The sequence below is a fragment of the Hydrotalea sp. GW822-HT8A01 genome, from assembly GCF_058798575.1.
Genome location: NZ_CM179506.1, coordinates 1127501 through 1242843 on the forward strand (window position 1 = coordinate 1127501; position 115343 = coordinate 1242843).

At 37.6% G+C, this 115343-nt stretch carries 91 protein-coding genes, 2 tRNA genes, 2 rRNA genes and 2 pseudogenes (2 of these 97 running past the window's edge); 64 read left to right on the forward strand and 33 right to left on the reverse strand.

Annotated elements, in window-relative coordinates; genetic code table 11:
• The 3 genes from AC3QLY_RS04970 to rrf all read left to right on the forward strand — a co-directional run.
• Window positions 1-11, forward strand: a tRNA-Ala gene (locus tag AC3QLY_RS04970); it begins 63 nt to the left of the window's first position.
• Between the two features lie 268 nt (window positions 12-279).
• Window positions 280-3082, forward strand: a 23S ribosomal RNA gene (locus AC3QLY_RS04975).
• A 48-nt stretch (window positions 3083-3130) separates the two neighbouring features.
• A 5S ribosomal RNA gene (gene rrf / locus AC3QLY_RS04980) occupies window positions 3131-3244 on the forward strand.
• Between the two features lie 119 nt (window positions 3245-3363).
• On the opposite strand, the pseudogene AC3QLY_RS04985 reads toward rrf, so the two are convergent.
• Window positions 3364-3546, reverse strand: a pseudogene (locus AC3QLY_RS04985) (transposase); the annotation flags it as partial.
• Between the two features lie 307 nt (window positions 3547-3853).
• Entirely contained in the window at window positions 3854-4651 is a 798-nt protein-coding gene (gene cobA, locus AC3QLY_RS04990; protein ID WP_074417861.1) for a uroporphyrinogen-III C-methyltransferase, read from the reverse strand.
• 206 nt (window positions 4652-4857) lie between these two features.
• On the opposite strand from cobA, the gene nirB reads away from it, so the two are divergent.
• From nirB to AC3QLY_RS05020, 6 genes are all read left to right on the forward strand, one after another.
• Window positions 4858-7359 carry a nitrite reductase large subunit NirB gene (nirB, locus tag AC3QLY_RS04995; protein WP_074418970.1) on the forward strand — a complete coding sequence of 834 codons (2502 nt, stop codon included), beginning with the start codon at window positions 4858-4860 and terminating at the stop codon, window positions 7357-7359.
• Window positions 7360-7379: 20 nt separating this feature from the next.
• Window positions 7380-7778 (forward strand): nitrite reductase small subunit NirD, encoded by a 399-nt coding sequence (gene nirD, locus AC3QLY_RS05000; protein WP_074418969.1) that lies wholly within the window; start codon window positions 7380-7382, stop codon window positions 7776-7778.
• A gap of 103 nt (window positions 7779-7881) precedes the next feature.
• Window positions 7882-9240, forward strand: coding sequence for an alginate export family protein (locus tag AC3QLY_RS05005; RefSeq protein ID WP_288096658.1), 1359 nt, complete (start codon window positions 7882-7884; stop codon window positions 9238-9240).
• A 58-nt stretch (window positions 9241-9298) separates the two neighbouring features.
• Window positions 9299-10606 (forward strand): NarK family nitrate/nitrite MFS transporter, encoded by a 1308-nt coding sequence (locus AC3QLY_RS05010; RefSeq protein ID WP_074418968.1) that lies wholly within the window; start codon window positions 9299-9301, stop codon window positions 10604-10606.
• Between the two features lie 109 nt (window positions 10607-10715).
• On the forward strand, window positions 10716-14771 hold the full coding sequence (locus AC3QLY_RS05015) for a nitrate reductase associated protein (RefSeq protein WP_492990813.1): 4056 nt from the start codon (window positions 10716-10718) through the stop codon (window positions 14769-14771).
• Between the two features lie 9 nt (window positions 14772-14780).
• Window positions 14781-16274: a rubredoxin gene (locus tag AC3QLY_RS05020; RefSeq protein ID WP_074418967.1), complete on the forward strand. Its 1494-nt coding sequence runs from the start codon at window positions 14781-14783 to the stop codon at window positions 16272-16274.
• Here the strand turns inward: AC3QLY_RS05020 and AC3QLY_RS05025 are convergent.
• Genes AC3QLY_RS05025 through AC3QLY_RS05035 form a run of 3 tightly spaced genes read right to left on the reverse strand, consistent with a single transcriptional unit; the run spans window position 16260 to window position 17754 of the window.
• Window positions 16260-16850: a molybdenum cofactor guanylyltransferase gene (locus AC3QLY_RS05025; RefSeq protein ID WP_492990815.1), complete on the reverse strand. Its 591-nt coding sequence runs from the start codon at window positions 16848-16850 to the stop codon at window positions 16260-16262. The two genes, AC3QLY_RS05020 and AC3QLY_RS05025, sit on opposite strands and share 15 nt — an antisense overlap.
• Before the next feature lie 34 nt (window positions 16851-16884).
• Window positions 16885-17163 carry a SelT/SelW/SelH family protein gene (locus AC3QLY_RS05030; protein ID WP_074417854.1) on the reverse strand — a complete coding sequence of 93 codons (279 nt, stop codon included), beginning with the start codon at window positions 17161-17163 and terminating at the stop codon, window positions 16885-16887.
• Between the two features lie 3 nt (window positions 17164-17166).
• A complete protein-coding gene (locus AC3QLY_RS05035; RefSeq protein WP_492990818.1) occupies window positions 17167-17754 on the reverse strand; it encodes a precorrin-2 dehydrogenase/sirohydrochlorin ferrochelatase family protein in 588 nt (195 codons plus the stop codon).
• Between the two features lie 476 nt (window positions 17755-18230).
• Here AC3QLY_RS05035 and AC3QLY_RS05040 point away from each other — a divergent pair, with 476 nt between their 5' ends.
• From AC3QLY_RS05040 to AC3QLY_RS05055, 4 genes are all read left to right on the forward strand, one after another.
• A complete protein-coding gene (locus AC3QLY_RS05040; RefSeq protein ID WP_074418962.1) occupies window positions 18231-18548 on the forward strand; it encodes a hypothetical protein in 318 nt (105 codons plus the stop codon).
• 153 nt (window positions 18549-18701) lie between these two features.
• A complete protein-coding gene (gene ygiD, locus AC3QLY_RS05045; RefSeq protein WP_074418961.1) occupies window positions 18702-19535 on the forward strand; it encodes a 4,5-DOPA-extradiol-dioxygenase in 834 nt (277 codons plus the stop codon).
• A 151-nt stretch (window positions 19536-19686) separates the two neighbouring features.
• Window positions 19687-20373 carry an NAD-dependent epimerase/dehydratase family protein gene (locus AC3QLY_RS05050; RefSeq protein WP_074418960.1) on the forward strand — a complete coding sequence of 229 codons (687 nt, stop codon included), beginning with the start codon at window positions 19687-19689 and terminating at the stop codon, window positions 20371-20373.
• Between the two features lie 10 nt (window positions 20374-20383).
• Window positions 20384-20860, forward strand: a complete 477-nt coding sequence (locus AC3QLY_RS05055; protein WP_074418959.1) for a hypothetical protein — start codon at window positions 20384-20386, stop codon at window positions 20858-20860.
• 100 nt (window positions 20861-20960) lie between these two features.
• Here AC3QLY_RS05055 and purN read toward each other — a convergent pair whose 3' ends face one another.
• Window positions 20961-21581 (reverse strand): phosphoribosylglycinamide formyltransferase, encoded by a 621-nt coding sequence (purN, locus tag AC3QLY_RS05060; RefSeq protein ID WP_074418958.1) that lies wholly within the window; start codon window positions 21579-21581, stop codon window positions 20961-20963.
• Window positions 21582-21889: 308 nt separating this feature from the next.
• Here purN and AC3QLY_RS05065 point away from each other — a divergent pair, with 308 nt between their 5' ends.
• From AC3QLY_RS05065 to AC3QLY_RS05120, 12 genes are all read left to right on the forward strand, one after another.
• A complete protein-coding gene (locus tag AC3QLY_RS05065) occupies window positions 21890-23125 on the forward strand; it encodes a c-type cytochrome (RefSeq protein ID WP_228733143.1) in 1236 nt (411 codons plus the stop codon).
• Window positions 23126-23245: 120 nt separating this feature from the next.
• Window positions 23246-26356 (forward strand): TAT-variant-translocated molybdopterin oxidoreductase, encoded by a 3111-nt coding sequence (locus tag AC3QLY_RS05070; RefSeq protein WP_081298613.1) that lies wholly within the window; start codon window positions 23246-23248, stop codon window positions 26354-26356.
• A gap of 96 nt (window positions 26357-26452) precedes the next feature.
• Window positions 26453-27892, forward strand: a complete 1440-nt coding sequence (gene nrfD, locus AC3QLY_RS05075; protein WP_074418955.1) for an NrfD/PsrC family molybdoenzyme membrane anchor subunit — start codon at window positions 26453-26455, stop codon at window positions 27890-27892.
• A 60-nt stretch (window positions 27893-27952) separates the two neighbouring features.
• Window positions 27953-28543: a DUF3341 domain-containing protein gene (locus AC3QLY_RS05080; RefSeq protein WP_074418954.1), complete on the forward strand. Its 591-nt coding sequence runs from the start codon at window positions 27953-27955 to the stop codon at window positions 28541-28543.
• 21 nt (window positions 28544-28564) lie between these two features.
• Entirely contained in the window at window positions 28565-29182 is a 618-nt protein-coding gene (locus AC3QLY_RS05085; protein WP_074418953.1) for a c-type cytochrome, read from the forward strand.
• A gap of 44 nt (window positions 29183-29226) precedes the next feature.
• On the forward strand, window positions 29227-30465 hold the full coding sequence (locus AC3QLY_RS05090; RefSeq protein ID WP_081298612.1) for a quinol:cytochrome C oxidoreductase: 1239 nt from the start codon (window positions 29227-29229) through the stop codon (window positions 30463-30465).
• Window positions 30466-30514: 49 nt separating this feature from the next.
• The gene (locus AC3QLY_RS05095) at window positions 30515-31612 is read left to right on the forward strand and encodes a cytochrome c oxidase subunit II (RefSeq protein WP_492990823.1); all 1098 of its coding nucleotides are present in this window, start codon (window positions 30515-30517) and stop codon (window positions 31610-31612) included.
• 61 nt (window positions 31613-31673) lie between these two features.
• On the forward strand, window positions 31674-33491 hold the full coding sequence (locus AC3QLY_RS05100) for a cytochrome c oxidase subunit I (RefSeq protein WP_074418951.1): 1818 nt from the start codon (window positions 31674-31676) through the stop codon (window positions 33489-33491).
• A 93-nt stretch (window positions 33492-33584) separates the two neighbouring features.
• Window positions 33585-34496, forward strand: coding sequence for a heme o synthase (gene cyoE, locus AC3QLY_RS05105; protein WP_074418950.1), 912 nt, complete (start codon window positions 33585-33587; stop codon window positions 34494-34496).
• 33 nt (window positions 34497-34529) lie between these two features.
• Window positions 34530-35111, forward strand: a complete 582-nt coding sequence (locus tag AC3QLY_RS05110) for a cytochrome c oxidase subunit 3 (protein ID WP_074418949.1) — start codon at window positions 34530-34532, stop codon at window positions 35109-35111.
• A gap of 80 nt (window positions 35112-35191) precedes the next feature.
• Window positions 35192-35866: a cytochrome c oxidase subunit 3 gene (locus AC3QLY_RS05115; protein ID WP_074418948.1), complete on the forward strand. Its 675-nt coding sequence runs from the start codon at window positions 35192-35194 to the stop codon at window positions 35864-35866.
• Window positions 35867-35897: 31 nt separating this feature from the next.
• Window positions 35898-36335, forward strand: coding sequence for a cytochrome C oxidase subunit IV family protein (locus tag AC3QLY_RS05120; protein WP_068245402.1), 438 nt, complete (start codon window positions 35898-35900; stop codon window positions 36333-36335).
• 43 nt (window positions 36336-36378) lie between these two features.
• Here AC3QLY_RS05120 and AC3QLY_RS05125 read toward each other — a convergent pair whose 3' ends face one another.
• Window positions 36379-37281: an IS1595 family transposase gene (locus AC3QLY_RS05125; protein WP_492990827.1), complete on the reverse strand. Its 903-nt coding sequence runs from the start codon at window positions 37279-37281 to the stop codon at window positions 36379-36381.
• Window positions 37282-37446: 165 nt separating this feature from the next.
• On the opposite strand from AC3QLY_RS05125, the gene AC3QLY_RS05130 reads away from it, so the two are divergent.
• Window positions 37447-38268: an SCO family protein gene (locus tag AC3QLY_RS05130; protein ID WP_074418947.1), complete on the forward strand. Its 822-nt coding sequence runs from the start codon at window positions 37447-37449 to the stop codon at window positions 38266-38268.
• Window positions 38269-38302: 34 nt separating this feature from the next.
• Window positions 38303-38845, forward strand: a complete 543-nt coding sequence (locus tag AC3QLY_RS05135; RefSeq protein ID WP_074418946.1) for a DUF420 domain-containing protein — start codon at window positions 38303-38305, stop codon at window positions 38843-38845.
• Here AC3QLY_RS05135 and AC3QLY_RS05140 read toward each other — a convergent pair.
• The 3 genes from AC3QLY_RS05140 to trmB are packed head-to-tail and all read right to left on the reverse strand — an operon-like array spanning window position 38826 to window position 40134.
• The gene (locus AC3QLY_RS05140) at window positions 38826-39224 is read right to left on the reverse strand and encodes an MGMT family protein (protein ID WP_218330825.1); all 399 of its coding nucleotides are present in this window, start codon (window positions 39222-39224) and stop codon (window positions 38826-38828) included. The two genes, AC3QLY_RS05135 and AC3QLY_RS05140, sit on opposite strands and share 20 nt — an antisense overlap.
• Before the next feature lie 12 nt (window positions 39225-39236).
• The gene (locus AC3QLY_RS05145) at window positions 39237-39443 is read right to left on the reverse strand and encodes a C1orf53 family protein (protein WP_074418945.1); all 207 of its coding nucleotides are present in this window, start codon (window positions 39441-39443) and stop codon (window positions 39237-39239) included.
• Window positions 39430-40134 carry a tRNA (guanosine(46)-N7)-methyltransferase TrmB gene (gene trmB, locus AC3QLY_RS05150; RefSeq protein WP_074418944.1) on the reverse strand — a complete coding sequence of 235 codons (705 nt, stop codon included), beginning with the start codon at window positions 40132-40134 and terminating at the stop codon, window positions 39430-39432. Before trmB ends, AC3QLY_RS05145 begins: the two co-directional genes overlap by 14 nt.
• Window positions 40135-40260: 126 nt before the next feature.
• Here trmB and cysC point away from each other — a divergent pair, with 126 nt between their 5' ends.
• The 6 genes from cysC (at window position 40261) to AC3QLY_RS05180 (ending at window position 47058) form a co-directional block, all read left to right on the forward strand.
• Entirely contained in the window at window positions 40261-40869 is a 609-nt protein-coding gene (gene cysC, locus AC3QLY_RS05155; protein ID WP_218330826.1) for an adenylyl-sulfate kinase, read from the forward strand.
• Between the two features lie 17 nt (window positions 40870-40886).
• Window positions 40887-42215: an arylsulfotransferase family protein gene (locus tag AC3QLY_RS05160; RefSeq protein ID WP_074420337.1), complete on the forward strand. Its 1329-nt coding sequence runs from the start codon at window positions 40887-40889 to the stop codon at window positions 42213-42215.
• Between the two features lie 553 nt (window positions 42216-42768).
• Window positions 42769-43833: a sulfotransferase gene (locus tag AC3QLY_RS05165; protein WP_074418941.1), complete on the forward strand. Its 1065-nt coding sequence runs from the start codon at window positions 42769-42771 to the stop codon at window positions 43831-43833.
• A 389-nt stretch (window positions 43834-44222) separates the two neighbouring features.
• Entirely contained in the window at window positions 44223-44696 is a 474-nt protein-coding gene (locus AC3QLY_RS05170) for an Lrp/AsnC ligand binding domain-containing protein (RefSeq protein ID WP_074418940.1), read from the forward strand.
• A gap of 35 nt (window positions 44697-44731) precedes the next feature.
• The gene (locus AC3QLY_RS05175) at window positions 44732-45598 is read left to right on the forward strand and encodes a Wzz/FepE/Etk N-terminal domain-containing protein (protein WP_492990832.1); all 867 of its coding nucleotides are present in this window, start codon (window positions 44732-44734) and stop codon (window positions 45596-45598) included.
• Complete coding sequence (locus AC3QLY_RS05180; protein WP_492990834.1) at window positions 45598-47058, forward strand: O-antigen ligase family protein; 1461 nt, start codon at window positions 45598-45600, stop codon at window positions 47056-47058. The genes AC3QLY_RS05175 and AC3QLY_RS05180 overlap by 1 nt, the downstream gene beginning before the upstream one ends.
• Here the strand turns inward: AC3QLY_RS05180 and AC3QLY_RS05185 are convergent.
• The 3 genes from AC3QLY_RS05185 to AC3QLY_RS05195 form a co-directional block, all read right to left on the reverse strand.
• On the reverse strand, window positions 47038-48153 hold the full coding sequence (locus AC3QLY_RS05185) for an ABC transporter permease (RefSeq protein WP_074418937.1): 1116 nt from the start codon (window positions 48151-48153) through the stop codon (window positions 47038-47040). The two genes, AC3QLY_RS05180 and AC3QLY_RS05185, sit on opposite strands and share 21 nt — an antisense overlap.
• Before the next feature lie 259 nt (window positions 48154-48412).
• Window positions 48413-49561 carry a glycosyltransferase gene (locus AC3QLY_RS05190; RefSeq protein WP_074418936.1) on the reverse strand — a complete coding sequence of 383 codons (1149 nt, stop codon included), beginning with the start codon at window positions 49559-49561 and terminating at the stop codon, window positions 48413-48415.
• Window positions 49562-49581: 20 nt separating this feature from the next.
• Window positions 49582-50394, reverse strand: a complete 813-nt coding sequence (locus tag AC3QLY_RS05195; RefSeq protein WP_218330827.1) for an alpha/beta fold hydrolase — start codon at window positions 50392-50394, stop codon at window positions 49582-49584.
• A 92-nt stretch (window positions 50395-50486) separates the two neighbouring features.
• On the opposite strand from AC3QLY_RS05195, the gene AC3QLY_RS05200 reads away from it, so the two are divergent.
• Entirely contained in the window at window positions 50487-50927 is a 441-nt protein-coding gene (locus AC3QLY_RS05200) for a MarR family winged helix-turn-helix transcriptional regulator (protein ID WP_218330828.1), read from the forward strand.
• A 50-nt stretch (window positions 50928-50977) separates the two neighbouring features.
• Window positions 50978-52768 carry an acyl-CoA dehydrogenase FadE gene (locus AC3QLY_RS05205; protein ID WP_218330829.1) on the forward strand — a complete coding sequence of 597 codons (1791 nt, stop codon included), beginning with the start codon at window positions 50978-50980 and terminating at the stop codon, window positions 52766-52768.
• A gap of 106 nt (window positions 52769-52874) precedes the next feature.
• On the opposite strand, the gene AC3QLY_RS05210 is transcribed toward AC3QLY_RS05205, so the two are convergent.
• Together AC3QLY_RS05210 and AC3QLY_RS05215 are read right to left on the reverse strand one after the other, a co-directional pair.
• On the reverse strand, window positions 52875-53213 hold the full coding sequence (locus tag AC3QLY_RS05210; protein WP_074418932.1) for a DUF4907 domain-containing protein: 339 nt from the start codon (window positions 53211-53213) through the stop codon (window positions 52875-52877).
• Window positions 53206-54252, reverse strand: coding sequence for a Kelch repeat-containing protein (locus AC3QLY_RS05215; RefSeq protein WP_074418931.1), 1047 nt, complete (start codon window positions 54250-54252; stop codon window positions 53206-53208). Before AC3QLY_RS05215 ends, AC3QLY_RS05210 begins: the two co-directional genes overlap by 8 nt.
• A gap of 360 nt (window positions 54253-54612) precedes the next feature.
• Here AC3QLY_RS05215 and AC3QLY_RS05220 point away from each other — a divergent pair, with 360 nt between their 5' ends.
• The 3 genes from AC3QLY_RS05220 (at window position 54613) to AC3QLY_RS05230 (ending at window position 58590) form a co-directional block, all read left to right on the forward strand.
• A complete protein-coding gene (locus tag AC3QLY_RS05220) occupies window positions 54613-55983 on the forward strand; it encodes a DUF4270 family protein (protein ID WP_074418930.1) in 1371 nt (456 codons plus the stop codon).
• A gap of 9 nt (window positions 55984-55992) precedes the next feature.
• Window positions 55993-57261: a BamG family beta-barrel-assembly machinery protein gene (gene bamG / locus AC3QLY_RS05225; RefSeq protein ID WP_074418929.1), complete on the forward strand. Its 1269-nt coding sequence runs from the start codon at window positions 55993-55995 to the stop codon at window positions 57259-57261.
• A gap of 111 nt (window positions 57262-57372) precedes the next feature.
• A complete protein-coding gene (locus AC3QLY_RS05230; protein WP_074418928.1) occupies window positions 57373-58590 on the forward strand; it encodes an N-acetylmuramoyl-L-alanine amidase family protein in 1218 nt (405 codons plus the stop codon).
• Between the two features lie 72 nt (window positions 58591-58662).
• Here AC3QLY_RS05230 and AC3QLY_RS05235 read toward each other — a convergent pair whose 3' ends face one another.
• Both AC3QLY_RS05235 and AC3QLY_RS05240 read right to left on the reverse strand, forming a co-directional pair.
• A complete protein-coding gene (locus AC3QLY_RS05235) occupies window positions 58663-60897 on the reverse strand; it encodes a hypothetical protein (RefSeq protein WP_074418927.1) in 2235 nt (744 codons plus the stop codon).
• Between the two features lie 140 nt (window positions 60898-61037).
• A complete protein-coding gene (locus AC3QLY_RS05240; protein WP_074418926.1) occupies window positions 61038-62102 on the reverse strand; it encodes a COX15/CtaA family protein in 1065 nt (354 codons plus the stop codon).
• 106 nt (window positions 62103-62208) lie between these two features.
• On the opposite strand from AC3QLY_RS05240, the gene rnhB reads away from it, so the two are divergent.
• The gene (gene rnhB / locus AC3QLY_RS05245) at window positions 62209-62790 is read left to right on the forward strand and encodes a ribonuclease HII (protein WP_074418925.1); all 582 of its coding nucleotides are present in this window, start codon (window positions 62209-62211) and stop codon (window positions 62788-62790) included.
• A gap of 2 nt (window positions 62791-62792) precedes the next feature.
• On the opposite strand, the gene AC3QLY_RS05250 is transcribed toward rnhB, so the two are convergent.
• Window positions 62793-63401: an L-threonylcarbamoyladenylate synthase gene (locus tag AC3QLY_RS05250; protein WP_074418924.1), complete on the reverse strand. Its 609-nt coding sequence runs from the start codon at window positions 63399-63401 to the stop codon at window positions 62793-62795.
• 193 nt (window positions 63402-63594) lie between these two features.
• Between AC3QLY_RS05250 and AC3QLY_RS05255 the strand changes: the two genes are divergently transcribed.
• Together AC3QLY_RS05255 and AC3QLY_RS05260 are read left to right on the forward strand one after the other, a co-directional pair.
• Complete coding sequence (locus AC3QLY_RS05255; RefSeq protein ID WP_081298611.1) at window positions 63595-64494, forward strand: cupin-like domain-containing protein; 900 nt, start codon at window positions 63595-63597, stop codon at window positions 64492-64494.
• A 103-nt stretch (window positions 64495-64597) separates the two neighbouring features.
• Window positions 64598-65293, forward strand: coding sequence for a hypothetical protein (locus AC3QLY_RS05260; RefSeq protein WP_074418922.1), 696 nt, complete (start codon window positions 64598-64600; stop codon window positions 65291-65293).
• 81 nt (window positions 65294-65374) lie between these two features.
• On the opposite strand, the gene AC3QLY_RS05265 is transcribed toward AC3QLY_RS05260, so the two are convergent.
• Window positions 65375-66409, reverse strand: a complete 1035-nt coding sequence (locus AC3QLY_RS05265; protein WP_074418921.1) for a 2-oxoacid:ferredoxin oxidoreductase subunit beta — start codon at window positions 66407-66409, stop codon at window positions 65375-65377.
• 61 nt (window positions 66410-66470) lie between these two features.
• Window positions 66471-66815: a carboxymuconolactone decarboxylase family protein gene (locus AC3QLY_RS05270; RefSeq protein WP_068240689.1), complete on the reverse strand. Its 345-nt coding sequence runs from the start codon at window positions 66813-66815 to the stop codon at window positions 66471-66473.
• Between the two features lie 126 nt (window positions 66816-66941).
• Here AC3QLY_RS05270 and gnd point away from each other — a divergent pair, with 126 nt between their 5' ends.
• From gnd to pgl, 3 genes are all read left to right on the forward strand, one after another.
• Entirely contained in the window at window positions 66942-68354 is a 1413-nt protein-coding gene (gene gnd, locus AC3QLY_RS05275) for an NADP-dependent phosphogluconate dehydrogenase (protein WP_074418920.1), read from the forward strand.
• A 49-nt stretch (window positions 68355-68403) separates the two neighbouring features.
• On the forward strand, window positions 68404-69927 hold the full coding sequence (zwf, locus tag AC3QLY_RS05280; RefSeq protein ID WP_074418919.1) for a glucose-6-phosphate dehydrogenase: 1524 nt from the start codon (window positions 68404-68406) through the stop codon (window positions 69925-69927).
• 115 nt (window positions 69928-70042) lie between these two features.
• Complete coding sequence (gene pgl / locus AC3QLY_RS05285; RefSeq protein ID WP_287101409.1) at window positions 70043-70774, forward strand: 6-phosphogluconolactonase; 732 nt, start codon at window positions 70043-70045, stop codon at window positions 70772-70774.
• A 69-nt stretch (window positions 70775-70843) separates the two neighbouring features.
• Here pgl and AC3QLY_RS05290 read toward each other — a convergent pair whose 3' ends face one another.
• From AC3QLY_RS05290 to AC3QLY_RS05310, 5 genes are all read right to left on the reverse strand, one after another.
• The gene (locus tag AC3QLY_RS05290; protein WP_074419681.1) at window positions 70844-71056 is read right to left on the reverse strand and encodes a YgaP family membrane protein; all 213 of its coding nucleotides are present in this window, start codon (window positions 71054-71056) and stop codon (window positions 70844-70846) included.
• A 226-nt stretch (window positions 71057-71282) separates the two neighbouring features.
• Complete coding sequence (locus AC3QLY_RS05295) at window positions 71283-73457, reverse strand: TonB-dependent receptor (RefSeq protein WP_492990843.1); 2175 nt, start codon at window positions 73455-73457, stop codon at window positions 71283-71285.
• A 167-nt stretch (window positions 73458-73624) separates the two neighbouring features.
• Complete coding sequence (locus AC3QLY_RS05300) at window positions 73625-74035, reverse strand: hypothetical protein (protein ID WP_074419679.1); 411 nt, start codon at window positions 74033-74035, stop codon at window positions 73625-73627.
• Between the two features lie 50 nt (window positions 74036-74085).
• Entirely contained in the window at window positions 74086-74736 is a 651-nt protein-coding gene (locus tag AC3QLY_RS05305) for a tetratricopeptide repeat protein (RefSeq protein ID WP_287101410.1), read from the reverse strand.
• 77 nt (window positions 74737-74813) lie between these two features.
• Complete coding sequence (locus AC3QLY_RS05310) at window positions 74814-75281, reverse strand: VOC family protein (RefSeq protein ID WP_288095154.1); 468 nt, start codon at window positions 75279-75281, stop codon at window positions 74814-74816.
• A gap of 294 nt (window positions 75282-75575) precedes the next feature.
• Between AC3QLY_RS05310 and AC3QLY_RS05315 the strand changes: the two genes are divergently transcribed.
• Together AC3QLY_RS05315 and AC3QLY_RS05320 are read left to right on the forward strand one after the other, a co-directional pair.
• Window positions 75576-76982, forward strand: a complete 1407-nt coding sequence (locus tag AC3QLY_RS05315) for a C45 family autoproteolytic acyltransferase/hydrolase (RefSeq protein ID WP_288095157.1) — start codon at window positions 75576-75578, stop codon at window positions 76980-76982.
• Between the two features lie 112 nt (window positions 76983-77094).
• Window positions 77095-77169, forward strand: a tRNA-Arg gene (locus AC3QLY_RS05320).
• A 191-nt stretch (window positions 77170-77360) separates the two neighbouring features.
• Here the strand turns inward: AC3QLY_RS05320 and AC3QLY_RS05325 are convergent.
• Window positions 77361-77741 (reverse strand): annotated as a pseudogene (locus AC3QLY_RS05325) (IS1634 family transposase); the annotation flags it as partial.
• A gap of 225 nt (window positions 77742-77966) precedes the next feature.
• Between AC3QLY_RS05325 and AC3QLY_RS05330 the strand changes: the two are divergent.
• Window positions 77967-78215, forward strand: coding sequence for a hypothetical protein (locus tag AC3QLY_RS05330; protein WP_068240653.1), 249 nt, complete (start codon window positions 77967-77969; stop codon window positions 78213-78215).
• Between the two features lie 57 nt (window positions 78216-78272).
• Here AC3QLY_RS05330 and AC3QLY_RS05335 read toward each other — a convergent pair whose 3' ends face one another.
• Window positions 78273-79253, reverse strand: coding sequence for an aldo/keto reductase (locus tag AC3QLY_RS05335; protein ID WP_492990847.1), 981 nt, complete (start codon window positions 79251-79253; stop codon window positions 78273-78275).
• A 188-nt stretch (window positions 79254-79441) separates the two neighbouring features.
• Here AC3QLY_RS05335 and AC3QLY_RS05340 point away from each other — a divergent pair, with 188 nt between their 5' ends.
• Window positions 79442-80056, forward strand: coding sequence for a class I SAM-dependent methyltransferase (locus AC3QLY_RS05340; protein ID WP_218330846.1), 615 nt, complete (start codon window positions 79442-79444; stop codon window positions 80054-80056).
• A gap of 8 nt (window positions 80057-80064) precedes the next feature.
• Here the strand turns inward: AC3QLY_RS05340 and AC3QLY_RS05345 are convergent, their stop codons facing one another.
• Window positions 80065-80217: a substrate-binding domain-containing protein gene (locus tag AC3QLY_RS05345; protein ID WP_288072898.1), complete on the reverse strand. Its 153-nt coding sequence runs from the start codon at window positions 80215-80217 to the stop codon at window positions 80065-80067.
• A gap of 129 nt (window positions 80218-80346) precedes the next feature.
• On the opposite strand from AC3QLY_RS05345, the gene AC3QLY_RS05350 reads away from it, so the two are divergent.
• A complete protein-coding gene (locus tag AC3QLY_RS05350) occupies window positions 80347-81252 on the forward strand; it encodes a beta-galactosidase small subunit (RefSeq protein WP_218330847.1) in 906 nt (301 codons plus the stop codon).
• A gap of 14 nt (window positions 81253-81266) precedes the next feature.
• Here AC3QLY_RS05350 and AC3QLY_RS05355 read toward each other — a convergent pair whose 3' ends face one another.
• Complete coding sequence (locus tag AC3QLY_RS05355) at window positions 81267-82250, reverse strand: LacI family DNA-binding transcriptional regulator (RefSeq protein WP_288072896.1); 984 nt, start codon at window positions 82248-82250, stop codon at window positions 81267-81269.
• Window positions 82251-82459: 209 nt separating this feature from the next.
• On the reverse strand, window positions 82460-82720 hold the full coding sequence (locus tag AC3QLY_RS05360; RefSeq protein ID WP_492991283.1) for a hypothetical protein: 261 nt from the start codon (window positions 82718-82720) through the stop codon (window positions 82460-82462).
• On the opposite strand from AC3QLY_RS05360, the gene AC3QLY_RS05365 reads away from it, so the two are divergent.
• The 4 genes from AC3QLY_RS05365 to AC3QLY_RS05380 all read left to right on the forward strand — a co-directional run bounded on the left by AC3QLY_RS05365 (window position 82620) and on the right by AC3QLY_RS05380 (window position 94152).
• Window positions 82620-85493, forward strand: a complete 2874-nt coding sequence (locus AC3QLY_RS05365; RefSeq protein ID WP_492991255.1) for a SusC/RagA family TonB-linked outer membrane protein — start codon at window positions 82620-82622, stop codon at window positions 85491-85493. The genes AC3QLY_RS05360 and AC3QLY_RS05365 overlap by 101 nt on opposite strands.
• Before the next feature lie 25 nt (window positions 85494-85518).
• On the forward strand, window positions 85519-87162 hold the full coding sequence (locus tag AC3QLY_RS05370) for a RagB/SusD family nutrient uptake outer membrane protein (RefSeq protein ID WP_492990850.1): 1644 nt from the start codon (window positions 85519-85521) through the stop codon (window positions 87160-87162).
• A gap of 269 nt (window positions 87163-87431) precedes the next feature.
• Window positions 87432-90761 carry an FG-GAP-like repeat-containing protein gene (locus AC3QLY_RS05375; RefSeq protein ID WP_492990852.1) on the forward strand — a complete coding sequence of 1110 codons (3330 nt, stop codon included), beginning with the start codon at window positions 87432-87434 and terminating at the stop codon, window positions 90759-90761.
• Window positions 90762-90816: 55 nt separating this feature from the next.
• Complete coding sequence (locus AC3QLY_RS05380) at window positions 90817-94152, forward strand: VCBS repeat-containing protein (RefSeq protein WP_492990854.1); 3336 nt, start codon at window positions 90817-90819, stop codon at window positions 94150-94152.
• Between the two features lie 117 nt (window positions 94153-94269).
• On the opposite strand, the gene AC3QLY_RS05385 is transcribed toward AC3QLY_RS05380, so the two are convergent.
• Entirely contained in the window at window positions 94270-95226 is a 957-nt protein-coding gene (locus tag AC3QLY_RS05385) for a GyrI-like domain-containing protein (protein ID WP_218330852.1), read from the reverse strand.
• 202 nt (window positions 95227-95428) lie between these two features.
• On the opposite strand from AC3QLY_RS05385, the gene AC3QLY_RS05390 reads away from it, so the two are divergent.
• Window positions 95429-98746: a VCBS repeat-containing protein gene (locus AC3QLY_RS05390; protein WP_218330853.1), complete on the forward strand. Its 3318-nt coding sequence runs from the start codon at window positions 95429-95431 to the stop codon at window positions 98744-98746.
• A gap of 136 nt (window positions 98747-98882) precedes the next feature.
• Window positions 98883-100931: a PAS domain S-box protein gene (locus tag AC3QLY_RS05395; RefSeq protein ID WP_288072105.1), complete on the forward strand. Its 2049-nt coding sequence runs from the start codon at window positions 98883-98885 to the stop codon at window positions 100929-100931.
• Between the two features lies 1 nt (window position 100932).
• Here AC3QLY_RS05395 and AC3QLY_RS05400 read toward each other — a convergent pair whose 3' ends face one another.
• On the reverse strand, window positions 100933-101352 hold the full coding sequence (locus AC3QLY_RS05400; protein ID WP_074420127.1) for a helix-turn-helix domain-containing protein: 420 nt from the start codon (window positions 101350-101352) through the stop codon (window positions 100933-100935).
• 119 nt (window positions 101353-101471) lie between these two features.
• On the opposite strand from AC3QLY_RS05400, the gene AC3QLY_RS05405 reads away from it, so the two are divergent.
• The 9 genes from AC3QLY_RS05405 (at window position 101472) to AC3QLY_RS05445 (ending at window position 113417) form a co-directional block, all read left to right on the forward strand.
• Window positions 101472-103529, forward strand: a complete 2058-nt coding sequence (locus AC3QLY_RS05405) for a PAS domain-containing sensor histidine kinase (protein ID WP_492990857.1) — start codon at window positions 101472-101474, stop codon at window positions 103527-103529.
• Window positions 103530-103730: 201 nt separating this feature from the next.
• Window positions 103731-105767 carry a kojibiose hydrolase gene (locus AC3QLY_RS05410; protein WP_492990859.1) on the forward strand — a complete coding sequence of 679 codons (2037 nt, stop codon included), beginning with the start codon at window positions 103731-103733 and terminating at the stop codon, window positions 105765-105767.
• Window positions 105768-105798: 31 nt separating this feature from the next.
• Window positions 105799-106374 carry a hypothetical protein gene (locus AC3QLY_RS05415; protein WP_288095753.1) on the forward strand — a complete coding sequence of 192 codons (576 nt, stop codon included), beginning with the start codon at window positions 105799-105801 and terminating at the stop codon, window positions 106372-106374.
• Between the two features lie 284 nt (window positions 106375-106658).
• Window positions 106659-107987: a vanadium-dependent haloperoxidase gene (locus tag AC3QLY_RS05420; RefSeq protein ID WP_288095751.1), complete on the forward strand. Its 1329-nt coding sequence runs from the start codon at window positions 106659-106661 to the stop codon at window positions 107985-107987.
• A 123-nt stretch (window positions 107988-108110) separates the two neighbouring features.
• The gene (locus AC3QLY_RS05425; protein ID WP_492990860.1) at window positions 108111-109064 is read left to right on the forward strand and encodes a hypothetical protein; all 954 of its coding nucleotides are present in this window, start codon (window positions 108111-108113) and stop codon (window positions 109062-109064) included.
• 4 nt (window positions 109065-109068) lie between these two features.
• The gene (locus AC3QLY_RS05430; protein ID WP_288072096.1) at window positions 109069-110610 is read left to right on the forward strand and encodes a vanadium-dependent haloperoxidase; all 1542 of its coding nucleotides are present in this window, start codon (window positions 109069-109071) and stop codon (window positions 110608-110610) included.
• 131 nt (window positions 110611-110741) lie between these two features.
• Window positions 110742-112949, forward strand: a complete 2208-nt coding sequence (locus AC3QLY_RS05435) for a TonB-dependent receptor family protein (RefSeq protein ID WP_492990861.1) — start codon at window positions 110742-110744, stop codon at window positions 112947-112949.
• A gap of 9 nt (window positions 112950-112958) precedes the next feature.
• Entirely contained in the window at window positions 112959-113219 is a 261-nt protein-coding gene (locus AC3QLY_RS05440; protein ID WP_492990862.1) for a hypothetical protein, read from the forward strand.
• Between the two features lie 48 nt (window positions 113220-113267).
• Window positions 113268-113417 (forward strand): hypothetical protein, encoded by a 150-nt coding sequence (locus AC3QLY_RS05445; protein WP_492990864.1) that lies wholly within the window; start codon window positions 113268-113270, stop codon window positions 113415-113417.
• Window positions 113418-113454: 37 nt separating this feature from the next.
• Here the strand turns inward: AC3QLY_RS05445 and AC3QLY_RS05450 are convergent, their stop codons facing one another.
• Window positions 113455-115343, reverse strand: the 3' portion of a protein-coding gene (locus tag AC3QLY_RS05450) for an alpha-amylase family glycosyl hydrolase (RefSeq protein ID WP_492990866.1). 67 nt of this gene lie beyond the right edge of the window; 1889 of the gene's 1956 nt are visible here — the last part of the coding sequence; its start codon lies off the right edge, out of view; its stop codon occupies window positions 113455-113457.

The following is a 115343-nucleotide window of genomic DNA, read 5'->3' on the forward strand; positions in this document are numbered from 1 at the left end:
GATATCCTCCACAGAAAACGGTGGGAGCGAGAAGAGGGGAAGGAAGAAAAACAGAGATAGAGAGATAGAGTTGTTTAAGAAGCTGTCGCAGGGTTGAAAAGCCATGCGAAGAGATGTGAACAGAGCAAAAGAAGGCTGTTCGCTTGGTTCAAGTCCAACACATCGGCGAAGGGTAAGCAAGGGAAACTGAGTTTATCAAAGATCTTTGACATATTGGGAAAGTAAAATTGTAGTAAATAGTCGTATACGCCTGTATGCAAAGGAGTATATGGAAAGATTTTTAAAGCGAATAAGGGCGCATGGTGGATGCCTTGGGTCTGAGAGGCGAAGAAGGACGTGGTAAGCTGCGAAAAGCCGGGGGGAGCTGCACACAAGCGAAATATCCCCGGGTCTCCGAATGGGACAACCCACTATACTGAAGGTATAGTACTCGAAAGAGAGCCAACCTCCTGAACTGAAACATCTAAGTAGGGAGAGGAAAAGAAAACAATAGTGATTTCCTGAGTAGTGGCGAGCGAAAAGGGAAGAGCCCAAACCGCAGGAGCGAGCTTTTGCGGGGTTGTAGGACTACATTTAGGAATTATCAAGAAGCTGAATTATCTGGAAAGATAAGCCATAGCAGGTGAAAGCCCTGTAGGCGTACAATGATAAGGACGCGTAGTATCCTGAGTAGTGCGGGACCGGAGGAATCCTGCATGAACCAGCCAGCACCATCTGGTAAGGCTAAATACTCCTCAGACACCGATAGTGAACCAGTACCGTAAGGGAAAGGTGAAAAGTACCCCGAATAGGGGAGTGAAATAGTACCTGAAACCGTGCGCTTACAAGCGGTCGGAGCTCTCAAGAGTGACGGCGTGCCTTTTGCATAATGAGCCTACGAGTTGCTCCTAACTGGCGAGGTTAAGTTCTTCAGTAACGGAGCCGTAGCGAAAGCGAGTCCGAATAGGGCGAATAGTCAGTTGGGGCAGACGCGAAACTTTGTGATCTATCCATGAGCAGGTTGAAGTTCCGGTAACACGGAATGGAGGACCGAACCCGTTAGCGTTGAAAAGCTTTGGGATGACTTGTGGATAGGGGTGAAAGGCCAATCAAACTGAGAGATAGCTCGTTCTCCCCGAAATGTTTTTAGGAACAGCCTCAGATATAGAAGTTTACCAGAGGTAGAGCTACTGATTGGGCTAGGGGGTTTCATCGCCTACCAAACCCTGACAAACTCCGAATGCTGGTAAATATCTCTGGGAGTGAGGCTGCGGGCGCTAAGGTCCGTGGCCGAGAGGGAAATAACCCAGATTAGCAACTAAGGCCCCCAATACGTAGTTAAGTTGAACAAACGAGGTGAGACTTCAATAACAGCCAGGATGTTTGCTTGGAAGCAGCAATTCATTTAAAGAGTGCGTAACAGCTCACTGGTCGAGAGGTCTTGCACGGAAAATAATCGGGCATCAAACTACGAGCCGAAGTTCTAAAATTATACTTTTAGTATAATTGGTAGGGGAGCATTGAAACCAGCGTTGAAGGTGTGGCGTGAGCCATGTTGGAGCGGTTTCAAAAGAAAATGTAGGCATAAGTAACGATAAAAGGAGTGAAAAACTCCTTCGCCGAAAGTCTAAGGTTTCCTGATCAACGTTAATCGGATCAGGGTTAGTCTGGACCTTAGGAGCACCCGAAAGGGGAATCTGATGGGAAGCGGGTTAATAATCCCGCACCTGCTATACGATGAAAGTGACGCAGTGACGTGGTGGTTGCGAACAGACGGATGTTCGCCTGAGAGGAATCTTCGGAGGAATCGAAACCATAAAATTGCTGCCAAGAAAAGCGAGTATAGCAGCCAGTACCGCAAACCGACACAGGTAGACGGGATGAGTATTCTAAGGCGCTCGGGTGAGCCGTGGAGAAGGAACTAGGCAAATTGACGCTGTAACTTCGGGATAAAGCGTACCGCTGCGAAGCGGTCTCAGTAAAATGGTTCAACCAACTGTTTAACAAAAACACAGGGCCCTGCAAAATCGTAAGATGACGTATAGAGCCTGATACCTGCCCGGTGCCGGAAGGTTAAGGAAGGGGGTTAGGATTAAACCGAAGCTCTTGACTGAAGCCCCGGTAAACGGCGGCCGTAACTATAACGGTCCTAAGGTAGCGAAATTCCTTGTCGGGTAAGTTCCGACCTGCACGAATGGTCTAATGAGTTGAACACTGTCTCCTCCACGAGCCCGGTGAAATTGTAGTATCGGTGAAGATGCCGGTTACCCGCCACGGGACGGAAAGACCCCGTGAACCTTCACTACAACTTTGCATTGATTTTGAGCAACAAATGTGTAGGATAGTTGGGAGACTATGAAGTAGTGTCGCCAGGCATTATGGAGTCAACGTTGAAATACCAACCTTTTGTTGCTTAGAACCTAATCCCGCCAGAGGCGGGAGACATTGCATGGTGGGTAGTTTGACTGGGGTGGTCGCCTCCTAAAAAGTAACGGAGGCTCGCAAAGGTACCCTCAGTACGGTTGGTAATCGTACGCAGAGCGCATTAGTAGAAGGGTGCTTGACTGTGAGGCAGACAAGCCGAGCAGGTGCGAAAGCAGGCTAAAGTGATCCGGTGGTTCTGTATGGAAGGGCCATCGCTCAAAGGATAAAAGGTACTCCGGGGATAACAGGCTGATCTTACCCAAGAGCTCATATCGACGGTAAGGTTTGGCACCTCGATGTCGGTTCGTCACATCCTGGGGCTGGAGAAGGTCCCAAGGGTTCGGCTGTTCGCCGATTAAAGTGGCACGTGAACTGGGTTCAGAACGTCGCAAGACAGTTCGGTCCCTATCTGTGGTGGGCGTTAGTAAATTGAGTGGACGTGACCTTAGTACGAGAGGACCGGGTTGCATGTACCGCTGGTGTATCAGTTGTGCCGCCAGGTGCAATGCTGAGTAGCTATGTACAGCCAGGATAAACGCTGAAAGCATCTAAGCGTGAAACCTTCCACAAGATGAGTTTACTTTTAAGGGTCGTCAGAGACGATGACGTTGATAGGCTACAGATGTACAGCTGGTAACAGCAAAGTCGAGTAGTACTAATTACCCGTAAGCTTTATTTTTTTTATTTACACAAAACACTTCCCAATATGTTAACTTATTGAAGAGTTTATGGTGGTTATACCGAGGGTGTTCACCTCTTCCCATTCCGAACAGAGAAGTTAAGTCCCTCATGGCCAATGGTACTTGGGCCTTGTCCCTGGGAGAGTAGGTAGCTGCCGTATTTATCCTAAAGAGGCTGTATCAAAAGCGATTTTGATGCAGCCTTTTAATTTTTGGGTATTGGGTTCAGGATTTTTTATTTTCTATGATTTTGGAGGGAGATTTATTTAAGACAGGCTTTTTATGCTGCCATTTTAAAAGTATTTTCTTTGTTTTTGCCCTTTGTGAACTTTTGAAGGTTGTGTGTCATAGCTATCAGGCCTATTTCGATGGATACTTTTTGATTGCCACGCAGTCTGAACCGCCGGAAGCCTTTATTCTGCTTCCAGTTGGCAAATACTGGTTCCACATCTGCACACCGCTTTTTGCGTTTTGTATTCCTTCTTCACTTCGCAGCCGTTGTGCTGCCTGTTGTTTTAACCAGCGAAGAAGTTGTCAATGCTCCTTTTCTTCGCCTGTGCATTTCTCCCAAATTTCAACTTTAGTACAACCTGTTGAAATTAACTCCTGTATGACTTTCTGTTTTCTGTTTCTCTTCTTCAGTAAAATATTTACCTGCTTTTTTTATGATTTTTTTGTCCATGTTTTACACTTTTTGGAGTAACCTATTTTAGGAAAAGACAAATTAATTTGTTTCATTTAATAAAACAAGCATCTACTCTTTTTCCCCATTATATCCATTGTAAATTAGCTTTGTTTTTTGGGGAAATATAATTCAGGTCATTTTTTTGTAAAAAATCTGCAATTATGGAAGGATGGAACTTTACTACTTCTCCAACAACGATTATAGAAGGATTTGTAAGTCCTGCATATTGTGATTTTAAGTAAATATCCTTTACTTTTCCAATAATAATTTTTTCGCTTTCAGTAGTGCCATCTTGAATAATTGCAACAGGAGTTTCGTTTTTTCCATAACTTGAAAAAATTTGCATGATCTTTTCCAGTTTACTCATTGCCATTAAAATAACGACGGTTGCAGTTGACTGTGCAGCCAATTTTAAATCGGGCGAAATTTTTCCTGCTTTATTTGTACCGGTAGTTACCCAAAAGCTTTCATTAATACCCCGGCTCGTGAGTGGTATCATTTGTGATGCAGGTACAGCAAGTGCACTGGATATGCCTGGAATCACCTCTACCTGAATGCCTGCATTGCGGGCAGCATCAATCTCCTCTTGTGCACGACCAAAAACAAAAGGATCTCCCCCTTTAAGTCTTACTACCTTTCCATGTGAAAATGCATATTCAATAATGAGATGATTAATTTCTTGTTGAGAAAGAGAATGGCATCCATATCGCTTGCCAACAAATTTTTTGACGGTATTTGATTTTGCATATTGCAACAATGTTTCATTTGCAAGCGCATCATATAATATAACGTCTGCAGACTTAAGTGCATTGATTGCTTTTAATGTAATTAGTTCAGGATCTCCAGGCCCCGCTCCAACTAATAATAAATAAGGATTAGGCATAAAAATAACATTGTAAATAAAAATATATAATATTTTTTATCAAAAATAACTAATTATTTAATCATTTTGATTATTTTTATCTACTAAATGATAATTTTTTTGATAAAATAATCAATCTTTGATAATATTCTATCACATAAAATTATAAATAATACGATTGTTGCCATTTTTATAAGTTCCTTTTTAATGACCTAAAATCGTTTAAAATGAAAATAATAATTATTGGCAATGGTATGGTTGGTTATAAATTCTGTGAAAAGTTGCTGAAAAAAGCAAAACAAAATCAATTTGAATTAACAGTATTCGGAGAAGAACCAAGACCTGCTTATGATCGCGTTCATCTAACTGATTATTTTTCCGGCACGTCTGCGGCAGATTTATACTTAGCGCCATCTGACTGGTACAGAGAGAATAATATCCAACTGCACTTAGCTGACCCCATAAAAAACATAGACAGAAAAAACCAAATCGTGTATTCGCATAAGGGTATCAAGAGATCTTACGATTATCTGGTTATTGCTACGGGATCATCGCCCTTTATTCCAGACATTCCCGGTATAGAAAAAAAGGGGGTATTCATGTATCGAACGATAGAAGATCTGGAATTAATGAAGGATTTTGCAAAAAAGGCAAAAAATGGTGCGGTAATTGGCGGGGGACTGCTTGGTCTTGAAGCAGCAAAAGCAATGATTGACCTCGGCATAGCACATACACAGGTAATTGAATTTGCACCCCGACTTATGCCACGACAAATTGATGATATCGGTTCAAAAATTCTTCAATCAAAATTAGAAGCAATTGGTTTGAAAATTCAAACAAATAAAAATACAAAAGAAATTATTGGCGATGATTGTATAAAAGGAATGATCTTCTCAGATAATTCAAAAATTGATGTGGATATGCTGGTAATTTCTGCCGGAATAAAGCCAAGAGATGAACTTGCCAAACAGGCAGGTCTTGAAATTGGTTTACGTGGAGGGATTGTTGTGAATAATAATTTACAAACCAGTGACGCTCGAATCTTTGCTATTGGTGAATGTGCTTTATATAACAATATGATTTACGGTTTAGTTGCACCTGGTTATGAAATGGCAGATGTTGTAGTATCATACCTTACCAATGGTAATAAAATATTTAATGGCTATGACATGAGCACCAAATTAAAATTAATTGGCATTGATGTTGCCAGCTTTGGTGATCCTTTTATTCAATCTACTGATTGTTGTTCGCTTGTATATGAAGATACCCTAAAAGGTATATATAAAAAAATAAATATAACTGCAGATGGTAAATACCTTTTAGGTGGTATATTAATTGGAGAGGCAGAAACATATAACATGTTGTTGCAAACAACAAAAAACAAACTTGTATTGCCTAAAAATCCTCAAGATATACTTTTAGGGCCGGGCAGAAGTGAACCTGGAGCCGGACCAGGTGTTTCAGGCCTTCCAGATGAAGCTTTAATATGCAGTTGCGAAAGTGTTACCAAAAAAGATATATGCCATTCAGTATTGCAGGGATGTGAAACAATAGACGCAATAAAACAATGTACAAAAGCAGGTACCGGCTGTGGAGGATGTATGCCAATGGTAAAAGACTTGATGCTCCATGAAATGAAAACACAAGGCAAGTATATTCGAAATGTTATATGCGAACATTTTAATTATTCGCGTCAGGAATTATATGATTTAATCAAACTAAAAAACCTTAAATCATTCGACGAAGTATTGGATGTTTTGGGTAAGGGTGATGGATGCGAATTATGCAAACCGCCTGTAGCTTCAATATTAGCAAGTTTATGGAATGAAATGATATTAAAAAAAGGAAATGACACTGCGCAGGATTCTAACGACCGTTATCTTGCGAATATTCAAAAAGGCGGTACTTATTCAGTAGTGCCAAGAATTCCGGGTGGAGAAATTACACCAGATAAATTAATTGTGATTGGTGAAATTGCAAAAAAATACAATCTCTATACAAAAATAACGGGTGGGCAGCGAATTGATATGTTTGGTGCCCATTTAAATGACTTACCAGAAATATGGAAGGAACTGATTGAAGCGGGTTTTGAAAGTGGTCATGCATATGGGAAAGCACTTCGAACAGTAAAAAGCTGCGTTGGTTCAACTTGGTGCAGATTTGGCCTGCATGACAGTGTAAGTTTTGCAATTGAAATTGAAGAAAGGTATCGTGGATTACGTTCACCGCATAAACTGAAAGGTGGTGTAAGCGGCTGTATCCGTGAATGTGCTGAAGCACAATCAAAAGATTTTGGCATTATTGCTACAGAAAAAGGCTGGAATCTATTTATTTGTGGCAATGGCGGCTCTAAACCCCAGCATGCATTACTCCTTGCAACTGACATTGATAAAGAAACATGCATAAAATATCTTGACAGGTTTCTTATGTTTTATATAAAAACAGCTGATCCATTAACACGAACTGCAACCTGGCTTAATAAAATGGAAGGTGGAATTGATTATTTACGTAATGTAATAATTAATGATAGTCTTGGTATTAATCAGCAATTAGAGCAAGAAATGAGCGTACTGATCAACAGCTATAAATGCGAATGGAAAGAGGTGGTCGAATCACCTGAATTGCGTAAACGCTTCTCGCATTTCGTGAATGCACCTTCTGAAAAAGATCCTACTGTTCAATTCGAAAATTTGAGAGAGCAGAAAAAAGCAGCAAATTGGAAATATTAAAAACAAATAAATATTAAAATATGAATGTAACAACTACAGAAATTTCACATCCTCAAACAGAGCTGGAGGAAAATAGTGTTATATGGCTACCCGCTTGTCATAAAAATGACGTCCCTTTAAATGGCGGTGTATGTGTTAAATATGAAAATGAACAAATTGCATTGTTCCATTTCAGCAGACGTGGTGAATGGTATGCAACACAAAATCTATGCCCACACAAACACCAAATGGCATTAAGCAGAGGAATAATTGGAACTCAAAACGATGAACCAAAAGTGGCTTGTCCTTTTCATAAAAAAACATTTTCGCTGATTGATGGGCGTAGTATGAACCAAAGCGAAGATTGTAATATTAGAACTTTCCCTGTTAAACTGGAAAACGATTTTGTATACATAGGTTTCATCAATAAACACAAGTAAAATATTATATGAAAGCATTCAAAATATAAAGCCTGGTAGATTGCACCCTGCCCAGGCTCTATGTTTTAAATAAATACGTTCACTTAAAACCAAACGAATTTACATGAAAAAAAAATTAATTGCTGTGGGAATTTTTGGTATAATCTTTTTGTTTGATTTCTTACCATTACAAGCCCAATTTTCGCTTTCTGGTCAAATAAGGCCAAGATCTGAGTTCAGAGATGGTCAGGGTGCGCCTTTGTCTAATGGTTTAGCTCCTGCTTTCTTCATTTCGCAACGCACACGACTTATTGCCGGTTTTAAATCTTATCGGTTAAAATTTGGGTTGTCTTTACAGGATGTTAGGCTATGGGGGCAGGATGTATCAACAATTAACCAAACGACCACACAAAACAACAATGGATTAATGCTGCATGAAGCATGGGCTGAAATACTACTTACTGACACTACCCTAAAAAACAAAGCACTAAGCTTAAAGATAGGCAGACAGGAATTAGTGTATGATGACCAACGCCTCATTGGAAATCTCGATTGGCTTCAACAGGCCAGAACACATGACGCTGCTGTTTTGAAATATGAAACATACCAATGGATGATACATTTAGCTGGTGCATTTAATCAAAATACTTCAAATTCTTCAGGTACAATTTACTACAGCACCCCGCCGGGTAATTATGCTGCTAACACCAATGGCGGCAGCATGTATAAAAGTATGGAATTCTTATACATAGGTAAAAAATTGGCAAATGGAAATGTTTCGTTCCTGTTTTTTACAGACCAATTCAATAAGTACACTACAGATAGTAATGCAACAAAAATATTCCAAACTGGTGTATGGGGAAGAGCCACTACCGGCCTCTATTTTAATGACCTCTTTTTAAATAGTGTTGCTGTAACTGCTTCTACCTATTATCAATTTGGTAAAAATGCAACAGGCCAACCATTGAGTTCTTATTTACTCAGTGGTTTTGCAAAATATATTTTTAATAAAAAGATTAACACTGGAATTGGAATTGATTATACATCCGGTGGTAAAAGCGGTAATACAAGCAATACTTTTGATCCTTTGTATGGAACCCCCCATAAATTCTGGGGTCTCATGGATTATTATTATGCAGCAAGTCCATTTGGTAAAGGTGGATTGGTTGATGTTTATTTAAAAACTAAATACACGCCCTCAGAAAAGTTTTGGATTACAGCAGATTTACATTCATTCTCAAGTGCAACGAGTATTGTTAACCCTAATAACCTGAGTAGTAATAAAAAGGGATTGGGCACTGAGCTTGACTTTGTAGGTTCTTATAGTATTACAAAACAAGTTAATATAGAGTCAGGTTATTCTCATTATTTTAGCACGGCTTTACTTACCTCACCTAATGTAAAAAATATAGCAAATGCCAGATCAGGAGCAAACTGGGCTTATCTTATGTTAGATATAAAACCTGAATTCTTTTTCAAATAAAAACCCAACGCTTCCTAATTACTATTATCTATTTTAAGCAACTAAAATATTATTTATTATGCAAGTTTCTCCAAATACAAAACCACTTAATCGATTAAATATATTCAGTATCAGGGGTGTTCAAATGCGCAGTTTTCACATTACCTGGCTAATGTTCTTTGTTTGTTTCTTTGGCTGGTTCGGTCTTGCACCTTTAATGCCAACCATTCGTACTGACCTGCACCTTACAAAATCACAGATTGGCAATCTGGTTATTATTTCTGTCTCTTCTACTATCATTGCCCGATTAATTATAGGAAAATTATGCGATATATGGGGCCCCCGATTAACAGCTGTCTTTTTACTCATATTTGGATCCATACCGGTTTTCCTTGTTGGTTTATCAAAAGATTATACCAGTTTTTTATTATTTAGAGCAGCAATCGGGATAATAGGCGCTTCGTTTGTAATTACCCAATTCCATACTTCCCTTATGTTCGCTGGTAACATCAAAGGTACCGCTAATGCTATAGCGGGAGGATGGGGAAATTTAGGAGGTGGGGTAACAAATATGTTAATGCCTCTGATTTTTGCTGCAATAGTTGCTGCTGGTTTTACAAAACATGAAGCATGGCGATATGCCATGATAATTCCGGGAACCATGATGCTGTTAGTAGCCATACTCTATTACCGATATACTAAAGACACTCCGGAAGGAAATTTTTCTGAACTCAACAAAGCTAAAAATTCGAGAAAAAAAACAGATTGGTCAGTGATTCGAGATTGGCGGATATGGACACTTGCATTGGCTTATGCTATGAGCTTTGGTATGGAAATAACTTTCGACAATGTGGCTTCCCTGCACTTTGTTGATACATTTAAATTATCACAATCTTCTGCCGGTTTTTGGGCAGGTATCTTTGGCTTTATGAATTTGTTTGCCCGTGCGCTGGGAGGAGTTGCGTCTGATAAAATAGGAAAAAAGTTCGGAATGAAAGGGAAAGGGTGGCTTTTAGCCATGATGCTTTTGCTGGAGGGTATAGGCATTATCATTTTTGCGCATGCAGGCACTTTATTTTTTGCAATTATTTCCATGCTTTCATTTGCATTATTCCTAAAAATGGCAAATGGTGCAACCTATGGTATTGTTCCTTTTGTCAATGAAAAAAATGTAGGACTTATTAGTGGTATTGTTGGAGCCGGAGGCAATGTAGGAGGTATGTTATTTGGATTTTTATTTAAATCAACGAATATTTCTTATGTACAGGCTTTTACCTATATCGGATATATGGTAATTACAGTTGCAGTTGTAGTTTTTATAACTCGTTTTTATACGGTGGTAAAGTCTGAATCTATTCATCCAAATACAGAATTAGCTATAGCATAAAATTGTATTATAAACAAGGCAAGTTAAAAAAAACAGAAAGAAATAAGGACAATTCATGCCTGAACAAAAAGACATAAAAACAAATTATAGCTTATTGAATAAGTCAGCAATGAAAACAACATGTTGCTATTGTGGCGTGGGGTGTGGTATTGTAATAAATAATGACCAACATGGAAACATAATTGTTGAAGGCGATAAAGAACATCCGGTGAACAAAGGTATGCTTTGCAGTAAAGGTATGAATCTGCATTATACAGTAATGGATCAGAGTGACAGACTTTTATATCCTGAAATGCGGTATAATAAAAACCAATTACGACAGCGAGTATCGTGGGAGCAGGCCTTAAACAGGGCCGCCGCAGTTTTTACATCAATTATTGAAAAATATGGACCGGACTCAGTTGCTTTTTATGCCTCCGGACAATGCCTCACAGAAGAATATTATGTAATCAATAAATTGATGAAAGGATTTATTGGCAGCAATAATATTGATACCAATTCCAGGTTGTGCATGAGTAGTGCAGTAACCGGGTATAAAATGAGTTTGGGGCAAGACAGTATGCCTGTTAGTTATGATGATATTGAAATTGCTGATTGTATTTTTATTGCCGGTGCAAATCCTGCATGGTGTCATCCTATCTTATGGCGAAGAATCGAGGCAGCTCTTGAAACAAATCCTAATTTGAAAATTATTGTTAGTGATCCGAGAAAAACTCAAACTGCAACTAAAGCAAGTTTATACCTGCAATTAAATCCCGGAACAGATGTAGTATTGCATCATGCCATAGGTAGGGCTTTAATTGAACAAGGAGATATCGATATCAATTTTATAGAATGTAGTACGGAGGGTTTTGAACAATACCGAAATAACGTAATGCAAAGAACAATTGCTGAAGCTGCAATTATCTGTGGTCTGGAAGAAAAAGAAATTTATTTGGCAGCTTCATTTATTGGTAATGCAAAAGGATTTATTTCAATGTGGGCGATGGGACTGAACCAAAGCGTTATTGGGGTTAACAAAAACCTAAGTCTAATTAACCTTAATCTTATTACAGGCCATATTGGGAAGCCGGGTTCCGGACCATTTTCGCTAACCGGCCAACCTAATGCAATGGGAGGAAGGGAAGTTGGTGGCATGGCCAATCTGTTACCCGCACACCGGGATTTAGCCAATGCAGCACACAGAATTTATGTACAGAATTTTTGGAAAGGAAAGCAAATATCTCCTAAACCCGGGTACACAGCAACGGAAATGTTCGAAGCATTAAACGATGGCAGACTGAAGGCAATATGGATTGTATCCACCAATCCATTGGTTAGCCTGCCTAATGTTCGATTGGCAGAAGATACACTAAAAAAAGCAAAATTCGTTGTAGTTCAGGAAGCGTCTAATAAACCGGAAACTTTACTATATGCAGATATTGTGCTTCCTGCAGCCACATGGGCTGAAAAAGAAGGAACAATGACCAACTCTGAAAGACGAATTTCTTACTTGAACAAAATTGTAGATGCCCCGGGAGAAGCCTTACCAGATGCTGAAATTATTTGCAGGTTTGCGCAAAAAATGGGTTATAAACAGTTTAACTATAAAACATCATCAGAAATTTTTGATGAGCATTGTGCACTTACTAAAAATACAAAAATTGACATTAGTGGTTTAAGTTATAATATATTAAAAATACAAAATGGGGTACAATGGCCCTACCCCTCTGGTGAAAAAGGGAGTGGTACTAAACGATTGTTTACAAACCATCAGTTTGATACACCTTCTAAAAGGGCAATTATACATACCATTAATGATCATATTGAACTGGAGAAGCCGGATGAAATTTTTCCTTTAATACTTACTACCGGGCGTATCAGAGATCAATGGCATACCATGAGTAAAACAGGAAAAGTAAATAAACTCAAACTTCACATTCCTGAATCATTTTTAGAAATACATCCTGATGATGCATCTCAAAGAAATATCAAAGAAAATGATTTGGTAGAAATTAACAGTAAAAACGGACAAGTGCGGGTGAAAGCAAGAATATCATCAAACATAAAACAAGGAGTCGTTTTTTTACCAATGCATTGGGGAAAAATTTTAAAAAGCGATCTAAACAGGGCAAACAACCTTACTAATAATTTAGTTGACCCAAAATCAAAAGAACCTGATTTTAAATATACTGCCGTTCAGATACAGGGATATAAAAAAGCAAAAGAAAAAATTATTATAATAGGTGCAGGAGCAGGCGCGTTTGGGTTCATAAAGAGTTATCGTGATCGAAATAAAGCAGACGAAATTATTGTTTTTAGCAAAGAAGCCTTTCCTTTTTATAATCGGGTTATGCTGCCAGATTACATTAGTGGTTGGCAAAACTGGCAACACTTAGTAAAAATGACAGATGATGATGAAGATCAATTAAACATTAAATTACACAGAGGTACAAGTATTGAGCAAATTGACAGATTAAATCAAACAGTAACTGATAGCAATGGGGAAATACATCACTATAATAAATTGGTGATAGCAACCGGTAGCCGGGCTGCTAAGCTCCGGGATGTACCTCCATTGAAAGGCATATTCACTATGAGGAACAGAAACGATGCGGATAGTTTTAAAAATCATATTGACCCTGCCAAAGGAAAAGTAATTATAATTGGTGGTGGTATATTAGGAATAGAATTAGCAGCTTCGCTTCGTGAAGTAAACTTGAATGTAACCATTGTTCATCGTAATTCAAGATTAATGGACAAGCAATTAGACCAGCTGGGTAGTCAACTATTGCACGAAGAGTTGTATAGTAAAAATATAGAAATTTATTATAATGATGAAATTGAGCGCTTAATTGGCAATAATTCTGTTGAAGGAATCAAATTAAAAAGTGGTGCAATAATTGATTGCCAGGCAATTATAATTGCTATAGGTACAGTACCGAATATTAAACTTGCAAAAGATTGCGGGTTGAATTGTAAACGAGGCGTGATAGTAAATGAATATTTGCAAACCAGTGATCCAAATATTTTTTCAGTAGGGGAAATTGCAGAGTTTAAAGGATTTTTGTATGGGATTACAGTTGCAGCAGAACAACAGGCTGACATAGCAGCACGATATATTTCAGGCGATATTTCAAAATATTATGAAGGCTCAATATTTATGAATATTTTAAAGATGCGTGGAACAGATTTTGTTTCCATAGGCACTATTGAATCTCCTGACAATAAAGAGTATGAAGAGGTAGTTTTTATAGATAAGGCCAAACGCTATTATAAAAAATGCCTCATTCACAATGACCGATTAATAGGGGCAATCTTAATCGGAGATAAAACTGAGTTCCTTGATTTTAAAGATCTAATCGAGAACAAAACAGAGCTTTCAGAAAAACGTCTGTTATTATTGCGTTCAGGCAATAAAACAGAGCCGCTACTGGGTAAATTGATTTGCAGTTGCGGCAACATCGGTGAAGGTAATATTATTAACAAAATTAAACAGGGATATAATGATTTAAAATCATTATGCGAGTCCAGCGGTGCGGGTATGGGTTGCGGCAGCTGCAGGCCTGAAGTACAGACCATTTTAGAGAAAAAAATGTCAGAATGTATGAATTTAACAGAAGAAAAAAAAAATAATGACTGTATAGATTTAATTACAAATCGAAAAGTGATGAAAATAAAAAAACATATTAACTTAAATAAGTTACATTATTTTTTTAAACATACAAAAAAAATAGAATATTTTCAATTTGAAGAAGATTTTGTTGAGGAAAATGTTCGTTGTATTCCAATGATTGTAAGATTTAAAATGGATGAAGTAGGAATAAAATTAAAATTAAAAGAATGGGCAATGATGAGTTTAAACGAAAAGAAAAAACTGGCATCAATCAATATTACAACTAAAAAAGAGAAAAAAAAATATTATAATTATACAAAAATTATTATAAAAAAATACACCGGTTTAGACCCAACAAATTTGCAAATTGAAGATGACCCTGAATGGTCAAATATAGAAAAAATTCCAGAAAAATTTTTAACAAAAGCCAGTGAATTCAACTTACCAATTAATCTTAATCAATGGAAAAATTTGAGCGATTTACAACGTTTTGCCTTACTAAAATTGTGCAGACCAGGACATGAGAATAAAAATTTTATAAAAGCAATAAAAGAATTCAAATTATCCTAAAGAAATTATATGAGACATGCATTTAAATTTAAAATTAATTTCACAGGAGGGATTATCTCGCCGGGATATCTGCATAATATTTTAGAAGCTTTAGAGGTTGCCGGAATTGATAATGTTCGTTTTGGTTTGAGGCAGCAATTACTGATTGATGTATCGCACAAAGAATATGAGAAAGTAGTGGCATCATTAAATTTACATAACATTCAATATGAAAATAAAATAGATTCTTATCCCAACATCCTCAGTTCATATCCTGCTGAAGAAATATTTATCAGAGATTCATGGGTAAAGGAAGGAGTATATAAAGATATTTTTGATCTGTTTGATTACAGACCTGCAATCAAAATAAACATCGCTGATAACAACCAAACGTTTACTCCTTTTTTTACAGGTAATATTAACTGGATTGCCTCAAAAAATATTCATTTTTGGTATTTGTATATTCGATTCCCAAAAACAAATATAATTTATCAATGGAAAGATTTAATATATACCAACGAAATTCCACGTTTATCTAAATTTATTGAAAAAATTATTTTTGAAAATCCTGAACTATATTATGATAACAACCTTGCTTATGGCGACATTATTTACGAACAAGTTCATTCAAGCATCAGTATTATATCAAAACCAGTGGAAGAAAACCTGTTTCTGCCAGAATTTAAACTTCCTTATTATGAAGGATTTAATAATTATGGTACTAAATCCTGGTTAGGACTATATCAGCGCAACGAATTATTTAAAGTTTCGTTCCTAAAAGATATTTGTAAACTATGCCTGGAAACCAAGATAGGACAGTTATATACAACACCATGGAAATCTTTGATTATAAAAAATATTGATGAAAAGCATAGACATTTGTGGAGTTTTATTTTGAACAGGCATCGAATTAATGTTCGACATGCCTCCAATGAATTGAACTGGCAGGTAGAAGATACCAACGAAGAAGGTCTTAGTATCAAACAGCATATCATTAGGCAATTAGATAAAGATGATGTTCGTACCTATGGATTATGCATTGCAGTAAAAACTCAACCAAAGTCAGGTGTGTTTGGCTCTATAATTATTAAAAAACAATATAATGTAATAAGAGATACATTAAAACCTTCAAGCAAGTTTGATATTTTATATAGTTCAGGTTTCAATCCAAACTCAAATGAATTGATTGTATTCAGAAACAATGTAAGTAAAGAACATTTGGCCACTTATCTTATTTCATTATGTAAATATTATTATGAAAATTTCTGTAAAAATGATTTATTAAAAGAAACCGCTATAAAAGAAGAATATTTTGAATCAAATTTATCAATACCAACTATGGTTTACCAGTGCCGGAAATGTTTAACAGTGTACGATGAAGAAATTGGAGAACCAGAAAATAAAATAGCTCCAGGCACTTTATTTAACCAATTAGACAGTGCTTATAAATGTACGGTATGTGATGCAACAAAAGAAAATTTTGTATTAGTGAGTAAGGCTTCATTGGGATTACAAGCCATTTAAATCTGCATGAGCATTCATATTTCGAAAACATATTTTTTTATCAGCAGATACAGGTATTTTATAAACACTTAAATGTTCTAGTATAAATTTCATACTATGTTTTAATAGTTGCCCGGTGTAATACATTTGCATTACGAACTCCAATGCCTTTGCAGTATAAATTCCGCATAAGGGTTCAGCTTCACCCTCAATTGTATAGATATATGCATCAAATGTATTTGTACTGTTTTGTTGATATTGACAATATAGATTTTTGATTAATGAAAGCTCCATAAAAGGCATATCGCAGGCAAATACAAAAAAATCATCTGAAGGTCTTTGCAAATGAACGCTTAACAGTCCTAAAAGCGGGCCTTTGACTAATAAAGAATTATTGTCGGTAATAAGCCTTTCAGATGAAAAATATATTTTATATTTTTCTTGCTGCGATTTGTTCACTGAAATAAGTACAGGAATACCAAGTAGCGATAACTTTTCAGAAGCGGCCTGAACCCATGTACGATCATCTATTGAAATCATTCCTTTATCATTCCCCATACGAGTGCTTTGTCCACCACATAAAATAACGCCATTCATTAGTCTAAATTTTGTTATTTATAAATATTAATTATTAATTCATATCTATATGTCCTAAATTTTTTTCCGGATTCACAATATTCCTGATAATTCTTTTAATAATTTTTATTTCAGGAAATCCTCCATATTCTTTTCTGTTAAATACTATATCATCATTAATATAAATGTAATAAGCACCTGGCTGCTCACTGGGTTGCAACGAAACAGCTTTTATATCGTCTGAAAAACTGATTAATATTTCTTGTGCCATATAAGCAGCCCGTAGCAACCAGCCACACTTAGGGCAATATTCAATTGTGATAACTGGCTTCATGTTCTATTTTACTTTTTTATTTTGTTTTATCAAAGTTTCTGTTAACTTATTCAATTGTGCAACTTTTTCAGAAAAATCACCGGTTAAATATTTTCTAATCTGTTGCAGATTATTCAATGTTGTTTCAATATCATCAGGAAGGCTATTGTGTAATATTTCTTTAATTCGCTTTGCCATTGTTGGTGAAACACCGTTTGTAGAGATAGCTATTTTAAGGTTTTGTTTTTGCACCACTGATGAGAGATAGAAATCACAAATATCAGGGGTATCTGCTACGTTGCACAATAACCTTTTCCGCTTCGCTAAATCGCGTATACGTTTATTTTCAGATTGATTTTCGGTAGCAATAATCACAATATCCTTATCCTTCAAATCTTTAACCATAAATTTTCGATATATAAGGCTTACTAATGAGTTATTTTCAGTTAACTGTTTAATTTCATTCCTGATTTCAGGAGCAATTAATGTTACTCTTGCGTTTGGTGAATTAGACAGCACCGCTGTAATTTTTTCAAGTCCCACATTGCCACCTCCAACAATCAGTGTATGAAGTTCTTCTAATTTAAGAAATACAGGGAAAAGATGGTTCATCAAATTGTCATTAAAATGATACAAGAGAATCAGAATAAAATTAAGCTCATCTCTAAAAACCTAAGATACGAAGTAATATTTTATTATAAAAAGTTGTCTGTTATAAAAACAGTTACCAAGTCAAAAGCAAGCGGATTAATTAACGAGCAAATACGGTTAGAAAAGTTGAGCAAACAACAAAACCCGTTAGAGCCCCCTATACGGGCAGCCGTTTCTCTTTTTTAAGTTGCATAGGTTTTTTTTAGTCGTTACCAAGGTAAATTGATACACAAAATTATTGCCGGCCATAAATACCGTTTTATTGGTTTCTAAACGCTATTTTTAAACATTTTTGTTGCTACAAAAAACAGTGTACTATTTGGCCATGCTTATTCAACATAAAACATTTATAATTAGATAGCTATAAAAAAATAATTATTTTTAATTCATAATTATTTATTGGAAAAATCATTCATACTCAATACAATCAAGCCTCTATGTTGCGTACCATAGAGCAAATATTGGGTTTACCGCCCATGAATGTAATAGATGCCACGGCCTTGCCCATATTTGATTGTTTTATAATCGAGAAACATATATATCAATATGCCTATATTCCCAATAATATACCGTTAGATGAACGCAATAAACCCACGTCACAATTAACCGGTTTAGCCAAACAATACATTCGTTTATTTGAAAAAGTATTTGTAGCTGTTGATGGCGGCAATGATGCCGTAATGAATAAAATTTTATGGTTCGATGCTAAAGGTATGACACCTTATCCGGTAATAAGAGTGCAGAAAATATTTTAGTAACAGTGCCTGTTTTGATTAAGGAATTACAAATGACAATCCGCTTAAATTTTATAAAAGGTAAGTGAATTGATAATAATCAATTGTTTTTCTTATCTAACATCATTTTACAGGCACTAAGCTAAGCGTAACTTTGTGTAATCAATTTAAATTATGGCAAAATTTACTAATATACAGCAAATGATGCAAACTTTTCCTGAGCAGGAAACCTTAATGCCTGTTTTATTTATTGGGCATGGTTCACCCATGAATGGCATTGAAAATAATGTTTTTAGTAACCAATGGGCAGCCATAGCTAAAAACATTCCCATACCTAAAGCAGTTATCGTTATATCGGCGCATTGGCAAACCAGAGGCACACAAATTACGGCAATGGATTTACCGCCTACTATACACGACTTTGGCGGTTTTCCTGAAGCATTGTATCAGGTGCAATATCCAGCACCCGGTCAACCACAGTTGGCAGAAGTTACAAAACATCTTGTAAAAAGTACCGAAATTGGTTTAGACCATGAATGGGGTTTAGATCATGGTGCATGGACGGTGGTGCGGCACATGTATCCGCAGGCCAATATTCCCGTGCTACAGTTAAGTATTGATTACACTAAAGATGCCCGATATCATTTTGAATTAGCGAAAGAATTACAAGCATTACGCAAAAGAGGTGTATTAATGATAGGCAGTGGCAATATGGTACATAACCTGCGTATGGTAAACTGGCAAAAGTTGAATGAGCCTGGTTTTGCCTATGACTGGGCAACAGAAATAAATGAAACTTTTAAAACACTGATTGTACAAAACAATGCACCCGCATTAATTCGTTATGAACAATTGGGAACAGCTGCACAATTAGCCATACCTACACCCGAACATTATATTCCGCTGATGTATACCATGGGTTTGCGCAATAAAAAAGATGAAGCCATGCTATTCAATGATCTGGCTATTGGCGGCTCATTAACCATGACGTCTGTAAAATTGGGGTAATTTCCTCCCTGTATTTTAGTTGCGGTTGATTTTTTTATGATTGAATTTTTAAAAAAAAAATTTGGAAACGCATGTTAAATGTTGTATATTTATTTATTAGCGGCAAATCGGTTATTCTTCATTAAAGTTTACTTTGCTTTAAGTTTTTTACATGGAAAATTCCATTAACGTTATCATTACCGGTGCAACAGGCATGGTGGGCGAAGGGGTTTTACACGAATGTTTACAATCTGAACAAGTTGCCAAAGTGCTCATTATTAACCGGCGCACAACCGGAATAAAGCATCCTAAGTTAACTGAAATATTGCATGAAAATTTTATGGATGTAAGTCCATTAATGCCCGCAGTAAGTGGCTATGATGCTTGTTTTTTCTGTTTGGGTGTTTCATCGGTAGGAATGAAAGAAGCCGAATTCAGCCGATTGACGTATGATTTAACCATTGGTTTTGCGCGGTTACTCAGTAGCCAAAATCCCGCAATGACTTTCTGTTATGTTTCCGGTGCAGGTACAGATTCTTCAGAAAAAGGCAGACTGATGTGGGCCAGAGTAAAAGGGAAAACAGAAAACACGTTGATGCAACTACCTTTTAAAGCCGTGTTTTTGTTTCGCCCGGCTATAATTATTCCAACGCCCGGTTTAAAAAACACGTTAAAGCTGTACCATTATTTTGGTTGGCTAATACCGCTATTTAAAGTGCTGATACCCAATAGTATTTGTTCATTAAAAGAAATGGGGGAGGCAATGATTCAGGTGGCTTTAACCGGAAATGAAAAAAAGATATTGGAAGTGAAGGATATAAAACAGTTGCAAGTAGCCTTCAATAAATGTTGTTATTAATTCAATTCATATGAAAACTTTAGTATTTTCTATTTTGATATTTCTTACAATAAATGTTCATTCTCAAAAAAAAGAATTCATTCGCGTTTATATCTTAGAGGGAAAGAAAATAATGCGTGGTAGAGATTATCAAATTACTGACTCGACAATTGAGTTTAAAAAAAAGAATAAAATAATCCATTACGCTCAAATCGGTTTCATTAAAACAAAGCATTCTTTTGGACATAATATTGGGGTTGGTAGTCTCTTAGGGCTTGCATCTTTGGGTTTATTTACCCTGACCCTTCCCTATGATAAAAAAATTAACCTTTTTGATAAAGGTACAACGGTAGGTTTAGTTTCAACTTTAATCGGTGCGCCTTCCGGTGCTCTTATTGGTACAATTTCTAATGTTTTTAAGAAGCCAAAAAAAATTGAGATTGATAGAGATTTTGAAAAATGGGAAAAATTCAAAACTTTATTTCAAAAAATATCAAAATCAGATTAACTAAGGCTACCTGCAACAAAAATATTTGCAAAAGCAGGGATGGACAATGTAATCCCGAAGCTTCGAGATGGAAGCTTCAGCAACAGTTCGGGCCCGACGTTCAATTTTCTGCTTTAGTTGATAATTTCAACTTCAAATTTTGCATAATAGTGTCTTCAATCACTTTTGGAAAATGGGCATATTCTAAAACATGCACTTTTTGCGCAATTTGTTCGGGCGTATCAGTTGGCACAACCGCACAGGTAGCTTGAAAAATAGGAGGACCATCATCATAATTTTCATTCACAAAATGAATTGTGATACCTGTTACCGATTCGCCAGCATTGGCAATAGCCTGGTGTACTTTAATGCCATACATGCCTTTACCGCCATATTTGGGTAATAAGGCAGGGTGAATGTTGATGATATGATGGGGGAAAGCTTCAATTAGAGTAGGGGGCACTTTCCATAAAAAACCGGCCAAAATAATCCAGTTTATACCGTAGATCTGCATTTCAGGAACATAGCCGTCTGTTTTTTGGAATTTTTCTTTTTCAATGATTAAAACAGGAATTTGGTGTTGGTGGGCAATTTGAATAACACCGGCATTGGAATTATTGGTAACAATTAATTGTATGGTAATAAAAGGATGCTGCTGAAAATAGTGTATTAAATTAACCGTATTAGAACCAGTACCGGAAGCAAAAATAGCCAGGCGTTGTTGAGGGTAAGATGGGTTCATTCGGAGTATTTATATTTAAAACGTATCGGTTATGTGTAAAACAAATAGTATGAAATTGGGTACCGGATGGCAAAAATCTGATTAATTTTTCAAATGCAGCCTACCATATTTGGTAAACAAATTTGTTGATTAAAGCTTGTATTAAAAAGAAATAAAAATGGAACAATTCTTTGAAACCCGCGCCATTACTGACTAAAATTTTTTTTTAAACATTGAGTTTTTGTCAGCCCCGTGTCATATTTTTGCACTCGTTCAAGGATATTTTTCCACATTAGACCAACCAGATTGTGAATATGATACCTCATCGCATGATAATCCGAACTGTTGTCGCAGGAATTTTTGTTGTTTTTTCGTTTGCATTCGTCGGTAATTTAAAAGCCCAGGATGGCAAATCATTATTCAGTCAAAATTGTGCATCCTGCCATGCCATTGATAAAAAGTTAGTAGGCCCTGCATTGATGGGTGTAGAAGACAGGTGGCCCAACAAGAAAAATCTATATTCTTGGATTCGGAATAATCAGGCATTCTTAAAAACAGGCGATCCTTATGCCAATAAGTTGTATAATGAATACAACAAAACAGCTATGAACCTGTTTCCGCAATTAACCGATGCTGAAATTGGTGCTATCTTAAAATATATATCCGATTATAAACCGGCTACTCCACAAGCCGCTGGTGGCACTGCCACACAGCCTGCTGCCGATAGCGATAATACCTTATTATTTGGTATTTTAACCCTGATATTGGCTGTTATTGCCTTTACCTTAATGCAGGTAAACAGCAACCTCAAAAAATTAACCGACAATAAAGAAGGTATTGAATCGCCAGAGCCAGTGCCTTTCTGGAAAAACAGAACTTATATTGCTTTTGTAACTATCCTGCTCTTTTTGGTAGGTGGATATTTAACTACCAAAGGGGCTATTGGGTTAGGCCGTAACATTAATTATGAACCCAAGCAACCTATTTTCTATTCACACAAAGTGCATGCAGGCATTAACCAAATTAACTGTTTGTATTGCCATAGTGGAGCATTAGACAGTAAATATTCTAATGTGCCTTCTGTAAATGTTTGTATGAACTGCCACATGGCCATTAATGAATACAAAGGCGAAAAATTATATACTGCCGATGGCGATGAAGTAAACGGTACGGAAGAAATTAAAAAATTATACGAATACGCCAACTTTACACCCGGCCAGCCTTGGGATGCCAGCAAAGCAAAACCCATTGAATGGACCAAAATACACATGTTGCCTGCACACGTTTATTTCAATCACTCACAACATACCCGTGTAGGTAAAGTACAATGTCAAATTTGTCATGGTGAAATCAATAAAATGGATGAAGTAAAACAGGTTTCTGAATTGAGCATGGGCTGGTGTATTAACTGTCACCGCACCACACAGGTTCAGTTTAAAGACAATGGATTTTACAGCATTTATGAAAAATACCATCAGGATTTAAAAGATGGTAAATTAGATAGTACCAAGGGCGTAACTGTAGAAATGATTGGTGGTACCGAATGTCAAAAATGTCACTATTAAAATAAAGTTTCAAAAGTATTGTTGGCTGTATTGATACGAAAGTTTGATATAGTTAAACCGCATCAACGAAAAAATGTAGAGTGCCTGTTTTAGGCAATTTTACACCTAACAAAACAAATTATGGAGCAAAAAAAACACTGGCAAAGTTTTGGAGAGTTGAATAATTCTGAAGGTTATCAGCAATCAGCAAAAGACGAGTTCCGGGAAGATTTACCCGTGTGGGAAGATGATAAAGGTTTGTTTGATGCTACCACTCCCCGTAGAGATTTCTTAAAATATTTGGGTTTTAGTACGGCCGCTGCCATGGTAGCTGCCAGTTGTGAGGTGCCCGTTAAAAAAATTATTCCTTTTGCCAATAAACCGGAAGATGTAATACCCGGAGTAGCCAACTATTATGCTACTACCTATTTACAGGATGGGGAAGCGGTAAGTGTGGTGGCAAAAGTTAGAGATGGTCGTCCTATTAAGTTGGAGGGGAATGAATTAAGCCCCATTACCAAAGGCGGAACTTCTGCCAGGGTACAATCATCTGTACTGGATTTGTATGATACTGCCCGTTTACGTTTCCCAACCATTGATGGTAAAGAAACAACTTTCGAAAATATAGATGGTGCTATTGCCAATGCAATGGGTTCGTTGGGTGGTGCACCCGTGGTTATTTTAACCAGTTCGGTGGTGTCTCCTTCTTCAAAAGAAGTGATTAACCAATTCATTGCCAGGCATCCGGGTTCTCGTCAGGTAACTTACGATGCTATTTCATATAGTGGTATGTTACTGGCCAATGAAGCTACTTATGGCAAAAAAGCCATTCCTTCTTATCGTTTCGATAATGCCAAAGTAATTGTAAGTCTGGGTGCAGATTTTTTGGGTACCTGGTTAAGCTCCATTGAATTTGCAAAACAATACTCAAAAAATAAAAAAATCAATGAAAAGGCACCGGCCATGAGCAAACATTTTCATTTTGAAAGTGTGGCTAGTTTAACCGGTTCTAATGCCGATGAGCGTTACCTGCATCGTCCATCTGAAACAGGTGCCGTTGCGGTAGCTTTACTCAATGCCATCAATGGTCAGGCAGTAAATTTGAGTGACACTGCTTTAAAAGAAGGAATTAAAAACGCAGCAGCAGCGCTGATAGCCAATAAAGGCAATGCCCTTGTGGTAAGCGGCAGTAACGATGTAAACGTACAAATAGTAGTAAACGCCATTAATGAGGCATTACAATCGGGAGGTAAAACCATCGATTGGTCCAGTACCTATAATACCTATCAGGGTGTTGATACCGATTTTGCCCGTTTGGTAGAAGATATGAATGCCGGAAGTGTAGGTGCGTTATTGATTATTGGCCCCAACCCTGCGTATACCTGGTTCGATAGCAGCCGCTTTGTGGCCGGTATGAAGAAAGTAAAATTTGCCGTTTCATTCAGTCCTAAAAATGATGAAACTACTCAATTGTGTAAATATGTAATTCCCAATCACCACTTCTTGGAAAGTTGGGGCGATGCGGAACCCAAAACAGGTTATTATTCTTTATTACAACCTACTATTTATCCATTATTCAAAACCCGCCAATGGCAGGATAGCCTGTTAAAATGGAGTGGCGCAACTACCGATTATTTAGGCTTTTTGAAAACTTACTGGAGTGCTAAAGCCGGTGGTGAAAATGGGTGGAATAAGGCCTTGCAGGATGGTGTACTGAATCCGGTTACAGAACCCGTTATGTTGGGTGCCGCATTTAACAGTGGTGCCGTAAGTGGTGCATTGGCAGCCATTGCTGCGAACAAAAAAGGTGGAAAAGTAGAAGTAGTATTGTACCAAAAAGTGAGCATAGGTGCCGGACAAACCGCCTCTAACCCCTGGTTACAGGAAATGCCCGATCCAATTACCCGTGCTACCTGGGATAATTATGTAATGATGTCTCCGGCCATGGCCAGAACATTGTTAAATATTGATTTGAATATTGCCCGTGAAGCCGATAATTATGAAGTAACCCCTGAAAAACCGGTGGTAAAAGTAACGGCTAACGGAAAAAGCGTAACATTACCCGTTTTAATTATACCGGGAGTGCATCCTGATACCATTGGTATTGCTGTAGGTTACGGCCGTACCAAAGAAATTGGTAAAGCTGCTGAAGGAATCGGACAAAATGTATTTCCATTTACCAACATGAGCGGCACTACTTTAAGTTATGCTGTGATAGATGCTACGGTTGAAAAAACCGGTAATACTTATCCAGTAGCTTTAATGCAAACGCACAATGTGTACGATACCCCACAGGGAAAACGTACCGAAGTGATGAAAGAATTAACTTTAAGTGCATTTAAAAAAGATCCGGAAGAAATTATTAATGACCGCGAAAAAGAATTAGCTCCATTTGGCGGATTAAAAGATTACGAAAAAGAAGGAACCATTTATCCTTATTTCGATAAGCCTGGTATTCACTGGGGCATGAGTGTGGATTTAAATTCTTGTACCGGTTGTGGCGCCTGTGTAATTGCCTGCCATGCAGAAAACAATGTACCGGTGGTAGGCAAGCCGGAGGTATTGCGTTTTCATGATATGCACTGGTTAAGAATTGACCGTTATTACAGTGGCAATCCCGATAATCCGAAAGTGGTATTCCAACCTTTAATGTGCCAACAGTGCGATAATGCGCCTTGCGAAAATGTGTGCCCGGTAGGTGCTACCAACCATAGCAGTGAAGGATTGAACCAAATGGCTTATAACAGATGTATTGGAACCAGGTATTGCGCCAATAACTGTCCTTATAAAGTGCGCCGTTTTAACTGGGCCGATTACACCGGTTCAGACAGTTTCCCCGACAATCAGAAGGGCATTGTGAATGATGTGGTATTGATGATGAATGACGGTTTGTCTCGTATGGTATTGAATCCGGATGTAACCGTTCGTGCCCGTGGTGTAATGGAAAAATGTACTTTCTGCGTACAAAGGTTGCAGGAAGGAAAATTAAAAGCCAAGAAAGAAAGCAGGCCTTTAATTACCGGGGAAGACAATAAATGGGATGTAAAAACTGCTTGTCAACAGGCTTGCCCTACTGATGCTATTGTATTTGGTAATATAAACGATTCACACAGTGCCATTACCATTACCCGTCAGGAGAATAAGTTACGACTCTTCAAATCATTAGAGCAATTGCACGTATTACCGAACGTAAATTATTTGGCGAAAGTGCGCAATGTTGAAGAAGAGGCCACTGAAAAAGCAGAAGGATAAGATGGATTGTTTCAGCAAATTGAAATAAAGTATACTTTGAAAATGTAAACACAGTTCTCAGAAATTAATTTCCGGAACACTAAACAGTAAGAAGAAATGCATTTAAAGTACGAATCACAATTAAGAGAGCCGTTGGTATATGGCAGGAAAACCTACCATGATGTTACGGAAGAAATTATTCGCCCCATTGAGGCAAAGCCGGGTAAGCTTTGGTATGTTGGATTTTATACTGCCGTGGCATTACTGCTGTTTGGGGTATATAGCGTATACCGGGATGTTACATATGGTATTGGCCAATGGAACCTGAATAAAACCGTAGGTTGGGGTTGGGATATTACCAACTTCGTATGGTGGGTAGGTATTGGTCATGCCGGTACATTGATTTCTGCCATCCTATTACTGTTTCGTCAGGGCTGGCGTACGGGTGTAAACCGTGCTGCGGAAGCAATGACCATCTTTGCGGTAATGTGTGCCGGACAGTTCCCCATCTTCCACATGGGTCGTGTATGGTTGGCGTTCTTCATTATGCCTTATCCCAATACAAGAGGTCCGGTTTGGGTAAACTTCAACTCTCCTTTGTTGTGGGACGTATTTGCGATTTCTACTTATTTCACCGTATCTGTTTTATTCTGGTACAGTGGTTTAATACCTGATATGGCAACCGTACGCGACAGGGCTAAAACAAAATTGCGTAAATATTTATATGGCGTTGCTGCCTTTGGCTGGACAGGTTCTACCAAACACTGGCAAAGAATCGAATCTTTATCATTGGTATTGGCCGGCTTGGCTACACCGCTGGTACTTTCAGTACACACCATTGTATCTATGGACTTTGCCACCTCTGTTATTCCAGGCTGGCATACCACCATCTTCCCGCCCTATTTTGTGGCCGGTGCTGTATTCTCGGGTTTTGCCATGACACAATCGCTGCTGCTGGTGGTAAGAAAAGTATATCATTTAGAAGATTATATTACCATTGGCCACATTGAGGCCATGAATAAAATTATTGTATTAACCGGCTCTATTGTAGGGGTGGCCTATTTAACAGAATTGTTCATGGGCTGGTACAGCCAAAGTAAATATGAAGGTTATACCTTCTGGTATAGCAGGGCTAATTTGTTTAGTCCTTATGGTTGGAGTTACTGGGGTATGATGACCTGTAACGTTATGGTGCCACAAATATTTTGGTTGCGTAAAGCAAGAAGAAACCTCTTTATCACCTTCTTCATTTCTGTTCTGGTGAACGTGGGTATGTGGTTTGAGCGTTTTGTAATTATTGTTACTTCTATTTATAGAGACTATTTGCCTTCTTCCTGGTCTGTTTATTACAGCCCAACTATTTGGGAAATTGGTTTCTATCTGGGAACATTTGGCTTGTTCTTTACCTGCTTCTTCTTATTTAGCAAGTATGCACCGGTTATTGCGGTACATGAAATTAAATATGTATTGAAGACCAGCGGAGAAAGCTACAAAAACACAATGGGTGCTATTGAAAAAGAACCGGTGGAAGAATTTGCACATGAATATGCGCATTAATTCCGGAATTAGCAGATAGCAATTGTGTGAATACAATTATTGAAGACCTAAATTAAACACATGGCAAAAAAGAAATTTGTTGTAGGCTGTTTTGATAATGAGGAAGTGTTATTCCCTGCTGTAAAAAAAGTACGTACAGCCGGTTATAAAATCAGAGATGTGTACACCCCTTTTCCGGTACATGGCTTAGACCATGCCTTGGGTTTAAGAGAAACCAGTTTGCATACTGCCGGTTTTATTTACGGAATTACCGGAACTGCCACAGCTTTGGGTGGTATTAGTTGGATATTAACATACGACTGGCCATTGAATATTGGCGGAAAGCCCCATTTTGCGTTACCGGCATGGATACCCATTACTTTTGAGTTAACGGTATTATTTGCTGCAGTAGGCATGGTATATACTTTCTGTTATTTATGCCAGTTGGCTCCATTTGTAAAAAAGCACCATTTCCATCCCCGGGCAACCGACGACTTATTTGTGATGGTAATTGAGTGCACAGATAAAACCAATATAGATGATTTAAGAGGATTCTTAACTAATAATGGCGCTGTTGAAACAGATGTACAGGTGGCTGAAGAAGGCTGGTGGTGGGGTCGTTATGATAAAGACGACGAAAAAACATTAGAAAAAGAAATTATTGCTGCTTAACTTAATTTGAATTGATTTACAATGAAAAAACTATCTATTTTAATCGTTTTATTCTCTGCAACCGCTGTTTTATTCAGTTGCAGTGATATTAAGCGCAAACCCAGCCGCATTTATATGCCCGATATGTTTTACAGCCGGGCTTATCAAACATATACTGATCATAGTAATTTAACCAAAGAAGGGGTTTTTTACAATGAAAAGCCCGTAGTTGGAACCATTGCCCGCGGCGAAGATATGCCTTTCCCTTTGGCCAAAGATGTGCCGGGCGATACCACCAACTATGCTGCTTCCAAACTGATTAAAAGCCCCATTGATTCTTTAACACCGGCACAGTATGTAGAAACAGAAAGACTTTTCTTGGTGAATTGCGCCATTTGTCACGGACCAAAATTAGATGGAAATGGCCCACTCTATAAAGGTGGTGAAGGCCCATATCCTGCTAAGCCGGCTCAATTGGTAGGCGATGCTAAATATGAAGCTATGCCAGAAGGGCAAATGTTTTATTCCGTTGAATATGGTAAGAACTTAATGGGTAGCTATGCTTCTCAGTTAAGCAGGCAACAACGTTGGCAAATTATTCGTTACATTAAAATGAAGCAGGCCGAAGGCAAAGCAAATACTGCTACGGCAAGTAAATAATTAAATTGGTACTGCATCCATCAAAATAATAAATGTGTTTTACAATGGCAGAACAAACTTTAGATTTTAAAGAGCAATTCGAGGTTCCTTCAAAAATGAAAACATGGTCCTATGCCTTAATAGGAATAGGCCTGCTGGCTTTTATTATCGGATTGTTTACAAAAGGCACCGGAACCAATGAAGAAAAAGCCATATTCATGGGTACCATTATGTACAATACCATTTTCTGGACCATGGTATGTAATGCCGCTATGTTTTTTATTTGTGCTACTACTTTGGCCATGGGCGGTTGGCAAATGACTTTTAGAAGAGTGGCTGAAGCTATTTCAACCCTTGTACCTGTATTTGGTATTATTACTTTAGTGGTATTGTTTTATATTGTATTTACCGGCAACCACGAAATTTATCATTGGTTAGATGCCAAACAAGTAGCTGCTGATGAAATATTAAAAGGGAAATCAGGTTTTTTAAATGTAAAATTCTTCGTAATCTGGTCTATACTCACTGTTGGTTTATGGAGCTTATTGGGTTGGAGAATGCGTAAAATTAGCAGCGAGGCTGATATTGAACCCATGGATTATAATACCGGCAACACTTATGTTTGGAAAAATACGGTAACTGCCGGATTATTTATTGTATGGTTTGCATTAACGGTAGGTTCTACTTTACCCTGGTTGTGGTTAATGAGTATTGATGCACATTGGTACAGTACCATGTATAGCTGGTACGTTTTTGCAAGCACTTTTGTATCGGGTGTAGCATTAATTACATTGTGGGTAATCTATTTAAAAAACAAGGGCTATTTGGAATATACCAATCAGGAGCACTTGCACGATTTGGGTAAATTTATTTTTGCATTTTCTATTTTTTGGACTTATTTATGGTTCTCACAATACATGCTGATTTGGTACTCTAACCAACCGGAAGAAACCGTTTACTTTAAGGGAAGAGTACAAGGTCCCTATAAAGGCATCTTTTTCTTAAACATTATTATCAATTTCATTTGTCCGCTCTTAATTTTGATGAAGCGTTCTGCAAAAAGAAACTATACTTTAATGACTTTTATGGCGGTATTGATTCTTTTTGGACACTGGATAGATTTTTACCAAATTGTAATGCCCGGCATTAGCAAAGACCATGTTTCTTTAGGCTGGTTCGATTTTGGTATCCTGGCTTTGTTTATTGGCTTAATGATTCATTTTGTTGGGAAAGCACTGGCTTCAAAACCATTGATTGCAAAATACAATCCCTTCCTGAAAGAAAGTATTGTACATCATACGTAGAAAGACATTAATAATATTGAAACTGAATTGAAATTTTAATTGTAGTGTTATGACAATCTTTTTAACGATAGCAGTAATTGTGTTGGTGTTCCTGGTAATTTTTCAAATTGCCAAAGCCAGTGAGTATGTGGGCATTTTAAAAGGCGAAAAAGAAACACGCCAACAAGCCAATAAAATCAATGGTTTTTTGATGGTGGGTTTTTTAGTATTGGGGTTAATAGGTTTATACTGGTGTAATGAATTGTTGTTCAAAAAAACATTATTAGAGCATCCCTCTGCCAGTGTGCAGGGCGAAAAAGTAGACTCCATTTTATGGATTACTTTAATTATAACAGGTGTGGTTTTCTTAATTACTCAAATTTTATTATTCTGGTTCTCATTCCGTTACCAGGAAAAAGAAAACAATAAACCTTTCTTTTTTCCGCATAATAATAAATTGGAGTTGTTATGGACAGTGGTACCTGCCATTGTTTTAACCGTATTGGTAATTATAGGCTTAAGAGATTGGTTTTATTTTACAGGTGATGCCCCTAAAAATGCAATGGTAGTTGAAATTACCGGCAAACAATTTGGCTGGATTTTTCGCTATCCGGGCGAAGATGGCATTTTAGGTAAAAAATATTACAAAGAAATAGATCCTGCTACCAATTCATTAGGGTTAGTTTGGAAAAATGACAGCACCTTGCATTTGAAAGATGACCCGGCTACCCATGATGATGTTGTGATGGAACAAACGTTATATCTGGTGAAAGGTAAACCGGTTAAGTTTATTATTGGCTCAAGAGATGTGATTCATGATGTAGGATTACCTCAGTTCCGTTTAAAAATGGATGCAGTTCCCGGTATACCCACTACCATGTGGTTAACACCTAAATATACTACGGAAGAAATGCGTAAAATAACTGATAATCCTAATTTTGATTACGAAATTGCCTGTGATCAGTTGTGTGGTAACGGCCATTATTCCATGAAAGGAATTATTAAAGTGGTAAGTCAGGAAGATTTTGATGTTTGGATGGCGAAACAAAAACCGTATTATTACCTTGCTTTCCCAGACAAAGATCCGGATAATAAAAAAACCGACAGCACTGCTAAGCCTACCATGGCTGCCGGGCAACTAATGATTAAAGCAGTGGCTAAAAATTAATGTTTATAGAACCGAATTGTTTGAATTGTTGTTAAAGAAGAACTTTTAAAACTGTAAAGTTATGAGTAACGAAATTGCACTGGGAGCCGGCGCCGGACTTAGCACCGAATTAGCATCCGAGCATCATGAACATCATGAACACCATCAGTCGTTTATTACAAAGTACATTTTTAGTACCGACCATAAAATGATTTCTAAACAGTTCCTGATTACAGGTATTATTTGGGCATTCCTGGGTGGATTAATGAGCGTATTATTCCGATTGCAATTGGGTTATCCTGATTCACATTTTTACTGGTTGCAGGATGTTTTGGGAAAATTTTGGGTAGAAGATGGTCGTATTACCCCACAGGCTTACTATGCTTTGGTTACCATACATGGAACCGTGATGGTTTTCTTTGTATTAACTGCCGGTCTTAGCGGTACTTTTGCCAACTTTTTAATACCACTGCAAATTGGTGCCCGGGATATGGCTTCGCCCTTTATGAATATGTTGTCTTATTGGTTCTTTTTTAGTGCAGGGTTGGTGATGTTATCTTCATTGTTTGTTGAAACGGGGCCGTTTAGTGGCGGTTGGGTGGCCTATGCGCCATTGAGTGCTTTGCGCGATGCATCACCCGGTTCTAAATCTGGTATGGATCTGTGGCTAATTTCAATTATTTTATTTGTGGTATCCTCACTTCTCGGTGGGCTAAATTATATAGCTACGATCTTAAACATGAGAACCAAAGGTATGAGCATGACTAGGTTGCCCTTAACTATCTGGGCATTATTTTTTACTGCTGTTATTGGCGTGCTTTCTTTTCCCGTTTTATTTTCCGGCTTCATATTATTGATTTTCGACAGAAACTTTGGTACCAGCTTTTATTTATCCGATATATTTATTAATGGGGTAGGTGCTTTGCCCAATGAGGGGGGTACCGCCATTTTATACCAGCATTTATTCTGGTTCCTGGGCCATCCTGAAGTATATATTGTATTATTACCTGCAATGGGTATGGCTTCTGAAATTATGTCGGTAAACGCAAGGAAACCCATTTTTGGCTACATGGCAATGATTGGTTCTTTGTTTGCCATATGTATACTTTCATTTTTAGTATGGGCGCACCACATGTTCGTATCCGGATTAAATCCTTTTGTGGGCTCTGTTTTCGTACTCTTAACTTTATTGATTGCGGTACCTTCTGCTATTAAAGTATTTAACTGGTTAACTACTTTGTGGCGTGGTAATATTCGCTTTACGCCTGGTATGTTGTTTACCATAGGTTTTGTTAGTTTGTTTATTTCAGGCGGATTAACCGGTATTTGGCTTGGCGATTCTGCATTAGATATTCACTTACACGATACTTATTTTGTAATTGCACACTTTCACTTAGTAATGGGCGTGGCTTCTATGTTTGGTATGTTTGCAGGTATTTACCACTGGTTCCCTAAAATGTATGGTCGTTACATGAACAATACATTGGCATATATCCATTTCTGGATTACATTGGCCGGTGCTTATCTGATTTTCTGGCCCATGCATTATGAAGGTTTAGCCGGTATGCCTCGTCGTTATTATGATTACAGCAGCTGGGAAAGTTTCAAACAATTTGCAGAATTAAACAGGTTTATCAGCACAGTTGTAATCATCACTTTTGCTACACAACTTTTATTCATCTTTAATTTCTTCTATTCTATTTTCAAAGGAAGAAAAGTAACCACTAAAAATCCATGGGGTGCCAATACATTGGAATGGACAACTCCAATTAATCCCGGACACGGTAACTGGGAAGGAGAAATTCCGGAAGTACACCGTTGGGCTTATGATTATAATAAAGATGGAAGAGAATATATTCCGCAAACAGAGCCTGTTGGTGCGGATGAAACGCAACACTAATTTTAATAATGTAGTGAAGTAATTATCTCGGCTTCACCTAAAATATGTGCAATGCCCTGAGATGTCAGGGCATTGGTTTTTACTAAAATGAACATGACAAAAACCATTGATACTTCTACTTCGGTTTCTTTTGCACTAGTGGCTAAAGTGAAGGATTATTTTCAGTTAATGAAATTTACCCTCAGCTTTACGGTAGTGTTCTCCTGCGTTATTTGTTACCTGATGGCGCCAAAAGTAGTAGCATACAATTGGGGTATGATTGTTTTATTGTTTGTTGCCGGGCTATTAATTACAGGAAGTGCAAATGCTATTAATCAGGCTGTTGAAAAAGATACCGATGCCTTAATGAAGCGTACTTTAAAAAGACCGGTTGCCAGTGGTAGAATGCGTGCAGAAGAAGCTTATATCTTCGCTTTCATCAGTGGGGTAATTGGAGTGGCTATGATGTGGTATTTTTTTAATTTGTCATCTGCATTGTTATCTGCTTTCAGCTTGTTTTTATATGCCTTTATTTATACGCCATTAAAAAAAGTGAATTCCATTGCAGTTTTAATTGGCGGTTTTCCGGGTGCATTGCCCTGTTTAATTGGATGGGTAGCCGGCCAGGATGCTTTTACCGCCGGAGGATGGGTTTTATTTGCCATTCAGTTTTTGTGGCAGTTCCCGCATTTTTGGGCCATTGCCTGGGTAGCACATAACGATTATTCAAAAGCCGGGTTTAAACTGTTGCCCAATGAAAAAGGACCTACAAAATATACAGCGCTTCAAACTATCATGTACAGTGTGCTCATGATTCCGGTGGGTTTATTGCCGGCATATTTAAATATGTCGGGCCAGGTGAGTATGTGGATTTTATTAGCCTGCAACCTGTTCATGGTGTTTCAGTCGGTTCGGTTGTACAGAGAAATGACTGTAAAAGCAGCGCGTAGAGTAATGTTTAGTAGTTATATTTATTTACCGATTGTATTATTTGCATTATTAGCCGATAAAATACCCGGCGCATAAAATTTTTTATTGTATACCTAAATTGAATATGTGATGATGGCAGTAACAGAAACTTCTAACCGTAGTAAAAAAATACATCCCCATAAATTTTTAATGTGGATGGGCATTGGCAGCATTTGTATGATGTTTGCCGGATTAACCAGTGCATATATCGTAAAAAGAAATCAGGCCAATTGGGAAGATGTGCAACTGTCGCCTGTTTTCCTCTATTCTACAATGGTGATCGTTAGTAGTAGTATTACCATGTATCTGGCTTTAAAGGCCTTTAAAGCCAGGCAAATGCTGCAATACAAAAACTTAATAACCATTACGGTTATATTGGGGCTGGTATTTGCTTATTTGCAGTATATAGGTTTTAAGGCAATGGCCAATCATGGGGTTTTATTAATAGGCACGGGCAGTAATGCAGCAGCTTCCTTTCTGATAGTAATTATTGGATTGCATGTGCTGCATGTGTTGGGTGGGGTGGTTGCATTACTCATCACCTTCTTCAGGGCATTCAGAACAAAAGTAAAATCTTATAGCCCGGTACCCATTGAAATAGTAAGCACTTACTGGCATTTTGTAGATATACTTTGGATTTATTTGTATATATTTCTGTATGTAGCCAGATAAGTGGTTTAAAAAATATGCAATTTGTGCACGATTTTTAAACATTAGCCAATAAATTTGCGAACGTAATTTAAGAAACCAACATGTCAACAACAACAGCAACTGCAACAACCAAGTGGTGGAGCGGCGGTAAAAGCCCCTTCAACGTAGAGTATGGTAAAATTATGATGTGGTATTTTTTAATGAGTGACACATTTACGTTTGGTGCCTTACTCATTTCTTATGGAACCACCCGTTTTGCAACCCAGGGATGGCCTGACCCCAATCATGTGTTTAATTCTTTTCCCGGCTTAGGTAGTGGTTACCCATTGCTGTTTGTTAGTTTAATGACATTTATTTTGATTCTAAGTTCCGTTACCATGGTATTGGCGGTACAGGCAGGACAAAACATGAATAAAAAAGGTGTTGTCATTAATTTAATATTTACCATTATTGGCGGTTTGGCATTTTTAAGTTGTCAGGCATGGGAGTGGACACACTTATTTCACGAAGGTGCCTGGTGGGGTCGTAATCCATTCTTAAATGCAGATGGAACCCAATCAACTACCAACTTCACCAATTTCTTTTTTACCATTACCGGGTTCCATGGATTCCATGTATTTAGCGGTGTTGTGATTAATGTGATTATGCTTATTATGGCATTAAATAATACATTTGAAAAGAAAGGCCATTATTTAATGATTGAAAAAGCTGGTTTATACTGGCACTTTGTAGATTTGGTTTGGGTATTTGTATTTACCTGTTTTTATCTGGTATAATCAATTGAATTCATTATCAAAAAATAATTATATGGAAGATTTAAGAATATTAGATGATGCTCATGCAGTAGCAGCCCGCAAAGAAGTGTACAGGGTAACTATTATTTTGAGTGTGCTTACCATTATTGAATTAGCATTGGGTTATTCAATGGTAAATATGTCTGAGCAAAGTTTCTCACGGCACTTGATCAAAGGAATAATTTTGATTTTGATGCTGGCAAAAGCTTTTTACATTGTAGCTTATTTCATGCACTTAAAACATGAAATAAGAAATTTAATCATGACCATTGTATTGCCTTTGGGCTTGTTCATTTGGTTTATCATTGCTTTTTTGGCCGATGGTAACTCTTTCAGAGAATTACGCAATAAATATGCACCTTACGATCAGGAGAGCAATATTCCGGTACAACAAAAAGTACATGGTGAACACGAAAAAGGAACCATTGAATTGAAAAAAGCGGTAGAGTAAATTGAAGCGATAGAATAAATAAGATTGTAATATTTTTTTAGGATTAGGTAGAATAAACGCAAAGGGATTTTAGATAATTGTAAGGATGTGGAATTTGATTCATCAATCTTTCCACTACATCATTAAATAGCCACTTACGCATATTCCTTTTATTAAATCGATATTCATATTCATCACTATAAGCAAACAAATATTCACTCGAACATTGATGATGTGTTCCTCTCAGCCAATTTTTGAACTGCATAATCTGTTTGTGCAGTTCTTCCATCGCAGTTCCTTTTTTAGAATATTCGATGCTAATATTTTTCATTTGTTTAGCTAATTTTTTATACGAATGATAAGCATCTGTTTTTATTTGGGCTTCCGATGATACATTATCTTTTATCGCATACTTCAATTCTTCGGATTTAAAACTTTCTATTGGCTGTAATGCAATATTCCCTGTTCGACCATCAGCTAATATCTCAACTGCCACAAACATTGCATCTTTCGTTTTGGTACTTCTCCCTTTGTCGGTAGAATAGCCCCCAATAAGGGTTTCGTCTACTTCAACATCACCTTTCAATTTATCTTCTTTATCCTTCTTCATTACTGCCTGTAGCTTCCTTTTAAATAACCATGCCGTTTTTTGTTGTACACCAACCTCATTGCCCAGTTCTATCGTCGACATCCCTTTTTTCTTCGCTGTTAATCTGAATACCATGTGAAAGGCTTTCAGTATCGGCATCTTTATTCCATGAAAAACAGTGTTAGCTGTAACACTTTCATCGTAGCCACAACTGCGGCAACGACGATAGTAATATGTACGGCCTTTATAACTCTGATCGCATCCACATTTACTACATTGATACTGCTTGCCCCATTTGATCTCCAACAGATAATTGTAGCAATCTTCATTTGTTTTGAACCGTTTGCCAAACTCAATTGCATTAACCCCTTTGAACATAACTAAATATTTTAGACCTCAATTTACTAATTTATTTAGTTATTTCACCCCCCTATCTCTTATTTGTAAATGTTCTACCTAATCCTATATTTTTTTAACATCTATTTTAGCAACCATTGTCTACCAGCAATGGTTGTTTCATTTATACAACATTACCTTTGCACCATGAATAAAAAAGCCGTTTTGGCACTGCTAATAGCTATACTCATTCCGTTGGTTAGCTATTTAATGTTGAAATCTTTCAGCGATAAGTCAGTAGTAATGCCCGGAAAATTATTGTTAGACAGTGTTGCTACCCGAATTGTGAATGGGAAAGAGGTTACTGACAGTTTTTGGCATCACACGGCCAATATTACATTAGTCAATCAGTTGGGCGATACCGTGAGTTTGTACGATAAACCCGGTAAAATAACGGTATTGGATTTCTTTTTTACCAGATGTCCATATCCCTGTCCGGTATTAACCCGTAACATGCGCAAATTACAACAGTCATTTTCTAATTATGAAGAAGGCAGAAAGGTGGTAGACTCTTCGATTGTACAGTTTATTTCTTTTTCAGTAGATCCGGAAAGAGATAGTGTACAGGCATTAAAAGCCTATGCCAATCAATATGGCGTAAATCCGGATAACTGGTGGATGCTAACCGGTCCGAAAAAGAAAATTTATGATTTTGCTTTCGATGAATTAAAGATAGGATTAATTGACGGGCATAATGTAGATACTGCTTTTTTACATACACCCTCTTTTATTTTATTAGATAAAAATTATATTGTTCGTGGTTTATATGATGGAAGAGATACGGTGGCATTGGGTAAACTGGCTAAAGATATTGGGTTATTAATGTTAGAAAAAGACAAATCGCAAAAAAGTGAGGTGTTTGCTTCTATTATTGCATTAAAATGGCTTTGGGTAATTATAGTGTTGATGATCATCATCTTTGTATATGCTTTAACCAAAAAACCCGGTATTCCCAAACAAAACACCTGATTTTTTCGTTTATATCTGAAAATTCAATTTAAAAATGTTAAGTGCAATTATCAAAAAAAATGATAAACAGGCAAAACTGCTGATTGGTGTATTTTCCTTTGTAGTATTTGCTGCAGTAGTATTGCTGAGTAATTTTAAATTAACGGTTAACCTTGGTTTTAATGTTCACTTATTTGCTGCTTTTAATGCCATAGTCAATACCATTATTGCAATATTGCTTATTGCAGCATTGGTAGCAGTAAAAACAAAACATTATTTATTACACAAGAAATTAATGATCACAGCACTTATACTCTCTGTGTTGTTTTTGGTTAGTTATATTGCGCATCATCTGTTGGCCGGCGAAACAAAATTTGAAGGCACCGGTTCTATTAAGGTTATATATCTTTTTATTTTATTTACCCATATTTTTCTGGCTGCCATTATATTGCCCTTCATTTTATTTACCGCTTACCGGGCTTTAACAGCAGAGTTTCTCTTGCATAAAAAACTGGCACGTTATACCTGGCCGCTTTGGTTGTATGTTGCTGTTACGGGCCCTGTTGTGTATCTGTTTATCAGTCCTTATTATCAATAATATCCAAAGCAATGGAGGGATCCCAGAAATGGGTTTTAAAATCAACAATGGTATCATTCTTTACGGCAATGCCCTCCCGTTCTAATAAGATTTGCATTTGTGTAGGTGTTTCAAAATGGGCTTTCCCGCTTAAAGCGCCATTGCGGTTTACTACCCTGTGTGCAGGCACATTTGGTAAATGATGTGCATTGTTTAGTGCCCATCCTACCATTCTTGCACTCATTTTGGTGCCTAAAAAATTAGCAATGGCACCATAACTGGTTACCTGCCCTTTGGGTATTAATGCCACTACTGCATATACCTGCTCAAAAAAAGAGTGGTCTTTTTTACCGCTGGGTAAAATAGTTTTAATGGGAATTGATTTTTGTAATTTAGCCAATGCCTTTTTTGTTTAAGGTTCGGGTGATGCATTTTTTATAGATGCAACTGCCTGTTCAGTTAAAGCCGATCGTTTGGGTTCGGGAACATTTTCATACTGGTAAGGGCAATGTCTGCAGCCATACCCACAGCAATAACCTTTTTCTAAATGGTATTTTTCTGTCAATACCATATAACCTTGCACATCATAATAAAAATCAGTTCCTTCAATTAGCGACATGTTCAAGAATTAATTTTTTTAGTATTGCATCTTTTTCTACATCCAATGGCTTGTTTAACCGGAAAGCCAAATAATGAATGCGGTTACTTTTGGCAATATCTAACAATTCATAATGGGTTTGAATGGTATGTTCCGGTAATAATTGTTGTTCTGCATACAGGTTATCATAATCTTGTAACAATTCCAAGTCAAATAAGTTGATAACAGCTTTGGTGAAATAATACAGATCCGGACTGTCTGTTTTTAAATGTACAATGCCATTGGGTTGTAATACTTGTTGGTATAACCGTAAAAATCGTGGATGGGTTAATCTTTTTTTGGCTTTTGATAAGCGCAGTTGCGGGTCGGGAAATGTTATCCAAATGGCTTCAACTGTATGGGGGGTAAAATATTGGTGTATACCCTCAATTGGCGTTCTTAAAAAAGCAACATTGGGTAAGTTTTCTTCTATGGCTGTTAAAGCACCCCGCCAAATGCGATTGCCCTTTATATCAACACCAATATAATTTTTTTGTGGATACAGCCTTGCTAAACCTATTGTATATTCTCCTTTACCACAGGCTAATTCCAAAACCAATGGGTGTTGATTTTTGAAGAAAACCGTCCACTGTTCCTCCATGTTTTGGGGCAATTCAAAAACATTGGGAAAAGATTTAATTGCCTCGAACCGAATTAATTTTTTATGTGCCATGGTAAACAGCAAAAATAGGGTTACAATATTGAAATTGAATTAAACCTAATAAAAAAATAAAAGTCTGATTAAAACTTATAGGCAGTTAGCCTACATTAACCGGTCGTTTCAATAAACTAAGTGTGCATGCAGCAAAGTTTTACTTCACACCAAAAACAATCTTTTTTATACACTGAAAGCTCATCAATTCATCGGGTGGTTAGCATAGCAAAGCCTTTCGTAGTTTGGTTAACCGGATTAAGTGGTGCAGGTAAAACAACCTTAGGAAACCAATTATTCAATGAATTAAAGGAAGCCAATGCGCCTGTCATTTTATTAGATGGAGATATTATCCGCCAGGGTTTATGTAGCGATTTGGGTTTTACACAGCAGGATCGTGATGAAAACATAAGAAGGGTTGCCGAGGTAAGTAAATTAATGACTGCTGCAGGGTTAATTGTAATTGTTGCTTTTATTTCACCAACAATAATAGAAAGAGATGTTGCCAAACATATTATTGGCAGACAAAATTTTGTTGAGGTGCATGTAAGTGCCTCTATAAAAGCTTGTATAGAAAGAGACCCAAAGGGGCTTTATAAAAAAGCATTGGCCGGCCAAATAAAAAATTTTACAGGGATTGATGCACCTTATGAAATACCCATAGCTCCTGAAATAAGAATAGATACCGAACAGGTATCTGTTGAAACGGCTACTGCTGAAATATTGTACTATCTGAAAACAAATAAATTTATTTAATCATTTTATTGATTCGTGTGGGCAAAAAAATTTCGATTCGCTGGTTGTTATTAATAGTATTTGCAGGCATAATGATTATGTTGTTATTTGGGGCTGCGGTAAGGCACCAGCTTTTAGGAGGTAAAAAATTAGGGAAAGCAGGCGAATGGGCAGTTGCTGTAGCAGCATACCCAAAAATGGTGCGTGATGCGCTGGGAGAGGTATTGGGATTCAATCAGCAAATTATTCCCAATAAAAATACAGCAATCAATGGGTTAACTTATTTTAATACATCTAAAAAAGATACCGGCGCTGTTTTAACAACCGTGTATGACCTTACCTATCATCAAACAACAGTGAAATTAGTATCCTTACAAAATGGACAGATTTTAAAAGTATGGATACCGCCATTGGATAAAATTCGTAATCTTACACATACCAACAATCCTTTTTTTCATAATAGTGTTTTACATACTAATGAGGCTCGTGCCTTGCATCCATTACTGCTTTCAGATGGTGCTATAGTAGTAAAAATAAATGACGGCCCCCTATTTAAATTAGATAGCAACAGCAACATTGTTTGGCTAATTGATGGTGTATTTCATCATTCTACCGAAATAGATACAAATGGTAATTTCTGGTCGCCCACTGTTTTAGATACCTCATTTATTCAGGAAGATTTAGTTGGGAAAAACAGAAATGATGCCATTGCATGCATTTCACCACAGGGTAAAATCATTTCTATTCAATCTGTTGCACAAATTCTGGTTGACAATGGTTACAAAGGCCTTTTGTTAGGCACCGGATTAATTGACGAAGACCCCCTGCATTTAAATGAAGTAAGGCCGGCTTTATATAGCAGCAGGTATTGGCAAAAAGGAGATTTATTGGTGAGTTTACGACATAAAAGCACTGTTTTCTTATATCGGCCTTCTACAAATAAAATTATTTGGCTAAAAACAGGCCCCTGGCTCAACCAACATTGTCCTGATTTTGTGGATAGTACACATATCAGCATTTTTGGTAACAACGTTGTACGAACATTTGCTTTAGGTGGTGATAAGTTATATCAAAATACAAATCAGGTGTATTTATACAATTTTGCAAATGATTCTGTAACAAAACCATTTGCAAAGGTTTTTCAACAGAAAAAAATTGGCACAATAACAGAGGGTAGGGTAAAAATATTGAAAGATGGAACTGCGTTTGTAGAGGAATCTAACTTTGGGAGAGCCTTTCGGCTATCGGCAGATGCTGTGTTATGGGAATATAAATGCCCGATAGATGCAAAGCATCTCAGCATTCTATCGTGGGGGCGTTATTTATTAAAAACAGGAGATGAAAAATTTGATTACAGTGAAAATTAAAGCTTAAAAATATGTTGAATTATATTGGTCCGGGAATGGATGGCGGTGTACTTTCAGTTGTTTTTGGCATTTTACTATCTTTTTTTATAGCAGTATTTGCAATTGTATGGTATCCATTTAAACGATTTCTGAAAAAATTTAAGAAAAACCGATTACACAACAGGAAGATGAACAGTTGATATGATAGCAAATATCATGTTGTTTGTTTTGTTTTTTCTCCTGTTTCTTGCAGGGGATGCTTTGCCATTTACAAGATACATCAATGCTTCGTGGGTTTGTTATCGGAAATTGTACACTGTTTTTGTACGATATAAAAAAGCTTCAGATCAATACAAAGAAAAATTTATATTAGGTTATTCTATCCTTTTGCTCAATAATAGTTTGCGTTTGATTGAATTATTAATAATTGTAATAACTATATTTTTATTAATCGTATTCTGCCTAAGTTTTTTATACTGGCGTAATTCATATTTATTTCAATACCTGCTTACATGGCGTGTTTTTTGGCTTTCAGTTTTTACATTTATTGTATATTTTATTGTGAAAAAAATATATGAGCGAATTTGATTACTCATTATTATCTAAAATGCTGCATTCCATTGCTTTGGGCAACAGAAGTGTTTTAGAATTTAGTTTTGATATGGAAACTGCTTTACAAAAAAATAAACCTGTAGCTATAGGTTCTCCTGTTTTTGTGAGTGGTTTAGCCAGAAGCGGAACTACCATTATAATGCGTACACTTTATGAAACCGGGGCATTCCGATGTATTACTTACCGCGATATGCCTTTTGTTTTAATGCCCGGCATTTGGAAAAAATTTAGGGGAAAAACAATCACTAAGCCAGAAGAAAAAGAGCGTGCACATGCCGATGGAATTATGGTGAATTTTGATAGTCCGGAGGCATTTGAAGAAATATTTTGGCGATGTTTTTGTGCAGATGATTATATTAAAACAAGCAGTGTTATTCCCCACAAACTTTCAAATGAGGTAATCCAAAAGTTTCAGCTTTTTATGCAGCATACGGTAGCAAGTGCTGAAAATTCAACCGGAGGGATACGTTATTTGTCTAAAAATAATAATAATATATTAAGGTTCCCACAACTTATGCAACAACTGCCTCAGGCTGTTTTTATCATACCTTTTCGGCATCCACTGCAGCATGCTTATTCATTAATGAAACAGCACAAACATTTTTCCAGCATGCAAAAAAACAATCCGTTTGTATTAAAATACATGAATTGGTTGGGGCATTTTGAGTTTGGCTTGGGGCACAAACCTTTTATTTGGAAGCAGGAAGATGAAGCCATTTTGCAACAGTTTTCCATTAATGAAATAAACTATTGGTTACAATGTTGGAAAAATTATTATGAAAAAATTCTGGCATTCAATGAGGCTAACTGTATTTGTATTTGTTATGAAGATTTAGGAACAAAAGGTGCTGATATTTTCAGCAATTTATTAAAGCGATTGCAAATACAAAATACAAGGGCAATACCACCCTTTAAAGTACCTGCTTTTCAACAAATAGAAAATTTTGACCACAGTTTATTAAAAGCATGTATGTTTGTCTATGAAGCACTGCGGGTAAAAAGCAATGCAGACATAGAACGTAAATAAAACGGATAGACTTGGTGCAACAAAAAAGCCTTCAAAGTAAAAACTCCGAAGGCCCAAATGCACATGAGAATTAGAGAGAGCTGTAGGGGTAGGAGTCGAACCTACACGAGGAAGTTAGCTGTAACACAAAGTCCGGTGGTCAACCCCGGTCTTTCTTGCGAAAGGCTCTATGCTACGTTTATCCTTTTGTCCTCACCCCCGAGACGAGAGGGCATGTCTGCCAAATGTTTCATCACCCCACAGTATAAAGAGCTGTTTTTTATTATGACAGCACAATATTAAACATTATGTAACATTATTTAAAAATAAATCAATAATTTTTTTAAAAATTTAGAAATTGTTCATTATTTTTATAATTTAATTAAATTTATTTAAAAATAAACTGCAATATGAGCCTTAAATTAAATCTTGACAAACTGGATTTGCAAATTATTCAGGCCATGATGGAAGATGCCGAAATTTCTTATGCCGATTTAGGTAAGCAATTGTTTGTGTCGGGCGGCACCATACATGTTCGCATTAAAAAATTAGAGGAACAAAAAATAGTAAAAGGCCGAAAATTGGCAGTAGATTTAAAAGCGCTGGGCTATGATGTGATTGCGTTTATTGGCATTTATTTAGAAAAAAGCTCTTTATATGATACGGTTGCCAGCGAACTAAAATCTATTCCGGAAATTGTACGCCTGAATTACACAACAGGCAATTACAGCATGTTTGCTGAAATTGTTACGAAAGATATTCAGCAACTTCGTTTTGTTTTACACGATAAATTACAAAACATTAAGGGTATTGAACGAACAGAAACCTTTATTTCGCTGGAAGAAAGTTTTAGCAGAAATGTGGTGGTTGATCAGCAGGATTAAAATCATCAATTCGTTAATCTTCTAACCAATTTTTTATGCCCACTGCATTGAATTTATCAGATGTGTTGCATACACTTCAGCAACACCGAAGAAAAATTATTGGGGTAGTTGTGGTTGCCTGCGTAATTGCCGCTATTACGCTTTTTTTTGTTCCCAGATATTATAAGTCAACCGCTTATGTATTGCCTTCAAATCCTGAGTTGGCAGATAAGGAGTTGGCAGCTTATAATAACTTACAAAGGCTCTATTCCTATTTTGGCAATGGAGATGATTTGGATTTATTGTTTGGGATGACACGCTTAGATACGCTGTACTATCAGTTAACAGATAGTTTTCATTTAGTGAATAACTACGCTATTACAGGAACGAATGCTGCGTTGAACCGTTGGAAGGCCATGAAGGCGCTTCGGGAAAATTTGCAATTTAAAAAAACTGAAAACAATCAATTGTCCATTAGTGTGTGGGATAAAGATCCTGTATTGGCTGCCCAAATGGCCAATGGGGCTGTAACAGTTTTGAAAAATTCAGAAGAAAGCCTATGGATGCGGAACTATCAAAATGCAATGCAAACCTTGCAAAATCAAATACAATTATTGCAGCAAAAAATAAATGAAACTGAACAACAGTTGTCCGTATCAGGAAGCACAAATGTTAATACAATGATTTTGCAAACACAAAAAATACAGGATCTTCAGCAATTGGGGCAATACCGGAAAAATATGGCAGATTTACAATTAGCCATACAAAACGTGCCTGCAGGATTATATATCGTAGAAAGTGCTGCCCCTGCTGTAAAGCCCGATCAACCCAAGCCAATACTGGTAATGATAGCAGTAGGTATCATTAGCTTTGTTTTTGCGGCTTGTGCTGTCTTAATTTATAATCGTAACCGGCCAGCTTAATGCGCATAATTCATTTTTTTTATAAAAAACCATTTTTAACCGTAGTCATAGTTTTGATCACGGCTATTGTGTTAGGCATTGTACTCCATCAACCTTTGTTTTTTGCATTGCCATTTATAGGGATATTCCTTCCTCTGCTTTATAATGGAACAGTACACTATACTTCCTATTTATTTTGGATTTTACTGTGCGCATTACCCCTTTCTACCGAATGGCAGGTAACTGATACGCTATCACTCAATTTCCCGGATGAAGCTATTATGATGCTGCTAACGGGCTTGTTTTTTTTAAAATGGCTGCTAAAACCTGAATTCATTCCTTCTTATGTTTTAAAACACCCTTTGTTTTTTTTAATTGTATTGCATATCATTTGGGTAGCGATTACTTGTATCTATTCTGAAAACCCCATTCTTTCCATAAAATTCTTATTGGCTAAAAGCTGGTTTATTGTTCCTTTTGTGTTGCTACCTGCGCTGCTTATACAATCGCAGAAAGATTTTAAAACATTGGCTTTATGTTTCATTGTGCCTATGTTATTGGTGGTTGTGCAGGCGCTGGTTCGCCATACGTTCTATCATTTTTCATTTGAAGGCATAAAAAAAACACTGTCTCCTTTTTTTCGCAATCATGTTAATTACTCTGCCATGTTGGTGTGTGTTTTGGCTATGTTAGTTGCCATGTTGGTGCTTACCCCTTCCACTCATTCATCCAGGAAATGGTTATATGGTATAATGATGGTTTTTATTGCCGGATTAATATTGTCGTATTCAAGAGGTGCCTGGCTGGCATTGATTGTGGGGATGGGCATTGCTTTTATTTTATATAAAAAATGGCTGTGGCAATTTGTTATTGGCAGTTTTGTTTTGATAAGTCTGATTGTATATGGGCTTGTGCAGCAAAATAAGTATTTAAAGTTGGAGCCCGATTTTCAGCATACTATTTTCCACACTAATTTTAAAGACCATTTGGAAGCCACTGTTGCCATGAAGGATGTATCGAATGCGGAACGTATTTACCGTTGGGTGGCAGGGGTAAACATGGTGATTGATAAACCTGTTACCGGCTTTGGACCTAATAATTTTTATAATTATTATAAAGCTTATACCAATAGTGGATTTAAAACCTGGGTGAGCAGCAATCCTGATCATTCATCGGTTCATAATTATTTTTTGTTAACAGCTTTAGAGCAGGGCTTACCGGGTTTACTATTCTTTTGTACTTTATTTATCGCCATGTTGGGCTATGCACAATATTTATTCCACCATTTACAAGGTCGCTTTTATGCTATGGTTGCATTAACAACCGGTGCTGTTGTAGCTATGGTTGGCACTTTGAATTTTTTGAGTGATTTAATTGAAACCGATAAAATTGGAAGTCTTTTCTGGCTTTCTGCCGGTATACTCATTGTATTATCTCATCGCTTAAAAATTGAACAACAATCAATTGCCGGGTTTAAATGAGCCTGGAATATTGAGTATATCACTTAATCCGTTCCCCAATAAATTAAAGCCTACCACCAACAGCATAATGGCAATACCCGGTGCCAATGCCAATACAGGCTGATGTGTAATGATAAAATTATAGTTTTCTTTAATCATCAATCCCCAACTGGGTTGCGGTGGTTGAACACCGATTCCTAAAAAACTTAGTCCTGCCTCAATTACAATGGCGCCTGCAAAATTATTGGCTGCAATAACTATAACTGGCGCTGCAATATTGGGTAAAATATGTTTGAAGAGAATACGAAGGTTGCCAAACCCTAAAACCTTTGCTGCAGTTACATAATCCAATGTTTTGGCGGCAAGGGTCTGCCCCCGAACCATACGGGCAACATTTACCCACATGGTCAGTCCCACTGCTATAAAAACCTGCCAAAAACCCTTACCCAATAAAAGGGTTACTGCAAAAACCAGTAATAAAGTTGGAATACTCCAAATTACATTAATACACCACATAATAATGGCATCTGTTTTTCCACCAAAATAACCCGCAAATAAGCCTAAAACAATGCCAATAGTGAGTGATATGGCTACTGCAATGAATCCCACTGCTAAACTAATACGGGTTCCAATTAGGAGTCTGCTTAAAATATCACGCCCAAATGTATCAGTACCAAGATAAAAATGCCGGTGCATAGCAAATGGTTGCCCTAAGGTTTTAAGTGGCACTTGAATTGAAGCGGTAATGCCATCATCAATATATTTTTTTGCAAAAACAGTGTCATGATGCAGATAATAAGCAGTAACAGGGATGTAACGATACCGATCGGGCTTGCCATTGTATAAAACATGAAAAAAGTGCAAAATGCCTTTCTCTCCATTTAGTGGTATAGTATCTGTAGGCATGCGAAGTAACGAAATACTAAAACCCGGTGGTTTACTGCCAATTTCGGGGATCATTCGGTTGGCATTGGTAGTGGTATCGGGTGCAATAATATATGCAAATAGCGCAATGAATATGGCCATTGTAACAATGCCAATACCTACAGCAAGACTTTTATTTTGAAAAATCAGTTTGCCGAAATTTTTTATGTGTTTACCGAATTGAGCAGGCATTTGCAGAAATCTGTCTGAAATTTAAAAAACAAAAAAATGAAAGTTAAACATTTTTAGTTTTTGCAGGTCATAATTGTAGAGAAAGCCCTTAATGTCATATTTAAACTCATTTTATCATCATTAAAATATAATTGTATGCTACATGTGTTTAAAAATATTGTTTTGCTGCCTTTTGTGTTGCTAACATTTATTTGCCTGTTATTGTATGTTGGATTTCCGGAAAAAAAGATTGCCTGAATGAACTACGAAAGGTAAAGCATTACACTACCCTTCTTCCTTTCCATTGATAATGCCCGAATTTTCCCAACCAGCCTACTATAACGGTATAGGCTATATGAATGGGTTGTAAAAATGGGAACCAATGCAAATGGTTTTCACCAAAAAAACGACTAACCGGTTTCATAAATCTGAGTTCAGTAAGGGTTTTAATCAAAAGCAGTAACATCCAATATATTAGTATCCGCCAATCAAAAAATGCAAGAAAAGGCATTATGAATAAAACCAAATTATACAGATAAACAAATAGCAATACCCCAAAAATACTTTTGTCCTCATACTTATCCGCCTTACTGGCCCATCTGATGCGTTGATGAAGCAATTCATACCAGCTAAAAACAGGTTGCGTTAATACAATGGCGTTAGGATGAAATAAGTAAGTTGTTTTTCCCGGATATTGTTGCTTTATTTTATTCATGAGCAGCATATCATCGCCGCTGGCAATATGATTAATGCCGGTAAACCCATTCACAGAAAAAAAAGCTGCTTTTTGATAAGCCAGATTAGCACCGTTGCACATGCTGTGCCACCCTGCAGAAACAGAAGCGGCAGTAATACCCTGCAGACTTAAAAAATCTAAATATTGAAAAGCGCCTAACAATGTAGGATAATAAATAAATCTTACCGGTGCGGCAATCAATATGGGTTGTTCTTTTTCAATACATTTTGCAAAACTGCTGATCCAGTTTTTCCCCGCTACACAATCGGCATCTGTTGTAACTATCCATTCGCTACGGGCATAATGAATGGCTCTTTCAATAGCCCATTTTTTATAAGAATTAGTAGTAGCATCTCTGCTTTCTTTCGATAAATCTATTAATTGAATATTGGTATATTGTTGTTGCCATTGCTGTACAATAGCTGCAGTGTTATCGGTGGAGTAATCATCAATTACAATAATTTCTATTAAATGTGAAGGGTAATTTTGTGCAGTAATACTTTTTAAACATGCACCAATATTGGCCGCTTCATTTCTGGCAGGTATTATGATGCTGAAAGAAACAGCAGGCTGTGTTTCAATTGCATCAACAAAAGGTTTTAACCGCACAAACCATCTTCTGTACAACAAAATCAGCCATACATAAAATAGGGTTAATAAAATTGCAATAATCAGAATGAATGGAATGAACATGGTATTGCAAAGAAACAATATTACTTAGAAATGGCTGCGGCAATTACAGCTGCATTTTTTTCTTTTAATAACTGATGCCCTGCAGCAATGATATCAATACTTACCCATGATGCTATTCCTTTTTTAAACTGAAAACCATATTTTGGCGTGATTACACGATCAAATTGACCAAAAATTAAATGTATTGGAACATAATATTTGCGGATATTTTGTTTTAAAATTTTGTGATTGGGTTGAAATTTTTGCAGCGTTGTCCATCTTTCATACAGTAATTTTCTGGCGTTGGCATCGTCTAAATAAAAATGTGCAAAATTGAATACGCTTTTATTGAATAAACCAATTTTACAAGAGGCCTCCATACATACAAAAAGCGGTTTGGGATGTTGCATGGCCCATTTAAATAATCGATTACCTACACGGGTTTGAGTAGACAGATAATGCCATTTGTTATGGTGTAAGCCATCTGGTGCAATTAAAATAGTTTTTTGTATTTGTTCGGGAAAATATTGCAATAGCTGCAGAGCCATTCTACCACCCATACTATAACCCAAAATAATGAGCGGTTGTGTATATCCATTTGCAATGGTTGTAATTATTTGCCATAAGTCAGTTGCTGTAAAATGAAAACCTTCCCGCCAAACTGTTCCGCCATGAAAAGGCAAATCAATGGCAATAATGGTATAATTGGTGCACAGCTTGTTTTCTAAAAAAGAAAAGCTACGACCATCTTCTCCATACCCATGTAGGGCAATAATCAAAGTGGGTCCATTCCCCATTCTGTAATATTGAACATACGAGTTTCGAAAGGGTAATTTTTCTTGAAGCACTGCCATTATAGTTTTAAAACTTACAAAAATTTCGGAAATATTACTTGGTAATTTGATAAAGATACACCAATTTTGAAAATAGTTGCATAACTAACTATATGCCAAACAACCAATTTAAGCGAGGCGAATTATACAGTGTAATCAATGGCATGGCATCAATTGCAGTTGCAAGGCGATTGCAAAAAAATTTCAGACAGGCAGGATTGGAAATTACCATTGAGCAGTGGAGTATTTTGTACCATTTATGGAAAGAAGACTGTTTGAGCCAGCAGGAATTGTGCAATAGAACTTTTAGAGATAAGCCCAGCATTACCCGGCTAATAGATAATTTAGAAAAACAGGGATTGGTAAATCGCCATCCATCACCGACCGACAGAAGAATTAATCTGGTTTGTTTAACTGAAGCTGCAAGAGGATTACAGGAACTTACCTTGCAATTAGCCAATCAAACCATGGAAGAGGCACTAACGGGTATTGCAAAACAAGATGTTGAAATTGTAAAAAAAGTGTTGCAGCAGGTGTACGATAATTTAAAATAGCCGGCAGTTTTTACAGATATTTTCATTATTCAATAATAAAATTTACTGATATGTCAACCGATACAATAACAACGCTGCTGAAAGGCGGCGAGTGGTTAATCGAAGAAAGCGATCCACAACAAACCTTTATTCCTGAAGATTTTAATGAAGAACAGCAAATGGTGATGGATATGTGCCATCAATTCATTGCTACAGAAATTGAACCGATTATTGATCGTATTGATCAATTAGAGCCCGGATTAATGCCTTCGCTTTTGCAAAAAGCGGGAGAACAGGGATTACTCTCCACCTCATTCCCCGAAGAATTTGGCGGATTGGGGAAAGATTTTATTACCGCCACAATCGTGAATGAAGGATTGGGTGGCGGCTTTTCATTTTCAGTGGCAATTGCAGCCCATACAGGCATTGGTTCATTACCCATTTTATATTTCGGCACACCGGCGCAAAAACAAAAATACATTCCCAAATTAGCATCCGGTGAATGGAAGGGCGCTTATGGTCTTACAGAACCCAACAGTGGTAGTGATGCTTTGAGTGCCAAAACAACGGCCACATTAAGCAGTGATGGGAAATATTATTTATTAAACGGCCAGAAATGCTGGATTACCAACGGTGGTTTTGCAGATGTGTATACTGTTTTTGCCAAAATTGATGGCGATAAGTTTACAGCTTTTATTGTAGAACGAGGTTTTGAAGGCTTTACACAAGGTCCGGAAGAACATAAAATGGGGATTAAAGGATCATCTACCGTTCAATTGTATTTTCAAGATTGTAAAGTGCCGGTAGAAAATGTATTGGGCGAAGTTGGCCGTGGCCATATTATTGCTTTCAATATTTTAAATATTGGCCGTTTAAAATTAGATGCTGCAGCTTTAGGTGCCAGTAAAAAAGCAGCCGGTATTTCTGTACAATATGCCAATACCCGCGAACAGTTTAAAGTGCCTATTGCCAGCTTTGGTGCCATTCAGCATAAATTGGCCGAAATGTGTACCCGTATTTGGGTAGCAGAATCAGCTTTATATAGAACCGCCAAATGGATTGATTTAAAAGAAGCAGAATTAATGCAAAGTGGTGCCGGGTTTGATACATCTTTACTAGGCGCAGCAGAAGAATTTGCCATTGAATGTGCCATGCTGAAAGTATTTGGTAGCGAGTTGCTGGATTATGTAGTAGATGAAGGGGTGCAAATACATGGCGGTAATGGTTTTAGTGATGAATACATTATCAGTAAAGCTTATCGCGATTCTCGGATTAATCGTATTTATGAAGGTACAAACGAAATAAACCGGTTGCTTACAGTAGATATGATGCTGAAACGTGCCATGAAAGGTAAATTAGATTTAATGGGGCCGGCAATGGCTGTTTCTAAAGAATTGATGAGTATTCCTGATTTTGGATCTGAAACAGAAGGTTTATTTACCAAAGAATTAAAGTATGTATCTAATTTTAAAAAGGCCATACTGTTAGTTGCCGGTGCTGCTGTTCAAAAGTTAATGATGCAATTAGAAAAAGAACAGGAGCTGTTGATGAATATTGCGGATATGGCTATTGAAGTGTATCATGTAGAAAGTGCCCTGCTTCGTTTAATAAAACTGGCGCAAACAAAAGGCGAAGCTGCTGTAAGTTTGCAGGCAGATATGGTGCGTACTTATTTGTATGATGCGGCTGAACGTATCAATAAATCAGGCAAAGATGCGCTGAATAGTTTTGCAGAGGGCGATGAATTACGCATGATGCACATAGGTTTAAAAAGGTTTACAAAAGTGGAGCCTTTTAATACAAAAGCCGCCAGAAGAACAATTGCAAAAACCATGATAGCAGCCAATCAATATCCATTTTAGCAGATAAATACAACAAAATTGTTGCTATAGATATAAAGAGTAAACAAATAAAAAACCCGGCATTGTTCATTTGCCGGGTTTTTTTTATATACAAAATTGAAACGTTTTATCTGGTTATGCCGCAACTGTCTAATTCAGCATTGGTTACAGTAGGAAAATGAGCCTGATGGTGTTTCATTTTATCAATTACCAAACGGGCAATGGTTGCTGCCTGTTCTTCAGAAATAAAGCCTTTTCTTCCCGATGCGCCGGGTATAATATTTTGGTGAAAGCGCAATTCATTGTTCACAAAAATATCATAGCCCCACTGCAAACTATCTGAGTAATAAGTTTTATAGGTTATTTGGGGCACTTTAGATTTTTTGTTTTTTTCCAAGATGCCTGTTACCACAAAAAGAAAAACAGCTATCCCAAATAAAATATATACCCAATACTTTTTAATCATTTGGGTTATAAGGTTGATAAGGTAACCATTCGTTTAAGTCGTCATAATAAGCTGAACCACCTGAACCTGTGGTAACAAAAGCCCTACCTGCAACAGAAAAACCGATGGCGCCTGAACGACCAGCTCTTTCAAAATTGGTTTTTTGGAACCATAAATCGTTTACAAAATCATAACCCCAGGTACTAATGTTATAGCCACCATTTTGTCCGGTTGTGATGTAAGCAGAATCGCCTAACACAAATCCTACACCGTGGTCGCGAATAATATTGGTATACAAATCATCATAAGTATCAGCACTTACATTGGTAATGGGGCGTAACTGATTCCATGGGTTAGCGGTGTTGGATGGGTCAAATACAGTAAAGTCGTTCACTTCTCCATTATTGTTTCCGGTTACAATATAAGCCTTGTTTTTATAAACAAACACAATACCGCCCTGGCGTTTGCTACCGGTAAACTGAGTAGCAGTTAAAGTCCAGGAATCAGCGTTAGGATTGTATTGCCAAGAATCTTTTTTATTAGAGCCACCATCATAACCACACAATAAATAACCTAAGTTGCCAATTGAAAAGGCCAGTGCATCAATACGGGGGGTGCCAGCAAAACTTGCTTTTTGAGCCCAGGTATTGGTGGTTGTATTGTATTGCCAGGTATCATTTAAAAAGTTATTGAAATTATCCTGACCGGTGGTAATATAACCATTGGTACCAACCGCAAAAGCAACGGCATTGCTTCTGGGGGTAAAATTAGCAGGAGCATTGGCCAATTGCGTCCAGCTACCATTGGCGCCTTTGGTAGGATCAAAAGAATATAAATCGGAATACCTAATGTTTTTGGCTAAGTTGTATCCGGTTCCAATATAAGCCACATTTCCAACAGTAAAGGAACAGGCAGCAGTGCGCTGGTCGCCCACAAAGTCGTTGGGAGATAATACCCAGTTACCACTACTTTGAGTGGGGTCTAATACGGTTCTGGCACAGGAAATAAGCAGTAATACCAAGCTGGCGGGTAAGAAAAAGAAATACTTAATTTGCTTCATTGACGTTTAATTTTTTCTAAAATTAAGGGTGAGTGTACTTTAAAAAGTTAAAACTGGTTTTCTTTAAGTTTTCAAAGATAAGTGAATAATACTGGTATGGTCAAGTTTTTGAATGGGCTTTTTTTAGTGTAAAATAATTGATTTAACAAGTCTTTTTGTTTTGGCTGCTCTTATGTTTTGTAACCTTGCGTTCTAAATGTTTTGATTATATGAGTTGTAAGCACGTTTGCAAATGTTGTAGCTGTATATTTGTAAATTATGCATGCTGCTAACAATTTTATAACAGGTTGCAGCTTATAATATATTGTATTCTAAAACCGGTTTCTAAAACCCTTTTTAATTGAGATAAGACCATACATAATGCTTAAGAAACTACTTATTTTATTCTTTACCCTTGCTTCTATTGTTTTATTGAATGCCTGCAAAAGGGCAGATATTAATTTTAGTAGTCAGTTATTAGACAATACACTTACCCAAATTATCATGACTGATACTTTTAATACTGAAATTTCGACTGTATATATCGATTCTTTTTCAACCGGCTCAACAGGTGTTACTGTTTTTGGGGGTTATACCGACCCTTATTTTGGCAGGTTAGATGCGCAAACTTTTTATGAAATTGCACCACCTACCACCAAAGCTACTGATTATGTAAAGTCCATTTATGATTCGTTGTATATTACCTTAAAACTGCGTAAAACATTTTATGGCGATACCACGCAGCCCATTCATATTCAGGTATCCCGCCTTTCAGAGCCTATTATCCCGCCCTCCTTTTATGGCGATCCGGGTAGTATATTATATAGTAAAAACAGTTTTGCGGTATTTCCAAAACCCTTAGGTACTACCGATGCCTATATTCGCCCAACTGTGGATGATTCCATTCATATAAAATTAGATGATGCCATGGGGCAGGAACTTTTTAATAAAATAAAAACAGCCAGTTTAGATTTACAGAGTACCTCTAATTTTCTCAGCTATTTTTATGGATTACGTATTGCCTCAAACAGTAACAGCCATGCAGTATATACCTGTGCAGATTCTGCTACTGTGTTTTTAGCCTATCACAATCCGAATTTAAATAAAGACAGTGCCCGATTGGCTTTTCCATTAGTGAACAGAAACTTGCATTTTATTCATGTTACAGCAGACAGAACCGGAACGGCATTGCAAAATTTGGGTGGATTGAATCAACCCGGAAAAGTAAATATTATTAAGAGTACTCAGGCAGGTAATATGGCTTTCTCCCAGCCTATTTCCAATACCATGATAAAAATTCGTTTCCCGAATATTCAGGATGTACAAAAACTGCCTTATTATGCTAAATTCTTAAAAGCGCAGCTCATTATTCGTCCGGTTGCAAACAGTTACAGTCCTTTATATTTTTTGCCACCACAATTAAGGCTTTCCACCACCACCATTTTAAACCAATTGGGGCAGGATTTAACACAGGTAGCAACGCCAGGAGCCGGCGCTGGTGTGCAGTATGGCAATCTGGTTACCGATTATTTTAGTGGTAAAAGTTATTATACCTACGATTTAACCAATTATGTTAAAAGTATCTTGGCGGATCCTGAATATCCCTATTATCAATCCGGATTATTGCTTACACCTCCCAATCCGGCATTTCAATCTCAATTTGCAAGATTAGTAGCAGGTGATAGGTTTTATCCAAATATTAACTGCCAAATTGAATTAGACCTTTATTACGCATCTGTAAAATCATACTAATTGTTTAGAATGAAGAAAATTGACCTTTATATATTACTACTTGTTTTTACTTTTACAACCTTGTGTAGTAAAGCGGTTGCGCAAAACAACAATTCTCCTTACTCTATCATTGGTATTGGCGATTTGGAACAAAGTTATTTAGACCGTACATCCGGTATGGGGCATGCAGGTGTGGCGCTATCTGGTGGCAGAACCATGTATATGGCTAACCCGGCTTCATTAAGTATGTTGGATGAGCATTTTTTTAATTTTGAAATAGCTGCCCGCTACAGGGGTGTTTCTTATACCGGACAGCCTATTGATTTGGTGAACAATAACCAAAGTGCTGATATTCAATTTAAGAGAATTGCTATGGCTATAAAAGTAAGACCCAAATGGGCTATCGGCTTTGGGTTAACTCCATTTAGTACCGCTAACTACTCTTTTTATTCCAATAAAGTAATTCAGGGCACACAACAAACTTTCCCGGCTTATTATACTGGAACTGGAAGTACCAATTTATTTTATATTACCAACAGCTATAAATTTTCCGACCATTTTTCGGTTGGCTTACAAGCCTCTTATTTGTTTGGACAATTGGGCCAAACAGAAACAATTTCCGGAACTGGTTTAGATAGTAACCTAGTTACCACAAAAAATACCTATCTCAATAACCCATATTTAAAATTAGGGGTGCAATACCGAACCAAAATTGGCAAAAAATGGAAAGTGGCATTAGGTGCATCTGGTTCTATGCAAACCAAATTAAACAGTTTAACTTCATTGAATGTAACCGATGGCACCACAACACTAATAGATAATCCGCAATACAATATTGGTACTTTTACGCTTCCGGATATGTACACGGCTGGTATTGCCCTTACTTATAAAGACGATTACACTTTTGCTGCCGATTATACTTATCAGGATTGGCGTAAATTAAATTACAGCGGGCTTTCTTATAATCTGGTAAACAGCAATCGGGTAAATGTTGGTTTTGAATACAGCAAAAAAGCAAAATTCAGAGATATTACTGCAGAGAAAAGCTTTTTTCAGGCCGGCTTTTTCTATGGAAAATCTTATGTGAATATAGCCGGACAGCAAATTGATAATATTGGAGGTACCCTGGGTACCGGCTTTAATGCCTTACGTAGTACACTTTCTGTTCAGGTGAATTTAGAAGGTGGGGTTCGCGGAACTACCATTAACGGTTTAGTGAAAGAAAATTATCTTCAGGTAACCTTTATTCTGGGCTTCCGTGAATTTTGGCTTCCCCGCCACTTTAGAAGATATGATTAACCTAGAACTGACACCATCATTTCTATGCTGAATTATTGGTATTTTCATTTACGGAAAAAATCGTGAAATCTAAATTTTTACTGTTTTCTCTTTTCTATAAATTACCGTAAGATGAAATATTGCCTGATTTGTCCCATTCTCTTTGTAGTATTTACTGCCTGTAGCCAATCCAATCATCAAAAAGCAGAACAATCCAATGTAATTGTTAAAAAAAATTCTATTTGGTGGGGCAAAACCACAGGTAAATTGCCTGCACTGTTGTATGGCGAAGGAGCCGACCGATTAGGAGGTGCCGTCATGGGCTATATTGATACCGGTGTGGTTTGTAAAATCATTGGCCGGCCTAAAAAATTTTATCAATTACAATTGTCGCAATTTCATACAGCATTGATTGATACTGCAATGATACAACGTGATACTGCATTGCAAACAGCTAAACCCGTGCTCAGCGGATCGTGGAAAGCCTGGGGTACTGATAGCTGTTATGATATCGTAACCATTCATTTAAATGAGAAAGTGCCTTATACTTCCTACATGGAAGTAAATCCTGCTGCCATAAAAATTAATCTGTATGGCGTGCAAAGCAATACCAACTGGATCACACAGATGCAATCGCTGAAGGAAATTAAAAATTTATATTACCATCAAATAGAAAATGATGTGCTGGAAGTTACCATACAGTTACAACATGCACAGCATTGGGGTTATACCATTGGGTATGAAGGAAATAAACTGATAATTAAAGTTAAACGTCAGCCCAATATCGTTGGTTTATCGCATTTAACTTTTGCTGTTGATGCCGGGCATGGCGGAACCAATGAAGGAGCCAGCGGAAATGTGTATGGGTTAGTAGAAAAAAATTATACATTGTTATTTGCCAAAGAATTAGGAAAACAGTTAAAACTGGCACATGCAAAAGTAATGATGACAAGAACCAACGATACTACCTTCGATAATAAAGACAGGGTATTGTTTTTGCAACAAAAAAATCCAGATGTGTTGATTAGTCTGCATTTAAATTCGGCAGATGATGCCAGTGTGAATGGCGCAAGCACCTATTATAAGCACATTGGTTTCAGACCACTCAGCCAATTCATTTTAAAACGGATTGCCGCTATTAAAATGAACGAGTTTGGCAATGTAGGCAGTTTTAATTTTGCTTTAAATGCCCCCACCGATTTTGTGAACTGTTTGGTTGAAATTGCCTTCTTAAGCAATAAAAGCGATGAGGCTAAAATTAAAAGCCCTGCCTTCCGAACTGCAGTAGCCAGACAAATTGTACTGGGTATAAAAGATTGGTTGCAATATGTTTCTACCGAAAAAAATTAAGCTTCCTACTTCCCAATCATTATTTCAATATGCATACAAACATAAAGTTTTGTGCTGTTTTTTGTGGGCAATTTATTGTAAGTCGTGGCTTTCTTTCATAAGAAAATGCAGTGCCTGCAAGTTTACTTTGTTATCAAAAGCATCAATCACACTTTTCTTTTCAGCAGCAGTGAGGTGAAAATTTAATGTAGCAGCCGCATCTTTTTTGGAAGCGAGGTATTGAAAAGAAACGGTATAAAAATGTGAACCGTATCCATCTGCAAAATAATTCAATGCATCGTGCTGATAATAATCCTGTAGCCTAAACCAGTTGTATTGAAGCAATAGCAAAGGTTTGGTGAGCATGCTTAACAAACTGGTATTATCGTATGGGTTTTCCCAATCATCAATACTTCTATCACGCAATTGTATAATTATCACCTTTCTGGTGTTTTCTTTTAACCAGTCTTTAAATACATTCAAAAAGCGGAGTGTTAATTCCTGTCCAAAATTATCGCGAAGGCCGGCATCCATTACATCAATAATAGGTTGAGAGGGCAACCATACATTCGGCAGAACAAATGGGAAGGTTGCATTCATTCTCAGTGCCGATAAAACGCGCAGGCTGTCGCTGTTTTGCTGTTTGAAAAAACTATTAAAATCAATAGCATCTGAATCGTAAGCCGTGAGGTGCGAAGAATCGGGCAGGGGGCGCATTAAAAATCGGGCAGGGTGGGTGGCCACTATCATGTTTCTTGCATCGCGGCTGATGGTGGAGTTAAAGAACATGATGGGAATAGTGGCAGAAGCTTCTGGGGCCGCATAAGCATGAATGTTTTTATCTAACAGTCCATGTGTGTTCTCGTTCAATTTTTCTTCAAAGGCGTAGCCGCGGTCTTTAATATATTCAAATCCTTCATATTTAAATTTTTGTACCGGCCCAATAATGTCACGTGTAACAAAAGAAGAAAAAAGCGGATTTAATAAATCTTTGGCAACATCATCTACATATTTTGTATCGTGCAAATGAATATTTTTATTGCCGATGATTTTTTGATAATACAATTCTCTAAAATATGCTGCGCCCAATAATCCGCCGGAAGCTCCGTTAATGAATAAAGTATGCTGCATAAGATGGCCTTGTAAAACACTGTCTAGTTTTTGTAAGGTGTTCATGGTAAATACTGCACTTCTTAAACCCCCACCACTGGTATTGATGATATACATGATTGGTTTTTCCTCAGATTGCCGTGCTTTCCATTTATTTAAGATGGATAAATAATATGCTTTATCGGTCAGCATTGCACTATCAGATGCCAATTGTTTAACTGCAACTGCATCATATACCGGTCTTTCTGTTTTATTATCATAATTTAATCCATAAGCTTTGTTTCTGGGGTCTATAATACCGGCCTGGTAAAAATAATTCAAGATTAAATAAATAATAATAATGAGTGGAATACTCCAGCTTTTAAAAAAAAGCGACACTGCTCCCGAAACAGCAATTAATACGGCAAATAGTACTGAAATGCTGGCTGCAGCAGGTATTTGAAACAATCGGGTATCGGCACTAAAACCTAAAATAATTAAAAAAATAAAAGCAATGAGAATGGCAATTACAGCAGCAATATGGTGTTTGGAAAATACATCATCTAAAAACGATTCATTATAGTGCCTAATATCGCGAGGCCTGCGTAATTTAAAGCTGGCGCTCAAAAACCAATCAACCCGCATTTCTGATTTAGCCTGCGGCAATGGCTTGTCGTTGATAATAGAATTATACCGCTTGTTGGCATCTGATATACCTTTTTTAATGGTGTAATAAATGGTTTTGTCGGCACTAAAAAAATAAACAAATGCAAACAGAATAGATAAAAATAAACCACCGGTAAAACCGGCAACGGTAAATAGCGTATCGCCTAAACTTTGCAGTTGTTGTTGTTGGGCATATTGCAATCCTCTAATTAAATAAAACACTAAAAACAGCAATGGCAGCACAGCATTGTTGATGCAATATTTTAAAAATGGAGAGGCTGTAGTTGCTAAAAATTTAACATATCGGGCATTTAAAATAAATGTAGTAATATTCCAGCTCATAATAAAAATGCCAATAGCAAAACCCACAATAGCGGCGCTAACAGGATTTACTTTATCAAAATATTCAGGTGCCAGATAGAGTGAGTTAGCGCCAAAATTTTCCATGAAATAACCGGCTATGGTAGCAAAAAGAATATACCAGAATAGCAGCAAAATCTGGTACTTTCTAAAATGCAGTAAAAAAAGCTGTACAGGTAATGAATACCAAAAGCCTAAAAAATATTTTTTCATTCGGTTGTGTATAAGCTTTGTAAACCATATCAACCATGCAGCAATCTTTTCATTACACTAATATGGCTGCAATAAATTGGGATATTGCTTATAAAGTTAACTGCAATCAATAAAAATAAAAAATAGTTGAAGCTGTTATCTTATGTGTTGTTTGTTTTTTTAAACAGCAATAAATATGCATTAGTAATCATCGATAATAAAAGCAGCATGCCTACAACCTGATGTAATTCAGCCAGCCATTCAAACAAACCAAATTTGCCTAATACAATACCGGGGCTTGTTAAAATAGCTGCAATGCCTAACAATACTTGTAAGGCAACCAAAGCAATGGAAAGTTTTTTGGTTACATTCAACCAATCTGATTGTTTTACTTGCGAAGCTTTACGATACCAGCTAATAAGCAGTATTAAAATAATATACGCTAATGTTCGGTGTATAAAATGGATGGTAATTTTATTGAAGAATAAATTTTGAGTTATACTTTCTTTCCAAAATGCATCGGGCAACCACATACCATTAATGGTTGGCCAGGTAGGTGCAGCGCTGGCTGCTTTTAAACCCGCCATAAAGGCACCATACATTATTTGTATAAACAATACTACAATAATCAAAACGGTGAACTTTTTTAGAGAAGGGTTGGCAACTTTTTGGGTTTGAGGTACCCGTATCATTAAAGCAAACAAAAGGGTATAAGCAATTAACACCATCGCTGCAACAAAATGAACAGCTAATTTTATATGGTTTACATATAAATTTTCATCGTTTAATCCACTTTTCACCATAATCCATCCAATTAATCCCTGCATGGCACCCAATAAAAACAAACCAATCAGTGGCTGAATCATCCAGGGTTTGATATGTTTTTTGATGATGAAATAAACGAAAGGAATTAAAAATACTACTCCAATACTTCTTGCCCAGAGCCGATGAAACCATTCCCAGAAAAAGATATGTTTGAAATCGCTGAGTGTAAAATCGAAATTCATGTATTTGAACTGAGCAATTTGCTGGTACTGATGAAAAGCATGCTGCCACCCGCCTTCATTCAATGGGGGCAAGAAGCCCATGATGGGATCCCATTCTGTAATGGATAACCCGGAGCCCGTTAATCGGGTTACACCTCCTAAAATAACTTGAATAATTAACATTGCTACACCCAGAAATAACCAGTTTGATACCAGCATACGCGATTTTTCTTCCTGCATACACAGCTTTATTTATAATGGCGAATGCCGCAAAGGTATTACCCGGACAGAATTATTTATTTTTTGTGAAAAGATTCGCATTTTTGTTCAGGATCCATCGTACAATATGTTAATTAATGCATTTTATCCCAATGGTTTATACGAAGCCGGATGCGATGAAGCTGGCAGGGGTTGTTATGCAGGGCCGGTGTGTGCGGCTGCAGTGATTTTGCCCGCAAGCTTTTATCATCCGTTATTAAACGACAGTAAGCAGGTTACAGCCGCCAACAGAAATCAATTGCGCTGTATCATTGAACAACAAGCCATTGCCTGGGCTGTTGCCATGGTTAGCCATGAAGAAATTGACCGTATCAATATTTTGCAAGCTACCTATATGGCCATGCATAAGGCAATTGATGGGCTTGCAGTAAAACCTGATCTTTTATTAATAGATGGTAACCGCTTTAAACCCTATTTGGGTATTGCACATCATTGTATTATAAAAGGCGATGGTAAATATGCGGCCATTGCAGCAGCCAGTATTTTGGCAAAAACGCATCGCGATGCTTATATGCAACAGTTGCATCAGCAGTTTCCACATTATAACTGGCAAAAAAATAAAGGTTACGGAACGGCCGAACACCGCATGGCTATTCAGCAATATGGCTTGTGCAGGTATCATCGGCAAAGTTTTGCCATAGCGCCATAAACTTACTCCATCCATTCACCGGCCCCCATTCTAATAATTTCATAAGTACTATGGGTGCAATCAATAACAGTTGAGGGTACCATTCCACCAATACCTCCATCCACCACAATATCTACTAATTTTTCAAAATTGGTGTGAATGAGTTCCGGGTCAGTGTATTCTTCTACCTGCTCGCCGGGTAAAGAGGCGCTGAGCAGCGGATGCGATAATTGATGTACTATTGATAATGCAATGTGGTGATTGGGTATTCTTAATCCGATGGTATTTTTTTTGCTTTGTAAAATTTTAGGTACTTGTTTACTGGCCGGTAAAATAAAAGTATAAGGCCCGGGTAAATATTTTTTTAAAATTCGGTATAAAGGCGTATCAATGCTCTTGGTGTATTTGCTTAAATCGCTTAAATCGTAACATACAAAGCTTAGTTGCGCCTTTTGCGGGTCAATATGCTTTATTCGTGCAATGCGTTCAATGGCCTTGTGCTGAAATATATCACAACCCAACCCATAAATCGTATCGGTAGGGTATACAATTACGCCGCCATCTAATAAACATTCTTTAATGATATTCAGATGCCGCGGATCAGGATTAACCGGGTGTACTTTTATTAGCATACTGAAAGGTACAAAAGCAATTATAAAGTGAAAGCAATGCTATGTAATATTTGCAAGCGTAGTATTGTGCTGCCTGCATTTTCATTCTTTTTAATGATGCTTTTTGATGTATGTATTTAACCATCTGTAACAAATACACTTGATATAGAATGAAATATGAATTTGCACTTATTTTTGCAGTTAAATTTTGTGTATGCAGTTACAAAAAGTAGATGTAGTAGCTGATATTTCAGGTAATGATTTTCAGCAACAGTATTTCCGGCCTTTGAAACCGTTGGTGATTAAAAACTTAAGCCGGCAATGGCCTGCTTTACAAAAATGGAACTGGGATTATTTTAATGAACTAATAGGGGGGCATAAAGTGGCTTTGTACAACAATGTAAAAAGCGATGCTTATACCCCTATTAATACAGCCGATGATTACAAAACTTTTGGTGAATACATTGAAATGATTCGCAAAGGCCCGGCAGGATGGCGTATTTTTTTATTCAATATTTTTGAACATGCACCCCAATTAATAAACGATTTTTCATGGCCTGATTATTTAATGAAGGGTTTTGTAAAAAAATATCCCATGTTGTTTACCGGAGGTGAAGGCTCTATTACACATATGCATTTTGACATTGACTTAAGCCATATTCTCCACACCCAGTTTATGGGAAGAAAGCGGGTATTATTATTTCCTTATGAAGAACAACACAAATTATACCGCAAACCTTTTGAAGTATTGAGTCTGGCAGATTTTAGCAATTATTACAAATATAAAGGACTACCTGATTATGTGGCTTTCCCTGCTTTAAAACAGGCAAAAGGTTATGAAATAATATTAGAACATGGCGATACTTTATTTATGCCTTCAGGCTACTGGCACCACATGGAATATTTAGAAAGTGGTTTTGCCATGAGCCTTCGCGCACTGCAACCTTCTTTATTAGGTAAGGCCAAAGGTGTATGGAATTTATTTGGCATGCGCACCATTGATACGGTGATGAAAAAAACGGCTCCAAAAACCTGGTATAACTGGAAATTAGAACGTATTTACCAAAACGCTGCACCCTATATGCAGCAACGGCTCGAATTCAGCCAGTCATAGTGCAGCTAAGTATATTAAAAAAAGTTTAACCTTTTAGTTGTTCTTATTAACAATTGTTTGTATATTGATGCATTAATTTTAATGTTCATCAATATACTTTAATATGAAAAGAAAATTACTCCTGCTCATTTTTTTTGTTTTTGTGTATGTTGCCTGTTGGTCGCAATTATCGGCTGGTAATCAATTAATCGGGCCATCGCTCAACATTTCTTCATACAAAACTGTCAATGAAAATTCAACTGTTGTCACTAATTCTAGTAACACTCAGGGCTTTGGTTTGGGATTGAATTGGATAAAAATGAAAACAGCTACTGAAGGATTTGGCATAACGATAGGGTATAATTACAGTATTTATAAAAATTATGGCATAACGTCAAATGATTACACTCGTCAAAAGAGTAATTCTGCCGAATTAGACTTGTTTAGAAGAAAATACATTCCCATTCATGCCAAGTGGAGTTTATTTTATGATGTGGGTTTATCCGGTGCCATCAATAAAACTAAAAATGTAGCCTCAGGTTCATTATCCGGCACTTATCCTTACTTTGAACTTAATGGCTATTCAGTTAAGGTATTTGGCTATCCCGGTATTGCTTATTTTATTAAAAGAAATTTTTTGGTGGACATATCGCTACCTAATTTCTTAGTAGCGAATTTTTGGCATCAGAAATATGTATATCCTCCGTTTAATGGTGTTAATCAATCCAGTTATTCTAACTCTTTTAATTTCAACAGTACCGTTACTTCGGGTAATTTTTTTAATAATATGGCCATTAATTTCCGGTGGATATTACGTTAACATAAACAATAGCTCCTCGCAATAAAAAAGCCATCATTACTAACTGTGATGGCTTTTTGTTGTATATGTATCATGCATGAATTAAGCAATTTCCCATACCTCACGTCCCCTTAGCAGTTTATCTAAATCGCCTTTGCCTTTTGAGGTCACTACTTCTTCAATTTGCATGGCCATTACTTCTTCATAACAAGGCCGGTTGGTTTCATAAAACACACCAAACGGACGGGGAAAATGATTACTGGTTTTATGTGGATCATCAAACATACGTACCAGAATTTGTGCTTTGTAAAAATCGTGTTCATCATGTATCCACAAATCATCGGCAGTATATTCAGCACTTAATTCAACTACCTCGGGCTGTAATCCGTTTAAGCGAATACCTTTGTTTTGTGCAGCACCAAAAATCAGTGGTTTGCCTTGTTCTAAGTATAAGCCTTCTTCTAATTTAGTAGCTTTTTCGGTAAAAAGTTCAAAAGCACCATCATTGAAAATATTACAATTTTGATATATTTCTACAAATGAAGTGCCCTTGTGTGCCGCAGCGCGTAATAAAGTTTGCTGCAGGTGTTTGGGGTCGCGGTCCATACTGCGGGCAATAAAAGTACCATCCGCACCTAAGGCTAATGCCAGCGGGTTAAACGGGTGGTCAATACTGCCATAAGGGGTTGATTTGGTAATTTTATGCTCTTCTGATGTGGGCGAGTATTGCCCTTTGGTTAAACCATAAATCTGGTTATTGAATACCAGCATATTTACATCAAAATTGCGGCGCAATAAATGAATGGTATGGTTTCCGCCAATACTTAAGCTATCGCCATCACCGCTAATAATCCATACACTTAAATCAGGCCTTGCTGCTTTCAGGCCACTTGCAATGGCTGTTGCTCGTCCGTGAATGGAGTGCATACCAAACGTATTCATATAATAAGGAAAACGGCTGCTACATCCAATTCCCGAAATAATGGCAAAATTTTCTTTGGGAATGCCTAATGTGGGCATTACTTTTTGTACCTGTGCTAAAATAGAATAATCGCCGCAACCGGGGCACCAGCGTACTTCTTGGTCGGTGGCAAAATCTTTGGCTGTTAAGGTAGCTGTGGCTACAACTTCGCTCATGGCTTATAATTTATTTCAATAAATGGGTTAGCGAATTTACGTAATTCTTCCCGCTGCTGTTCTAAATTTTTTGTAACTCCTCCCAATATTCGGCCCCACGGCGGGTATGGGGTATTACAATCGTACCACCCACAATATTGGCAATGGCAAATACTTCATAAATGGCTTCGGTACCAATACCCAATTCTTTGCATTTGCCCAAATGGTATTTAATACAATCATCGCAACGTAAAACCATACTGGCTACCAAACCCAGCATTTCTTTGGTGGCGGCATCCAATACACCGGGTTCATAGGTATTGGTATCTAAATTCCATAATCTTTTTAAAACCAGGTTGTTTTTACTCAGAATGACTTCATTCATTTTTAAACGATAGTCATTAAATTCATTTACAAGTTGACTCATGGCAATATATTTTTTGTAAAAGTATTGTAAGCAATCGATTGCGATTGTCGAAATAAGTTAATTGTAACATGCCATTTCAGCTATTTAAAAGGTTATTGTATAATTTGCAGCTTCAATTGATATAATATGAGCAATAATTTATTTCATTTTGGCATGATTGGCTTAGGCACTATGGGCCGTAATTTGTTGTTGAACTTAGCCGATCATGGCTATTCTGTTATTGGTTTTGATAAAGATGAACAAAAAGGAGCCGCATTGCTCAATGAATCAACCCCACAACATAAAGTTAAGGCCGTTAGTAGTTTACAGGAAATGGTGCAACAGATAGAGCAGCCTCGTAAAATAATGATGCTGGTACCTGCAGGCAAACCCGTAGATGATGTAATAGAAAGTTTATTGCCTTTATTACAACCCGGCGATATTGTAATTGATGGGGGTAATTCTTTTTTTGAAGATACTTTACGCAGAACAACTTATATGCAAAGCAAACAAATGCACTTTGTAGGGATGGGTGTTTCGGGTGGTGAAAAAGGTGCCCGTTTTGGCCCCAGCATAATGCCCGGTGGTGATGTGGCTGCCTGGAAAAACCTGCAACCTTTATTAGAAGCGGTGGCTGCTAAAGTAAATGGTGAACCTTGTGTAGCTTATATGGGTAAAGATGCCGCCGGCCACTATGTAAAAATGGTACATAACGGTATAGAATATGCCATTATGCAATTAATTAGTGAGGTGTATGATGTGCTAAGAACCGGATTGAGCTTATCCAATGCTGAAATGCATCAGGTATTTGCCAAATGGAATGAAGGGGAATTGAAAAGTTTTTTAATTGAAATTTCTGCACAAATTTTTTTACAAAAAGACCCGGAAACCGGGAAAGACCTGGTAGATGTTATTTTAGACAAAGCGGGTTCTAAAGGTACCGGAAAATGGACCAGTCAGGAAGCTATGAACCTGCCCATTAGTATTCCTACTATTGATATTGCGGTAGCATTCAGAGATATTTCAGTATATAAAGAGGAGCGTATTGCAGCAGAGGCATTGTACCAACCTGAGCGTAAAAAAATTACTGCAGACAAAGCCGCATTTATTGAGCAATTAGGTCATGCCTTACAGGCTGCTATAATGATTTGTTATGCACAGGGATTAGCCATGTTACACAAGGCTTCATCCGTTTATAATATGGATATTCCTTTAAAAGATGTAGTAAAAATTTGGCGTGGCGGCTGTATTATTCGCTCTTTATTGTTAGAAGATTTTTATACAGCCTATCAAAACAATGCTGATTTAGCCAACATTTTATTAGATCAGCAATTGGCGAAACTCTTGCAATTGAAAGAAACTGCTTTGCGCAATGTAATTGTACAGGCCGTACAAAGCAAAATTGCAGTAACCGGTTTAATGAGCGCATTGGGTTATTTGGATGCGTATACCGACGGAAACATGCCGGTAAACTTAATACAGGCACAACGTGATTTGTTTGGAGCCCATACTTATCAACGTATTGATAAACCCGGTACCTTTCATACACAGTGGGATTAATCCTTCTGCACCTATTTGATCTATTTAAATTATTTATAACACGATATTTATGCCAACAGAAAATCATCTTCCCCCGCCAACCGTTGTTTTTATTTTTGGCGGTAGCGGCGATTTAAATCAGCGTAAACTTTCTCCTGCATTATACAACCTTTTTTTAGATGGCTATATGCCTAATCAATTTGCCATTGTTGGGCTAGGTCGTACTGCTTATACCAACGAAAATTTTAGAGAAAGGTTATGGAAAGGTATTGATTTGTTTAGCCGAAGTAAAGATGACCCAAAATCCGAACAGCATTGGAATGAGTTTAGCCAGAACATTCATTATATTGCTATGGATGGGGAAGATGCATCATCCTATAATAAATTAAGTGATTTTGTGGGTGTTAAAAATAAAGAGTGGAATGTAAAACCACAGGTGGTTTTTTATCTGGCTGTGGCTCCGCAATTGGTACCCGATATTGCTACTAGTTTAGGAAAATTAGAGATGAGCAATATTGCCAATTGTGTGCGTATTGTAATTGAAAAACCTTTTGGCCACGATCTACAAAGTGCGCACGACTTGAATGCTTTATTGAAAAGCATGTTTAAAGAAGAGCAGATTTATCGTATTGACCACTATCTCGGAAAAGAAACTGTACAAAACATTTTGGCTTTTCGGTTTGCCAATGCCTTGTTTGAACCTATTTGGAACCGAAATTATATTGACCATGTTCAAATTACCAATGCCGAGACCGTTGGTGTGGAAGAACGTGGCGGTTATTATGAAAAAAGCGGTGCCCTGCGCGATATGGTACAAAACCATATACTGCAATTAATTTGCATGATTGCAATGGAAGCTCCGGTTAGTTTTGATGCCAATGAAATAAGGAATAAGAAAGTTGATGTATTGAATGCCATTCGTAAAATTACCAAAGAGCAGGCGCATGAACATGCCGTGCGTGGCCAGTACAGTGCCGGTTGGATGAAGGGTAAAGAAGTAAAAGGATATAGAGAAGAACAAAATGTAAGCCTTAACTCAAACGTTGAAACTTTTGCTGCTGTTAAGTTTTTTATAGACAATTGGCGTTGGCAGGATGTTCCTTTTTATGTACGCACCGGTAAATACCTGCATGAAAAAACCACTATTATTACCATTCAGTTTAAACAGGCGCCCAAATTTGCTTTTCCGCCGGAAGCCGCAGAAACCTGGCGCCCCAACCGTTTAACCATCAGCATACAACCCAATATGGATATCCGGCTGCGTTTTCAGGCCAAAAAGCCTGGACAGGATATAACACTGAATCCGGTGGATATGATTTTCAGCTATGCAGATGCATACGATGGACACGAACCCGAAGCCTATGAAACCCTTTTGCTGGATGTAATGCAGGGTAACGCTACCCTGTTTATGCGCGATGATCAGGTAGAAGCTGCCTGGAAAATTATTATGCCTATTTTGGAAGCCTGGCAAATCAGGCCACCGGTTGATTTTCCGAACTATAGCCCCGATAGCTGGGGGCCTGAAGATGCCGAAGCCCTGATAGCAAGAGATGGCCATAACTGGATTACCTTGCCCTTGCCACACAAAGAATAATTTGTGGAAGCGGGATATTTTAAGCGATCATTACATTTGTTGCTAAGTTGAATGGGTAAAACCAACGTGGTACCCTTGTTGTAAATAAGAATTGTTGATATTTAAAATAGATGAAATGTCCTTACATATAGAACCCAATGCTGATGCATTGATGCATGCCGTTACCAATTGGATGGTTGATTTAATTGCCAATACTTTAAAACAACAAGATCGGTTTACCCTTGCATTATCGGGTGGCAATACGCCTAAAAGTTTGCACCTATTGCTTGCATCAGATGCTTATCGTCATGAAATTGACTGGTCAAAACTGCATTTCTTTTTTGGTGATGAACGTTTTGTGCCTTTTAATGATGAGCGGAACAATGCAAAAATGGCTTTTGATACCTTGTTAAATCATGTACCCGTTCAGCCGGAGCAGATTCATATCATGCAAACGGAACATATTACACCCGAAGCTTCTGCTGCAGCCTATGAAAAAATTTTACATCAATATTTTAACGAGCAGCCCTTTAGTTTTGATCTGGTTTTGTTGGGAATGGGAGATGACGGACACACCTTGTCGCTATTTCCCGGAACGGCGGTCATAGATGAAACAAAAAAATGGGCTACCCATTTATGGCTGGAGGCGCAGCAAATGTACCGTATTACATTAACAGCACCCATTGTCAATCAATCGGCGCAGGTGGCATTTATTACCACGGGTGCCAATAAAGCAACTGCTTTAAAAGCGGTGCTGGAAGGGCCTGTAAATGTGCATCAATACCCTTCACAAATTATTCGCCCCAAAGGCAGCCTGCACTGGTTTACTGACTCGGCAGCTGCGGCATTATTAACACATACAGCATAAATAAAACCCGGGTGGAAAACCATCCGGGTTATTCAGTAAACAAAGCACAATAAACAAATTTACTCGTAGCTATTTCTTTGGTTCTACCTTACAGGTTTTAATACCAAAAATGGTATATAAGGGGCAAAACGAAATAAATGAGGTAGCCAGAAAAACTGCACCCAAAACCAATAAAATAATTCCTAATGTGCCTGTTACGGTTTGCGTAAAATACAATATGGCAAATACAATGGCCAGTATTACGCGAATAATGCGGTCAGCACCGCCCATGTTTTTTTTCATATACTTGTATTTGTTGTTTAAATATTTGAACAATTTGATTGAAACATGATATAATTACCAGTTTAAGTATCCGGCAAAAGTGCCTGAATAATTCCCGCTACACCCCAAGCCAATAATGCACAAATTATACAAACCAATAAAAGCTTCAGCCAGGTACCTTTCATGCAGATATAAAATTATATTGTTTGTTTGGTTAGAAACATGACAAAAGTCACTTTCATCGTTTTTACCATTTTACTTGTAGCGACAAGTTGAATACCCTGCCTTCCAATGGTCCCCAGATATCACTAAACACCGGATTGGAATAAGGCGGATAAACCAACTGCCCGTAATTGCCCTCTTTAAAGTTAAACAGATTTTCACAATTCAGCACTACAGATATTTTTTTGTACCGGTAATTGAGCATGGCGGCCGAAAGAATATAATCTCTGGTGCTTGTGCCATCTTCTAAATATTGTTTTCCTGTATAAGACAGTTCTATCCCAATCCTAAAATGGTCTTCCACCTCAAAACTGGCCAATCCGGCAATTTTGTGTTTGGCTATTAAGGGAAAGTTGGGTGCCTGCAAATCATATTTTCTTTGTGTATTGGTATATACATACCCTAAATACAATTCGGTTTCATCTTCTCTTGCCTGCAAATAGGTTTCAAAACCAGTTGTGGTAATATTTTGCGGTGCATTGTACCAGTGCATGTTCAATGGGTTGGTGAGCGAATCGAGCAATAAGGGATGCTGAATGGCCGTATAAAAAAAACTCTGATTCAGGGTAAATTGCCATTCTTCTCCCCGCCATTTGTAATTAATGTCGAAGTTTGCGCCAGTGCTTTTCTCTGCAACAGTGCCGGGTTTATAGCCGGCTAAGTAACGGTAATCGCGTTCATCAACATCTCCTGAAAATAAAGAGGGGGTTTTATAACCCATGCCACCACCTAAACGCATGGTTAATTGAGAGCTCAAGCGATACATGAAAGAAATACGCGGCAATAAAAAATTGCCATAAACGCTATGATGGTCGGCTCGTAACCCGGCTTCTGCTGTTAACGCAGGTGTTATTTTCCAATCGTCTTGAACATATCCGCCAATGGTATATCCATTTTCATTGGTTAATAAAGTACTATCCGGTTGATGTTTCATAAATGCATCACCGTTAAAGTTGAGTCCGGCAATCCAGTTATGTTGTGCCGATTTTTTACTGTATGCCAGCTCGCTATACCAAAGGTTTTGCTGTGCCTTCATGCCAAACAAATCGGTAATAGCCTGCCGGTTATAGAGGCTGGTGGTGGCTTTCAGGCTTAAACGGGCACCGTTATTTAAAGTGTTTTCCCAATCGGCATCAAGGGTATGCCGTAAGCTTTTGTTTTGAATAAAGAATTGATGTGTTGCATTGGGCTTCCCTTCTAATACCTGCATGTCACCACCCTTCCTGTCTTCTGCATTCAAGGTATAGCCTAAAATAAGGGTACTGTTTGGGTTGTAGTATAGAAAAACACGGGGATGCACAAAGATACTTTTTACATCGGGTACGGTACTAAAGCCATTGTTGTACACATCTACCGCCTGTTGTAAGTTGCCTCCTGCAAACAGGGTATAACCAGTTGTATGGTTTCGAGCGGAAGAAAACACATTGAGATTGTTTTCTAATAATGATGTTCTGTTAATGATAAAACTATTTTCAGGTTGTTTACGATTGGGGGTTTTTGATACTAAGTTCATCATTCCGGCAATGGCGCCGCCGCCATATAAAGTAGAAGAGGCACCTTTAATCAACTCTACTTGTTTAAGGTCCAAAGGCGGAATTTGCAACAGTCCAAAACTACCGGAATAACCCCCAAACAGCGGCATGCCATCTCTCAATATTTGTGTGTACCTGCCGGGTAAGCCCTGTATTCGCAAATCGGCATTGCCGGTGGCTGCATTGGTTTGTTGTACCTGAATGCCGGCCACATCGCCCAACAGGCCCAGTAGATTTCCGGGATTAATTTGTGTTTCTTCTCCAATTTCTTCAGCACCAATTACTTCCACCCTGGTGGGTAAATCTTCTATTCTTGAATTGGTTTTAGAAGCAGCTACTACCACATCGCCCAAATTATTGGTGTGGTTATTCAGTACAATGCTAATGGTAACAAGACCTTTAACCGGTAAATGAATTAACGAATCTTTGGTGGTAAAACCGGTATGGCTAAACCGTATCTTCTGCCTTAATGCTGAAGTATTGAGTTCAAAAATAAAATTGCCGCTACTATCGGTTATGGTGGTTTTTTTTATTTCGGGCAAACTAACTGAAACGCCGGTAAGTGGCAGTGCACCTGAACTATCTTTAACTGTACCCTTTATAGTTTGTTGTGCCTTAACTGACTGTAATAAAAACAGGGATAAACAAAATAAATATATACGAAGCATGATGATTCAGTTTAAATCAACAAAACAATACATTACAACAATGCAGCTCCGTTGTGAGTAAGGCATTATCCCGAATTACAAAGTTTTAGGCACTGAAAAAGGTATTTCTTAGCCACAATAGTATTTGTATTGCCGGAATGTATTTAAATAAAATGTAACTGCATTGTTTAGCAGGTAACGGGTAATGGAGGATGAAAGATGGCACCCGGAAAGCCAGATAACAACAGGTGCAATTTGTTTACAATGGTATAGGCTTGTTGTACTATACAAGGATGGATGGTAGCAGAAAATTGAATAGGATTATAAAATAAAATATTATAACCCATGGCAGAAGCAATGGGTACCGGCAGGAAGGGATGATTGTTGGCAGAACGTGTTTCCTGCTGCTCGGTGGGGTCAAACCCTGCCAGCAATAATTTCTCGCCAATAAATTCAAGCAGGTTCATATTGTCATCTTCCTGCAGGCAATAATTATATAAAGCAATGAAACTGCGCCCTGCATTAAAATGGTTGGGCATGGTAACCAGCGTGTATAAGCTAAAGCCTGCCAGTATAAACAATAGTAGCAGCTTTTTCATGCAATGAGATATGAATTGCCGTACACGCATAACAACTTTATTCAGTTCCTTTATCCGGGAATACGGGAAATATATTTTTCAATTTCTTTAATCTGGTCAACCACCTGTTTGGTTTTAGGCTTACAGGCTTTGGCTTTTCTAAAATAATCTTTGGCAGCCCTGAATTCGCGCTTATTCATAAAAATCTGGCACATACCCAAAAAGGCCACTGCTTCACTTTCTTTATCGGGAATACCCAAACGAATGGCTGCACGCATATAAGTTTCGGCTTGTTTTAAATCGCCTTTTTGCATGGCCATCATACCCAATTGTAATTTATTGGCGCCTTCGGCTTCGGGCATGGGGGCACCCAAATCGTTGCTTTTTTTAAGGTGTTTTTCGGCCGTATCAAAATCCTGATTCATCATGGCTAAATTACCTTTTATGGTAAAATAGGTAGAGCGAACCGGTTTGTATAAAAGGTTAGGAAACCAGATTGATTTCAGTATTTTTTCTACTTCCTCTACATTGCCCTGTTCCATCGGTTCCTGAATTAAGCGCAAGGGTCCAATGAAGAAATGCGTAAAAATGGCAATCACTCCTAGAAAATACAAAACAAATGCCGGCCAAAACCCACTGGTAATGGTTACTACAAAGGCTAAAATAAATGCAACAATACCCAGCCAGAATCTATATTTAATAATCAGGTTATAAAATTTCATACGTGCTTTTTATGGGCTGCAAAGATAGGGTGCAAAAGCACAAAGCGTATACCTGATTTTATGAGATAGATGAGCGCCTAAAAGCGATCGTCATTCACTTCAATCCAATTGCCATCCGTATCCTGCAGATAAATTTGTTGTACACCATCCTGTCTTTTGGTAATACCATGCTTCTGGCCGGTCCAGCTTTGGTAGGCTACCCCCAATTGGTTTAAGTGTTCCATAAATGCTTTTAGATTGGAAACGGTAAAGCATATATGGGAGTTAATATCATGGTTTACAATAGATTTAGCTCCCTGAATTAAGTGTAGTTGACTATGGGGGCCAATGCGAAACCACACATGCCTGCCATCGTGAAACGGTTCGGGTATGGTATCTAAATACATCACATCGTGGTAAAAATCGGCTTGTTTTTGTAAATTATAAACATAAACAGCAATATGATTAAGGGTGGGGTGTATTTCTGAAGTATGGTCTTTTTGAGCTGAAAGAGTATTGCTCACACACAATAAAACCATCAGAAAGGGGAAGATAAGCTGTTTCATACATTTATATTTAAATGGAAGTTACATGTTTTAGGCGGCTAAGCGGGGTATTGCCCCGCCAGAAGGATTATTTAATGCTTTTTTAATTTGATGCAATGTTGAGGTGAACATGGGTTGAAAGAGGTAGGTAGAAAACTCTTTTTTAATATATTCAAGTCTCAGCAAAACCCTCATTGTACAGAGGCGGAATACAAATTTTTTCTTGTTTTTTTGGTATAAATTGCTGCTTTAAGCACATTTTCAGCCCTTTTATAATCATTTATTGCTAATTTTCATCTATCAAAATTAATGCACATGAAACCAGGAATACTATTGCTTTGTCTGGCTGCATTCACAGCCTGCCATTCGCCGTCTGCCGACAAACGTCTGGCAAAAGCTTCAAAAGAAAACAAAAACGGATGGGTATATGTGCATTTGGAAGGCTCGCCTGCTGTTATCGGTTATCAGCATGGTTATTTGTTGGCCAATGAAATAGATACCACCATGCAGTCGGTTGCTTATTATTTAGCCCATGAGACCAAAAAAGACTGGAACTTTTACCGAGCCTGTGCCCGTAATTTTTTATGGGATAAATTAGACAGGGAATACAAAGATGAAATCAATGGCATAGTGGCTGGCTTGCACGATAGAGGCTTACATTACGATAGTTTAGACCTTACCGCTTACAATGCTACGGAAGAACTTGCATTTTATTATGTGCCCCAATTAATGAACAAGGTAAATCCGGGTAGTGGCAATAACAAGGCCCCCGGCAATTGTAGCGCATTTATAGCAACCGGCAGCTATACCAAAGATGGTAAAATTGTAATGGGGCATAATAACTGGACAGAATATATCATTGGCCAGCACTGGAATATAATTGCTGATATAGTACCCGAAAAAGGTAATCATATTATGATGGATTGCATGCCCGGATTCATCCATAGTGGCGATGATTTTGTAATTACCAGTAATGGTATGTTGATTACCGAAACCACCATTACCCAATTTTTAGGGTTTGATACAACCGGCATTCCCGAATTTGAAAGAGCCAGGAAAGTAGCGCAATATGCCAACAGTATTGATGATGCCATTGCTATATTTACCAAAGGCAACAATGGCGGTTATGCCAATGACTGGTTATTGGGCGATACCAAAACCAATGAGGTGGCTAAATTAGAATTGGGTTTAAAAGATTACCGGGTATGGCGTAGTAAGGATACTGCTATGATTGGTTCTAATTTCCCCAGCGATCCAAAACTAATTAAAGAGGAAACCACTTTTAATATAAACGATGCCACTACCAGCCCCAATGCCCGTAAGCGCAGAATGGAACAATTGGTATTGGTAGATATGAAGGGCAAATTAGATGCAGCTACCGCCCAACAAATTGAAGCCGACCATTATGATGCGTTGGATAATATGACTGCTAATAATCGTTGTGTAATTTGTGGCCATATTGATGAAGATGCCAAAGGTTGTTCGGAATGGGATTTGGCACCTTATTACCCTATGGGGGCTGTGCAAGGCAAAGTAACCACTGCTGCATTGGCTGGTAAAATGCAATTTTGGGCGCACATGGGCCACCCATGCGGTGAAGATTTTATTGGTGAAAAGTTTTATAAAGCCCATCCTGAATATGCCTGGCAATCAAAATATTTAAAAGATATGAAAGCCTGGCCATGGACTTTATTTACCGCTACCAGCCTTGTGCAACCTTAAACGTGTTAATAAAATATAATTTATTGGTAAGTCATATTTTCTGTTCCTCAGCCATGCAATTTCAGTTGGAAACGCCTACATTTGTGGCCCTTTTTACCGGTAAAAAGTCAATGGTCTCATAGTTCAATGGATAGAATAGGAGTTTCCTAAACTCTAGATCCAAGTTCGATTCTTGGTGAGACCACCATATTGCATTCGTCGAAAAATTGCATTTAAATTGCTACTAACTCCGGCAACATTAGCATCCTCGCTTTACTTTTTCAGATAAAATTACAAAGTGTAAACAGTAATTGGATTATCAATCAATTGGTTATATTTAAATTTTAATTTAATTTTAACTGAAATACGTTTTTTTCCTGTTTTCCTCACTGGGACACTCTAAAAGTTGAATATTTTAGCCAAGGTTCGATGTTCTTCTGTTAGGATTAGTTTTTTTCTGATGATTTGTTTAGATTCAGGTAACATAATTTCAATTTCAAAAAGATTAGCAGCCATTTCAATGATTTGAGTTGCAAATAAGCCTATCTTTTTTTCTGTTAGCCATCGCTCTAATTCCTTATACACTTTATAAGCAACAAAATTCAGGCAGATATGCGCCTCAATTCTTTTTTGCAATCGATGATAAATGGGGCGAACTTTTAAATCTGTTTTTGCAACCCTAAATGCCTTTTCTATTTGCCATAACTGATTGTAATTTTCGATTATTTTTTTAGTTGTTAATCTACTATTGGTTAAGTAGCCTTTTAACCCATCCCATTTTGGATCTTCTTTATATCTTTATATTTTAGATAATCTATGCTATCGAAAAATAAACCTAATGTTGTGGCGTAGTACTACCTTGAAATGCTTGTAGTAAAACCCATAGTATAGATTTTGTTGTAAGCCTAAGGTTAATTTTGCTGTTTGGGTAAAACAAAATTCCTTTTAGTTTACTTTTTAGAATCGGAATTCTGTATCCAAATTCTTTAAAGCAAATCCTATCTTATGACGACAATTACATTTCATTTCAACGGTAAAAGCAATACTGCAAAAGTTACCGAATTAATTTCTTATCCCAACACGGTGTACAAGGTAGAAGTGCATGAAGACGATATTGTAAAAGAGTTTGGCAGTACTTTTTATTTTCCTAAAACTACTTTGCAAAAAATTCAAATTCCGCCCTGTACTAAAAAAGAATTGGAACTGTATTTTTCTATGTTGCGGGAAATTTTTGATGAAGTACTGAAAAATTAATTGCATATAACAAAAATGCTCCAGCGGAGCAAAGTATCGGTAGCAGCATTATTCAATTTATTGATGGCCCAAAACAGGATGTGGTTCATACAGTGCCTCCAATCGGTTAATGTCTTCCTGCGATAATTGTACAGAAAGAGCAGCCACCGCATCTTCAAGATGCCCGGGTTTGCTGGCGCCAATAATCGGGGCCGTAATATCGGGTTTGCTCAATACCCATGCCAATGCAATTTGTGCAGGAGGCAATCCTTTTGCTGTGGCTATCTCAGATACAAGATTTACAATATCAAAATCACTGTCTTTTTGATATAATTTTTTACCATATTCATCTGTTTGTGCTCGTAGGGTTTCCTTTCTTTCTTTGGTTCTTCTGCCGGTAAGTAATCCACGAGCCAGTGGCGACCAGGGAATCACCGCAATTTTTTGATCGCGGCATAAAGGCAACATTTCTCTTTCTTCTTCCCTATAAATTAAATTATAATGCGGCTGCATCGATACAAAACGGGTCCACCCATGCAGATCTGCCGTGTACAATGCTTTAGCAAATTGCCAGGTATACATAGAAGAGGCGCCAATATAACGTGCCTTTCCGGCTTTTACAACATCGTGCAGGGCTTCCATGGTTTCTTCAATGGGTGTATGGTAATCCCAACGGTGAATTTGATACAAATCCACATAATCAGTTTGTAATCTTTTCAGGCTGGCATCAATAGAATACATGATGTGTTTGCGGGAGAGGCCACCATCATTGGGGTTGGCACTCATAGGGTTAAATACTTTTGTAGCAATTACCAATTGATGGCGCTGGCCATATTCTTTCAAAGCTTTGCCCAACACAGTTTCGCTGGCACCATAGGAATAAATATCAGCCGTATCAAAAAAGTTAATGCCTAAATCCAATGCTTTTTTTATAAAAGGCTTACTGTCGGCTTCATTTAAAGCCCAAGGCCAGCGTTCGTTTGGATGGCCATACGTCATGGTGCCTAAACAAAGTTTTGAAACCTTCATACCGGTGTTGCCAAATCGTACATATTCCATGTTATACAATTGTATGATGAAATTTTTTTTTGAAGTAGTATACAACTTTCACAAATTGTTGCTTTGTTATCGGGTAGCTTTGTAAAATTGTGATGATAAAATTAAGTAAGTTTTCGCAGGCTAATGGTCAAAAAAATATTTTTCACATTTCATCTATAACATTTACAAGTAAAATAAACAGCAATAAAATGATTCCAACCAGCAATCAACATTTTGATGCCTGTGCCCGTGAATGGGACAAAGAAAAAATGCACATGGACCGCTCAATTGCCATTGCTGCGGCATTGCAAGAAATGATACCATTGCAGCCCGGCATGAAAGCTTTGGAATATGGCGCCGGTACGGGTATTTTAAGTTTTCTGTTAAAAGATGCTTTTGCACATACTGTGTTAATGGATAATTCGGCAGAAATGATTAAAGTGTGTGAAGAAAAAGTTGCTTTTTACAATACCACCCATATACAACCGGTAGCTTTTGATTTAGAAAATTCAAATTATCCGGAAACATTTGATATCATTTATACACAGATGGTATTGCACCACATCATGAATGTGGCGGCTATATTTAAAAAATTTGCCGCCATGCTGAACCCCGGTGGTTATTTGGCTATTGCCGATTTGTATACTGAAGATGGTAGCTTTCATGAACCCGGCATGCAGGTGCATAAAGGTTTTGAGCCTGCACATTTGCAACAACAGTTAACAGAACAGGGATTACATGCCATACAATACAAACCCTGTTTTGAAATAAAGCGCGATAATAGGCATGTGTATCCTGTTTTTTTATTAACTGCCCAAAAATAAATATAGCCTTACGGTAGGGCATTGTTGTACCTGCTTTCATAAAGCCAAGTTGTGGTAAAGCCATATTTCTGGTAGATGGCTTTAGCGGTAGCACTGTTTAAAAACAGCATAAAATCTTTTGCAGCCTGCGGGTGTGGCGCCTTTTTCAACAAGCCTGCCATCTACATGGCAGACTTGTTTTGATTATCGGGTAATGTAATCATATTTGTATGGGATGACCAATGCTTTGATGATATAGGGCTTCAGAGTACCAAACCGTACCGGCATCACTTTCCTGATACATCATACACATGGAGGGTTTGTCGGTGGTGGATTTGTGTAAGATAAGTGGTACTGTCTGTTTAATTAATATTCAAAATAGTCAGGTTCAATTTACTTTCAGTCGTTTAGATGGTTTGCTAACAAATTATAAAGTGCAGCATACTAATTTTATTCAAGATGGATTCAATTTAAAACCAAATTTCTGGCGTCCCCCAACAGACAATGATTTCGGTGCCGGTCTTCAGAAAAAGTTACAGAACTGGAAACGAGCCAGCCATAATTATGTAATGCTTGGATTTGAAATTGATTCAACAAATAATAAATTGATAAAATTAAGCGTACATTATGCGTTGCCTGATGTATTTGCATTTTTAGATCTACACTATGAAATAAACGGAGACGGAATGTTGAAAGTAACCGAAACCATGCATGTAGATCATGCAAAGCAGGAGCCCATTTTATTTAAATTCGGAATGCAGATGATGTTGCCAAAAAAATATAATCAAATGGAATGGTATGGACGTGGTCCTTCCGAAAATTATTGGGATAGAAAAGACGCTGCTTTTGTTGGTGTATACAATATAAATGTGCATGATCAGTTTCATCCATATTTACGTCCTCAGGAAACGGGTAATAAAACCGATATAAGATGGATGCAGTTAACCGATAAAAATGGATCCGGTTTATGGATTAGTGGTGATACTGTTTTGAATATTACAGCTCGGCATTTTCTGGATAAAGATTTAGATGATGGACTTGAAAAGCACAACAGCCATGCCGGTGAATTGAAAGAAAGAGATTTAACTGTATTGAGTATTGATCTTCAACAAACCGGCGTAGGCGGCATTAATTCATGGGGTACCTGGCCATTAGAAAAATATCAACTGAAATATAAAGACTATTCTTATACTTTTATAATAAAACCTATTCAATAGTAATAAAACTTTCATCACATCGATCCCCCCTGCACCAATGCACAGGGCAAACTCAATTCGGCGGTATTGGTATCGCCCGACAGGCAGGTCATCATTTTAGAAAAAGCCAGTTTCCCTAAGCGGTAACCGCTGGTTTCTACATAAGTAATGGTTGGATGATAGAGATAAGGGAAGAACCCATTGCTAATAGCAATCACTTTTATTTGTTGCGGAATTTTTAATGCGCTGTTTTGAAGGGCGTTCATAGTGCCCGTTAAAATTTCATCGCTCATACAGAAAACCGCATCGGGTCGGTGCTGTTTAGTTAAATGTTGTGCAGTAAGTTTGGTGGCTTCGTTTCTGTCAAGGGCATGCACAACAGTTACGTCCGTTTGTGGTTGCAGTGCACCGTTAAAAGCATTCAGTCGTTTTTTGGTGATAGACATGGCCGGGTTGCCAAAAATAGCCAATACTTTTTTTGCGGCAGCATTGTTCAGTGCATTGGCTGCCAGTGCAGCAGCGGCAGTATCGGCTACACAAACCCTGTTACAGTTGGCATAATCGGGTACTTTGTCGAAAAAAACCACCGGAATACCCATATCGTACATTTTTTGAAAGGGTTGCATATCTTTTGTATAGGGGGTAATACAGGCAAACACACCGGAAACCCGGTTCTGACGGCAGATTTTAAGATTGGTGGCTTCAACGGAAGGGTCATCGCCCGATTGCAGAATAATGAGTGAATAGCCCTGCTGGCGGCTGTCTTCCTCAATGGCAGCAATAAAAGAATCGTAAAAATAATTAGAGATGGTAGGTACTAATAAGCCAAATAAGTTACTGTTATTGGTACGGAGGTGAATGGCATTGGCATTGGGTTCATAATCTAATGTTTGCGCCAGTTCAACCACTTTGGCTTTGGTTTTTTCAGAAATATCCGGATGATTTTTTAAGGCTCTGGAAACAGTAGAAATACTAACGCCCAATACTTCGGAAATTTTTTTCAGGGTGGTATTTGTCATTTTTTGCCGCTTATATACAGGTTAAAAAATCAGGAAGTTTTCCCCTGCAAACATTTTCGCAAACGTTTGCAAACAGTTTAAGTATAAATTTATTGTTAACGTATGCATCATTTCAGATAATTTAGATGTCACATTTACACATTGTTCTGCAAGGAAATTAACAAAAAGTTTTCTTAAAGACATAAAAGGTGTAAATTTAACACAATAATCTAACTAAACGCTTGCTTTATGAACTTAAAAACGCTTGCCAAAGGTATGTTATACCTATTCTTGGCTTTGTTCTCCACCGCAGCTTTTGCCCAAACCAAAGTAATTACCGGTAAGGTAACCGATTCGAAAGATGGTTCACCTGTTGCCGGTGCTACTGTTGTGGTAAAAGGCACCCAGTACGGAACCCAAACCGGACCGGATGGTACCTTTAAACTAAATGCCCCTGCCGATTCAAAAAAATTGGTGATTAGTTCACTCAACTTTAATACGCAGGAAATTGCCATTACCGGCGGAACCATTAATGTATCATTAGCACCATCGGCCGATCAGTTAGGCGATGTGGTGGTAATTGGTTATGGTACTGCCCGGAAAAATGATTTAACCGGTGCATTATCATCTGTTAAAGCAAAAGATTTTAACCAGGGTTTGATAAATTCTCCAGATCAATTATTGCAGAATAAGGTTGCAGGTTTGGAAGTTACACAAAATGGTGGTCAACCTGGTACGGCAACTACAATTAAAATAAGAGGAAACAACTCAATAAGAGCTGGTGGTAATCCATTGTATGTAGTTGATGGTGTTCCTTTAGATGGAAGATCTGCCAGGCCTTCTGTAACCTTAGGTTTAGGTGGATTTGGTTCTACTCCTGATGATAACCCATTACTTTTTATTAATCAAAACGATATTGCTCAAATTGATGTTTTAAAAGACGCTTCTGCTACAGCCATTTATGGTTCACGCGGTGCCAATGGTGTCATTATTATTACTACGAAAAAAGCTTCTGCAGGTCCCATGAAAGTAGAAGCAGGTGTTTCTTTTGGAACGAATGCGGGCTACATGAAAAAATATGGTGTTCTAAATGCAAGTCAATTTAGGCAAGCTTTAACAAAATACAACTTACCAAGTTCACTTGATGGAGGTGCGAATGTTGATGCGCTTAAAGAAATTACTCAAAATACATTAACTTCAAACTATAATGTGGCTTTAAGTGGTGGCAATGATTTAGGAAGGTTCAGAGCTTCTTTCCTGGCTTCAAATGTAAACGGGTTCCTCAAAAATTCAAATTTGCAACGCTATTTGGCAACATTTTCAGGACAATATAAATTTTTGGATAAACGTTTAACTATTGATTTTAATTTAATAACCGGACACGTTACAAATGAAATTCCTTTAATTTCAAATACAGCCGGTTCACAAGGAAATCTTATTAGCTCAGCTTTACAATGGAATCCTACTGTTCCCTTTTTAAATCCGACGGCGAGCTACTACTATAACAATACTGGTGCAGGAAATGGCACAGCTAATGGTGGGGGAAATCCAATTGGTTTATTAGATGCTTACAATGATGTTTCAAATATTAATACTGTGTTGGGTAATATTTCAGCAAATTATAAAATTATAAAGAATTTGCAATACAAATTCATGTATGCAATTAATAATTCAACGGGTAACAGGTTGAATAATTTTTATGGTTTTTTAAATGGTTATTCAGGACTGTCTGGTCAAGGGTTTGGTGCTATTTCAAATGCGCTATTAACTTCACAAACTTTTACACATACTCTAAGTTATGATGCTAACATATCCCAAAAATTAAAATTAAATGCAGTAGCTGGATATGAATATTGGACATCAAACTACTCAAATAACTCTTTTAGTGCAAGTGGATTTAATACAAACCTGGATCATGCCAATTTAATCAATATCCCATATACTTCCATTTTACAGAATGGTTCTGTACAAAATCCACCTTCTGTTTATGTAGACCCAACAACTGATCTACAATCTTACTTTGCTAGGGGAAGTTTTAGCTATGATAATCGTTTTTTCTTGAATGGAACGATACGAGCAGATGGTTCAAGTAAATTCGGTTCTCGCAATAAGTATGGATATTTTCCTTCAGTTGGTGCAAGATGGGTAATGAGTAATGAGAAATTTCTGCAAAATAGTAAATTGATTTCTAATTTGGCATTAAGGGCTTCTTGGGGTATTACCGGTAATCAGGAGTTTCCTGCCGGAGCTTCAGGCGAACAATTTAATTTACGAAGTTACAATAATGGGGGCTTAACAAATGTACCTAATCCTAATTTGAAATGGGAGCAAACAACTCAATATGATTTTGGATTAGATTATTCTTTATTGAATGGGCGCTTATTTGGTTCATTTGATTATTATAATAAAAATACCACCAACATATTGTTTCAGAATAATGCTATTCAACCTGCACCAGCAGCTATTTATTATATCAACTTACCCGGTCATAATATGAATACCGGGGTTGAATTTAGCTTAGGTGCTGTAGTAGTGGATAAGCAAGATTTTGGTTGGAACGTTAATTTTAATATTGCCTACAATAAAAACAAAGTAACTGATTTCCTAGACCCTAATACCAAATTACCACTTCAAATATTAACCGGACAAGTAAATGGACAAGGTGTATCAGGTTCATATGCACAGATTATAACCAATAATCAACCTGTTGATGCATTTTACTTAAAACCATTTGGTGGTTTTGATGCCAGCGGTAGCCAAATTATCGGCACTAATCCCGTAATAGCCGGAGATCCTAATCCCCACACTATTTATGGTATCAATACTGATTTGCGATACAAGAAATTTTCTTTAACTATAAACACTGGTGGAGCAGGTGGTTACCTGATTTATAATAATACAGCTACAAGCGTTACGAATATTGCAGGAATATCTCAAGGTAGAAATATAGATAAGGCTGCATTTAACTCTCCTGAAAAACCTTCAAGTGGCGTTGCTGCATCTACTAGGTTCTTAGAAAGTGGTAACTATTTTAAATTAAGAAATGCAACGATAAATTACCAAATTGGAAGCGTTGGAAAATATATAAAAAATATGACAGCTTTTGTTAGTGGAACCAATTTGTTTGTAATTACAAAATTTACTGGCTTTGATCCAGAGGTAAATATTGATAAAAGTTATAATGGTTATCCATCACGATCAATTGAATATATACCTTATCCAACACCAAGGGTAATAACTCTCGGATTAAATTTTTCTTTATAAGTTAATTATTAAAAAAATTATAACTATGCTATCTTATAAAAAAATACTCGCAATTGCAGTACCACTATTTGGTATGACGGTGGGTTGTACAAAGTTGAATGAAACGCTAAAAAGTAATTTAACCCAATCACAGGCTGCTAATGTTTTAAATGCTCAATTATTACTGAATGGAGCCTATGTTGATTTAATTTCTCCATTTAATGGTCAAGATCAGGTATTTTCCTTAGAGGAAAATGCTTCTGATGAATCCCTTGTTCCAACTCGTGGTGGAGACTGGGATGACAATGGGGTATGGCGTGTGGTACACAATCATACTTGGAATGCTGACCACGCTCAAGTATTGAATGTATTTAATAGTTTAAATAAATTAAATTTTGACGCAACAAATGTATTAACTTTTAATACAACCAAAAAGCAATCAGCAGAGGCAAGATTTTTAAGAGCTTATTCATTATATTATTTATTAGATTTATATGGACAATATCCTGTAAGAAATCCCGGAGATAATTTACTGAATCCTCCTACTGTTTTAAAAGGTGCAGTTGGTTTGAATTTTATTATAAGTGAATTATATACAGTATTACCGGATTTGTCTCCTGCTGATGGCACAAATAAAACCATCGCTACCCAAGATGCAGCTAAAACATTATTGATGCATTGCTATTTACAACGTGGTGCAATTGCTAATCGTGCTGTTCCTACGTTTGCTAGTTCTGATATGGACTCTGTTATTTATTTTGGCAACCAAATAATGAGCAATAATATTTATAGCTATGCTGCTAATTATTTCGATAATTTTAAAGCAAATAATGGTAATTCTCCAGAAATTATCTTTGCGTATCCTAATTCTTCCGGCAATGTGGTAAACAGTTCAGGTATTCAGGCACGTTGGATGATGACTTTGCACTATAATTCTTATTCTGCTCAGGCTCCCAATGCAGGTTGGAATGGATTTTCTACCATGAGTGATTTTTATAATACTTTTGGTGTGAATGCTTTGGGACCTGTTCCTACAACTTATTCAATGGCAGACTCTTCTTTGGATTCTCGTATTGGTTTAAGATACAATTCTAATATTACACCTTATTCAGGAATCAGACCTGGTATGTTGGTAGGTCAGCAATATGATGCAGCAGGTAATCCTGAAAAAGACAGAAAGGGTAATCCGTTAGCATTTACGCCAACTATCGCATCGAACATGATTGAAACAGGAAGTAATCTGGAAGTAACCGGCATTCGTGTAATAAAATATGTGCCTGATTTTACAGATGCAAGTGGTAAATTTTATTCAAATAACTCAGGTAACTGGTTGGTATTAATGCGTTATCCAGATGTTGTGTTAATGGTGGCTGAAGCACAAATGCGCAAAGGTAATAATGCACAGGCATTATTGTTGGTAAATCAATTACGTGCTGCCAGAAACGCACCGGCTTTAACTTCAATGAGTTTGGTAAATCCTGCAAATGTGGATGATCCTACTACTTTACTGGCTGAAAGAGGTCGTGAATTGTATTGGGAAAGTTACAGAAGAACCGATTTAATTCGATTTGGTGTATTCCTGAAACCCTGGCAGTATAAACCCAATGATGATCCTAAAAACTTAGTATATCCTATACCAACACAGGCATTGGCTTCCAACCCAAATTTATCACAAAACCCCGGTTATTAAACCAGTTTTTATACAAACGTTCAACAAAAGACCGGTTCTTACCGGTCTTTTGCTTTTTAATAAATTGATGATATAATAGATGCTTCCTTCAGTATTGCTTTAAAATTCTGTTATATATTGTAGGTGCGGTAGATTATCCTTTCATACCCTTTACAGCATTCCATTTTAGTACTTACATTTACAGCAATTGTAAGCACGTTATTGCTTTATGCTTAGCCCTGTGCTTTCGCATCAACTCAATTGAATTATAAACGACAAGAAAATACTTTATGAAATATTTGCTGACATGTTTATCTGTGATTGTTTTAGCTTCCTGTCATCAAAAAAATACACCAACTCTTTTTACACTAATGCCCAATACCGGCATTCATTTTAGAAATGATGTAACCGATGGCCGTTTGGAAAATAGTTTTCTCTTTAGAAATTTTTATAACGGAGGTGGCGTTGCTATTGGTGATATTAATAATGATGGCTTACCCGATGTGTTCTTTACTTCTAATATGGGCGAGAATAAATTGTACCTAAATGAAGGTAATTTTAAATTCAAAGATATTACGGCTACTGCAGGTTTTCAGCAAGATAGTATGTGGAGTACCGGGGTTGTGTTTGTTGATATTAATAACGATGGATGGTTGGATATTTATGTTTGTAACTCCGGCCACATGTCGAATGGAAATCGCCGCAATAAATTGTACATCAATAACCATAACAATACATTTACGGAAGCTGCACACCAATATGGGTTAGACCATAAAGGCTATACTACCCAGGTTTCGTTTTTTGATTATGACATGGATGGCGATTTAGATTGTTTTATTATTGATAACAGCCCCATACCCGTTAACCAACTGGCTTTTAATAATAATCGCGATTTGCCCGATAGCGCCTGGAAAGTAGCTGATTTTTTAAAGGGCGGCGGTAACCATTTATTGCGCAACGATAATGGCCATTTTGTAGATGTTACCCAACAGGCAGGTTTACATAGCAGCTTAATTAGTTTTGGATTGGGCATTTCGATAGGTGATGTAAATGGTGATGGCTATCCCGACATTTATGTATCTAACGATTCTTATGAGCGTGATTACCTCTACATCAATCAGCGCAATGGTACTTTTATTGATGAATTTGAAGACCGCATTCGGCATACCAGCTTTTCTTCCATGGGTAGCGATTTTGCAGATATTAACAACGATGGGTGTATTGATATTTTTAATACTGATATGCTGCCTGATGATGATTACCGGCTAAAAACAACCGGTGCCTTCGATAATATTGATTTGTTTAGAAGTAAACTGCGTGCCGGCTTTTATTACCAGTATGTAAAAAACTGTTTACAACTGAACGATAAAAATGGAAAATTTTCTGAAATAGCCAATTATGCAGGGGTTCCGGCCTCCGACTGGAGCTGGGGTGCCCTGATGTTTGATATGGACAATGATGGCTATAACGATATTTATGTATGCAACGGTGTAAACAGGGATGTTACCGATCTTGATTTTATTGACTTCTTTGCCAACGACGTGATTCAAAAAATGGTTTTAACCGGCAAAAAAGATAATGTGGATCAGGTGTTACTTAAAATACCACAAACCCCTTTGCCCAACAAAGCCTTTCAAAACCAGCACGATTTGCGATTTTTGGATAAAGCCAATCAATGGGGCTTAGTACAATCCTCTTTTTCTAACGGTGCCGCCTATGGCGATTTGGATAATGACGGCGATTTGGATTTGGTAGTCAACAATGAAAACATGGAGGCCTTTGTGTACAAAAACAATAGCCGCGAAATCAATAAAAACCATTATGTTGGATTTTTATTGAAAGGCACAGCTCAAAACACATTTGCCATTGGCAGTAAAATTGAAGTGTATGCCAACGGCCAAATTATGAGTCGCGATGTATTTCCCAGCCGCGGCTTTCAATCTTCCATGGATTATAAACAAATTATTGGGTTGGGGCAGTTAACGCATATTGATTCTATCCGCATCATCTGGCCAAACCTTGGCATTACTACCTATCCCTATCCTGCAATTGATACGGTTTACCACTATCAACAACCTCCCACTTTTACTACTTTCTTCAAAAAAGAAAATATAGCGGTAACCCCTTTGCTCGATTCAGTAAAAAGTGTTTTTGAAAAGCATGTTGAAGATGATAATATTGATTTTAACTATGAAAGAAATATTCCTAAAATGCTTTCCCGTGAAGGGCCTAAAGCTGCAGTGGCCGATGTAGATGGGGATGGTTTGGCCGATGTGTACATAGGGGGTACCGTTGGTCATCCCGGTCAAATTTATTTACAACAACCCAATCGTAGTTTTGTACAAAAGCCTGAACCTGCATTTACACCGTTCAGCGATTTTGAAGACGGCGCCGTTGCGTTTTTAGATTACGACCATGATGGTGATATGGACCTGCTGGTTTGCCCTACCGGAAATACACATCCATCCAATACCCGCCAAATGCAGTTACGTTTGTTTACCAATGATGGAAAAGGAAACTTTACCATTAAAACAGATGCGTTTCCCAATACAGGCATGAACGTATCTGCAGTTGCTGTACATGATTTTAATGGCGATGGCTTTCCCGATATTTTTATTGGAGGAAGAAATGAGCCTCGTAATTACGGAGTTGACCCTCAAAGCTATTTGTTTGTAAATGATGGCAAAGGTCATTTTACAGATATTGCCGCCACAAAAAATCCAACCATTGCACATATTGGCATGGTTACCGGCGCACAATGGGCCGATGTATTAGGAACGGGCAAGCAACAATTAATTATTGTAGGCGAGTGGATGACACCGCATATTTTTTCTGTGGAGGGTGATAAGTTTACAGAAGTAAAAACCAACTTGAATAATAAGTATGGTTGGTGGGAAAGCCTCGCTGTGGCTGATGTAAATGGTGATGGGTTGAATGATTTAATTATTGGTAATATCGGCGAAAATTTTTATTTACATCCCGACTCTACCCATCCTGTAAAATTATGGATCAATGATTTTAATCAGAATGGCGTGCAGGACAAAGTGCTAACCAGCAACATCAACGGTAAGGACTTGCCGGTGTTCTTAAAGCGTGATATGGAAGATGAAATTCCTTCATTAAAGAAAAACAATTTAAGGCACCATGAATATGCCTCAAAATCAGTGCAGGAATTGTTTCCGGCATCGGTCATTAATTCCTGTATTGTAAAGCAATTCAATTATACGCCATCTGTAATAGCCATCAATAAAGGCAATGGTATTTTTGAACTTCAAAAGCTACCACCGGTGGTGCAATTCTCTTCTGTAAATGCCATTCTTTGTACCGATTTAAATGGCGATGGTAAAACAGACCTTTTTCTGGGAGGGAATGAATTTGGTTTTTTACCTCAATTTGAACGATTAGATGCCAGTTATGGAACCGTGCTGATAAATAGAGGAAATGCCGTATTTAAAATATTGAGCACACAACAATCAGGTGTTGAACTGGAAGGCATGATACGTGATATTGTTGAAATTCCAACCAAAAACCAACCCTATTTTCTGTTTCTTCAAAATGATGCCTATCCGGTGCTGTTTCAATTAAACAATAATTTAAAAGCCGCAAAACCTAAGAAATAAGCAGTATGAAATTTTCATTTATCTACGGCTATTTCATAATTTTAAATTGTAATGCATGTTTAAAAATATTTCATGTCTTTTTTTTCTAGCGGTTATCATCAGTGCCTGTCATTTCAATGTAGAAAAGCAACCTTCTACACCACCCATATTTCGGGTATTAACCGATACACAAACCGGCTTGCATTTTCAGAACCATTTAAAGCCATCACCTAATTTCAATATGTTTAAGTACATGTATTTTTATAATGGTGCTGGCGTTGGTGCAGGCGATTTTAATAATGATGGAAAAATTGATTTGTTTTTTACTGCCAATCAGGGCGATAATAAATTGTATTTAAACAAAGGCGGATTAAAATTTGAAGATGTAACCCAACAAGCCGGTATACCGGAAGATGGAGAATGGTCAACCGGCGTATCGGTGGTTGATATTAACAATGATGGATTGCTGGATATTTATATTTGCCGTGTAGGCCATTATGAAGTGTTAAACGGGCACAATCAACTGCTCATTTGTACCGGCATTGATTCTGCCGGAATTCCACATTATAAAGATGAAGCCAAAGCTTATGGACTGGATTTTTCTGGTTTCAGTACCCAGGCCGTTTTTTTCGATTATGACATGGATGGCGATTTAGATATGTTTCTGCTCAACCACTCTGTGCATCAAAACGGATTATTTGCTCCCCGCAAAAATTTCTTAGGCACTTACGATTCACTTTCCGGTGATAGAATTTACCGCAACAATGGAAATCATACGTTTACTGATGTAACTCGCCAAACAGGTATAAACAGTTCTGCAATTAGTTATGGATTAGGCGTTGTTGTAGCCGATATTAATTTAGATGGTTATCCCGATTTGTATGTGGGCAACGATTTCCATGAAAATGATTATTTATACATCAATCAAAAAAATGGAACTTTTTCAGAAGAAAACAATCAACGCCTCATGCACACCAGCCAGTTTTCAATGGGTGTTGATGTGGCTGATGTAAACAATGATGGATATCCGGAAATCATTTCAATGGATATGCTGCCCTTTGATCCATACATCTTAAAACGTTCGTTGGGTGAAGATGAATATGATATTTTTTATCATAAAATAGATGTTGGATACAATTACCAATACACCAGAAACAACCTGCAACTCAATCGGCGTAATGGAATGTTTAGTGAAATTGGTTTGTATTCGGGCGTATATGCTACCGACTGGAGCTGGGCTCCTTTGTGGATGGATTTTGATAATGACGGTAAAAAAGATTTATTTATATCTAATGGCATTCCCAAAAGAATGAATGATATGGATTATGTAAACTTTGTTTCGAACGAAGAAATACAAAAAAAGATTAACAGCAATACCATTGCCGATCAGGATATGGCTTTGGTAAATAAATTTCCCGAAATAAAAATTCCCAATAAATTTTATCGCAACAGCGGGCAAATGGTGTTTGTTGATGAACAAAATAACATTCAAAACAACCAGCCTACTTATTCCAACGGTGCTGTGTATGCCGATTTAGACAATGATGGCGATTTAGATGTGGTAGTAAACAATATTGATGAACCCGTGATGGTATATGAAAATACCACCAACAATGGCGCAATAAAAAAATCGTACCTGGAATTGAATTTAAAAGGTCCGGAAAAAAATATACATGCACTGGGTAGTAAAGTTATTGTTTATGCAAATGGCGGCATTCGTACATATGAAAAATATCCTACCCGCGGCTTCCAGTCGAGCATGGAAATACCTTTACATATTGGATTAGACAGTACCAAAATAGATTCGGCTTTTTTGATATGGCCCGATAATACGTACCAACGGTTAGGCTTTGCTGAAAAAAATACAACCATTGCCCTGCAATATAAAAAAGGATTACCAAAGTTCAACTATGCAAACATTACTGCATTTCATCCAAACACTTCGCGTCCAATGGAAGATATTACCGAAAAAGTACATTTGAATTATCTGCACAAAGAAAATCATTTTGTTGAATTTGATCGGGAACCCTTAATTCCGCACATGGTATCAACAGAAGGCCCTGCATTAGCAGTAGCCGATATTAACCACGATGGGTTAGAGGATGTATTCATCGGTGCCTCTAAAACTTTTAAATCGGCAGTATTCTTGCAAAAACCTAATGGCACTTTTCAACAACTCAATGAACCGACTTTGAATGCAGATAGTACCTATGAAGATGTAGATGCTACCTGGGTAGATGTGAATAATGACGGTAATGTTGATTTAGTGATTGCTTCCGGTGGCAATGAATATTACGGAATGGATGAAAGAATGCAACCAAGGGTTTATTTAAATGATGGCAAAGGTAATTTATCCAAGCTACCTGATGCTTTTAAAAATATTTATATGACGGCATCGTCGGTTTCACCTTTTGATTTTAACGGTGATGGCTTTGTGGATGTATTTATTGGTGGTAGGGCAGTGCCTTGGAATTATGGACAAACGCCAACTTCCTATTTATTATTGAATGATGGGAAAGGCCATTTTACTGATGTAACCGAAAAATATGCAAAAGGATTAAGCAATATTGGTTTGGTAACCCAAGGTATTTGGTTTGATTTAAATAAAGACGGAAAGAAAGATTTAATTGTAACAACCGAATGGAATGGTATTTATGCTTTTATGAACCAAAACGGGCAGTATGTAAAAACTACGCTTACCAATAAAAAAGGTTGGTGGAATTTTGTTTTACCGGTTGATGTAAATAATGATGGGCAAATAGATTTAATTGCAGGAAACTTAGGCCTGAATAGCCGCTTAAAAGCCACAGAAAAAGAACCCGTTCGCTTGTATGTGAACGACTTTGATGATAATGGGCAGAAAGAACAGGTACTTACCTATTATTTAGAAGGGAAAGAAATTCCGTTTGCGAATAAAGATGAATTACAAAAACAAATACCCATTTTAAAGAAACGATTTTTATATGCAGAAAATTTTGCAAAAGCTACTTTGCCCGAATTATTCACACAAGAAAAATTGAGCAGCGCTACGGTGTTAGAAGCTAATTATTTTTCCAATGCGGTTTTACTTAACAATGGCAATATGCACTTTACGATACAGGCTTTACCCTGGCAGGCACAATTATCACCTTATAAAACCGGAGTTGTGTTAGATACCGGCACTAATGGGTTACCCAATATTTTTCTGGGTGGCAATTTTTATGATAATAATATTCAGATGGGCAGGTATGATGCCGATTTTGGAACTATTTTAACCAACAATGGACACCAACAATTTACTGCAAGCACTATGAATGGGCTCATCATTAAAGGCCAAATACGACATATATTACCCATTGCCATTGGTGGTAGAAATTGCTTTATTCTGGCACGCAATAATGATAGTACAATGGTGATTGGGTTTGAAAAATAGGTGGGTCACAAAGATTTAATGTTAGCCACGAATAACACTAATGTGCACGAATCAGGGGTAACAAAACATTCGTGCATTCGTGGCAACAAAATACTTCAGCTCATTTGTTGCTTTTATCTAAAATACCGGCTGATAAATTTGTGTAACCCATTGTAGGGTATCGGTCTTTGTAGGTGCCTCATTCATGAGTCGGAAAAAAGGAATAGCCATGGCCGTGCGATGATAATCTGTAAAATACTGCATTAATGTTTGATAGGTATGCTGAATATTCCAAGGCCCACCATTTACCTCCGTTACAATAAAGTTTCCTTTTACCATTTGTTTGTATTCAAACTTCCCTTCACTTTCAATGGGTTGGCTAATAGGAATGGCTACCATTAATTGTATACTGTCTTTATTCCAATGGGTAATATTGTAAATAGGGTGTCCGTTAGGTACTAATACCGATTTGCTCTTTGCAAAATCTGTTAACCGATTAATAATTCCATAAATGTCCTTGGGTGTAGGTTGTTTTTCTAAAATTATTTTTGTTGCAATTAGATAGGTATCATCGTAACCCTGTTGGTGTAATTGAATGCCATATACATTTTCCTTGTTTTCTGCAAAGGCAGTAAAGCGTGCCAGCATTTGTTGCATAGCGGGTTTTAATTGCAGTGCGGTGCGATAACGAATGATTTTTAAAAACGGATTATTGCCTGTGGGTATTTTTACCTGCCAAAGAATATAACTGGAATCTATACCGGAAGGGATAATACTAATTTGTGAATTGTACACCTTTTCGCCAGATGTTAATAAAAGTTTTAAACCTTTATATAATTTCTCGGTTACTGAAAGATGAATATTATCTATTACAAACCCATCTTCCCAATTAGTATCTGCATGGCCGTTATTAGTGTTGCCGTAGTTCCACCATTTTCGCCATTGGCTCGTATCTTGTAATAAACGGGTAACGCCATTTTCATTGGCGTTTATTTTTAAGGTAACACACATGGTGGCTTGCCGTGGAATCAAAATATATACCGTAACCGAAAAAATGATTAAAAGTGTAACAATAATCAGAATCCATTTTTTCATGCAACAACTTATTTAAACGGTTTAATTATAACGCTTGCAAAATAAGCCTAATCAATCATAAAAACCTATTGAATGTATTCAATAACCTTTAAAATAATCTTAACTTTTCTTTTCAGGGCAGTCAATAAAATACATTTCATTGTATTTGCACTGCTGCCTAAATTAGGTTAATTTTCACCCGTCGCTTTTTAAAACAGAAAATATGTTCATGAATTGTGCAGTTCAACGTATCGGCATACTGGCTGTCACCATTGTACTGGTTGCCGGCTGTCATCACACTACTACTGCATTGCAACAGCAACCGCTGTTTATGCAACTTTCACCCGATGAAACCGGTATTCGTTTCATCAATCAGGTAAAAGATACCCGTGAAATGAATATTTTCAACTACCATAATTTTTATAATGGTGGCGGTGTAGCAATTGGCGATATTAATAACGATGGAAAGCCCGATATTTTTTTTACCTCAAACCAGGGTGAAAATAAACTGTATTTGAATGAAGGTAATTTTCATTTTAAAGATATTACACAACAATCCGGCATTTCAAGTGTACACAAATGGCATACCGGTGTTACTATGGTAGATATTAATGGTGATGGCTGGTTAGATATTTATGTATGCAATGCCGGCATTATGCCGGGCGATGACAGGGCCAATGAATTATACATCAATCAAAAAGATGGCACATTTAAAGAAGAAGCAGCAAAGTATCATTTAAACGATACTGGTGCCTCTACACAGGCTATTTTTTTTGATTATGATCATGATGGCGATTTAGACTGTTTTGTACTCAACAATAATCCTAAATCAATTGAAAGCTTTGGGTATAAAAAAAATGTTCGAAATGTACGGGATACCACTGACGGCGACAGACTATACAGGAACGATAATGGCGCTTTTACCGATGTGAGTGCACAGGCAGGAATTTATGGCAGCGCCATTGGTTATGGTCTGGGCATTGCTGTAGGTGATGTAAATAATGATGGGTGGGAAGATATTTATGTATCTAACGATTTTTTTGAAAAAGATTATCTCTACATCAATCAAAAAAATGGAACTTTTAAAGAAGTGAGTAATGCAGCATTGGGCCACATGAGCAATGGCTCCATGGGTTCTGATATGGCCGATATCAATAATGACGGCTATCTCGATATTTTTACCGCCGAAATGTTGCCTGAATCTGATTATCGTTTAAAAACTACCGTTAAGTTTGATGATTACGATGTGCAGAATGCCAAGAATGTATTAGATTTTCATCACCAGTTTACCGGCAATTGTTTACAGCTCAATAATCAGGATGGTACTTTTAGCGAAATTGCACAACTATCAGGAGTTGATGCTACCGGTTGGAGCTGGGGCGCATTGTTATTTGATTTTAATAATGATGGGAAAAAAGATTTATTTGTATCTAACGGTTTGAAACGCGATTTAACCGATCAGGATTTTCTAGCCTATTTTAACAACAATGAAACCATGCGCAAAGTAGCGGAAGGTGCATTTGGTTTGCAGGATATTTTAAACAAAATGCCCTCAGTGCCTATTTCTAATTACGGATTTATGAATAAAGGCCAATTGATGTTCAATAACCAATCACAGGCCTTGGGTTTGGCAACACCTTCGTTTAGTAGTGGGGCTGCTTATGCCGATTTAGATGGGGATGGCGATTTAGATTTAGTAGTGAATAATTTAGATCAACCTGCTTTTATTTATCAAAATACAACTACAGAAAAAAAACATGCTAGGTTTTTAAAAATTCAATGCAAAGGAAATGCACCCAATACCTTTGGCATAGGTGCAAGGGTTACCGTATTTGCAGGGCATCATATACAAATGCAGGAACAAATGCCTACCCGTGGTTTTCAAAGTAGCGTAGAGCCAGTATTGTTATTTGGCTTAGATTCATTACAGCAAGCCGATAGCGTTATTATTGACTGGCCCAATGGTAAACAGGAAACACGTTATACAGTTGCCACTAATCAAACCCTTGTGGTGAAAGAAACGGATGCAATCATAAAAAGGCAATTCCCGCTTCCTGTAAAACCCTGGTACACCAATGTGGCAACAGCTCGTATTCAGGGCGCTATTACACACCGGGAAAATGAATTTGTTGATTTTGATGTGGAACGACTCATGCCCAAAATGCTTTCAACTGAGGGGGCTAAATTAGCTTTGGGTGATATTAATGGAGATGGCTTAACCGATTTTTATATGGGCAGCGCCAGCGGCGATACGGCTAAAATATTCCTGCAACTGCCCAACGGCCATTTTAAACAAATACCCCAACCTGCTTTTATTGCCGATAAATATTTTGAAAATATTGGCGCTGCATTTTTGGATGCAGATGGCGATGGCGATCTGGATTTAGTAGTAGCATCCGGCGGCAATATGGCGCCGGTTGGATCACCTTATCTGTCACCAAGGTTATACTTGAATGATGGCAAAGGTAATTTTACAAAAACTACGAACGGATGGCCATCCCTCTCACTCAATGCATCCTGTGTGGAGGTAAACGATTATAATGGCGATGGTAAACCCGATATTTTTATAGGTGGCAGAAATATTCCCGGAAATTATGGATCACCGGCTTCCAGTGTTTTATTATTGAATAAAGGGAATGGCATATTTGAAGATGTAACAGCTTCAGTTGCACCAGCATTTCGTCAATTGGGTATGGTTACTGATGCAAAATGGACAGATGTGGATGGCGATGGACAAAAAGAATTAATTGTGGTGGGCGATTGGATGCCGGTTACCATTTTTAAATGGAGTAATGGCAAACTGAGTAAATGGAAAGAATTACCCCATTCATCCGGCTGGTGGAATTGTATTACTGTAGTCGATATCAACCACGATGGGCATCCTGATTTTATAGCTGGCAATTTTGGCTTAAATTCAAATATCAAGGCCGATGAGCAACATCCTGCACAATTGTATGTGGCCGATTTTGATGGCAATGGGCAACAGGAATGTATGCCCGTTTTTTATAAAACCGACGGTAAGGCCTATCCGTATTATTTAAAAGGGGAGGTAGAATCGCAGATACCTTCCATCAAAAAAAACTTTTTAGCTTATAGTGCTTATGCCGGAAAAACCATGCAGGAATTATTCCCAGCCGAAATTTTACAAAAAGCATTGGTATTAAAAGTAGAGCAGGCACAAACCTGTATTTTTTTAAATGATGGCAACGGCAATTTTACCATGCAGCCATTGCCTGTTCGGGCACAATTTTCACCTACATTTGCCATTGTAGTCGATGATTTTAATAAAGATGGTATCACCGACCTATATATTGCCGGTAACTTCTTTGGCTTAAAGCCACAAACCGGCCGCCTCGATGCCAATGAAGGGACCTTGTTTTTAGGCCAACCCAATGGTAGTTTTCAATTTATACATCCGGCACAAACGGGCTTAATTTACCGCGGCGAAGCCAGAGATGCTGCAATACTTCCGCTTGGAAACCATAAAAAAGCCTTATTGGTAACCATTAATAATGCACCATTGTTGATGTTTGAACGTTAATTCAATTGTCTGTGTATTTTACCGAAAATCATTTTGTATTTTGTATTTTTTTATTTTCTTTACAATTGTTTGGTAATTTAATGAATATTTAATTTTTCATCAAAGATCATACCTACATCTTTTTATAAAACCTGCCATGAGAAGAATGCTGTTGAAACGTGTGCCGGTACGCTATGTATTAATTATTGCATATGGTATTTTATTACTGGGTTTAATGTATGTACAAATAGCCCAATACCGCCAATACCGGCGTTTATCTACTCAGTACAATCAAATTACGGGCAATAGTGTAGAAAAACTATCGCTGCTCATTAACCTGCGCCGGGGTAGTGATTATGTGCAAACCAATGTACTGCATTTGCTGTTAACCAAAGATGCTGAAGAGTTGGCAGCCACTCGAAAAATCATTCAGCAGGAGGTAGAACGCAACGATACCAAGATGCGTGAGTTTGAACAATTGGTTACAGCGCCAGAAGAAAAGCGATGGTTTGATAGTCTGTTGCAATACCGCCGTCAAAATAACGCAGTGCGTGTACGATTTATCAACAAAGTCATGGACGATAATTTTAATACTGCAAGGCAGTTTTATTTAGACAGCCTGCACCTTAGTTTCGAAAACATGCAAAGTACCAATTCTCAATTAGCTGCTTTTGTAAAAGATTCGGCCAATCACCAAAAACAAATGCTCAATAATACCATTGCTGCAGACAATACAACAATGCTGGAAGTAGGTGGATTGATTGTGCTGTTGTTGCTGGCTATGGGTATTGCCGTAATAAGAACCCTGCAAAAAATGAAAGAAAGCTATTTTCAATTGGCTGAAAGTGAGGCAAAATATCGCTTTTTGGCCCAGCATACCAATGAAATCATTAATTGTTGTGATGCCTCAGGTAAAATATTATTTGCTAATCAGGCATTTAAAGAAAAGCTGGGTTACGATGATGCTGACATTGCCCGTTTAACCATTCCTGAAATTTTAGATGAGAACAGTTTGCATACTTTTAATCCAGACCTGCGGCCTGAGGTAGATGGTACCATCATCAAAAACATACAGAAAACCTATAAAACCAAATCTGGCCAAAAATTGTATGTAGAAGGCAGTATCATTATTGATTATAAAAATCGTAAATGTGTAGTTGCTGAAGCTTTTTTTAATGATGTAACAGCCAAAAAATTATTGGAACAACAGCTCATTGCTTCAGAAGCCAAATACCGCAGCATTTTTGAATTAAGTCCGCTGCCTATGCTGGCTTATGATGCCAATTCCCATCAAATTTTACAAGTAAACCGGGCAGCCATATTGCATTACGGGTTTACTGAAACGGAATGGTGCGTAAAAAAAATTACAGACATTATTCAGGAAGAATATTTGCCGGATGCATTACAGATTTTAAAGCACATGCAACAATATGCAGCGCCTTATGGAGGATTCATGAAACACATAACCAAAAATGGGCAGGTAATTGAAGTAGAAATACGAGGTGTGCCTTTTGAGTATGAAGGAATACCGGCCAGGCTGGTTACCATGTTAGATGTTACCGAACGCAACCAAATGGAAAACCGTTTATCGAAAGCCATATTGGATACGCAGGAACAGGAACGTTTTCAGATTAGTGCGGAATTGCACGACAATGTAAACCAGATACTAACGGGGGCAGTATTTTCATTGGGGCTGTTGAATAAAACAGAGATGGATAGTAACCGGAAAGAAGCCGTTGAATCAGCACACAAATATATTAGCATGGCTATAGAAGCCATTCGTAAAATATCGCACCGGCTGGCACCACCTTCCTTTAATCTGGTTGATTTTAGTGACAGTATGCAAATGCTGTTGAACAGCATCAATATAGACCGGAAGTACCAGATAGAATTTGCGTACAATATTCCCCTGGAAACAAAAATGAAGGAAGATGTGATGTTAAACATTTACCGCATTTTGCAGGAGCAACTGAACAATATCCATAAATACGCAGCCGCCACCCGCATTGAAGTAAGCCTTAATATAGAAGCAGGCTGGGCAGAATTGTATATTGCTGATAATGGACAGGGTTTTGATATGCATGCCCCCCGCACCGGCATTGGACTGCGGAATATAGAACGTCGTGCCGCCTTATTTTCCGGCTATTGCCACATACAATCATCGCCCGGAAACGGTTGCAGTGTAAAAGTTTTACTGCCGGTTTAAATTATTTAGAAGATTGGTTGTTAGCATAAATCCTTTCTTCCATTTGCCGGTTGGCTAACTTTAATGCATCTATCTGCCCTTTCAGTGCTTCTATTACATGGTCTTTTGTTAATATGATTTCGTCTTTTAAAATGCAGAAGGGGCATTGGTGCAAATGGGTTAAAGATGGGATATTGTTGTGTTGGTGAAATGATTGAATGGGGGTGTTGGTTGGTTTTGATAAATCGGTATTCAATAAATCATATTCAGTAACGCCAAAATAATTGGCAATTTTGTGAAATAATTTTAAATTTGGAAAAGATTTTCCTCTCTCATAGTTGCTCCATGTTGTACGCTCTATGCTCAATTTTTCCTGTATTCCTTCTTGTTTTAGTCCACTTGCCTTTCTAAGATATTCCAGATTAGAGGAAAAATATTTCATTTTTTTTGTGATTTAATTTGGATTTTTAAATACATTTGACTTATATTTGTTTTACATTGTTTTTTTTTAAAATTCATGGCAATTTTAAAAGGATAATCTATTTCCCTTAAAAAACCATCATGCAAAATGCTAAAAAAGCCCCCTCTTTTTTATGGCTTTTAATTGCTGCATACGCAATAGTGTTAGGTGCGCTAATTTTGGTTCAATTGAACCAATATAAGCAAATTGCGAACCTGACAAAGCAATTTAATATAACAGCAGAAAATTCCATAGGTAAGTTATCACTTCTAGTTGATTTACGCAAAGAGACTGACTCCCTACAGGCAAACATGGTGCATTTATTGTTATTAAAAAATGAAATCAATCATAATAGTTTACAACCATTTAAACAAAAGGTTGAAGAATCGTCTCTAATATATCATCTTTTTTTAAAACAATTTAATGGTTCTGGTACAAAGAAAGAACATTACCAATGGTTGGATAGCCTGCAATATGCCTGGGAACAAAATTTTTCATTAATAGAAAAAATAATGTATCGGTTCCAGTATGCGAACCTGTCAGCTGCTATTTCATTGTATACCCAAAAGCAGCATTTTGCTTATGAAAAAATGCAGGATATTATTGCCCGGTTATCTGATGAAGTAAAAACAAAAACAACAGTTCAAAAAGCCGCACTTTCAAATTTGGTGGAAAGAAGAGAGCAAGCGTTTGAATGGGATGGTTTAAAAATTTTGATTTTATTGGCAGTATTAGGATGTATGGTATGGGTTTCTTTTATAAAGAGTAAAAAAATCTATTTTTTATTGGCAGAAAGCCGAAAAAAGTATAAGAAACTGTTGGAGTTTTCGAATGAAATAATCTATAAAATAGATGAAAAGGGCAATATTACTTATGCAAATAAATGCTTTTTGCAGACACTGGGCTATATGAAAGAAGAAATAAATGAACTGCCCTTCAAATCAATTTCCTCAGAAGGATATGCTATTATAGAAGCGCAAAAAAATAATTCAGGTAATGTATCACAAATCATTCTGCCTTTTAACAATGTAAAATTAAAAACCAAAGATGGCCATCCGGTATTTGTAGAAGGAAATATTACTTTATTTTATCAATCGAAACGGCTAATGGGTGGCGAAGCATACTTAAACAATGTAACTGAAAAAGTATTACTAACTGAAAGATTAAAGGTTTCGGAGGAAAAATACCGTAATGTTTTCGAATTAAGCCCACTACCCATGTGGATTTATGATGCAGCAACCCTTTTCTTTATACAGGTAAATGAAGCTGCTGTTCAACATTATGGTTATGCAAAAACAGAATGGCTGCAAATGAAAATATCCGATATTATTTATGCAAGAGATTTACCCGGCATTCAAAAAGTTTTACAAATTATTGAAAAAAAAAATGACGCACTCAACTACACATTGCAAAACCTAAAAAAAAATGGTACTATTACAGATGTTGAGTTAAGGGGCATTGAATTTAATTACGAAGGTAAACCCGCCCGTTTAGTAACGGTATTAGATGTTACGGAACGCAACCAAATGGGAAACCGTTTATCGAAAGCCGTATTAGATACCCAGGAACAAGAACGTTTTCAAATTAGTGCTGAATTGCACGACAATGTAAACCAGATACTAACGGGGGCGGTATTTACATTGGGATTGTTGAACAAATCGGAATTAGATAGCGGGCAGAAAAAGGCTGTAGAAACAGCGCACAAATATATTAGTATGGCCAATGAAGCCATCCGTAAAATATCGCATCGGCTGGCGCCACCCTCTTTTAATCTGGTTGATTTTAGTGATAGCATACAAATGTTACTGAATAGCATGAATATTGACCGCAAATACCGGATAGAATTTGCTTATAACATAGAGCCAGGTATTAAGATGAAGGAAGATGCCATGCTGAACATATATCGCATATTGCAGGAACAACTGAATAATATTCACAAATATGCTGAGGCTACACTAATAGAGGTTAGTTTAAATGTAGCAAATGATCGTGCAGCATTATATATAGCCGATAATGGTAAAGGGTTTGATATAAAAGCCCCCCGTACCGGCATTGGCCTGCGCAATATAGAACGCCGGGCTGCCTTATTTTCCGGCTATTGCCGCATACAATCATCGCCCGGAAACGGTTGCAGTGTAAAAGTTTTATTGCCGGTTTAGCATCCTCTGGTGTTTGCATTTCAATTAATTGATAACTTGCAGTCTGATGATATCGTACAGCATAAAATATTGGTATGCTGTATCCTCATCCACTATTTTGTTTGCAATTGTCATTGTATGAAATGATTCTTTACAAAATTAAATGCTAAACGTAATAATGAAGGATGCATTTCATGTGCTAAAATCAATAAATGTAAACGCATGAAAAAAATAATTGTATTGCTGCCGGTATATCTATTGTGTGTAACAATCTTTGCACAAACCAATGTTGATTCCTGGAAAATTACAGCCGACTCTATTAACCCTTCTAATTATTACGGCGTTACGGTAGCCAATGGAATGATCGGCATTGTATCTGCAGCCGAACCGTTTAAAGTGAAAGATGTGGTACTGGCCGGTGCTTATGATACTTATGGCCGTGGCATGGTGAGTAATTTTTTACGCAGCTTTAATTTGCTGAATATGCAAATGAGTATTGACGGGCAACAGGTTGATAAAAATAATATCAGCAATATGCACCAGGTATTGGATATGCAGCATGCTAATTTTACCACCAACTTTCAATACGGGGCAAAAGCAGATGTTAGTTATACTTATTATTCTTTAAGACAGTTGCCTTTTACGGTTTTAATGACAGTAACCATTACTGCCAAAGAACCTATTACCATTGGTGCAGCCAGTGTAATGGAGGCGCCGGATGCTTTGAGAGATGTGGAAAATTATTACAATCAAATCGATCGGCCGCATGTGCTCATCAGTTTATTGACTTCTTCTGCCAAAAGTCCTACCGGTAAATTATTGTTGTGTGCATCCAATAGTTTTATGTTCGATGAGCCGCATGGGAAGGAACCATCAATCATTCATGAAATGTGGGATAATAATATGCACCTAATGAAGTTTTCCAAAACATTAAAAGCAGGTGAAACTTATACCTTTAGTATTGTAGGTTCTTCTATTACATCCGCTCATGATGCCGACCCATTGAATGAAGCCCAACGATTAACCATTTTCGCTAAGCTGCAGGGTCGTAAAAGATTAATTGCTTTTCATGATAAAGCCTGGGATGATTTATGGAAAAGCGATATTACTATTACTGGCAATCCGCAGGATCAGCAGGATGTACACAGTATGTTGTATCATCTCTATTCTTTTGTTCGTGAAGGCACCGATTTAAGTCCTTCGCCTATGGGTTTATCCGGTTTAGGTTACAATGGCCATGTGTTTTGGGATGCCGATTTATGGATGTTCCCGGCTATTTTGGTATTACACCCTGAAATGGCTAAAAGCATGATTGAATACCGGTTTCAACGTTTGGCTGCTGCCAAACAAAATGCATTTGAGCATGGTTACAAAGGCGCCATGTTCCCTTGGGAAAGCGCAGCTACCGGTGTAGAAGAAACACCGGTATGGGCTTTGAGTGGTCCTTTTGAACACCATATTACCGCTTGTGTGGGAATTGCCGCCTGGCAATATTATGAAGTAACACAGGATAAGGTTTGGCTGAAAGAAAGGGGGTGGCCGTTATTGAAGGCGGTGGCTGAATTTTGGAGTAGCAGGGTAGAGCGCAATGGCCCCGGCCATTTTGATATTAAAGATGTAGTAGCAGCAGATGAATGGGCCGAGAATGTTGACAATGATGCTTTTACCAATGCTGCCGCCAAAGCGGTATTACAATATGCTACCACAGCAGCAGGTATTGTGGGTGAAAAGGCAGATGATGACTGGGCTTTTGTAGCAAAAAATATTCCAATACTGCATTTTGAAGATGGGGTAACCAAAGAACATGCTACCTATAACGGAGAAGGCATTAAACAGGCTGATGTAAACTTATTGGCCTATCCCTTAAAAGAAATTACAGAACCTGTACAAATCAAAAAAGATTTGGAATATTATTCGGCACGTGTACCCGACGCCGGAACACCAGCCATGACGCAGGGTATATTTGCCTTGCTGTATGCCCGTTTGGGCGATGGTGCAAAAGCCTATCACTGGTTTAAAGATGCGTATATTCCCAATTTAAATCCACCATTTCGGGTAATTGCAGAAACCAAGGGCGGCACCAATCCTTATTTTGCAACCGGTGCCGGTGGCATTATACAAAGTGTGCTCATGGGTTTTGGCGGATTGAATATAACAGAAAAAGGTATCACACAAATTCCTTCCGTATTGCCCAAGCAATGGAAGAAGCTAACTATTACGGGTGTAGGGCCGGAGAAAAAAACTTTTACGGTTCAATAAAAATATCCTATTTTCATCCCTCATTTTTGAATTGAAAAAGATTGCTTCCATAGTATTATTGGGCATGTTGCTGTTTAACTGGGTGGGTTACCGCTTTGTGATGGATTATTTGGAAAACCGCGCCGATATTGCTTTTCAATCACAATTAGACGATAACCAATACAACGAAAAAGACCTAATCAGCATCAAGGTACCGGCCGCTTTGCCTTATGGTGCCAGTTCCCAAAAATTTGATCGGGTAAATGGAGAAATTACGGTAAATGGCATTACTTATGCTTACGTAAAACGCCGTTTTTATCAGGATAGTTTAGAGGTATTGTGTATTCCTAATTTTGCTAAAACCGGCATTAAAAATGCCAGAGATGCTTTTGCAAAGTTGGCAAATGATTTTGTGAACAGCAGTTCTTCTAAAAAAGATGCCGGACACCAAGCCCATACAGTTAAACCTGTAGTACAGGATTATACCCGTCCTTCCTGTTACACCTGTCAACATCCTACTTCTTACACGCTATCTGTTTTTTCTGCCTATCGGCATCAACTCTATCAGTTTATATTGATTAAACAATTAGACAAACCTCCGGAATTATCTGCTGCTACACTTGCATAGTGTGTGCTATTTCTTCTCTTTCATTTTTTTAAAAAGGTGTTTACAAGTTTATTGCATTCAATTGCAACAAATACGCATTGATTGGGATTCAAATTCCCTTTACTGCTGCATTATTTGCAATGGAAAACATATCGTACTGTAAACATGAATAACAACCACACCATTGGTAATAGAAATAACCGGGTGTGTGTAAATATAACTGTCAATAAATTATTGAATGAAAATTGTTGGGTTGTCTGGCACTCAATGCCAAGCAGTCTGCAATACTGTAAAATATGGAATGCATGTCTGTAAGATTATTTGCTTTGGGTTTTTCATTTCTATTGTTAGTGGCTTGTTCTAATAACAATGCGTATAAAAAAATCGTACAAAATCCGGAATTGTTTACCCATACTGTTCATGAATTAAATACGGTGGTAATGGGTAATAATTTTGGCCCTGTGGTAGCTTCCAGAAATTATGCCTATGCAGCTATTGCCGCATATGAAGTAATTGCTGCCGGTTATCCCAATCAGTATCAGTCGCTTAAAGGGCAGTTGAATGGATTGAATGCGATAGCACAGCCCGATACCACACAGCCTATTGATTATGATTTTGCAGCAGTATTGGCTTATTGCAAAGTGGGTGAAGCGGTTACATTTCCGGAAGGTAGTTTGAAAAGCTACGTGGATAGTTTGGTGCAGTTGGTAAAAAAGAATGGTATGAGTAATGCCGTATATACCGCTACAAAAAATTATGCAGATGCAGTAGCACAATCTATTATAGCATGGAGCAAAAAAGATAATTATGCTGAAACCCGCAGCATGCCTAAGTTTTCGGTGATTGACAGCCCCGGCAGATGGGTACCCACTCCACCCGCTTATGCCCAGGCCATGGAGCCACACTGGAATTTAATAAGACCCATGGTAATGGACAGTGCCGGACAGTTCAGAGCAGAAAAACCTTTGCCCTTTAATGTTACAGACAAAAAAAGCCCCTATTACTTACAGGTAAAAATGATGTTGGACAGTTGTACTACACTTACGCCTGAACAAAAACATATTGCTAATTTTTGGGATGATAATCCGGGCAAGCTGAATGTAAACGGACATGCCATGTTTGTATTTAAAAAGTTTTCGCCTCCGGGCCATTGGATGAGTATTACCGGCATTGCTGCAAAAAAAGCAGGAGCAAATTTTCCTGAAACAGTATATGCTACTGCCAAAACTGCCATCGCTTTGTTTGATGCATTTATACAATGCTGGAATGAAAAATACACTTACAATACCATACGTCCGGAAACAGTCATCAATAAATATTTCGATCCTAACTGGCGCCCCGAATTACAAACGCCGCCGTTCCCGGAATATACCTGTGGGCATTGCACCATTTCTGCATCAGCTGCTGAAGCTTTAACCAGTGTATTTGGCGATAATTTTCCTTATACTGATTCTACTGAATTAGAATTTGGTATTCCCAGCAGAAGTTTTACTTCGTTTCGGCAGGCAGCACAGGAAAATGAAAAAGCCCGTTTTTATGGTGGCTTACATTACTGGTATTCCTGTGGACAGGGGCATAACAGCGGTATTAAAGTTGGCAATCTGGTTGTGGAAAAATTGAAGATGAAAAAATAGCGACGCATCTTTTGTGAAGGTCATCTATTTATGCAAATGGATAACACAAAAAGCCTGATTTGATAGTTGCAACAGGTTGCAAACATCAAATCAATTTAGCAACCACAAACTAACTGAACAAATATGAAAATAACATATAAAAAATTATTTTTTTTCTCGATACTCATGCTATTATTACAAAACATACAGGCACAAACAGAACAAGATGGCATTATGATGGCCAAACAAAACTGGTGTACCGGTTTTGTGTACAATTACAATAGCTGGAACCATTACTGGGAAGGTAGTTTCAAAAGAGACAATGCCAATTTAGGTACTGTTTCTACCCAATCGGTAGCTTTTATGGGCGCTTATGGAATTACTGGTAAGTTAAATGTATTATACAGCTTGCCTTATGTGCGTACACATGCCTCTGCAGGCACTTTGCATGATATGGAAGGATTGCAGGATGCCGGTATCTGGATAAAATGGCAGGCCTGGCAAAAGAAAGTACAACAACAAAAATATACTGTGTTTTTAACCGGCGGCTATTCATTTCCTACCACCAATTATCAGGCAGATTTTTTGCCACTTGCTATTGGTGTAAGAAGTAAAACTGCTTCTCTGCGTTTAATCCTCGATTATCAGAAAAAGAATTTTTTTGTAACCAGTACAGCAGCCTATGCTTACAGAGATAATATATACATCGACAGGACAGCTTATTACACCACTGAAATGCATTATACCAATGAAGTGGCTATGCCTAATATAATGTATGCAGGCATTCGCTTTGGTTATAGAAAAAAAGAAGATTATGCTGAATTTATGTTAGTCAATACCACTACGTTAGGTGGTTTTGATATTAGGAAAAACGATATGCCTTTCCCTAGTAATAAAATGAATACTACCATAGTCGGTATCAATGGAAAATATGCCTTTCCACATTTCCATCGTATTGCACTTACCAGCAGTGTGAGTTACACAGTTACCGGAAGAAATGTAGGACAGGCAACCAATATGACAGTTGGTATTTTTAAAGTATTTGATTTTGCTTCTGCCAAACAAAAACAAATTAATCACAACCAATCAACCAACTAATTGTATGAAAAAAATTATATTTATATCAATCGTTGCAGTTACAGCCATTGTATTTGCTTGCAACAAAAATGCGCCGGATATTACGGCCAACCTTTCACCCCTACAGCCACAAAATGTAGACCTCAATGCAGGGAGTTGGAAAACTATTTTATTGCCACGCCCCGATACTTTTGCTGTTGCGGCTCCTAATCCGGTAAGTTCAGCCGATTATAAAGCAGAGTTGAATGAAATTAAGGGATATCAAAAAAATCTCACCTCATCGCAAATGGCCACCATTCAATATTGGGCCGCCGGCGGTGTATTAAGGTGGAATGAATTAATGCGGGGCCTGGTAACCAAATACAATTTGCCCGCCTATCAAAACCCCGATAACAGCTATCCTATTCCCAATGCCAATAACCCATTTGCCTATCCGCTGTTTCCGTTTGCCAATCCGCCTTATGCAGCACGTGCTTATGCTTATATCAGCGCAGCACAATACGATGCGTTGGTAGCATGCTGGTATTATAAAAAATTATACAATCGTGCAGCACCTTATACCAATGATAGTACTATACAGGCAAAAGTAACTACTTCAACCTTGCCATCCTATCCATCTGAAGCTGCAGTAATGGCCGGGGTAACGGCTGAAATGATGAAGTTGTTATTCCCTACAGAGATTGCCAATATTGAACAAAAAGCAAAGGAACAGGAATTGTCCATGATGATGGCCGGTGCTGCAACACGCAGTGATATTGCTGCCGGTGAAGCATTGGGAAGACAGGTAGCAGAAGTTTTTATTGCACGGGCTAAAGCCGATAATGCCGGCAAAGCCGTAGGCACCTCCACCGACTGGAAAAATTTTGAAACGGTTGCAATGGTTAAAGGTGAGATACCCTGGTATAGCTTAGAATCTCCCAAACGACCACCCATGTTGCCATTGTTTGGAAATGTAATACCATTTTTATTTCCTGCTGCAACAGTACCCTCTTTTCGTCCGGCTCCTCCACCCGCTACACATGGTCAGGCTGTACAACAGGCTGCTGCAGAAGTGTATGAAAAAATAAAATCACCCACACGTGAAAATATACAGCATGTTCAATTTTGGGCTGACGGGGTTGGTACATTTACACCTCCAGGCCACTGGGATGCCATTGCTGCGCAAGATTTTATTACAAAAAACTTCAGTGAAGTACGTTGGGCTAGAAATTATGCTTTATTAAATATGGCATTAATGGATGCTGCCATTGTATGTTGGGATGTAAAATATTATTATTTTAATCCAAGGCCCACACAAATGAATCCTGCCATTAAAACATTAACAGGCATACCTAATTTTCCATCTTATATCTCCGGCCATTCTACATTTAGCGGTGCTGCTGCCACTATTTTGGCACATATTGTACCTGAACAGGCCGGCAAATATTGGGCAATGGCCAATCAGGCTTCCATGTCAAGATTAGAAGGAGGTATTCATTATAAAGTGGATTGTGATACCGGATTAGTAGTGGGTAGTAAAGTAGGCAATTATGCTGTTTTGCGTGCAAAACAGGATGGCGCCGAATAAAAATATGTAATGTTTTCGATTAAGTTCATCTAGCGTACCCCTTTGTTTCTACAAGGGGGGATTTTTTAAAAATCAAATTCAATATAAAGCATTTTTTTGAATGTAACACTATTTTTTAAATGTATTCTGATATGAAATTATTACGCGTTGCATTTTTTTGTACACTGTTTTTTCTTTTCAATAATCAACTCTTTGCTCAAGAAAATTTAATGAACAATGATACAATACCCGTAAATGATTTGCAGGAAGTGATTGTAAACTCAACCCTTCGCGATTCGGTACAATTTCTGCCCGATCTAAAAGGTGTTGCAGTATTTGCAGGTAAAAAAACCAATCTCATCAGACCTAATACAACACAAGCCAATCTGGCTCAAAATATGGTAAGGCAGGTTTTTGCAAAAGTACCCGGATTAACCAGTTGGGATATGGATGGTGCCGGAACACAATTAAACATTGGTGCAAGGGGAACCGATTCGCACCGAAGTATTGAAATGAATATGCGTCAAAATGGGTACGTTACCAATAGCGATATTTTTGGTTATCCTGAAAATCATTATACACTACCCTTAGAAGCCGTGCAGGAAATTCAGTTTGTCCGCGGTTCTGCAGCCTTACAGTATGGCAGTCAGTATGGCGGCATGATGAATTTTATTATCAGGCAAGGCGATAGTACCAAACCCATATCGGTTGAGAGTAATCAAACCGCCGGCAGTAACGGATTTTACAATTCGTACAATGCAGTGGGTGGCACAACCGGTAAAATAAATTATTATGCTTATTATGATAACCGGCATGGCAATGGCTGGCGCCCTTCGCAGGCATTTGATTATCATGCCTACTATGCCAATTTAGAATATCGTTTTAACGATAAAGGCAGTATTGCTTTTCAGTTTTCGCGAATGCGCTATGTACAACAAATTGCAGGCGGTTTAACCGATGCACAGTTTGCACAAAATCCCAGACAATCCTTGCGCAATCGTAATTTTTTTAATCCGGAAATTAATATTCCTGCCATTATTTTTAAATACCGCTTTTCACCCAATACCAAATTGCAGGTTACAGCTAATGTCTTGTTCGGCCAACGCAATAGTGTTCAGTTCATCAACACACCTAATATTGCCGATACCGTGAATAAACAATTGGGTTCATATAATCCCAGACAGGTAGATCGGGATTATTACAGCAGTTTTTCAACAGAAGCCAGATTGTTGCATTCATATAAAATTGGGAACGTAACAAGTACGCTGGCAACCGGTTTCCGTTTGTCTTCAGAAGTTACCAGACGAGATCAGTTAGGTGTGGGCACTACCGGCAGTAATTTTGATTTGTCGTTAATAGCACCTTATGGTAACATGTTGCGGTTTCATACCAATAATGCGGCAGCATTTGCAGAAAATATTTTTCAAATTACACCGCGGTTTTCTGTTACACCCGGTTTTCGGTATGAACTGATTCAATCTGATTATACAGGTGTTACCAATCATGCCACAACAGCTGTGTCATACAATGGCAATCGTTCTTTTCCGTTGTTTGGAACCGGTCTGCAATTTCAAAGTACAAAAACCACGCAGTTCTACGCCAATATATCGCAGGAATACCGGCCATACCTCTATTCGCAAATAACACCGGCCGACAGGGTAGATGTGATTGATCCTAATTTAAAAGATAGTAAAGGCTATGATATCAGTATAGGCTACAGAGGAACAATTAAAAATATATTGCATTTTGATGTGGATGTATTTCGGGTATATTATGGCAACAGAGTGGGACTAATTACAAAAAATGATGCGAACCGTAATCCCTTTTTGTATACTACCAATATTGGTAATGCGGTTGCTAAAGGCATAGAAGCCTATGGTGAAATATCCTTAGCCGCTTTGTGGAAGAGAAATAATAAACAAAAAGATATTCGTTTATTTAATTCATTAGCCTATACCCATGCCCGTTATATCAGTGGTGAATCAAATGCCAACGGCAATAATGTGAATTTAACAGGCAATACGGTAGAGCATGTGCCACAATGGGTAAATAAAACCGGCCTGTCGTTATTGTTACATCAGTTCACTACTACAATGCAATATAGTTATACAGATAAATCGTACAACGATGCTTTAAATACGGTTAACAGTGCCAATGGTGTTACAGGTGTAATTCCTTCCTTCGGTTTGTGGGATTGGACAATAGGGTATGCATTTTTGAAACATTACCAGATAACCGGTGGAATTAATAATCTGTTGAATTTAAATTATTTCAGTCAGCGTATCACTTTTTATCCGGGCCCCGGCATATTACCGGCTGATGGAAGAACTTTTTTTATTTCTTTTTCTGTTAAAATGTAAAATTTTTTTATGCAACAACAAACTGTATCTTCTGCTACTTATTCTAATGTAAAAATTCCGGCTGTTAAGATTTTTAATACAATTATCTGGTTTAACCGACTGGCTTTATCCATTGTATTTATTTGGTTTGGTTATTTAAAAATTATACAGGTATCGCCGGCGGAAGCGTTGGTGCAACATTTACACAGCATTACAGTAGTAAGGTTTATTCCTATTAATATTTTTTTAATACTATTGGGTAGTGTGGAAGTGGCAGTAGGTATTTTATAGTTGTTTCCTAAATTAACCAAACTGGCATTTGTATGTTTTGGTTTACACATGTTTACTACTTTTCTGCCATTGATTTATTTGCCTGCGGATACCTGGCAACATGCCTTTGTGTTAACACTTACCGGGCAATACATTGTTAAAAATATTGTATTGATAGCCAGTGCCATTACCATTTGGTATGCAAGAATCAGCCGCTAAAACCTTTTGCGGCTGAGACTATAATTGAAAGCAACTATTATTTTTCTTCATAAGGTTCTAATAAAAACATACCATATGGGGGTAGTATTAAATATTCATAATCTGCACCAATGGTGTACACTTGCTGATTGAGATGATTGAATAATTGTTTTGGAATATGGCCATGTTCTTTAAATGTATACCAAGTTAAGTAGGACGCTTTGTTACTGTAATTAAACAATGCGTAAACACGTTGATTACCATAAGCCCGCATAAAACCGGCAACATGAATATTGTGTGGGGTTAACCAGATGATGTTACTATAATCACTTAAAATGGGCAACTGTTTTCGTAACTGCAGCAACTGTTGTGTTTGTGTAAAGATGCTGTTTTCAATGGTGCCGGTTGTATTTCTTTTTTTGTTTTTATCCCAATCAATCAATGGCCGGTGCATCCATCTGTTGTCATAACTTTTGCCCGGATCATGCAGATAGCTGTAATCATTGGTATAGCCCACTTCATCTCCATAAAACAACATGGGCAATCCACCCAGAAAAAAAGTTTGTGCCTGCATCATCAAAATTTTGGCAATTGATTCTTCAATAGCTGCTGCATTCTGATTGGCCAGTGCAGCTTCTAAACCGCACAACGATGCCAATGAACCGCTGATTCGTGCATCCTGTGTTTTAGGATTCACTGAAAACAAAGCACCACGTGCCGGTGATTCTTCTATATTGCCTGAATAATAATTTTTTAAATATCGGCGGTGTTCGTATGGATTAAAACCTGCTTTACGAATACTGTTGTCTTCATACCCCAGTCCAATATCATCGTGGCAACGGGTATACGTTATCCACGATGTGCCAAATGGTTTTTTTACCAAATCTTCCTGTGCAGCCAGCATTACCCGAACATCCTGTGTGGCCAATGCATCCCATTGCAAAGCCATTTGCGTGGCATTGTAGGCAAAATCACATTCATGTGCAATGAATAATCCTGTTCCAAAATATTGCATAATTTTTTTAGGTGCAACAATGGCTTCTCCCAGTAATGCCATGCCAGGGGTGGCTACTTCCACACAACATTTTATCAGTTGCAGCAAGGCATGTGCCTGTGGTAAATTTTGACAGGTAGTGCCAATTTCTTTCCAGATGAATGCAGGCGCATCAATGCGTAAAATATCTACACCCAAATTGGCATAAAAAAATATATTGTCTAACATCACCATAAACACTTCGGGGTTTCTATAATTCAAATCCCATTGGTATTGATGGAAAACAGTCATTACCCATTTGTTGCATTCAGGCACATAAGTAAAATTTCCGGGTGCTGATTCGGGAAAAATTTCCGGCATAGATGCATCATACTGATCGGGTATATGCCGATCGTTGAACATGTAATAAAAATGCTGATATTTTTCATCTCCTTGTTTTGCCTTTTCTGCCCATTCGTGTTTGTGAGAAGTATGATTCAAAACAATATCGAGCATTACATACATTTCCTGTTTCTGCATTTTTTGCTGTAACTGTTGCAAATCTTTCAAAGTACCAAAACGTTCATCTACCTTTCTGAAATTAGATACGGCATATCCGCCATCACTTTCATGCAGCGGACTTTCGAACAATGGCATCAGGTGCAGCACATTCACGCCTAATTCAGTAAAATAATCTAATTTGTTTTGCAAGTTTTGCAAGTTGCCGCAAAATCGGTCCACATATAAACTCATTCCTGCCAATTGATTACTTAAAAACCAATGCTCCTGTTGTAATTTTTCGGTATCTCTTTCCAGAAAGGGTTGGGGGCGTTGTTGATAAGCGGTGATGATTAACTGCATCAACTGCTGCCAAATGATATCGCATTGTGGATGTTGCGCATATAACTGCAGATACAATGATTCTATAGCCGTTGCATTGGCAATAAAACGTGCAAAAAATGCACTGTCTTTTT

Bases quoted from the DNA above. Each gene is read 5' to 3' on its own strand.
- cobA (WP_074417861.1), bottom strand. From the start codon at position 4,651: ATGCCTAATCCTTATTTATTATTAGTTGGAGCGGGGCCTGGAGATCCT.
- nirB (WP_074418970.1), top strand. From the start codon at position 4,858: ATGAAAATAATAATTATTGGCAATGGTATGGTTGGTTATAAATTCTGT.
- nirD (WP_074418969.1), top strand. From the start codon at position 7,380: ATGAATGTAACAACTACAGAAATTTCACATCCTCAAACAGAGCTGGAG.
- AC3QLY_RS05005 (WP_288096658.1), top strand. From the start codon at position 7,882: ATGAAAAAAAAATTAATTGCTGTGGGAATTTTTGGTATAATCTTTTTG.
- AC3QLY_RS05010 (WP_074418968.1), top strand. From the start codon at position 9,299: ATGCAAGTTTCTCCAAATACAAAACCACTTAATCGATTAAATATATTC.
- AC3QLY_RS05015 (WP_492990813.1), top strand. From the start codon at position 10,716: ATGAAAACAACATGTTGCTATTGTGGCGTGGGGTGTGGTATTGTAATA.
- AC3QLY_RS05020 (WP_074418967.1), top strand. From the start codon at position 14,781: ATGAGACATGCATTTAAATTTAAAATTAATTTCACAGGAGGGATTATC.
- AC3QLY_RS05025 (WP_492990815.1), bottom strand. From the start codon at position 16,850: ATGAATGGCGTTATTTTATGTGGTGGACAAAGCACTCGTATGGGGAAT.
- AC3QLY_RS05030 (WP_074417854.1), bottom strand. From the start codon at position 17,163: ATGAAGCCAGTTATCACAATTGAATATTGCCCTAAGTGTGGCTGGTTG.
- AC3QLY_RS05035 (WP_492990818.1), bottom strand. From the start codon at position 17,754: ATGAACCATCTTTTCCCTGTATTTCTTAAATTAGAAGAACTTCATACA.
- AC3QLY_RS05040 (WP_074418962.1), top strand. From the start codon at position 18,231: ATGTTGCGTACCATAGAGCAAATATTGGGTTTACCGCCCATGAATGTA.
- ygiD (WP_074418961.1), top strand. From the start codon at position 18,702: ATGGCAAAATTTACTAATATACAGCAAATGATGCAAACTTTTCCTGAG.
- AC3QLY_RS05050 (WP_074418960.1), top strand. From the start codon at position 19,687: ATGGAAAATTCCATTAACGTTATCATTACCGGTGCAACAGGCATGGTG.
- AC3QLY_RS05055 (WP_074418959.1), top strand. From the start codon at position 20,384: ATGAAAACTTTAGTATTTTCTATTTTGATATTTCTTACAATAAATGTT.
- purN (WP_074418958.1), bottom strand. From the start codon at position 21,581: ATGAACCCATCTTACCCTCAACAACGCCTGGCTATTTTTGCTTCCGGT.
- AC3QLY_RS05065 (WP_228733143.1), top strand. From the start codon at position 21,890: ATGATAATCCGAACTGTTGTCGCAGGAATTTTTGTTGTTTTTTCGTTT.
- AC3QLY_RS05070 (WP_081298613.1), top strand. From the start codon at position 23,246: ATGGAGCAAAAAAAACACTGGCAAAGTTTTGGAGAGTTGAATAATTCT.
- nrfD (WP_074418955.1), top strand. From the start codon at position 26,453: ATGCATTTAAAGTACGAATCACAATTAAGAGAGCCGTTGGTATATGGC.
- AC3QLY_RS05080 (WP_074418954.1), top strand. From the start codon at position 27,953: ATGGCAAAAAAGAAATTTGTTGTAGGCTGTTTTGATAATGAGGAAGTG.
- AC3QLY_RS05085 (WP_074418953.1), top strand. From the start codon at position 28,565: ATGAAAAAACTATCTATTTTAATCGTTTTATTCTCTGCAACCGCTGTT.
- AC3QLY_RS05090 (WP_081298612.1), top strand. From the start codon at position 29,227: ATGGCAGAACAAACTTTAGATTTTAAAGAGCAATTCGAGGTTCCTTCA.
- AC3QLY_RS05095 (WP_492990823.1), top strand. From the start codon at position 30,515: ATGACAATCTTTTTAACGATAGCAGTAATTGTGTTGGTGTTCCTGGTA.
- AC3QLY_RS05100 (WP_074418951.1), top strand. From the start codon at position 31,674: ATGAGTAACGAAATTGCACTGGGAGCCGGCGCCGGACTTAGCACCGAA.
- cyoE (WP_074418950.1), top strand. From the start codon at position 33,585: ATGACAAAAACCATTGATACTTCTACTTCGGTTTCTTTTGCACTAGTG.
- AC3QLY_RS05110 (WP_074418949.1), top strand. From the start codon at position 34,530: ATGATGGCAGTAACAGAAACTTCTAACCGTAGTAAAAAAATACATCCC.
- AC3QLY_RS05115 (WP_074418948.1), top strand. From the start codon at position 35,192: ATGTCAACAACAACAGCAACTGCAACAACCAAGTGGTGGAGCGGCGGT.
- AC3QLY_RS05120 (WP_068245402.1), top strand. From the start codon at position 35,898: ATGGAAGATTTAAGAATATTAGATGATGCTCATGCAGTAGCAGCCCGC.
- AC3QLY_RS05125 (WP_492990827.1), bottom strand. From the start codon at position 37,281: ATGTTCAAAGGGGTTAATGCAATTGAGTTTGGCAAACGGTTCAAAACA.
- AC3QLY_RS05130 (WP_074418947.1), top strand. From the start codon at position 37,447: ATGAATAAAAAAGCCGTTTTGGCACTGCTAATAGCTATACTCATTCCG.
- AC3QLY_RS05135 (WP_074418946.1), top strand. From the start codon at position 38,303: ATGTTAAGTGCAATTATCAAAAAAAATGATAAACAGGCAAAACTGCTG.
- AC3QLY_RS05145 (WP_074418945.1), bottom strand. From the start codon at position 39,443: ATGTCGCTAATTGAAGGAACTGATTTTTATTATGATGTGCAAGGTTAT.
- trmB (WP_074418944.1), bottom strand. From the start codon at position 40,134: ATGGCACATAAAAAATTAATTCGGTTCGAGGCAATTAAATCTTTTCCC.
- cysC (WP_218330826.1), top strand. From the start codon at position 40,261: ATGCAGCAAAGTTTTACTTCACACCAAAAACAATCTTTTTTATACACT.
- AC3QLY_RS05165 (WP_074418941.1), top strand. From the start codon at position 42,769: ATGAGCGAATTTGATTACTCATTATTATCTAAAATGCTGCATTCCATT.
- AC3QLY_RS05170 (WP_074418940.1), top strand. From the start codon at position 44,223: ATGAGCCTTAAATTAAATCTTGACAAACTGGATTTGCAAATTATTCAG.
- AC3QLY_RS05175 (WP_492990832.1), top strand. From the start codon at position 44,732: ATGCCCACTGCATTGAATTTATCAGATGTGTTGCATACACTTCAGCAA.
- AC3QLY_RS05180 (WP_492990834.1), top strand. From the start codon at position 45,598: ATGCGCATAATTCATTTTTTTTATAAAAAACCATTTTTAACCGTAGTC.
- AC3QLY_RS05185 (WP_074418937.1), bottom strand. From the start codon at position 48,153: ATGCCTGCTCAATTCGGTAAACACATAAAAAATTTCGGCAAACTGATT.
- AC3QLY_RS05190 (WP_074418936.1), bottom strand. From the start codon at position 49,561: ATGTTCATTCCATTCATTCTGATTATTGCAATTTTATTAACCCTATTT.
- AC3QLY_RS05195 (WP_218330827.1), bottom strand. From the start codon at position 50,394: ATGGCAGTGCTTCAAGAAAAATTACCCTTTCGAAACTCGTATGTTCAA.
- AC3QLY_RS05200 (WP_218330828.1), top strand. From the start codon at position 50,487: ATGCCAAACAACCAATTTAAGCGAGGCGAATTATACAGTGTAATCAAT.
- AC3QLY_RS05205 (WP_218330829.1), top strand. From the start codon at position 50,978: ATGTCAACCGATACAATAACAACGCTGCTGAAAGGCGGCGAGTGGTTA.
- AC3QLY_RS05210 (WP_074418932.1), bottom strand. From the start codon at position 53,213: ATGATTAAAAAGTATTGGGTATATATTTTATTTGGGATAGCTGTTTTT.
- AC3QLY_RS05215 (WP_074418931.1), bottom strand. From the start codon at position 54,252: ATGAAGCAAATTAAGTATTTCTTTTTCTTACCCGCCAGCTTGGTATTA.
- AC3QLY_RS05220 (WP_074418930.1), top strand. From the start codon at position 54,613: ATGCTTAAGAAACTACTTATTTTATTCTTTACCCTTGCTTCTATTGTT.
- bamG (WP_074418929.1), top strand. From the start codon at position 55,993: ATGAAGAAAATTGACCTTTATATATTACTACTTGTTTTTACTTTTACA.
- AC3QLY_RS05230 (WP_074418928.1), top strand. From the start codon at position 57,373: ATGAAATATTGCCTGATTTGTCCCATTCTCTTTGTAGTATTTACTGCC.
- AC3QLY_RS05235 (WP_074418927.1), bottom strand. From the start codon at position 60,897: ATGAAAAAATATTTTTTAGGCTTTTGGTATTCATTACCTGTACAGCTT.
- AC3QLY_RS05240 (WP_074418926.1), bottom strand. From the start codon at position 62,102: ATGCAGGAAGAAAAATCGCGTATGCTGGTATCAAACTGGTTATTTCTG.
- rnhB (WP_074418925.1), top strand. From the start codon at position 62,209: ATGTTAATTAATGCATTTTATCCCAATGGTTTATACGAAGCCGGATGC.
- AC3QLY_RS05250 (WP_074418924.1), bottom strand. From the start codon at position 63,401: ATGCTAATAAAAGTACACCCGGTTAATCCTGATCCGCGGCATCTGAAT.
- AC3QLY_RS05255 (WP_081298611.1), top strand. From the start codon at position 63,595: ATGCAGTTACAAAAAGTAGATGTAGTAGCTGATATTTCAGGTAATGAT.
- AC3QLY_RS05260 (WP_074418922.1), top strand. From the start codon at position 64,598: ATGAAAAGAAAATTACTCCTGCTCATTTTTTTTGTTTTTGTGTATGTT.
- AC3QLY_RS05265 (WP_074418921.1), bottom strand. From the start codon at position 66,409: ATGAGCGAAGTTGTAGCCACAGCTACCTTAACAGCCAAAGATTTTGCC.
- AC3QLY_RS05270 (WP_068240689.1), bottom strand. From the start codon at position 66,815: ATGAGTCAACTTGTAAATGAATTTAATGACTATCGTTTAAAAATGAAT.
- gnd (WP_074418920.1), top strand. From the start codon at position 66,942: ATGAGCAATAATTTATTTCATTTTGGCATGATTGGCTTAGGCACTATG.
- zwf (WP_074418919.1), top strand. From the start codon at position 68,404: ATGCCAACAGAAAATCATCTTCCCCCGCCAACCGTTGTTTTTATTTTT.
- pgl (WP_287101409.1), top strand. From the start codon at position 70,043: ATGTCCTTACATATAGAACCCAATGCTGATGCATTGATGCATGCCGTT.
- AC3QLY_RS05290 (WP_074419681.1), bottom strand. From the start codon at position 71,056: ATGAAAAAAAACATGGGCGGTGCTGACCGCATTATTCGCGTAATACTG.
- AC3QLY_RS05295 (WP_492990843.1), bottom strand. From the start codon at position 73,457: ATGCTTCGTATATATTTATTTTGTTTATCCCTGTTTTTATTACAGTCA.
- AC3QLY_RS05300 (WP_074419679.1), bottom strand. From the start codon at position 74,035: ATGAAAAAGCTGCTACTATTGTTTATACTGGCAGGCTTTAGCTTATAC.
- AC3QLY_RS05305 (WP_287101410.1), bottom strand. From the start codon at position 74,736: ATGAAATTTTATAACCTGATTATTAAATATAGATTCTGGCTGGGTATT.
- AC3QLY_RS05310 (WP_288095154.1), bottom strand. From the start codon at position 75,281: ATGAAACAGCTTATCTTCCCCTTTCTGATGGTTTTATTGTGTGTGAGC.
- AC3QLY_RS05315 (WP_288095157.1), top strand. From the start codon at position 75,576: ATGAAACCAGGAATACTATTGCTTTGTCTGGCTGCATTCACAGCCTGC.
- AC3QLY_RS05330 (WP_068240653.1), top strand. From the start codon at position 77,967: ATGACGACAATTACATTTCATTTCAACGGTAAAAGCAATACTGCAAAA.
- AC3QLY_RS05335 (WP_492990847.1), bottom strand. From the start codon at position 79,253: ATGGAATATGTACGATTTGGCAACACCGGTATGAAGGTTTCAAAACTT.
- AC3QLY_RS05340 (WP_218330846.1), top strand. From the start codon at position 79,442: ATGATTCCAACCAGCAATCAACATTTTGATGCCTGTGCCCGTGAATGG.
- AC3QLY_RS05345 (WP_288072898.1), bottom strand. From the start codon at position 80,217: ATGGCAGGCTTGTTGAAAAAGGCGCCACACCCGCAGGCTGCAAAAGAT.
- AC3QLY_RS05350 (WP_218330847.1), top strand. From the start codon at position 80,347: ATGGAGGGTTTGTCGGTGGTGGATTTGTGTAAGATAAGTGGTACTGTC.
- AC3QLY_RS05355 (WP_288072896.1), bottom strand. From the start codon at position 82,250: ATGACAAATACCACCCTGAAAAAAATTTCCGAAGTATTGGGCGTTAGT.
- AC3QLY_RS05370 (WP_492990850.1), top strand. From the start codon at position 85,519: ATGCTATCTTATAAAAAAATACTCGCAATTGCAGTACCACTATTTGGT.
- AC3QLY_RS05375 (WP_492990852.1), top strand. From the start codon at position 87,432: ATGAAATATTTGCTGACATGTTTATCTGTGATTGTTTTAGCTTCCTGT.
- AC3QLY_RS05380 (WP_492990854.1), top strand. From the start codon at position 90,817: ATGTTTAAAAATATTTCATGTCTTTTTTTTCTAGCGGTTATCATCAGT.
- AC3QLY_RS05385 (WP_218330852.1), bottom strand. From the start codon at position 95,226: ATGAAAAAATGGATTCTGATTATTGTTACACTTTTAATCATTTTTTCG.
- AC3QLY_RS05390 (WP_218330853.1), top strand. From the start codon at position 95,429: ATGTTCATGAATTGTGCAGTTCAACGTATCGGCATACTGGCTGTCACC.
- AC3QLY_RS05395 (WP_288072105.1), top strand. From the start codon at position 98,883: ATGAGAAGAATGCTGTTGAAACGTGTGCCGGTACGCTATGTATTAATT.
- AC3QLY_RS05400 (WP_074420127.1), bottom strand. From the start codon at position 101,352: ATGAAATATTTTTCCTCTAATCTGGAATATCTTAGAAAGGCAAGTGGA.
- AC3QLY_RS05405 (WP_492990857.1), top strand. From the start codon at position 101,472: ATGCAAAATGCTAAAAAAGCCCCCTCTTTTTTATGGCTTTTAATTGCT.
- AC3QLY_RS05410 (WP_492990859.1), top strand. From the start codon at position 103,731: ATGAAAAAAATAATTGTATTGCTGCCGGTATATCTATTGTGTGTAACA.
- AC3QLY_RS05420 (WP_288095751.1), top strand. From the start codon at position 106,659: ATGTCTGTAAGATTATTTGCTTTGGGTTTTTCATTTCTATTGTTAGTG.
- AC3QLY_RS05425 (WP_492990860.1), top strand. From the start codon at position 108,111: ATGAAAATAACATATAAAAAATTATTTTTTTTCTCGATACTCATGCTA.
- AC3QLY_RS05430 (WP_288072096.1), top strand. From the start codon at position 109,069: ATGAAAAAAATTATATTTATATCAATCGTTGCAGTTACAGCCATTGTA.
- AC3QLY_RS05435 (WP_492990861.1), top strand. From the start codon at position 110,742: ATGAAATTATTACGCGTTGCATTTTTTTGTACACTGTTTTTTCTTTTC.
- AC3QLY_RS05440 (WP_492990862.1), top strand. From the start codon at position 112,959: ATGCAACAACAAACTGTATCTTCTGCTACTTATTCTAATGTAAAAATT.
- AC3QLY_RS05445 (WP_492990864.1), top strand. From the start codon at position 113,268: ATGTTTACTACTTTTCTGCCATTGATTTATTTGCCTGCGGATACCTGG.